Source organism: Rhodobium gokarnense (assembly GCF_025961475.1).
Classification (GTDB): Bacteria; Pseudomonadota; Alphaproteobacteria; order Rhizobiales; family Rhodobiaceae; genus Rhodobium; species Rhodobium gokarnense.
On sequence record NZ_JAOQNS010000004.1, the window covers coordinates 1 to 114,491 of the forward strand.

Annotated in this window: 104 protein-coding genes and 1 tRNA gene (1 of these 105 running past the window's edge); 61 read left to right on the top strand and 44 right to left on the bottom strand. The window is 66.3% G+C overall.

From position 1 onward, the window contains the following. The first annotated feature begins 237 nt into the window (after window positions 1–237). The gene (locus M2319_RS07680; protein ID WP_264600873.1) at window positions 238–525 is read left to right on the top strand and encodes an acylphosphatase; all 288 of its coding nucleotides are present in this window, start codon (window positions 238–240) and stop codon (window positions 523–525) included. A gap of 15 nt (window positions 526–540) precedes the next feature. Here M2319_RS07680 and M2319_RS07685 read toward each other — a convergent pair whose 3' ends face one another. Both M2319_RS07685 and lipB read right to left on the bottom strand, forming a co-directional pair. Continuing rightward, window positions 541–1,074 (bottom strand): hypothetical protein, encoded by a 534-nt coding sequence (locus M2319_RS07685; RefSeq protein ID WP_264600874.1) that lies wholly within the window; start codon window positions 1,072–1,074, stop codon window positions 541–543. Window positions 1,075–1,109: 35 nt separating this feature from the next. Then, window positions 1,110–1,820, bottom strand: coding sequence for a lipoyl(octanoyl) transferase LipB (lipB, locus tag M2319_RS07690; protein WP_264600875.1), 711 nt, complete (start codon window positions 1,818–1,820; stop codon window positions 1,110–1,112). Window positions 1,821–1,903: 83 nt separating this feature from the next. Between lipB and M2319_RS07695 the strand changes: the two genes are divergently transcribed. The 14 genes from M2319_RS07695 (at window position 1,904) to M2319_RS07760 (ending at window position 12,547) form a co-directional block, all read left to right on the top strand. Further along, entirely contained in the window at window positions 1,904–2,203 is a 300-nt protein-coding gene (locus M2319_RS07695; protein ID WP_264600876.1) for a FliM/FliN family flagellar motor switch protein, read from the top strand. A gap of 56 nt (window positions 2,204–2,259) precedes the next feature. Beyond that, window positions 2,260–2,346 (top strand) — tRNA-Leu (locus M2319_RS07700). A 484-nt stretch (window positions 2,347–2,830) separates the two neighbouring features. Beyond that, a complete protein-coding gene (locus M2319_RS07705) occupies window positions 2,831–4,207 on the top strand; it encodes an aspartate aminotransferase family protein (protein WP_264600877.1) in 1,377 nt (458 codons plus the stop codon). A 319-nt stretch (window positions 4,208–4,526) separates the two neighbouring features. Further along, window positions 4,527–5,942: a magnesium transporter gene (mgtE, locus tag M2319_RS07710; RefSeq protein ID WP_264600878.1), complete on the top strand. Its 1,416-nt coding sequence runs from the start codon at window positions 4,527–4,529 to the stop codon at window positions 5,940–5,942. 86 nt (window positions 5,943–6,028) lie between these two features. Further along, a complete protein-coding gene (locus M2319_RS07715) occupies window positions 6,029–6,325 on the top strand; it encodes a hypothetical protein (protein WP_264600879.1) in 297 nt (98 codons plus the stop codon). Window positions 6,326–6,385: 60 nt separating this feature from the next. Then, entirely contained in the window at window positions 6,386–6,910 is a 525-nt protein-coding gene (locus tag M2319_RS07720) for a hypothetical protein (protein WP_264600880.1), read from the top strand. Between the two features lie 99 nt (window positions 6,911–7,009). Further along, the gene (locus M2319_RS07725; protein ID WP_264600881.1) at window positions 7,010–7,717 is read left to right on the top strand and encodes a glycoside hydrolase family 25 protein; all 708 of its coding nucleotides are present in this window, start codon (window positions 7,010–7,012) and stop codon (window positions 7,715–7,717) included. Window positions 7,718–7,807: 90 nt separating this feature from the next. After that, a complete protein-coding gene (locus M2319_RS07730; protein WP_264600882.1) occupies window positions 7,808–8,980 on the top strand; it encodes an isovaleryl-CoA dehydrogenase in 1,173 nt (390 codons plus the stop codon). A 118-nt stretch (window positions 8,981–9,098) separates the two neighbouring features. Further along, a complete protein-coding gene (locus M2319_RS07735) occupies window positions 9,099–9,410 on the top strand; it encodes an SH3 domain-containing protein (protein ID WP_264600883.1) in 312 nt (103 codons plus the stop codon). 32 nt (window positions 9,411–9,442) lie between these two features. After that, the gene (locus tag M2319_RS07740) at window positions 9,443–9,952 is read left to right on the top strand and encodes a lysozyme inhibitor LprI family protein (protein WP_264600884.1); all 510 of its coding nucleotides are present in this window, start codon (window positions 9,443–9,445) and stop codon (window positions 9,950–9,952) included. Then, complete coding sequence (locus tag M2319_RS07745) at window positions 9,949–10,512, top strand: GNAT family N-acetyltransferase (RefSeq protein WP_264600885.1); 564 nt, start codon at window positions 9,949–9,951, stop codon at window positions 10,510–10,512. Before M2319_RS07740 ends, M2319_RS07745 begins: the two co-directional genes overlap by 4 nt. Before the next feature lie 136 nt (window positions 10,513–10,648). Continuing rightward, a complete protein-coding gene (locus M2319_RS07750) occupies window positions 10,649–11,272 on the top strand; it encodes an ATP-dependent Clp protease proteolytic subunit (RefSeq protein WP_264600886.1) in 624 nt (207 codons plus the stop codon). Window positions 11,273–11,301: 29 nt separating this feature from the next. Next, window positions 11,302–11,640 (top strand): hypothetical protein, encoded by a 339-nt coding sequence (locus tag M2319_RS07755; protein WP_264600887.1) that lies wholly within the window; start codon window positions 11,302–11,304, stop codon window positions 11,638–11,640. 79 nt (window positions 11,641–11,719) lie between these two features. Further along, on the top strand, window positions 11,720–12,547 hold the full coding sequence (locus M2319_RS07760) for an aldo/keto reductase (RefSeq protein ID WP_264600888.1): 828 nt from the start codon (window positions 11,720–11,722) through the stop codon (window positions 12,545–12,547). A gap of 477 nt (window positions 12,548–13,024) precedes the next feature. On the opposite strand, the gene M2319_RS07765 is transcribed toward M2319_RS07760, so the two are convergent. Together M2319_RS07765 and M2319_RS07770 are read right to left on the bottom strand one after the other, a co-directional pair. Continuing rightward, the gene (locus M2319_RS07765) at window positions 13,025–13,636 is read right to left on the bottom strand and encodes a thiamine phosphate synthase (RefSeq protein WP_264600889.1); all 612 of its coding nucleotides are present in this window, start codon (window positions 13,634–13,636) and stop codon (window positions 13,025–13,027) included. 10 nt (window positions 13,637–13,646) lie between these two features. Continuing rightward, the gene (locus M2319_RS07770; RefSeq protein ID WP_264600890.1) at window positions 13,647–14,570 is read right to left on the bottom strand and encodes a DMT family transporter; all 924 of its coding nucleotides are present in this window, start codon (window positions 14,568–14,570) and stop codon (window positions 13,647–13,649) included. 112 nt (window positions 14,571–14,682) lie between these two features. Here M2319_RS07770 and M2319_RS07775 point away from each other — a divergent pair, with 112 nt between their 5' ends. The 3 genes from M2319_RS07775 to M2319_RS07785 all read left to right on the top strand — a co-directional run bounded on the left by M2319_RS07775 (window position 14,683) and on the right by M2319_RS07785 (window position 16,541). Continuing rightward, window positions 14,683–15,486, top strand: coding sequence for a YdcF family protein (locus tag M2319_RS07775; RefSeq protein WP_264600891.1), 804 nt, complete (start codon window positions 14,683–14,685; stop codon window positions 15,484–15,486). Between the two features lie 271 nt (window positions 15,487–15,757). After that, window positions 15,758–15,886, top strand: a complete 129-nt coding sequence (locus M2319_RS07780) for a hypothetical protein (RefSeq protein WP_264600892.1) — start codon at window positions 15,758–15,760, stop codon at window positions 15,884–15,886. Window positions 15,887–16,124: 238 nt separating this feature from the next. Next, on the top strand, window positions 16,125–16,541 hold the full coding sequence (locus M2319_RS07785; RefSeq protein WP_264600893.1) for a rhodanese-like domain-containing protein: 417 nt from the start codon (window positions 16,125–16,127) through the stop codon (window positions 16,539–16,541). Here the strand turns inward: M2319_RS07785 and M2319_RS07790 are convergent. Then, window positions 16,538–17,212, bottom strand: coding sequence for a glutathione S-transferase family protein (locus M2319_RS07790; RefSeq protein ID WP_264600894.1), 675 nt, complete (start codon window positions 17,210–17,212; stop codon window positions 16,538–16,540). The two genes, M2319_RS07785 and M2319_RS07790, sit on opposite strands and share 4 nt — an antisense overlap. A gap of 180 nt (window positions 17,213–17,392) precedes the next feature. On the opposite strand from M2319_RS07790, the gene M2319_RS07795 reads away from it, so the two are divergent. The 5 genes from M2319_RS07795 to M2319_RS07815 all read left to right on the top strand — a co-directional run bounded on the left by M2319_RS07795 (window position 17,393) and on the right by M2319_RS07815 (window position 21,990). Next, window positions 17,393–18,043, top strand: a complete 651-nt coding sequence (locus M2319_RS07795) for a glutathione S-transferase family protein (protein WP_264600895.1) — start codon at window positions 17,393–17,395, stop codon at window positions 18,041–18,043. 76 nt (window positions 18,044–18,119) lie between these two features. Then, a complete protein-coding gene (locus M2319_RS07800) occupies window positions 18,120–19,727 on the top strand; it encodes a carboxyl transferase domain-containing protein (protein ID WP_264600896.1) in 1,608 nt (535 codons plus the stop codon). Window positions 19,728–19,811: 84 nt separating this feature from the next. Continuing rightward, window positions 19,812–20,336 (top strand): metallophosphoesterase family protein, encoded by a 525-nt coding sequence (locus M2319_RS07805; protein ID WP_264600897.1) that lies wholly within the window; start codon window positions 19,812–19,814, stop codon window positions 20,334–20,336. 224 nt (window positions 20,337–20,560) lie between these two features. Then, window positions 20,561–21,103, top strand: coding sequence for a heme NO-binding domain-containing protein (locus M2319_RS07810; RefSeq protein ID WP_264600898.1), 543 nt, complete (start codon window positions 20,561–20,563; stop codon window positions 21,101–21,103). Next, window positions 21,076–21,990 (top strand): HD-GYP domain-containing protein, encoded by a 915-nt coding sequence (locus M2319_RS07815; protein ID WP_264600899.1) that lies wholly within the window; start codon window positions 21,076–21,078, stop codon window positions 21,988–21,990. Before M2319_RS07810 ends, M2319_RS07815 begins: the two co-directional genes overlap by 28 nt. 12 nt (window positions 21,991–22,002) lie before the next feature. On the opposite strand, the gene M2319_RS07820 is transcribed toward M2319_RS07815, so the two are convergent. The 4 genes from M2319_RS07820 to M2319_RS07835 form a co-directional block, all read right to left on the bottom strand. Then, entirely contained in the window at window positions 22,003–22,788 is a 786-nt protein-coding gene (locus M2319_RS07820; protein WP_264600900.1) for an HvfC/BufC N-terminal domain-containing protein, read from the bottom strand. Continuing rightward, entirely contained in the window at window positions 22,785–23,681 is an 897-nt protein-coding gene (bufB, locus tag M2319_RS07825; protein WP_264600901.1) for an MNIO family bufferin maturase, read from the bottom strand. The genes M2319_RS07820 and bufB overlap by 4 nt, the downstream gene beginning before the upstream one ends. A 117-nt stretch (window positions 23,682–23,798) precedes the next feature. Beyond that, complete coding sequence (gene bufA2 / locus M2319_RS07830) at window positions 23,799–24,065, bottom strand: BufA2 family periplasmic bufferin-type metallophore (protein WP_264600902.1); 267 nt, start codon at window positions 24,063–24,065, stop codon at window positions 23,799–23,801. Between the two features lie 168 nt (window positions 24,066–24,233). After that, window positions 24,234–24,746 (bottom strand): rhodanese-like domain-containing protein, encoded by a 513-nt coding sequence (locus tag M2319_RS07835; RefSeq protein WP_264600903.1) that lies wholly within the window; start codon window positions 24,744–24,746, stop codon window positions 24,234–24,236. A gap of 273 nt (window positions 24,747–25,019) precedes the next feature. Here M2319_RS07835 and M2319_RS07840 point away from each other — a divergent pair, with 273 nt between their 5' ends. Then, on the top strand, window positions 25,020–26,405 hold the full coding sequence (locus M2319_RS07840) for an L-serine ammonia-lyase (protein WP_264600904.1): 1,386 nt from the start codon (window positions 25,020–25,022) through the stop codon (window positions 26,403–26,405). Window positions 26,406–26,419: 14 nt separating this feature from the next. Here M2319_RS07840 and M2319_RS07845 read toward each other — a convergent pair whose 3' ends face one another. Both M2319_RS07845 and M2319_RS07850 read right to left on the bottom strand, forming a co-directional pair. Then, on the bottom strand, window positions 26,420–26,782 hold the full coding sequence (locus tag M2319_RS07845; RefSeq protein WP_264600905.1) for a VOC family protein: 363 nt from the start codon (window positions 26,780–26,782) through the stop codon (window positions 26,420–26,422). Between the two features lie 5 nt (window positions 26,783–26,787). Further along, window positions 26,788–27,132 carry an ArsR/SmtB family transcription factor gene (locus M2319_RS07850; RefSeq protein ID WP_264600906.1) on the bottom strand — a complete coding sequence of 115 codons (345 nt, stop codon included), beginning with the start codon at window positions 27,130–27,132 and terminating at the stop codon, window positions 26,788–26,790. 98 nt (window positions 27,133–27,230) lie between these two features. Between M2319_RS07850 and M2319_RS07855 the strand changes: the two genes are divergently transcribed. The 6 genes from M2319_RS07855 (at window position 27,231) to M2319_RS07880 (ending at window position 34,112) form a co-directional block, all read left to right on the top strand. Then, window positions 27,231–28,106 (top strand): MBL fold metallo-hydrolase, encoded by an 876-nt coding sequence (locus M2319_RS07855; protein ID WP_264600907.1) that lies wholly within the window; start codon window positions 27,231–27,233, stop codon window positions 28,104–28,106. Window positions 28,107–28,656: 550 nt separating this feature from the next. Next, window positions 28,657–29,733: a hypothetical protein gene (locus M2319_RS07860; RefSeq protein ID WP_264600908.1), complete on the top strand. Its 1,077-nt coding sequence runs from the start codon at window positions 28,657–28,659 to the stop codon at window positions 29,731–29,733. An 80-nt stretch (window positions 29,734–29,813) separates the two neighbouring features. Beyond that, window positions 29,814–31,766: an ATP-binding protein gene (locus M2319_RS07865; protein ID WP_264600909.1), complete on the top strand. Its 1,953-nt coding sequence runs from the start codon at window positions 29,814–29,816 to the stop codon at window positions 31,764–31,766. Between the two features lie 75 nt (window positions 31,767–31,841). Beyond that, window positions 31,842–32,276 carry a DUF1489 family protein gene (locus M2319_RS07870; protein ID WP_264600910.1) on the top strand — a complete coding sequence of 145 codons (435 nt, stop codon included), beginning with the start codon at window positions 31,842–31,844 and terminating at the stop codon, window positions 32,274–32,276. A 343-nt stretch (window positions 32,277–32,619) separates the two neighbouring features. Continuing rightward, a complete protein-coding gene (locus M2319_RS07875; RefSeq protein ID WP_264600911.1) occupies window positions 32,620–33,363 on the top strand; it encodes a VWA domain-containing protein in 744 nt (247 codons plus the stop codon). A gap of 26 nt (window positions 33,364–33,389) precedes the next feature. Next, entirely contained in the window at window positions 33,390–34,112 is a 723-nt protein-coding gene (locus M2319_RS07880; protein WP_264600912.1) for a DnaJ domain-containing protein, read from the top strand. Here M2319_RS07880 and M2319_RS07885 read toward each other — a convergent pair. After that, the gene (locus M2319_RS07885; RefSeq protein WP_264600913.1) at window positions 34,103–35,401 is read right to left on the bottom strand and encodes a D-alanyl-D-alanine carboxypeptidase; all 1,299 of its coding nucleotides are present in this window, start codon (window positions 35,399–35,401) and stop codon (window positions 34,103–34,105) included. The two genes, M2319_RS07880 and M2319_RS07885, sit on opposite strands and share 10 nt — an antisense overlap. Before the next feature lie 451 nt (window positions 35,402–35,852). Here M2319_RS07885 and M2319_RS07890 point away from each other — a divergent pair, with 451 nt between their 5' ends. From M2319_RS07890 to M2319_RS07920, 7 genes are all read left to right on the top strand, one after another. Continuing rightward, a complete protein-coding gene (locus M2319_RS07890) occupies window positions 35,853–36,185 on the top strand; it encodes a phasin family protein (protein ID WP_264600914.1) in 333 nt (110 codons plus the stop codon). 417 nt (window positions 36,186–36,602) lie between these two features. Beyond that, entirely contained in the window at window positions 36,603–36,983 is a 381-nt protein-coding gene (gene clpS / locus M2319_RS07895) for an ATP-dependent Clp protease adapter ClpS (RefSeq protein ID WP_264600915.1), read from the top strand. A gap of 9 nt (window positions 36,984–36,992) precedes the next feature. Beyond that, on the top strand, window positions 36,993–39,416 hold the full coding sequence (gene clpA, locus M2319_RS07900; protein ID WP_264600916.1) for an ATP-dependent Clp protease ATP-binding subunit ClpA: 2,424 nt from the start codon (window positions 36,993–36,995) through the stop codon (window positions 39,414–39,416). 149 nt (window positions 39,417–39,565) lie between these two features. Then, complete coding sequence (locus M2319_RS07905) at window positions 39,566–40,318, top strand: AzlC family ABC transporter permease (RefSeq protein WP_264600917.1); 753 nt, start codon at window positions 39,566–39,568, stop codon at window positions 40,316–40,318. After that, a complete protein-coding gene (locus M2319_RS07910; protein ID WP_264600918.1) occupies window positions 40,318–40,662 on the top strand; it encodes an AzlD domain-containing protein in 345 nt (114 codons plus the stop codon). Before M2319_RS07905 ends, M2319_RS07910 begins: the two co-directional genes overlap by 1 nt. Before the next feature lie 201 nt (window positions 40,663–40,863). Next, window positions 40,864–41,298: a MarR family winged helix-turn-helix transcriptional regulator gene (locus tag M2319_RS07915; protein WP_264600919.1), complete on the top strand. Its 435-nt coding sequence runs from the start codon at window positions 40,864–40,866 to the stop codon at window positions 41,296–41,298. A gap of 8 nt (window positions 41,299–41,306) precedes the next feature. Next, window positions 41,307–41,714 (top strand): DUF2000 family protein, encoded by a 408-nt coding sequence (locus M2319_RS07920; protein WP_264600920.1) that lies wholly within the window; start codon window positions 41,307–41,309, stop codon window positions 41,712–41,714. 21 nt (window positions 41,715–41,735) lie between these two features. Here M2319_RS07920 and M2319_RS07925 read toward each other — a convergent pair whose 3' ends face one another. From M2319_RS07925 to M2319_RS07945, 5 genes are all read right to left on the bottom strand, one after another. Beyond that, on the bottom strand, window positions 41,736–42,161 hold the full coding sequence (locus M2319_RS07925) for an HIT family protein (protein ID WP_264600921.1): 426 nt from the start codon (window positions 42,159–42,161) through the stop codon (window positions 41,736–41,738). Between the two features lie 34 nt (window positions 42,162–42,195). Further along, window positions 42,196–42,924, bottom strand: coding sequence for a sulfotransferase family 2 domain-containing protein (locus M2319_RS07930; RefSeq protein ID WP_264600922.1), 729 nt, complete (start codon window positions 42,922–42,924; stop codon window positions 42,196–42,198). Between the two features lie 76 nt (window positions 42,925–43,000). Then, window positions 43,001–44,329: a GNAT family N-acetyltransferase gene (locus tag M2319_RS07935; RefSeq protein WP_264600923.1), complete on the bottom strand. Its 1,329-nt coding sequence runs from the start codon at window positions 44,327–44,329 to the stop codon at window positions 43,001–43,003. A 93-nt stretch (window positions 44,330–44,422) separates the two neighbouring features. After that, window positions 44,423–45,181, bottom strand: coding sequence for a glycerophosphodiester phosphodiesterase family protein (locus M2319_RS07940; RefSeq protein ID WP_264600924.1), 759 nt, complete (start codon window positions 45,179–45,181; stop codon window positions 44,423–44,425). A gap of 9 nt (window positions 45,182–45,190) precedes the next feature. Continuing rightward, window positions 45,191–45,655: a RidA family protein gene (locus M2319_RS07945; protein ID WP_264600925.1), complete on the bottom strand. Its 465-nt coding sequence runs from the start codon at window positions 45,653–45,655 to the stop codon at window positions 45,191–45,193. Between the two features lie 231 nt (window positions 45,656–45,886). On the opposite strand from M2319_RS07945, the gene M2319_RS07950 reads away from it, so the two are divergent. Next, window positions 45,887–46,792 (top strand): cell envelope integrity EipB family protein, encoded by a 906-nt coding sequence (locus tag M2319_RS07950; RefSeq protein WP_264600926.1) that lies wholly within the window; start codon window positions 45,887–45,889, stop codon window positions 46,790–46,792. Between the two features lie 22 nt (window positions 46,793–46,814). Here M2319_RS07950 and M2319_RS07955 read toward each other — a convergent pair whose 3' ends face one another. From M2319_RS07955 to M2319_RS07965, 3 genes are all read right to left on the bottom strand, one after another. After that, entirely contained in the window at window positions 46,815–48,143 is a 1,329-nt protein-coding gene (locus M2319_RS07955; protein WP_264600927.1) for a DNA polymerase IV, read from the bottom strand. A 304-nt stretch (window positions 48,144–48,447) separates the two neighbouring features. Next, a complete protein-coding gene (locus M2319_RS07960; protein WP_264600928.1) occupies window positions 48,448–49,137 on the bottom strand; it encodes a hypothetical protein in 690 nt (229 codons plus the stop codon). After that, a complete protein-coding gene (locus M2319_RS07965; protein WP_264600929.1) occupies window positions 49,121–49,402 on the bottom strand; it encodes a DUF3572 domain-containing protein in 282 nt (93 codons plus the stop codon). Before M2319_RS07965 ends, M2319_RS07960 begins: the two co-directional genes overlap by 17 nt. A gap of 194 nt (window positions 49,403–49,596) precedes the next feature. Here M2319_RS07965 and M2319_RS07970 point away from each other — a divergent pair, with 194 nt between their 5' ends. Further along, entirely contained in the window at window positions 49,597–49,968 is a 372-nt protein-coding gene (locus M2319_RS07970) for a response regulator (protein ID WP_111436590.1), read from the top strand. Between the two features lie 16 nt (window positions 49,969–49,984). Then, window positions 49,985–51,358, top strand: coding sequence for a PleD family two-component system response regulator (locus tag M2319_RS07975; RefSeq protein ID WP_264600930.1), 1,374 nt, complete (start codon window positions 49,985–49,987; stop codon window positions 51,356–51,358). Window positions 51,359–52,064: 706 nt separating this feature from the next. Here M2319_RS07975 and rpmG read toward each other — a convergent pair. The 6 genes from rpmG to topA all read right to left on the bottom strand — a co-directional run bounded on the left by rpmG (window position 52,065) and on the right by topA (window position 59,906). Then, entirely contained in the window at window positions 52,065–52,232 is a 168-nt protein-coding gene (gene rpmG / locus M2319_RS07980; RefSeq protein ID WP_111436592.1) for a 50S ribosomal protein L33, read from the bottom strand. A 111-nt stretch (window positions 52,233–52,343) separates the two neighbouring features. Beyond that, complete coding sequence (locus tag M2319_RS07985) at window positions 52,344–53,516, bottom strand: MFS transporter (RefSeq protein WP_264600931.1); 1,173 nt, start codon at window positions 53,514–53,516, stop codon at window positions 52,344–52,346. A 54-nt stretch (window positions 53,517–53,570) separates the two neighbouring features. Beyond that, window positions 53,571–54,317, bottom strand: a complete 747-nt coding sequence (locus M2319_RS07990) for an NUDIX hydrolase (RefSeq protein WP_264600932.1) — start codon at window positions 54,315–54,317, stop codon at window positions 53,571–53,573. A gap of 31 nt (window positions 54,318–54,348) precedes the next feature. Further along, on the bottom strand, window positions 54,349–54,774 hold the full coding sequence (locus tag M2319_RS07995) for a DUF983 domain-containing protein (RefSeq protein WP_264600933.1): 426 nt from the start codon (window positions 54,772–54,774) through the stop codon (window positions 54,349–54,351). An 11-nt stretch (window positions 54,775–54,785) separates the two neighbouring features. Next, the gene (gene rnr / locus M2319_RS08000) at window positions 54,786–57,089 is read right to left on the bottom strand and encodes a ribonuclease R (protein WP_264600934.1); all 2,304 of its coding nucleotides are present in this window, start codon (window positions 57,087–57,089) and stop codon (window positions 54,786–54,788) included. Window positions 57,090–57,260: 171 nt separating this feature from the next. After that, on the bottom strand, window positions 57,261–59,906 hold the full coding sequence (topA, locus tag M2319_RS08005) for a type I DNA topoisomerase (RefSeq protein ID WP_264600935.1): 2,646 nt from the start codon (window positions 59,904–59,906) through the stop codon (window positions 57,261–57,263). A gap of 342 nt (window positions 59,907–60,248) precedes the next feature. Between topA and M2319_RS08010 the strand changes: the two genes are divergently transcribed. Further along, complete coding sequence (locus M2319_RS08010) at window positions 60,249–60,443, top strand: hypothetical protein (protein WP_264600936.1); 195 nt, start codon at window positions 60,249–60,251, stop codon at window positions 60,441–60,443. 104 nt (window positions 60,444–60,547) lie between these two features. Here the strand turns inward: M2319_RS08010 and dprA are convergent, their stop codons facing one another. Genes dprA through M2319_RS08030 form a run of 4 tightly spaced genes read right to left on the bottom strand, consistent with a single transcriptional unit; the run spans window position 60,548 to window position 64,632 of the window. Continuing rightward, window positions 60,548–61,699, bottom strand: coding sequence for a DNA-processing protein DprA (gene dprA / locus M2319_RS08015; RefSeq protein WP_264600937.1), 1,152 nt, complete (start codon window positions 61,697–61,699; stop codon window positions 60,548–60,550). 18 nt (window positions 61,700–61,717) lie between these two features. Continuing rightward, on the bottom strand, window positions 61,718–62,332 hold the full coding sequence (gene plsY, locus M2319_RS08020) for a glycerol-3-phosphate 1-O-acyltransferase PlsY (protein WP_264600938.1): 615 nt from the start codon (window positions 62,330–62,332) through the stop codon (window positions 61,718–61,720). A 21-nt stretch (window positions 62,333–62,353) separates the two neighbouring features. Continuing rightward, window positions 62,354–63,661: a dihydroorotase gene (locus M2319_RS08025; protein ID WP_264600939.1), complete on the bottom strand. Its 1,308-nt coding sequence runs from the start codon at window positions 63,659–63,661 to the stop codon at window positions 62,354–62,356. A gap of 14 nt (window positions 63,662–63,675) precedes the next feature. Next, the gene (locus tag M2319_RS08030) at window positions 63,676–64,632 is read right to left on the bottom strand and encodes an aspartate carbamoyltransferase catalytic subunit (RefSeq protein ID WP_264600940.1); all 957 of its coding nucleotides are present in this window, start codon (window positions 64,630–64,632) and stop codon (window positions 63,676–63,678) included. A gap of 348 nt (window positions 64,633–64,980) precedes the next feature. On the opposite strand from M2319_RS08030, the gene M2319_RS08035 reads away from it, so the two are divergent. Further along, window positions 64,981–66,624: an acyl-CoA dehydrogenase family protein gene (locus tag M2319_RS08035; protein WP_264600941.1), complete on the top strand. Its 1,644-nt coding sequence runs from the start codon at window positions 64,981–64,983 to the stop codon at window positions 66,622–66,624. A gap of 110 nt (window positions 66,625–66,734) precedes the next feature. Here the strand turns inward: M2319_RS08035 and M2319_RS08040 are convergent, their stop codons facing one another. Both M2319_RS08040 and ruvX read right to left on the bottom strand, forming a co-directional pair. Next, window positions 66,735–67,670: an AEC family transporter gene (locus tag M2319_RS08040; protein ID WP_264600942.1), complete on the bottom strand. Its 936-nt coding sequence runs from the start codon at window positions 67,668–67,670 to the stop codon at window positions 66,735–66,737. Then, entirely contained in the window at window positions 67,667–68,158 is a 492-nt protein-coding gene (gene ruvX, locus M2319_RS08045; protein WP_264600943.1) for a Holliday junction resolvase RuvX, read from the bottom strand. Before ruvX ends, M2319_RS08040 begins: the two co-directional genes overlap by 4 nt. 161 nt (window positions 68,159–68,319) lie before the next feature. Here ruvX and M2319_RS08050 point away from each other — a divergent pair, with 161 nt between their 5' ends. The 3 genes from M2319_RS08050 to M2319_RS08060 all read left to right on the top strand — a co-directional run bounded on the left by M2319_RS08050 (window position 68,320) and on the right by M2319_RS08060 (window position 70,574). Continuing rightward, window positions 68,320–69,480, top strand: a complete 1,161-nt coding sequence (locus M2319_RS08050) for a serine hydrolase domain-containing protein (protein ID WP_264600944.1) — start codon at window positions 68,320–68,322, stop codon at window positions 69,478–69,480. A 110-nt stretch (window positions 69,481–69,590) separates the two neighbouring features. Further along, window positions 69,591–70,292 (top strand): metal-dependent hydrolase, encoded by a 702-nt coding sequence (locus tag M2319_RS08055; RefSeq protein WP_264600945.1) that lies wholly within the window; start codon window positions 69,591–69,593, stop codon window positions 70,290–70,292. 33 nt (window positions 70,293–70,325) lie between these two features. After that, window positions 70,326–70,574, top strand: coding sequence for a cysteine-rich CWC family protein (locus M2319_RS08060; protein ID WP_264600946.1), 249 nt, complete (start codon window positions 70,326–70,328; stop codon window positions 70,572–70,574). A gap of 15 nt (window positions 70,575–70,589) precedes the next feature. Here the strand turns inward: M2319_RS08060 and M2319_RS08065 are convergent, their stop codons facing one another. Together M2319_RS08065 and M2319_RS08070 are read right to left on the bottom strand one after the other, a co-directional pair. Next, entirely contained in the window at window positions 70,590–71,417 is an 828-nt protein-coding gene (locus M2319_RS08065; RefSeq protein WP_264600947.1) for a class I SAM-dependent DNA methyltransferase, read from the bottom strand. A gap of 19 nt (window positions 71,418–71,436) precedes the next feature. Then, complete coding sequence (locus M2319_RS08070) at window positions 71,437–72,504, bottom strand: AbrB family transcriptional regulator (protein ID WP_264600948.1); 1,068 nt, start codon at window positions 72,502–72,504, stop codon at window positions 71,437–71,439. Between the two features lie 424 nt (window positions 72,505–72,928). Between M2319_RS08070 and M2319_RS08075 the strand changes: the two genes are divergently transcribed. The 7 genes from M2319_RS08075 to M2319_RS08105 all read left to right on the top strand — a co-directional run bounded on the left by M2319_RS08075 (window position 72,929) and on the right by M2319_RS08105 (window position 81,114). Then, window positions 72,929–73,909 (top strand): TAXI family TRAP transporter solute-binding subunit, encoded by a 981-nt coding sequence (locus M2319_RS08075; RefSeq protein WP_406682090.1) that lies wholly within the window; start codon window positions 72,929–72,931, stop codon window positions 73,907–73,909. Window positions 73,910–74,125: 216 nt separating this feature from the next. Continuing rightward, a complete protein-coding gene (locus M2319_RS08080) occupies window positions 74,126–76,762 on the top strand; it encodes a TRAP transporter permease (RefSeq protein ID WP_264600950.1) in 2,637 nt (878 codons plus the stop codon). A 274-nt stretch (window positions 76,763–77,036) separates the two neighbouring features. Continuing rightward, window positions 77,037–77,468, top strand: coding sequence for a universal stress protein (locus tag M2319_RS08085; RefSeq protein ID WP_264600951.1), 432 nt, complete (start codon window positions 77,037–77,039; stop codon window positions 77,466–77,468). Window positions 77,469–77,517: 49 nt separating this feature from the next. Further along, window positions 77,518–78,861, top strand: a complete 1,344-nt coding sequence (locus tag M2319_RS08090) for an aspartate aminotransferase family protein (protein WP_264600952.1) — start codon at window positions 77,518–77,520, stop codon at window positions 78,859–78,861. Then, a complete protein-coding gene (locus M2319_RS08095; protein WP_264600953.1) occupies window positions 78,858–79,703 on the top strand; it encodes a BKACE family enzyme in 846 nt (281 codons plus the stop codon). The genes M2319_RS08090 and M2319_RS08095 overlap by 4 nt, the downstream gene beginning before the upstream one ends. A gap of 260 nt (window positions 79,704–79,963) precedes the next feature. Further along, the gene (locus tag M2319_RS08100) at window positions 79,964–80,437 is read left to right on the top strand and encodes an ArsR/SmtB family transcription factor (RefSeq protein WP_264600954.1); all 474 of its coding nucleotides are present in this window, start codon (window positions 79,964–79,966) and stop codon (window positions 80,435–80,437) included. A 155-nt stretch (window positions 80,438–80,592) separates the two neighbouring features. Next, window positions 80,593–81,114, top strand: a complete 522-nt coding sequence (locus tag M2319_RS08105) for a hypothetical protein (protein ID WP_264600955.1) — start codon at window positions 80,593–80,595, stop codon at window positions 81,112–81,114. A gap of 190 nt (window positions 81,115–81,304) precedes the next feature. On the opposite strand, the gene metC is transcribed toward M2319_RS08105, so the two are convergent. Then, on the bottom strand, window positions 81,305–82,486 hold the full coding sequence (metC, locus tag M2319_RS08110; RefSeq protein ID WP_264600956.1) for a cystathionine beta-lyase: 1,182 nt from the start codon (window positions 82,484–82,486) through the stop codon (window positions 81,305–81,307). Between the two features lie 274 nt (window positions 82,487–82,760). Here metC and M2319_RS08115 point away from each other — a divergent pair, with 274 nt between their 5' ends. From M2319_RS08115 to M2319_RS08135, 5 genes are all read left to right on the top strand, one after another. After that, window positions 82,761–83,777 carry an amino acid ABC transporter substrate-binding protein gene (locus M2319_RS08115; protein WP_264600957.1) on the top strand — a complete coding sequence of 339 codons (1,017 nt, stop codon included), beginning with the start codon at window positions 82,761–82,763 and terminating at the stop codon, window positions 83,775–83,777. 164 nt (window positions 83,778–83,941) lie between these two features. Further along, window positions 83,942–85,156, top strand: coding sequence for an amino acid ABC transporter permease (locus M2319_RS08120; RefSeq protein WP_264600958.1), 1,215 nt, complete (start codon window positions 83,942–83,944; stop codon window positions 85,154–85,156). A 9-nt stretch (window positions 85,157–85,165) separates the two neighbouring features. Continuing rightward, window positions 85,166–86,515, top strand: a complete 1,350-nt coding sequence (locus M2319_RS08125) for an amino acid ABC transporter permease (RefSeq protein WP_264600959.1) — start codon at window positions 85,166–85,168, stop codon at window positions 86,513–86,515. Window positions 86,516–86,713: 198 nt separating this feature from the next. Further along, complete coding sequence (locus M2319_RS08130) at window positions 86,714–87,508, top strand: amino acid ABC transporter ATP-binding protein (RefSeq protein ID WP_319801771.1); 795 nt, start codon at window positions 86,714–86,716, stop codon at window positions 87,506–87,508. Window positions 87,509–87,616: 108 nt separating this feature from the next. Next, window positions 87,617–88,096 carry a hypothetical protein gene (locus M2319_RS08135; protein ID WP_264600960.1) on the top strand — a complete coding sequence of 160 codons (480 nt, stop codon included), beginning with the start codon at window positions 87,617–87,619 and terminating at the stop codon, window positions 88,094–88,096. 143 nt (window positions 88,097–88,239) lie between these two features. On the opposite strand, the gene sseA is transcribed toward M2319_RS08135, so the two are convergent. The 3 genes from sseA to M2319_RS08150 are packed head-to-tail and all read right to left on the bottom strand — an operon-like array spanning window position 88,240 to window position 90,965. After that, window positions 88,240–89,112 (bottom strand): 3-mercaptopyruvate sulfurtransferase, encoded by an 873-nt coding sequence (sseA, locus tag M2319_RS08140; protein ID WP_264601260.1) that lies wholly within the window; start codon window positions 89,110–89,112, stop codon window positions 88,240–88,242. Window positions 89,113–89,172: 60 nt separating this feature from the next. Next, entirely contained in the window at window positions 89,173–89,901 is a 729-nt protein-coding gene (locus M2319_RS08145; RefSeq protein WP_264600961.1) for an alanyl-tRNA editing protein, read from the bottom strand. 2 nt (window positions 89,902–89,903) lie between these two features. Further along, window positions 89,904–90,965: a cysteine synthase A gene (locus tag M2319_RS08150; RefSeq protein ID WP_264600962.1), complete on the bottom strand. Its 1,062-nt coding sequence runs from the start codon at window positions 90,963–90,965 to the stop codon at window positions 89,904–89,906. Window positions 90,966–91,295: 330 nt separating this feature from the next. Between M2319_RS08150 and M2319_RS08155 the strand changes: the two genes are divergently transcribed. Then, the gene (locus M2319_RS08155; protein WP_264600963.1) at window positions 91,296–91,910 is read left to right on the top strand and encodes a cupin domain-containing protein; all 615 of its coding nucleotides are present in this window, start codon (window positions 91,296–91,298) and stop codon (window positions 91,908–91,910) included. Window positions 91,911–92,066: 156 nt separating this feature from the next. Here the strand turns inward: M2319_RS08155 and M2319_RS08160 are convergent, their stop codons facing one another. The 4 genes from M2319_RS08160 to M2319_RS08175 form a co-directional block, all read right to left on the bottom strand. After that, window positions 92,067–92,612, bottom strand: coding sequence for a hypothetical protein (locus M2319_RS08160; RefSeq protein WP_264600964.1), 546 nt, complete (start codon window positions 92,610–92,612; stop codon window positions 92,067–92,069). Window positions 92,613–92,996: 384 nt separating this feature from the next. Then, a complete protein-coding gene (locus tag M2319_RS08165; protein ID WP_264600965.1) occupies window positions 92,997–94,649 on the bottom strand; it encodes a capsular polysaccharide export protein, LipB/KpsS family in 1,653 nt (550 codons plus the stop codon). A gap of 67 nt (window positions 94,650–94,716) precedes the next feature. Further along, the gene (locus M2319_RS08170; protein ID WP_264600966.1) at window positions 94,717–96,006 is read right to left on the bottom strand and encodes a capsule biosynthesis protein; all 1,290 of its coding nucleotides are present in this window, start codon (window positions 96,004–96,006) and stop codon (window positions 94,717–94,719) included. 3 nt (window positions 96,007–96,009) lie between these two features. Continuing rightward, on the bottom strand, window positions 96,010–97,410 hold the full coding sequence (locus M2319_RS08175; protein ID WP_264600967.1) for a capsule biosynthesis protein: 1,401 nt from the start codon (window positions 97,408–97,410) through the stop codon (window positions 96,010–96,012). A 272-nt stretch (window positions 97,411–97,682) separates the two neighbouring features. Here M2319_RS08175 and M2319_RS08180 point away from each other — a divergent pair, with 272 nt between their 5' ends. Further along, entirely contained in the window at window positions 97,683–98,477 is a 795-nt protein-coding gene (locus M2319_RS08180; protein WP_264600968.1) for an SDR family NAD(P)-dependent oxidoreductase, read from the top strand. Window positions 98,478–98,487: 10 nt separating this feature from the next. On the opposite strand, the gene M2319_RS08185 is transcribed toward M2319_RS08180, so the two are convergent. Together M2319_RS08185 and M2319_RS08190 are read right to left on the bottom strand one after the other, a co-directional pair. Then, entirely contained in the window at window positions 98,488–99,864 is a 1,377-nt protein-coding gene (locus tag M2319_RS08185; RefSeq protein ID WP_264600969.1) for an aminotransferase class I/II-fold pyridoxal phosphate-dependent enzyme, read from the bottom strand. Further along, window positions 99,861–107,465 carry a type I polyketide synthase gene (locus M2319_RS08190; protein ID WP_264600970.1) on the bottom strand — a complete coding sequence of 2,535 codons (7,605 nt, stop codon included), beginning with the start codon at window positions 107,463–107,465 and terminating at the stop codon, window positions 99,861–99,863. Before M2319_RS08190 ends, M2319_RS08185 begins: the two co-directional genes overlap by 4 nt. Before the next feature lie 765 nt (window positions 107,466–108,230). Between M2319_RS08190 and M2319_RS08195 the strand changes: the two genes are divergently transcribed. Next, the gene (locus M2319_RS08195; RefSeq protein ID WP_264600971.1) at window positions 108,231–110,318 is read left to right on the top strand and encodes a capsular polysaccharide export protein, LipB/KpsS family; all 2,088 of its coding nucleotides are present in this window, start codon (window positions 108,231–108,233) and stop codon (window positions 110,316–110,318) included. Between the two features lie 228 nt (window positions 110,319–110,546). Beyond that, window positions 110,547–114,491, top strand: the 5' portion of a protein-coding gene (locus tag M2319_RS08200; RefSeq protein WP_264600972.1) for an alpha-2-macroglobulin family protein. It continues 1,572 nt past the right edge of the window; the window shows 3,945 of its 5,517 coding nt (coding positions 1–3,945); the start codon lies at window positions 110,547–110,549; its stop codon lies beyond the right edge, outside the window.

Here is a 114,491-nt window from a genome sequence, read left to right on the forward strand (position 1 = left end):
TCTCCCGCCATGGCATGTCGGCCTCCTCCGCCTATCCATGCCAAAACTGTCAACCATCTCCCCGAACGCTGTAAGCCATCTCCCCGGGACATACATCAAGGCCGGGGTGACGGGAGAGGGGGTGTCGGGCGCGTTCCTCACAGCGGGCTCACGTCGTCGCTTGGTCGCCCTTGCGAACCCAATGGGTTGGATGTTCTCCTGTCGGCATCGCTGCATAGGAGAGAGCCCCGTAAGACCATGACCGACGACGTCATCACCCGCCACGTGCTGATCTCCGGCCGCGTCCAGGGCGTCGGCTACCGGGCCTGGTGCCGGCGGGAGGCGGAGGAGCGGGGGCTGTCCGGCTGGGTCCGCAACCGCCAGAACGGGGACGTCGAAGCCGTCTTTTCCGGGGCGCCGGAGGTGGTCGAGGCGATCATCCTTGCTTGCCGGAAAGGGCCGGGCTGGGCCCGCGTCGACCATGTCGAAGTCATTTCCGACGGTGCGCCGATCCGCGGCCCGTTCGAAATGCGGGCGACCCGGTGAGCGAGGCCGTCGGCGTCAGCGTTCCGCGACCTCCGCATCGAAGCTGAGCTTGCCGCCATATTTGCGCACGATGAAGGCCTCGAGCTGCTTGCGGTGCTTGTGGTGGCGGGCCTGGTTGCCGATGTATTTGTCGACCGGCACCTGGCGGTAGAAATACCAGATGACGGCGCCGACGAGGATCGCCGGCAAGAAGCCGAGCCCCAGCGCAAAGATGGCGAGCACCATCCAGCCGGCGCTGAGGCCGCAGCCGGGCAGGGCACCTCCCTTTTCCTTCTTCTTTCGGGGATCGCCCTCGCGCACCTCTTCCAGCTTCTGGATCGAGTAGTTGCAGGCAAGCAGCGGCTTGTCGGCGACGGAGTTGTCCTCGCGAACGAAGAACACCTCGACGTCGTGGCCGTCGCGCATCGGCAGTTCGACGCCGCGCAGGCGAATCGGCGTCTCGATGCCTTCCGCATCGTCGAGGAAGAATTCCTTCAAGGGGCCCTGGTCGGGAAAGAGCTGGTAGCCGCGGACGATGCCGCGCACCGAAAAGACGTAGTCGCTGGCCATTTTGTCCGGTGGTCCCCCGCGGGCTTGGTACTCTCTCAGTCCGTAACCGTTTCCAGCGGCCCGAACAATGGGGCGAATTCGGCCTTCAGCGCAATGTCGAGGTCGGCAAGGGTGGCGGGAAGGCCGAGATCGACGAGGCTGGTGACGCCGTGGTCCGTCACGCCGCAGGGCACGATGCCGGAGAAATGCTCCAGCACGGGGTCGACGTTGATGGCGATGCCGTGGAAGGTCGTCCAGCGGCGCACGCGCACGCCGATGGCGGCGATCTTGTCCTCTGCGTCCGGCCCCTTGTCCGGCCGGCGCACCCAGACGCCGACGCGGTCGTCGCGCCGCTCGCCGCGGATATGAAACCGCCACAGGGTACGGATGATCCATTCCTCCAGCGCCTCGATATAAGCGCGCACGTCCTGGCGGCGTCGTTTGAGATCCAGCATGACATAGGCGATGCGCTGGCCGGGGCCGTGATAGGTGAACTGGCCGCCGCGCCCGGTGCGGTAGACGGGGAATCGCTCCGGCGTCAAAAGGTCCGTATCGACGGCGCTGGTGCCGGCGGTATAGAGCGGTGGATGCTCCAGGAGCCAGACTCGCTCCGGCGCCGTGCCTTCGGCGATTTCGGCGACCCGAGCCTCCATGGCGGCCACCGCCTCGGGGTAGGGGACGGGGGTATCGCTGATGACCCATTCGACCGGCGGCGCACCGGCTCTTGCGACCATGATCCGGCCGGGATCGGTGCGCGCATTAACCATCGGCTAACCATTCTCCTTCCACAGTGACGCCAAATGTCGCGTTGCATCGGGCGCGTTCCGTCGGGCCTTGCCACGGAGTCTCCATGGGCACCACCATCGACACCATTACCGTCGAGCTGTCCGTCGTTCTCGGCACTTCCGAGATGCCGATCCATCAGCTTTTGCGCATGGGTCGCGGCGCGGTCATCGAGTTAGATACGACCGAAGACGACGATGTCCAAGTGCTGGCCAACAACATTCCGGTGGCGCGCGGGCAGGTGATCCTGCGCGGCGAGAAGATCGGCGTCTCCGTCACCCAGGTGCTGATGCGCCCGCCGGACGCCCGGCCGCGTGACACCGTCTACAAGGTGGTCGGTGACGATCTTCCCAAAAGGGACGCTTGAACCCCTGTCACCGATTTGATACAGGAAGCGCGCTGATCGACATCAGCCCTATTTTTGCGGTCGTGGCGGAATTGGTAGACGCGCAGCGTTGAGGTCGCTGTGGGGTAAAACCCGTGGAAGTTCGAGTCTTCTCGACCGCACCATCTCACTCTTGAAAATATGTCTCACGCGAGTGCGCTTCGCGCACCGCTCCGACGGGGCGGCGCACGGGCGCCGGCGGCCGGTCGGCCTTGCGAAGCCTTTGGCTTCGATCTTTTGTCTCACACCAGGCTCGCTTCGCTCGCGGCTCCGACGGGGCGGCGCATGGGCGCCGGCAGCCGTTCGGCCTTGCGAAGCCTCTCGGCTTCGATTGCCGTTGCATCGCACTCAGTCGTCACCCCGGGTTTGAGCCGGGGCCTATTGCCCACCTCAACACGGTATGTCGTCGCGGGTCGGATCTCCGCATCGGTCCGAGCGCGACATTGGCGTGGAAAGGGGCATTGGATGCCGGGTCCTCGTCGGCTGCCATGATTTTCCGCCGTTCTTTCTGCCCTGCCCCCCATTTTCAGGAAAACTGACTTTAAGGATTTTCCTATGCTGCGGTCCTGAACGGCCCCTCCCGGCTTTTTTCCAAAAGAGGATTACCGCATGCTCAGGAACGACCAGCTCGACCAGTGGGATCGGGAGAATTTCTTCCATCCCTCCACCCATCTCGCCCAGCACGCCCGCGGCGAGGCGCCGAACCGCATCATTACGACCGGCTCCGGCGTCCACATCACCGACCGCGACGGCACCACGCTGCTCGATGCCTTTGCCGGGCTCTATTGCGTCAATGTGGGCTACGGGCGCCAGGAGATCGCCGAGGCGATCGCGGCGCAGGCGAAAGAGCTCGCCTACTACCACGCCTATGTGGGCCACGGCACGGAGGCCTCCATCACGCTCGCCAAGATGGTGCTGGACCGGGCGCCCTCGAACATGTCGAAGGTCTATTTCGGCCTCTCCGGCTCGGACGCCAACGAGACCAACATCAAGCTCGTCTGGTACTACAACAACATCCTCGGCCGGCCGGAGAAAAAGAAGATCATCTCGCGCTGGCGCGGCTATCACGGTTCCGGCCTGATGACCGGCTCGCTGACCGGCCTCGACCTCTTCCACAAGAAGTTCGACCTGCCGCTGTCGCCGGTGCTCCACACCGTCTCGCCCTACTACTATCGCCGCGACGACCTGACGATGAGCGAGGACCAGTTCGTCGCCCATTGCGCGGCGGAGCTGGAAGCGCTGATCGAGCGGGAAGGGGCCGACACCATCGCCGCCTTCATCGGCGAGCCGGCGATGGGCACGGGTGGCCTGGTGCCGCCGCCGAAGGGCTACTGGCAGGCGATCCAGCCGATCCTGCAGAAGCACGACATCCTGCTGATCGCCGACGAGGTGGTCACGGGCTTCGGCCGGCTCGGCTCCATGTTCGGCTCCGACCACTACGGCATCGAGGCCGACATCATCACCATCGCCAAGGGCCTGACCTCGGCCTATGCGCCGCTCTCCGGATCGATCATCTCCGACAAGGTCTGGGAGGTGCTGGAGAAGGGCACCGACGAGAACGGCCCGATCGGCCATGGCTGGACCTATTCGGCCCATCCGATCGGCGCGGCCGCGGGCGTCGCCAACCTCAAGCTCATCGACGAGATGAACCTCGTTGCCAATGCGGCAGAGACCGGCGCCTATCTCAATCAGGCGATGGCGGATGCCGTCGGCGGGCACGGGAATGTCGGCGAAGTGCGCGGCGAGGGGATGCTCTGCGCCGTGGAATTCGTCGCCGACAAGGCGAGCCGGACCTATTTCGATCCGGCCAAGAAGGCCGGCGCGGCGATCAGCGGGGCGCTCCTCAAGCGCGGCGTCATCGCCCGCGCCATGCCCCAGGGCGACATCATCGGCTTTGCCCCGCCGCTCTGCCTTTCCCGCGCCGAGGCCGACGAGATCGTCGGCAAGACCAAGGAAGCGGTCGAGGAAGTCTTCGCGGACGTCTAGTCCGGTCGTGCGTTCGAACCCCATGCAGGGGTGACGGCGCATAAGTCCCATTGCACGCGGCGCGAATGGTTTTGCGTCGCGGACTCAGGAGGGCGGGCCGGGAACACCCGACCTGCCGGCGCGTTTGCCATGTCTCGGCGACTGGTTTCGTCGAGACATGGCCGGTACAGTCCATTCACGCCATTGCGCTTGAGTGCCCGCCGGTCCGTCGCCGACGGGCAAGTTTTTGGTGGCCACCACGGGGCCCCCACGGTAATTCTCAAGGCAGTGGCGCGGCGAGATGCCGGCCGCACCCGTCCCGACACGCGCGGAGATTTTCGTGGCCGACACCGACACCGTCGAACGACCGCAGGAGGATGCCGCCCTTGTCCCGGCCGCCCGGGACGAGGAAGGCAACCTGTCGCAGGAGTTCGTCGAGTTCGTCGGCGCCGCCGTCGAGGCCGACGATGCCGACCGGCTGAAGGCGCTCACCGAAGACCTCCACGAGGCGGACCTTGCCGACCTCATCGACGCGCTGCACCCGGCGAACCAGTCGAAGCTGGTCCGGCTGCTCGGCCGCGACTTCGATTTCGTCGCGCTGACCGAGCTCGACGATGCGGTGCGCGTGCGCATCCTCGACGAGTTGCCGCCCGAGGCCGTCGCCGAAGGCATGCGCGAGCTCGATTCCGACGATGCCGCGCACATCCTGGAAGACCTCGACGAGCCGGACAAGGACGCGATCCTGGAGCAGATGTCGTTCGTCGAACGGCTGCAGCTGCAACGGGTCCTGGAATATCCGGAAGAATCCGCCGGCCGGCGGATGCAGACCGACTTCATCGCCGTGCCGCCGTTCTGGACGGTCGGCCAGACGATCGACTATCTGCGCGAGGCGGAGGAACTGCCGGAGGAGTTCTACCAGATTTTTGTCGTCGACCCCGGGTTCCGACTGCAGGGTACGCTGCCGCTCGACGCGCTCTTGCGCTCCAAGCGGCCGCAGAAGATCTCCGAGATCATGCGCGGCTCGCCCTATCTGGTCTCCGCGACCGACGACCAGGAGGAGGTGGCGCACCTCTTCGAGCGCTACAACCTCATCTCGGCCGCCGTCACCGACGATTCGGAGCGCCTCGTCGGCGTCATCCACATCGACGACATCGTCGACGTCATCCAGGAAGAGGTCGACGAGGACATCAAGCGCATGGCCGGTATCGGCGACGAGGAGGTCTCCGACTCCATCCTCGCCACCGTCAAGAGCCGCTTCACCTGGCTGCTGGTCAACCTGGCGACCGCCGTGCTCGCTTCGCTGGTCATCGGCCTGTTCGATGCCACGATCCAGCAGATGGTGGCACTCGCCGTCTTGATGCCGATCGTTGCCTCCATGGGCGGCAATGCCGGCACCCAGACCATGACGGTCGCGGTGCGCGCGCTCGCCACCCGCGACATCGACATCTTCAATGCCCGACGAATCATCTCCCGCGAGGCGATCGTGGGGTTCCTCAACGGCGTCCTCTTTGCCGTGGTCATCGGCGTCATCGCCGCGGTCTGGTTCGACAATGTCGGGCTCGGCGGCGTCATTGCGGCGGCGATGGTCGTCAACATGGTGGCTGCAGGGCTTTTCGGCATCCTGATCCCGCTGACCCTCAACAAGCTCCGCGTCGACCCGGCGATCGCCTCCGGCGTGTTCGTCACCACGGTCACCGACGTCGTCGGCTTTTTCGCGTTCCTCAGCTTCGCTGCCTGGTGGTTCGGGCTCGCCTGAGCGCCCGCCGGAACGGCAGCCGCTTCACCGATCATTAACCATAAAAGCGCACCGTTGCGGCATTCCATCCTCGACGGGGACACCCCATGCCGCGCGCGCTTTTCTTCGCTCCGCTCCTTGCCCTTTCCCTTGCCGGCTGCCTTGGCGACGGAACCAATCCGACCTGCCGGATGACGACGCTTCCGGGCGAGGGCGCCTACGAGATCTGCACGGTCGGCCGGGTCATCACGCTGGAGCGCGCCGGCCCCGCAATGGGCGATCCGGCAATGGAGATGCCGGCAGAACGCGGGCCGGTCCCCAAGCCCGTTCTGGAACAGATCGACGACGAGGATTTTTCCGACGGCGAGCCGCTGGTCATCACCTCGACGAACCTGGCGTTTTGAGGCTATAGAGGCCCCCGAGTGGCCGGCCGCGCCGGCCGCGCCAAAAAGGGGCCGCCGATCATGGCATCTGAGAAATCGTCCCGGGGCTTCCGGCTGTCGCCGCTGACCGCGTTCACGCTGCTCGCCGCCGTCGGCATCGTCGGCATGATGGGCGTCTATGTGGCGACCGGCTTTGTGCTCGATGAGCGCGAACGGGCGCTCGGTGAGGCGTTTGCCGCCGTGCCGGACGGAGCGCCGACGCCGTTGTCTGAGGTCGTGCCGGGCGACTGGACCGATGCGTGCGTCCTTAACGAGCCGATTCCCGATCCGGGAAAGACCAAGACGCCTTCAAAGATGCCCGGCATGCTGATCCCGCCGATGCGCAACCACGCGACGTTCCTCACCAGCGGCTACTGGCTGATCGTCACGCTTGACGGCAAGGGCGATATCCTGTCGGAAAGCCGCGTCGATCCCGACGCGGTGGCGAACCGGACGGCGGATAATGGCGGCAATTTCTGCGCCGGTCGCGAGGCGCTCACCTTCGCGCTGGAGCCGTGCGAGGAGGGCTGCGCCCGGCGCATCGTCTTTGACCGCGGGGCGTCCTGATCCGTTGCGGCCTGACGTCCAATCGTCTTTTGCCCGTTTTCCGATAAGGTGCCGGCGCAAACCGATCCCGTTTCAATAAAAACAGGACCCGATCCGGACATGCGCAAACTCGTCATCGCCGCCGTCGCGCTCATCGTTCTCGGGGCAGGGGGCTATTGGTACTACATGACTTATGAGCCCTCGCGGATGCGCTTTCCGGTCCAGGGGATCGATGTCTCACACCACCAGGGCGCCATCGATTGGCAGCGGGCGGCGGAGGACGGCGTCGATTTCGCCTATATCAAGGCGACCGAGGGCGGCGACTTCACCGATCCGAATTTTGCCGACAACTGGCAGGGCGCCCGGGCCGCCGGAATTCCCGTCGGCGCCTATCATTTCTACTCCTTCTGCCGCGACCCCAAGGAGCAGGCGGCCCATTTCGTCGCCACCGTGCCGCGCGAGACGGGAACGCTGCCGCCGGCCGTCGACGTGGAGTTCGAGGGCAATTGCGACGAGGAGCCGGCGCGCGACGATTTCGTCATCGGCATGCTCGCCTTCCTGGAAGTCGTCGATGCGCATTTCGGTACCAAGACGGTGATCTACGCCTCGCGGGACTCCTACAAGAAGCTCGTCGGCGGGCGTTTCCTCGACCGGCCGTTCTGGTTCCGCTCGATCGTCTCCGCGCCGGTCCTCAACGAACGCATGTGGACCTTCTGGCAGTACCACGACCGCGGCAGCCGCGCCGGCATCGACGGCAATGTCGATCTCGATGCCTTTGCCGGGACGGAGGAAGAGTTCCGGGGGCTGCTCCTGAAGCCGGCGGAATAGCGCCGCTTGGTTGCGCCCTTTGCGGGTTCTATAAGGGGTGGAAAGCCGGCCGATAAGAACGCCGGACACCCTTACGGAGAGGACCCGAGGATGCCCGCCAACGATATCCCCACGCTCGATTTCGACCTCGGCGAGACCGCCGACATGCTGCGCGACAGCTTGCGCTCGTTTTCCGAGGACAGGATCGCGCCGATTGCCGGCGAGATCGACCGGACCAACGAGTTCCCGCGCCACCTGTGGCCGGAGATGGGCGCCCTCGGGCTGCACGGCATCACGGTGGAGGAGGACTATGGCGGCGCCGGGCTCGGCTATCTGGAGCACTGCATCGCCATGGAGGAGGTCAGCCGGGCCTCGGCCTCGGTCGGGCTCTCCTACGGCGCCCATTCCAATCTCTGCGTCAACCAGATCCGCCGCAACGGCACGGAAGACCAGAAGCGGCGCTACCTGCCGAAGCTGATCTCCGGCGAGCATGTCGGCGCGCTCGCCATGTCGGAGCCGGGGGCGGGGTCCGACGTCGTCTCCATGCGCACGAAGGCGGAAAAGAGGGGCGAACGCTACGTCCTCAACGGCTCCAAGATGTGGATCACCAACGGCCCCGTCGCCGACACGCTGGTGGTCTATGCCAAGACCGACCCTGAGGCCGGCCCGCGCGGCATCACCGCCTTCCTGGTCGAAAAGGATTTTGCCGGCTTCTCCACGGCCCAGAAGCTGGACAAGCTCGGCATGCGCGGCTCCGACACGTGCGAGCTGGTTTTCGAGGATTGCGAGGTGCCGGAGGAGAACGTTCTCGGCACCGTCAATCGCGGGGTTGCCGTGCTGATGTCCGGGCTCGACTACGAGCGGGCCGTGCTGGCCGCGGGGCCCCTCGGCATCATGCAGGCGGCGCTCGATGTCGTCGTGCCGTACCTGCACGAACGCAAGCAGTTCGGGCAGCCGATCGGCACCTTCCAGCTCATGCAGGGAAAGCTCGCCGACATGTATGTGACGGCGAATGCCTGCCGGGCCTATGTCTATGCGGTGGCAAGGGCCTGCGACCGGGGAAAGACGACCCGCGAGGACGCGGCCGGTGCGATCCTCTATGCCGCGGAAAAGGCGACGCAGATCGCGCTCGATGCCATCCAGTGCCTCGGCGGCAACGGCTACATCAACGACTACGCGACCGGCCGCCTCCTGCGCGACGCCAAGCTCTACGAGATCGGCGCCGGCACCTCGGAGATCCGCCGCATGCTGATCGGGCGGGAGCTGTTCGAGCGGACGAGGTGACCGCTGCACCAGCGGGGCCGTTTTCGCTTTTCGGCCGGGGAAGGGAGTGCCAGAATGTCGCAATGCCCCGGCGCCGGCGTCGGCGAGTGGGGACAGAAATCGCCGAGGGGAGGAAACCGTGCCGACTGTTTTCGGCCGGAGGGTCGCAATCATCTGCTTCGCGCTGGCGCTTGTCCTTTGTCTCGCGCCGCGACCGGCCGGAGCGACGGCGGACGGGCCGGACTTTTTCCGCGTCATCGGCGTCGTTGCCGGCGACGTCCTGTGGATCCGCTCCGGGCCGTCGGCGCGCTACGAGAAGGTCGGGTCCATTCCCTATGACGCCAGCGATGTGGGCAATCTCGGCTGCCGGGATTTCGGCGACCGCTACTGGTGTCAGGTTGAATATCGCGGCGTCGTCGGCTGGTCGAACGGGCGCTTTCTCGCCGAGTGACGGATCGTCAGAGGCTTTTTCCGGGAGATGACATGAAGACTGCCCTCAGAGCGGGCCTTGGAGCCCTTTTCCTGTTCTTTGCCGCCAATGTGGCGGTCGCCGCGTCGGACGATCCGGCCGAACCGTCCCCCGAAGATCATCAGGCGGTCCAGGAGTGCCTGGAAGCCTCGCGCGGCGCCGAGACGCTGAAGATCGCCGCCGACTGCATCGGCGTCGTCGCCAATCCGTGCCTCGACGTGCCCGACAACCAGACCACCTACGGCATGGCCTCCTGCCTGCAGCGCGAGGAGCGGATCTGGGATTCGCTGCTGAACGACTGGTACGGCAGCGCGCGCCAATATCTTTCCGCCGAGCTCAAGCGCCAGTTTCGCGACGTCCAGCGCGCCTGGATCGCCTGGCGCGACGCCAAATGCGGTTTCGAGCACGCCAAATATGAGGGCGGCACGCTCGGAACGGTCACCGGCGCGAGCTGCATGCTGGAGACGACGGGCGCCCGGGCGCTGGAGCTGCGCTCCCTCGTGGTGGAGTACGAATCCCGGTGAGCGATTTTTCCTTCCGGCCGCTGACGCCGGACAAGTTCGATGACCTCGTTGATCTTTTCGGGCCGGAGCGCGGCGCTTCCGGCGGCTGCTGGTGCATGTGGTGGCGGGTGCCGACGAAAACCTTCAACGAGATGGCACGCGAGGAGCGCCGGGCGGCGTTCGAGGCGGCGGTGGGCGAGGGGCCGACGGGCGTCCTTGCCTATGATGGCGATACGGCGATCGGCTGGTGCGCGGTTGGACCGCGTTCATCCTTGCCGAAACTCAATCGCTCGCGCGTTGCGGCGACGCTGGACGACCCAGACGGCGTCTGGATGATCAACTGCTTCTTTGTCCGCAAGGCCTATCGCGGCGACGGCCTGATGGGTCGGCTGATCGCGGCGGCTGTCGACTATGCGCGGGGCGAGGGCGCCCGGGCGCTGGAAGCCTGTCCCGTCGACCCGCAGCGCGAGCTGCAGTGGGGCGAGGGGTTCATCGGTATCGCATCCCAGTTCGCCGCTGCCGGTTTTGCCGAGGTCGCCCGGCGCTCGCCGACGCGGCCGCTGATGCGGCTGGATTTCTGAGCCGCGTACACCATGTTGGTGTTCTGCCGCGGGTGTACCGGCTTCGCCATTTGCGAGCCGGCCCGCATTGCCCTAAACAAACGGATTGAAAGCGGCTGACCGCTCAAGATTCGGTTCCTGCAACAGCGAGATTTTCATGATCGACCGTCCGAATTCCCGTCCCTTCCATCTCGACGACGAAGATGAGGACGAGGAGGAAAAGACCAAGACGCCGCAATCCCTGCAGGTCGACAAGCACCTGTTCGAGGCCCGCACCGTGCTGATCACCGGCCAGATCACCCAGGAACTGGCGCGCGACGTCTCGACCCGGCTGATGGCGCTGGCCCATGTCAACAGCGACCCGATCACCGTCGTCGTCTCTTCGCCCGGCGGCCATGTGGAGTCGGGCGACATGATCCACGACACCATCCGCTTCATCGCGCCGAAGGTGCGCATGCTCGGCATGGGCTGGGTGGCGAGCGCCGGCGCGCTGATCTTTGTCGCCGCCGACAAGGAAAACCGCTTCTGCACGCCGAACACGCGGTTCCTCCTGCATCAACCGTCCGGCGGCGCCGGCGGCCCGGCGACGGACATCGAGATCCAGGCCCGCGAAATCCTGAAGATGCGCGACCGGCTCAACAAGATCTTCTCCGATGCCACCGGCCAGCCGGTCGAGCGGATCGAGAAGGACACCGACCGCGACTACTGGATGAGCCCGGAAGAGGCGATCGAATACGGCCTCGTCTCCAAGGTGGTGAACTCGCAGTCCGAGCTCGACTGAGGCCGGCCGCGCTAAAGGGGAGAACGCCCGTGCGCCATCTCGCCGTTGCCGCAGCCCTCGGGCTTTGTGCCGCGATGTGGGCGGCGCCCGCGGGCGCGGTCTCGCCGAGCCCCTACGACATGACCTACAGGGTCCGCAGCGACACGCCGGTGCGCTCCGGCATGTCGTCGGGCGCTTCCGTCAAGGGGACGCTCAAGGCCGGCACGAAGGGTATCGTCCTTCGCTGGTGCCGGCCGGAGATTCCCTTCGCCGAATGGCAGTTCGGCTCGCGCTCGGTGAAGCGTAAGCTGCTCGATGAGCGCTGGTGCGAGATCCAGTCGGGAACGCTGATCGGCAATGTGGACGGCAAGGCGCTCCGTCCCGACTGATTTTTTATTGCACTAATAACGGCCTCCAGGCGTTTCTTAATCTGAGATATGAACTCCGGGGCCGGGAAGCGAGGTCCTCGTGGTTCCGACTGTAGATGCCAACGGACTTGCCATTCCTGCAATCGGGCTCGGCACCTGGCGGCTGTCCGGGGCGGACGGCCAGCGGGCGGTGGAGACCGCGCTTGAGGTCGGCTACCGGCACATCGACACGGCCGAAATCTATGGCAACGAGCGCGAAGTGGGCGCGGCGATCGCCGCGTCCGGCATTGCCCGCGACGAGCTTTTCGTGACCACCAAGGCCTGGCACGACCATATCGGTGCCGGCGATATGCAGCGTGCGGCGGAGGAGAGCCTCGAACGCCTGGGCCTCGCCCATGCCGATCTCTATCTCATTCACTGGCCGAACCCGGATATCCCGCTCGGCCAATCGCTGGAGGCGCTTGCTGACGTCAAGGCGCGCGGCCTTGCCCGCGCCGTCGGCGTCTCCAACTTTCCGGCGCTGCTGCTGGAAGAGGCGATCCGGCTGTCGCCCGCGCCGATCGCCCTCAACCAGGTCGAGATGCACCCCTATCTCTCCCAGAGCGCGGTGATGGACGTCGCGCGGCGGAACGGCCTTGCCGTCACCGCCTATTGCCCGATCGCACGCAACACGGTCGCCGAGGATCCGGTGGTCGTCGCCATTGCCGAGGCCCACGGCAGGACGCCGGCCCAGGTGGCGCTGCGCTGGCTCATCCAGAAGGGCAATGTGATCGCCATCCCGAAAAGTTCGCACCGGGAGCGGCTTGTGGAGAACCTCAACGTTGTCGATTTCACGCTGACGGCCGACGAGGTCACCGCGATCGACGGCCTATCCCGCGACGACGGGCGCATCGTCGATCCCGATTTCGCGCCGAGCTGGGATGATTGAGTCGGGTTTGACTTACTGACACCAACACAGATCCGGCTTTGCAAGGGACCAGAGGACCGGGATACCCGCGACGCGCGTTTCGGAAATTCCATCGGCCGCGTCACCCTCTCCCCGTCACCCCGGGCGGAGCGCAAGCGGAGACCCGGGGCCCATTGCCCGCCTCAACGTTGTAGCCCGCATCGGGGCTTTGACACTGCCTATCGCCGCGCCGCGTCCTTGTTGCACCAACAAACGGCATACCGTGTTGATGCGGGCATTGGGCCCCGGCTCGGGGGCCGGGGAGACGACAGTGTGTTTGGCAAGCGGGAGTGTGCTTTCCTCAACGACGACTGCTGTTTCACTAGGTCATCGCGAGGAGCCGCAGGCGACGCGGCGATCCACAGCTACAGTTTCTGAGCCTGTAGCCTCTGGATCGCCGCGTCGGCGTTTCGGCCTCCTCGCGATGACGCTTTTGTTTGTCAACACGCTCCGGGGCGCCTATCGCGTTCCGCGCGTCCATGTCGCCCGCGCATCCAGCCAGGCGCCGAGGCGGGCTTCCGGGTCATCGGCTCCGAGGACGTCGGTGGAGGCGCAGAGAATGTCGGCGCCGGCGGCGAAGACGGCGGGCGCGCGCTGCAGGGTGATGCCGCCGATGGCGACCAGCGGCACGTCGAGGCGGCGTTGCCAGTCGGTGACCTTTTCAAGGCCCTGGGGTGCCCAATCGAGCTCTTTCAGGGTCGTCGGAAAGACGGGGCCGAGGGCGATGTAGTCCGGCCGGGCGGCAAGGGCTGTCTCCAGCTCGGCGTCGTCATGGGTGGAGACGCCGAAGCGGATGCCGGCGGCGCGGATCGCGGCAAGGTCCGCCGTTTCCAGGTCCTCCTGGCCGAGATGCAGCCAGTCGGCCTTCAGATCGATCGCCAGCTCCCAATAGTCGTTGACGACGAGGGTCGCGTCGGCCGCCCGGCATTTTGCGATGGCCGAGGAGAACTCGCGCCTGAGGGTGGCTTCGTCCGCGTCCTTGATGCGGAGCTGGACGAGGGAGAGGCCGAGCGGCAGGAAGCGGTCGAGCCAGTCGGCGCTGTCGACGATGAGATAGAAACGGTCGAGCAAAAGGGTCTCCTCAGGGCGTTGCGGCGGTCGTCGATGCCTTCGGGGGCGACGCCTGCCGTGCCCCGCGCTGGCCGAAGAAGAGGCCGGTGACGACCAGCGCCAGCGCGACGAAGAGGCTGAGCGAGACCGGTTCGTCAAGCACCAGGGCGCCGAGGCTGACGCCGAAGATCGGGATCAGGTTGAGGCCGAGGGCGAAGTAGCTCTGTCCGATGGTGCGGATCAGGTGATAGCGCAGGATATAGCCGAGCGCGGTCGGAAAGACGCCGAGATAGACCAGTGCGACGATAGCCTCGGCCGAAAGGCCCTGCCAGTCGGGCTGGCCGGTGGCGAGCGCGTACGGGACGAGCAAGGCGGCGGAAAGCCCGAGGATGAGGCCGGAAAACCGCGTCGGCGGGATGCCCTGCACGCGGCGCACGAAGACGCCGACGACGGAATAGCAGAGGCTGGCGCCGAGGACCGCGGCATGGGCGAGGAGATGGTCGCCGAGGCCGCCGACGGCGCTCGGCCCGATGACGGTGAGGACGCCGGCAAAGCCGCACATGACCGCCAGCACCTTGAAGAGGTTCATGCGATCGTCCTCGGTGGCCAGGTGGCTGAGGAGCATCGCAAAGAACGGCCCCATGCCCATCAGGAGCGCCGTCACGCCGGAATCGATCGTCAGTTCGGCCCAGGCGATGAGGAAGAACGGCACGATGATGCTGAGCAGGGCGACGGAAAGGGTCAGTGCCCATTGTCCGCCGCCCTTCGGCAGGACGAGACCGCGCCAGGCGATCCACGGCAGGATCGCCAGGAAGCCGACGAGGACGCGGATCGCGACCAGCCATGTCGGGCCGATCTCGTCGACGCAGACCTTGATCGCCAGAAAAGTCGAGGCCCAGATCAGCGAGACCAGAATCAAGAGAAAGATATCGACGGGCGTGGGCTTGCGGATCATGGCGGCAGATGGCGGTATGCGGGTCGGTGGCGGAACCGGCGGACCCTAACCGGTTGCCGAATTGTCGTCGATCACCGTTTTGCTGCCTCAGCCATTTGGAGAGCCCGATCCCGTGTTTCTCATCGTCGCCAAGGTCGCCTTCTTTTTCTTAAGACCCTCGAACGTCATCCTGTTTCTGGTGCTGGGCGGGGCCGTGCTGCTGCTTTTCAGATGGCGGCGGACCGGCACGACGCTGGTGGTCGTTGGTGCCCTCCTGATGCTCGCCTGCGGCCTCGGGCCGGTCGGCAACATGCTGTTCTTAGCCCTGGAGAGCCGATTTCCCAAGGTGGCGGAGGTCGTCACGCCGCCGACCGGCATCGTCGTCCTCGGCGGTGCCGTCGACACAATCCGGACCGAGCGGCACGGCCAGGTGGCTCTCGCCGAATCGGCGGAGCGGGTGACGGCGGCGGTCGCCCTGGCGCGGCGCTTTCCGGAGGCGCGGATCATCCTGTCCGGCGGCCAGGTCGCGATCTTTCCCGGCACGGTGCAGGAGGCCGACGCCATGGTGACGCTGATGGCGAGCCTCGGCATCCATTCGCGGCGCCCGGTGCTGGAGAACCGCTCGCAGAACACCTGGCAGAACGCCGTCTACAGCCTGGACCTCGCCAAGCCGCAGCCGGGGGAACGCTGGCTGCTGGTGACGTCGGCCTTCCATATGCCGCGGGCGATCGGCGTCTTCCGCAAGGCCGGCTGGACGGGCATCGAGGCCTATCCCGTCGACTATCGCAGCACCTCGGATCATCTGGGCTTCACGTCGGTCTCGCGCGGCCTGCGCTTCACCGACATTGCCGTTCGCGAGTGGATCGGGCTTGCCGCCTATTACCTGACCGGGCGCACCGACTCGCTTCTGCCGGGCCCGGACGGGGCCGGAAAATAGGCCGCGAAACGGCCGTTTTCCGTAAAATCCGACCCATGCAACCGAGCAATTCAGCCATGCGTTGTGTGGATAACCGTTGCGCCTTTCACCAAATGTTTGGAAACGTTCAATAAATGAGGCGACAATGGGGCGGCAAAAAGGGCTTTGCGATAGAACTATGACGGTCCGGGTGTTTTTGCGCTTGCGAAAAGCTTAAGCGAAGATTAATCCGGACGTCGCGCCGCTCCTCCCTTCGCGGCGCTCTCGACATCACAAGCGAAATGGGGGCTTGATGGAACACCAGAAGCAGCAGCCCTGCTGGAATGTCATGGCCTGGAGCCTTGCGGCGATGGTCGGCGTTCTGTTGGTGATCGGTTTGCTCGGCGGTTTCGACACGACCACGGCGATTGCGGCGCGCTAGGCGCTAGCAACGAGCGGGCAGGGTGCCCGGCACTCCCGGAAAAACCACCGAAGAGAATTTCTGGAGGGCGCGGCCATGGGGGCCGCGCCCTTTTCGATTCCGGGCCGCGTCACTGCGGCGGCCGGCCGGTCCTTTCCGTTTCGGGGCAATGCGATATAACCGGCCTTGAACCGTTCCTCCCGGCGCGCCTCCCGCGCCACGCTCAAGCAACGCACCCCAGGACCGAAGAGGCACCGCCATGCCGCAGACCATTTCCGTCGGATACAAGCAGCTCATCGCCGAGGCCGAGAAGACCGTCGAGGTGCTCGACGCCAAGGCCGCGATCGACCAGTACGGCCACGACGACGTCGTCTTCGTCGACCTGCGCGACATCCGCGAGCTCGACCGCAACGGCCGCGTTCCCGGCGCCTTCCATTGCCCGCGCGGCATGCTGGAATTCTGGATCGACCCGGAGAGCCCCTATCACAAGCCGGTCTTCCTCGCCGACAAGAAGTTCATCTTCCTGTGCGCCGGCGGCTGGCGCTCCGCGCTTGCCGCGGCGACGGCGCAGCGCATGGGCCTCGATCCGGTGGCCCATGTCACCGGCGGCTTCGGCGCCTGGGAAAAGGCCGGCGGTCCGGTCGAAAAGCCGGAAAAGAGCATCGGCGAAGCTTAGGCGGGGGTGTCGGGGAGACCGGGGTCGGTCTCCGTCAGGCTCGGCAGGATGCACGCCCTGGCCCACCAGTGTGTGAGTGCCGGAAAGGGCTCCATCGCCGCGGCGCCGTCCTCCGCCATGGTGAAATAGGCGATCATCGGCGCCAGCTGGCAGTCGGCGAGGGTGACGTCCCTGCCGTTCAGCACCAGCCCCTCGGCGGCGATGGCCTCCAGCGCGGCAAGGACCGGGCCGGCCGCTTCCAAACCCGCCGCGATTTCGGCCTCGTCGCCTGCAGCCCCTTCGGCTGGCCGGAAGATGCGGTGGGCGAAGACCTGGCGCACCAGCGGCCAGTAGCCGTAGCTGTCGATGATCGCGATGACCTGCGCCATCCGCGCCGCGGCTTGCGGGGCGGTCGGCGTCAGCGCGGGGCCGTCGAAGGCGGCATCGACATAGCGGGTGATGGCGGCGGTCTCATAGAGCGTGAAGGCGCCGTGGCGGAGCGCCGGGACCCGGCCGAAGGGATGGATCTCGCGATAGGTGTCCGGCACATCGTCCGCGAAGGGATCGACGTCGACGATGTCGCAGGAAACGCCCTTTTCGTGCAAGGCCATCCGCGCGATGCGGTGATAGACGCTGTAGCGGTAGCCGTAGAGGATCACCGTCTCCGCCATCTGCCGCCCAGCCGCACCCATCGCTGTGTCGATCCGGGCTTGCCGCCCGCCGTTTTTCGCCGTTGCCGGCGGCCATTGCCGGTTGCTGTGCCGCGGGCCGTGCGGATCGGTTGCAAGTCACCCCGCAACGTGGGATTTTTCCGGACCGTTACCGGTGGGGACACGCGCGAATCGCGCGGCCGGCACAAGGAACCCTTTGAGATGAAGACACGCCAACTGATCATCGGCAACAAGAACTACTCGTCCTGGTCGCTCAGACCCTGGCTGGCGATGAGCGTTGCCGGGATCGCGTTCGAGGAGGTGCTGATCCCCCTCGACCAGCCGGACACCAAGGAAAAGATCCTGAATTACTCGCCGGCCGGCAAGGTGCCGATCCTGATCGACGGCGACCTCACCGTCTGGGAGAGCCTCGCCATCCTGGAATATCTCGCCGAGGCCTATCCGGGCGCCGGGCTGTGGCCGGACGACCCGGTGCAGCGGGCCGAGGCGCGCTCGGTCAGCGCGGAGATGCATGCCGGGTTCGGGGCGCTGCGCGACCACTATCCGATGAATGTCAGGAAGCGCATTGCGGGCCGCGCCTCGACGCCGGCCGTCGACAAGGACATCGCCCGCATCACCGAGATCTGGCGCCAGTGCCTGGAAGCCTCGCAAGGGCCCTTCCTGTTCGGCACCTTCACGGCGGCCGACGCGATGTTCGCGCCGGTGGTCTCGCGGTTCGAGACCTACGGCATCGAGGTCGACGACATCTGCCGCGCCTATATGGACGACGTGCTGACCATTCCGGTGCTTGAGAAATGGTACGCGGCCGGCGAGGCCGAACCCTGGATCCTCGAGCACGACGAAGTGGAATGAGGCCGGGCGCCCGCACCTTGTTTCCGGCGCCGGCCGGTCCGTTGGCCGGGCCGGCAAGACGCCGCGGGGGGCGGGCGTGAGCGTTCTGTCCTCCGACGCCAACCTTGCGGCATCAGACATTGCGGAAAACGCCGCCCGCTGGCGGGACCTCGTCGCCGACCTGGCTGAGAAGCGGGCAACGGCCGCCCTTGGCGGGTCGGAGCGGGCGCGCGAGCGCCATGTGGGCCGCGGCAAGCTGTTGCCGCGCGAGCGTGTCATGCGGCTCCTCGATCCGGGGTCGCCGTTCCTGGAGCTGTCGCCGCTTGCCGCGAACGGTATGTATGATGCCGACATCCACGGGGCCGGGATCATCACCGGGATCGGCCGGGTGTCCGGGCGCGACTGCGTCATCGTCTGCAACGATGCCACCATCAAGGGTGGCACCTACTATCCGATGACGGTGAAGAAGCACGTGCGGGCCCAGGAGATCGCCCGGGAGAACCGGCTGCCCTGCCTCTATCTCGTCGATTCCGGCGGCGCCAACCTGCCGAACCAGGTCGACGTCTTCCCGGACCGGGAGCATTTCGGCCGCATTTTCTACAATCAGGCGACGATGTCGGCGGAGGGCATTCCCCAGATCGCGGCCGTCATGGGATCGTGCACGGCGGGCGGCGCCTATGTGCCCGCGATGTCTGACGAGACGGTGATCGTGCGCAAGCAGGGGACGATCTTCCTCGGCGGCCCGCCGCTGGTGAAGGCGGCAACCGGCGAGGAGGTGACGGCGGAGGACCTCGGCGGCGCCGACGTCCATGCGCGCGTCTCCGGCGTTGCCGACCACTATGCCGCCGACGACCTCCAGGCGCTCGCCCAGGTGCGGACCGCCGTCGCCAACCTCAACACCGTCAAGGCGCCCGATCTGGACCTTCAGCCTTCGCAAGATCCGCTGTTCGATCCGGGCGAACTGGAAGCCGTGGTGCCGACGGACCTTAAAAAGCAGTACGACGTGCGCGAGGTGATTGCCCGGCTCGTCGACGGCTCGGCGTTTCACGAGTTCAAGGCGCTCTATGGGACGACGCTGGTCACCGGCTTCGCCCGCATCGGCGGCATTCCGGTGGGCGTCCTTGCCAATAACGGCATCCTCTATTCGGAGTCCGCGCAAAAGGGCGCCCATTTCATCGAGCTCTGCTGCCAGCGGCGCATTCCGCTGCTCTTCCTGCAGAACATCACCGGCTTCATGGTCGGGCGCGCCTTTGAGGCCGGGGGCATTGCCAAGGACGGGGCCAAGCTCGTCACCGCGGTCGCCTCTGCCAAGGTGCCGAAGGTCACCGTAATCATCGGCGGCTCCTATGGCGCCGGCAATTACGGCATGTGCGGGCGGGCGTTTTCGCCCCGGTTCCTGTTCACCTGGCCGAATGCGCGGATCTCGGTCATGGGCGGAGAGCAGGCGGCAAGCGTGCTCGCCACCGTCAAGCGCGACAACATCGAGGCGGACGGCGGCACCTGGAGCGCGGAGGAGGAAGAGGCGTTCAAGGCGCCGGTCCGGGCGCGCTACGAGGAGGAGGGGCATCCCTATTTCGCCACGGCGCGGCTCTGGGACGACGGCATCATCGCGCCCTCGGAAACCCGCCGGGTCCTGACGCTGGCGTTTGCCGCGACCCTCAATGCGCCGATCCCGGAAACGGCCTTTGGCGTCTTTCGTATGTAAGTTCTGTAACTTATTGTGAAGGATCGTTTGCAGCGGTTCTGCGTTGTGTTTCCTGCGAAGTAAATGACGCTTGGAGACGACAGCATGGCAGGCAGCATCTTTTTCACCTCCGACACCCATTTCGGCGATACGGGCGTCCTCGATGACCGCCCGTTCTCGTCGGTGCCGGAGATGGACAGTGCGCTGATTGCCAACTGGAACAGCACGGTTTCCTGCGGCGACACGGTCTATCACCTCGGCGATTTCTGCCACCGGGAGACCGGCGATGCGAGCCCCTATCTGGACCGGCTGAACGGCACCATCCGCCTCGTTCGCGGCAATCACGACGACCGGCTGGTGCGCGACAGCGGCGCGCTCTTTGCCTCCGTCGATACGATGCTGGAAGAGCGCTGGAACGGCCGCAGCTTCGTGCTTTTCCATTACCCCATGCGCGACTGGCCGAACGCGATCCGCGGCGCCTGGCATCTGTTCGGCCATGTCCATGGGGCGCTCGACGAAGCGCCGCTCGGCAAGAGCCTCGACGTCGGCGTCGACTCCCACGATTACGCCCCGGTGCCGCTTGCCCGGGTAGAGAACCTGCTGGATGCGCTACCGGAGCACTGGCGGTAAACGACGTGTATCCAAGTTATCATTTCTCTTTCTGTATATAGAAGCAGGCTGATCCAATCTTCAAATTTATCCACTGTATTCTATATTTCGCCGATCCAAATATAAAAGACGAAATTTTTCGAAAATAAATGCCAATTGTTTTCAGTATTCTCTTAAATACAATGAAAGGGTTGTGTGATAACTCTTTCCTCAGCCTGTGCCCATACCGGACCAAGGAGTCGCGATTGAAGGGAGTCGTGTTTACGGAATTCCTCGACATGGTCGACGATCGCTTCGGCATGGAGACGACCGAACGGATCGTCGGGCGGGCGGACCTGCCGTCGGGCGGGGCCTATACCAGCGTCGGCACCTACGACCATTCCGAGATCGTCAGTCTGGTTGTCGAACTCGGCCGCGAGACGGGCATTGGTGTTGGCGACCTGGTCAAGAGTTTCGGCCGGCACCTGCTGACGCGGTTTCACGCCATCTATCCCCAGTTCTTCGCCGAGAAGCCCGACCTCTTTTCGTTTCTGGAAAACGTCGACGCCTACATCCACGAAGAAGTGCGCAAGCTCTATCCGAACGCGGCGCTGCCGGAAATCGGCACGCGGCGTTTGCCGGACGGCAGCCTGGAACTCAGCTACCGGTCGAACCGGCATATGGGTGATCTGTGCGAGGGTCTGATCGTCGGGGCGATTGCCCATTACGGCGAGGCCCACCGCCTGGAGCGGCGCGATCATCCGCAGGAGGAGGACAAGCAGTGCCTGACATTTCTCCTGCACCCCTAGCTCTCAGTGCCGTCAACAAGGACGTCCAGGCGCTGGCCCAGAGGCTGGCGCGGGAAAAGCGCGCACGGATGGCGGCCGAGGCGACGATCGAACGCAAGAGCCGGGAACTGTTCGCCGCCAACAAGGAGCTGGAGCAGCTCTTCTCCGGCAGCATGAAGGTGCTGGCCGACGTGCTGGCGATGGCCCGGCCGGAACTTTTCCAGAAAGCCGGAAAGGTGGAGCGCTGGGCGAAACGGATCGCGCCCCATGTCGGCATCGAGCGTTGCTGGGTGCTCGACCTTGCCGCCATGCTCTATCCGATCGGCATGCTGTCGCTGCCGGACGACATCATCCAGAAGAAGGCCCTCGATGCCGACCTCAATGCCGACGAGCGCAAGGCACTGGCGGAAAGCACGCAGGCCGCGCACGACCTTCTCATCACCATCCCCCGCATGGAGCCGGTCGCCAGGGCCGTGCTCTATTGCAACAAGGGCTTCGACGGCAGCGGCTATCCCTATGACGGGGTGAAGGGCCGGGAGATTCCCGAGGCGGCGCGGATCCTCAAGGTCCTCATCGACCTTTCCGACGAGGCGACCGGCGTCGACCGCACCCGCGACTTCAAGAAGATGGCCGAGCACCGGGAACTCTACGATGTGGAGATCCTGAAGGTTGCCTATGCCCACCTGCGGCGGGCACGCGGCCAGCAGGATGCGGCGGGCGTGCAGAAGTCGCTGGCGCCGAGCCACTTGCTGCCCGGCGACGTGGTCGATCGGGACATCGTCGATGCACAGGGCCGGCTGCTGCTCGCCGCCGGCTCGGTTCTGTCGGAGATCACGATCCGCCGGCTCTGCTCGCTCAGGATGGCAAAGCTCGTCGCCGAAGAGATCGATATCGTCAGGAAGGCGTGAGGGCGGGTGCCCCTATGCGGCGTCCTGCACCAGAAGGCCGTCGGTAATCCAGGCCTGCAGGTGGCCGGCGGCACGCACCGGCGCCGTCTCGGCATCCCAGAAGGTCGCCATCATCTCGCAGAGCACGCCGAAGGAAAGGCCCTTGGCCATCTGGTCCCACATCATCGCCTCGTCCGGGTCCATCGGCCTCAGCCGTGACGTGAGGTCGTGGCGGTAGACGAGGAGGTGCACGGTGCGGTCCAGGTCCCGGGGCGCCGGCGGCGTCTTGCCGTCGCGCAGCGCCGTCCAGATGTCGAGGGCGTTGGAGGAAAGGTCGAGCCTGTGCACGAAGGGCTGCGGGCGAAGGGCGAGGGCGCCCCAGTCGTCCGGCGGCACGGCGGCGAGGTCGCCGATGGTCATCGGCGCCGCGCTCGCATCGTCGAAGGCATCGTTGAGGGCGCATTCGATGGCGGCGAGTTCCGGCACCGCCGGCGTGTCCGACCAGGGCTGGGTCTCGGCCAGGAATCGCGGCAGTTTCTCGCCGAAGAACCGCGCGTTCGACTGCCGCGACGGATTGGTCAGCGCATAGGCCCGCGCGAGCGCCCGGAACCCGACCTCGCCGGAATAGGCGCTCAGCATCTCGTAGTCGTTTTCCAGGATCTCGATCAGCCGCATCAGATACGCGTTTCTGTAGACGCCAAAAAGGATGTCCCGGTTCTCCCGCGGCGAGTCGACGATGTCGGCCAGGACCGCGTCGTCGCCCGTCAGGAGGGCCGTCTGGAAACGGTCCTGCAGTTCGGCGAGGGTCGATACGGTCATTCGGCTGCCTCCACGGGTTGACCAAGCGTTTCGGCATAAACGCGCCGGGCGATGTCCAGTTCCGAAAGCATCTCGTCAAGCGGGGGAATATCCGCGTCGCGCTCGATCATTGCCGAGACCGGGCCGAAGCGCTTCAGGGCGGCGGCATAGAGCGACCAGACGTCGTCGGGGACGGCGTGGTCGTGGGTATCGATGATGTAGGTGGTCTCGTGGCTGTGGCCGGCGAGATGGAACTGCACGACCCGGTCGACGGGGATGCCGGCAAGGAAATCGTGGGCGTCGAAGCCGTGGTTGAAGGCGCTGACATAGATGTTGTTGATGTCGAGCAGCAGCCAGCAGTCGGCGCGGCGGGCAAGCTCGGAAATGAACTCCCATTCCGGCATCTGCGACGAGGCGAAGGAGACGTAGCTGGAGACGTTTTCAAGGGTCAGGCGACGGCCGAGAAAATCCTGCACCCGGCAGACGCGCTCCACCACATGGTCGAGCGCTTCCTCGGTATAGGGGAAGGGCAGGAGGTCGTGCAGGTTGATGCCGTGGACGCCGGTCCAGCACAGGTGATCGGAAATCCATTGCGGCTCGACGCGCTTCGCAAGGCGCTTCAGCGAAGCCAGATAGTCCATGTCGAGCGGCTGGGTGGAAGCGATCGACATGGAGACTCCGTGCATGACGAGGGGAAAGCGCTCGCGCACCCGGTCCAGGTTGGCGAGCGGGCGGCCGCCGGCGACCATGTAGTTTTCTGAGATTATCTCGAACCAGTCGACGGGCGGATCGCCGTCGAGGATGGCGCCGTAGTGGTCGGGCCTGAGGCCGAGGCCGAAACCGAGATAGGGGGGACGCTCGTCGGCGGGGGCGATGCCCGCGCCTGTTCCTGTGCCTGGGGAAGAGGGCGACATGGTCTTTCGGCTCCCGGGTCTTTTTTTGTGGCCACCCGTTCGGGCGGCTTTCCTTCAAGGCAACTGCCCGCCGGAGGTCATTGTCCGACGGGCAGAAACCATTGGGTTCGGAAGCCCTTAGGCGTTCGGGTCTTCCAGCTTGCCGCCCTTGGCCTCGCATTCGGCCTTGGATTCCATGAGGAAGCCCTGGCCCTTGCAGGCGTTCAGGCCCTTGCAGGAAGAGCTGGCGGTCTTGCAGGCGCTGTGGCCTTTGCAGGAGTTGACGCCGAAGCACTTGACCTGGCTGTCGGCGGCGGAGGCGGTGGTGATGCCGGCGGCGCCGGACAGCAGCAGGGCGGCAGCGGCGGCGGCAACGGCGGCACCGGACTTGGAAGCGAGTTTCATTCGATTGGTCTCCCTGAGAAAGGTTCGTTCATCGCGTCGGCGGGGTCGGTTTTGGCCCGCTCGACGGCCTCAGGGGGACATGCGTCGCGGTCCGTCCGCAACACACGCCTTTTCACGTTCCTGTCAGTGTTTGTGAGGCGTTTCTGCCACTTTTGCGCGAAGTGGCGCCTAGGAAATGCCGTCCTTGCCCAAAACCGCGGATATCGCCGGTCCGCGACCAAACAAAGCCGTGATCGCAAGGCCCGCACCGATCACGCCGACGGTCGGTCCTTGCGTGACGAAACCGTATGCGGCAAGGGCAAGACCGCCCAATGTGACGGCGTTGAGGACGTTGAGGACGAGTCTCGCGCGCTTCGATGCCGCATCGTCCGGGGTGATCACCGGCAGGCCGGCGCGCTTCCAGGCGACCATGCCGCCAGTCAGCGCATAGCCCTGGCCCTTGATCCTGGCGGCGAGCTGGCCGGACCTTGCGTTGGTGCGGGCGCCGGAATGGCAGACGAAGATCGGCCGTTCCTTGGGACCGAGCTTCAGGTCGGCCGAGGCGATCTGCGACAGCGGCACGGCGCGGGAATCGGGAATCCGCTCGCGCACCAGCTCGGCCGGCTCGCGCACGTCGATGATGACAGCGTTCTTGTAGCGCAGCTTGGACGCTTCCTCGGGCGAGATCGCGGTAAGGGCCATCGCGTTTGCGTCCTTTTCCGGTGCTGTTGTTGTCGGGTCGTCAGGTGGCGCCTTGCGGGTGCCGAGCATTGCGTTTCGTCAAGGGCAGCTTTTCTTATCTGCGTCCTTGCCCGATTTCAAACATCGTGGCCCTATGCGACCGCGCCCGGCGGGCGGGAGCGAGCGACGCTTTGTCGCGTTCTGAACAGAGGACTTCGGCCTCTGCGCCTATGACTCCGGGAAGGGTGCCGTCCGGCCGGGACCGGAGGCGGCGCCGCACAAGGACTTTGCCCCGTGTTCCTTTCGGTTTTCGAGCTCTTCAAGATCGGCATCGGGCCGTCGTCGTCACATACGGTGGGGCCGATGGTGGCGGCGCGGCGCTTCATCGACGGCCTGCGCCGCCTGGACGGCGCGCCGGCCCACGTCACGGCGACGTTGCACGGCTCGCTCGCCTTCACCGGCAAGGGCCACGGTACCGACCGGGCGGTTGTCCTCGGCCTTTTGGGCGAGCAGCCGGAAACGATCGATCCGGACCGGGTCGACGAGATGATCTACGACACCAAGGCGGCAAAGCGCCTGACGCCGGAGGGCCTGGCGCCCATCGCCTTCGATCCCGACGCCGACATCGTCTTCGACTACGGGCCGCCGCTTCCCGGCCACGCCAACGGCATGGTGTTCCGCGCGTTCGATGCGGCCGGCGCGACGCTCGCCGAAGAGGTGTTCTATTCGGTCGGCGGCGGCTTCGTGGTGACGGCGGCTGAACTCGATGCGGTGGCCGACGACGACTCGCCGCTGACCAGCGTCGTTGCGGCGCCCTATCCCTTCGCCTCGGCGCGCGAGATGCTGGAGATGGGCGAGAAATCGGGCCTTTCCATCGCCGACATGAAGCGGGCGAACGAGCTCGTCGCCCACAAGGTGGAGAATCTCGACGCCGGGCTCGATGCCATCTGGGACGCCATGAACGGCTCGATGGAGCGCGGCCTTGCCGTCGGCGGCCGGCTGCCGGGCGGGCTGAACGTCGCCCGCCGGGCCCGCGAAATCCATCAGAAGCTGACATCAGAGCGCGGCCGCAACGATCCGTTCCAGCACACGGTGATGGACTGGCTCTCGGTCTATGCGATGGCCGTCAACGAGGAGAATGCGGCCGGCGGCAAGGTGGTGACGGCGCCGACCAACGGGGCGGCCGGGATCATCCCCGCCGTCATCCGCTACTATGTCGACCATTGCCCGCATGGCTGCCGGGAGGGGGTTCGGACCTTCCTGCTGACGGCGGCGGCGATCGGCGGCATCATCAAGCACAATGCGTCGATTTCCGGCGCCGAGGTCGGCTGCCAGGGCGAGGTCGGCTCGGCATCGGCTATGGCCGCGGCGGGGCTCGCCAGCGTTCTCGGCGGGACGAACGCGCAGATCGAGAATGCTGCGGAGATCGCGCTGGAGCACCATCTCGGCATGACCTGCGATCCGATCGGCGGGCTGGTTCAGGTGCCGTGCATCGAGCGCAACGGCCTTGGCGCCGTCAAGGCGGTGACGGCGGCCTCGCTCTCCCTGCGCGGCGACGGCACCCATTTCGTCCAGCTCGACGAATGCATCGAGACGATGCGCCAGACAGGCCTCGACATGAACGAGAAATACAAGGAAACGGCGACCGGCGGGCTCGCCTCGAACGTCATCGAGTGCTGACGGATCGTTCCGGATTACGCGGGCTTGCGAAAGGTCCGGCTGGAGACGGAAATCGAATTCTGGCAGGGATCCTTGGCGTTGGCGAAGCAATAGCCGTCGGCCTTGTGGATCGGGCCGAATTCAAGGCCGTTCTCCGCGCAATGGCGGCAGAAGGCTTCGACGTCTTCGACATCGAACACCAGCTTGACGGTCGACTGGCCGGAGCGCTGCCCCCTGGCGGCCTGGTGGAGCATGATGTTGGCGCCGCCGTTTCGGGCAACCAGTTCCACGATCCTGTCGCCGGTGAGGCGGACCGCTTGGAATCCGAAATGGGTTTCGTAGAAACGTGCCGTTTCCTCCATGTCCCTGGCGTAGAGAATCAGCCTGTTGAGCGGCACGGGGGTCAGCAGACGCCGGCCGGCTGGTCCATGCCCGACGGGCAGTAGATTTCCTTCAACAGCAGCAGGATGCGGCCGGCATCGGCGTCGTCGACCCGGTAGAACAGGGTCTGGGCGTCGCGGCGATAGGCGACGAGGCCCTCCTGGCGGAGCTTGGCCAGGTGCTGGGACAGCGCCGACTGCGACAGCCCGACGGAATCGGCCAGCGTGCCGACGCTCGCTTCCCCGGCCTCGGCGAGCCGGCAGAGGATCAGCAGCCGCTTTTCGTTGGCCAGCAGCTTGAGCATGCGGGTGGCGTCTTCGGCCCGGTCTTCGAAACCGTCCATCGACCCCATTTCGATCACCGCCATGCGCGTATCTCCTATAATTCGCAGGTTGTTAAATTAGGCTGCGCTCATATATTCGTCAAGAAACGCATCCCCAACTTGGTGTCGAAAAGGAGAAATTCATGCCGAATTCCGATCGTCCTGTAATTCGTGCGTTCTTCGACGAGGGGACAAACACGATTTCCTATCTCGTCTGGAATCCGGAAGACACAACCGCAGTCGTTATCGATCCGGTACTCGACTTCAACCACCGCTCGGGCGAGGCGACGACGGACTCGGCCGACGAGGTCATCAGGGCGGCCGAGGACGAGGGCCTTGAGATCGCCTGGGTGCTGGAGACTCACGTCCATGCCGACCACCTGTCCGGCGCGCCCTACATCAAGGCGAAGACCGGCGCCAAGATCGGCATCGGCGAGCGCATCCGCGAGGTGCAGAAGATTTTTCGGCCGATCTTCAACGCCACGGACCTTGCCGCAGACGGCAGCTCGTTCGACCGGCTGTTCGCGGACGGCGAGACATTCTCCGTCGGCGCGCTCGACATCGAGGTGATCGCGACGCCGGGCCACACGCCGGCCTGCGTCTCCTACAAGATCGGCGACGCGCTGTTTGTCGGCGACACGCTCTTCATGCCGGATTTCGGCACGGCGCGGGCGGATTTTCCGGGCGGCGATGCGCGCCAGCTCTTCCGCTCCATCAAGAAGCTGCTGGAGTTGCCGCCCGAGACCCGGGTCTTCATGTGCCACGACTACAAGGCCGAGGGCCGCGACGAATATGCCTGGGAATCGACGATCGCCGAGGAGCGCCGGTGCAACGTCCATGTCCGCGACGGGGTGAGCGAGGACGATTTCGTCGAGATGCGCACCGCGCGCGACGAAAAACTCGACATGCCGCTGCTGCTGCTGCCGTCGATCCAGGTCAACATGCGCGCGGGGGCGCTGCCGCCGGCCGAAGAGAACGGGGTGTCGTACCTGAAGATCCCGGTGAAGCTGGCGTCGTGAGGGCAGGGTCCGGCGCTGTTGGGCGCGGACGCCCGTGACATCCGCTGTCTGGATTGCTTTGCTGCGCTCGCAATGACGGATTCACTCGTGTTTTCAATATCATTGCGAGGGTCCGAAGGACGGGGAGCGGCGCGTGATGCGAGCCTTGGCAGGCCGACGCGACAATCCAGCGGACGTTGGCGGCAGGGCACCGGGTTCGTCGTGCGCGCTGTCGTGGGCCAAACACTCCGTCGTCACCCCGGACGTGATCCGGGGCCTAATGCCCCTGTCCATGCGGTATGTCGGTCGTTATCGGAACGGGGTCGGTGCGCGGATCTCGGCCGTGTCGGGAATTGCAATGGGCTACAGCGTTGATGGGGGCAATGGGTCCCGGCTCTTTGCTGCGCTCCGGCCGGGATGACGGGGGAGGGGGACGCCGAGACCGACTCGATGGTCGACAAGCCGCACTTGCGGACGGGGTGACATCGAACCGCCGCGTGTTTGTGCTGAGGCCTCCGCGCCGCCCCATCAAACGGATGCAAATCGCCGCGGGGTGACGTAAAGCAACAGCATGCGGCGATGCATCATTCATGTCGGCACCCACAAGACGGGCAGCACCAGCCTGCAGCGGTTCTTTGCCGCCAACGGGCGGCGGCTGATGCGGGCCGGCATCCTCTATCCTCTGGCCGGCGGTGAGGCGGCGCACCACAATCTCTTTCGCGATGCGGCGGGAAAGCGCGTGCGCGGGCTGAAGCCGACCACACTCGACCGGCTGACGCGGCGGCTGAAGCGCTGGGACGGCGTTGCGCTCGTCTCCTCCGAGCTCTTCAGCACGTTTTCGGCCGGCGATGACGGGCCGGAGAGGATCGTCAGGGCGATCCGGGCTGCCGGCTTTGCGCCGGAAATCGTCCTCTTCGTGCGGCCGCAAGCTCGTCTCTTCAATTCGCTCTACACGCAACGGGTCAAGACGCTGTCGGAGGCGCGGCTCTTTGCCGACTACGCGACCCAGATGGCCGCGCGGCGCGCCTATGATTTCAATGCGATCGTCGCGCCATGGGAGGCGGCGGGGGTGGAGCGTGTGACGGCGATTCCCTTCGCGCCGACCGTGCTTGCTCCCGGCATCGAGGCTGCGTTCTTCGATGCCCTCGGCCTTTCCGACCGGCTCGTCCGGCTGCCGCATCTGCGCCCGCTGCGTTCGGTCAATGCGGCGATCGGGCCGGCGACGGTCGAGGTCTGCCGGCGCGTTGCGGCGGAGGAAGCGCTCCACCACTCGGAGGTCCTGCATCGCTCGGCCCGGCGCTTCATCCAGCGCCAGGCCAGCCGGCGCGGCTGGAACGCCGTCGGCTTTGCGGGGCTGACCGATGCGCTCGCTGCCACCATCCGTGAGCGCTACGCCGAGCCGAACGATGCTTTTGCGTCGCGCCATTGGGGCCGCGCCTGGGATGAGGTCTTTGGTCAGGACACGGGGCCGTCCTCGCCGAACGTCTTCGACGCCGCGACCGATCCGGCGCTCGGCGCGGAGATCGATGCCCTGGTGGCGGAGACGCTGGCGCGGTTTCATCCGGATCGCGGCCCCGAGCGCACACTGACCGACCGCATCCGGGTGCGGCTTGCAGATGGCTACTCCCAGCTTCGAAAGCTCGTCTGACCCGCAAAATCGTTTGATCCGGAGAAGAAAGCCGGCAATCGTTGCGGGCAAAATCACCTGTCCGGGGAAACGCCAATTTCATGTTCGACAGCGTCCTGATCGCCAATCGCGGGGAAATCGCCGTCCGCATCGTAAAGACGGCCCGCCGGCTCGGCATGCGGGTCATCGCCGTCTATTCGGACGCCGATGCCGACGCCCCCCATGTGCAGGCGGCAGATTTGGCCATTGCCATCGGCCCGGCGCCGGCGACCGAATCCTATCTCGTCATTGAAAAGATCATCGCGGCGGCCAGGGAGACGGGCGCGGGGTGCATCCATCCGGGCTACGGGTTCCTGGCCGAAAACGCCGCCTTCGCTGAGGCCTGCGAAAACGCCGGCATCGCCTTCGTCGGGCCGCCGGCCGGTGCCATTCGCGCGATGGGCCACAAGGATGCCGCCAAGGCGCTGATGGAGAAAGCCGGCGTTCCGGTCGTCCCCGGCTATCACGGGGACATGCAGGCGCCGGAGTTCCTGAAGCAGAAGGCCTATGAGACCGGCTATCCGGTGCTGATCAAGGCGGTTGCCGGCGGCGGCGGCAAGGGCATGCGCAAGGTCGAAAAGGTCCTCGATTTCGACGACGCGCTCGCTGCGGCCAGGCGCGAGGCGGAAAATGCCTTCGGCGACGGCCGGGTGCTGATCGAGAAATTCGTTGCCGATCCGAGGCATATCGAGGTGCAGGTCTTTGCCGATGGCGCGGGCAACGCGATCCATCTCTTTGAACGCGACTGCTCGCTGCAGCGGCGGCACCAGAAGGTCATGGAGGAGGCGCCGGCGCCCGGGATGACGCCCGAGGTGCGGGCGGCGATGGGCGCGGCGGCGGTGACCGCGGCGAAGGCCGTCGGCTATGTCGGCGCCGGGACGGTCGAGTTCATTGCCGACGGCAGCAAGGGGCTCAGGCCCGACGGCTTCTGGTTCATGGAGATGAACACGCGGCTGCAGGTGGAGCATCCGGTGACGGAGGCGATTACCGGGACGGACCTCGTGGAATGGCAGTTCCGTGTCGCTGCCGGCGAGGAATTGCCGATGGCGCAGGACGCGGTGCCTCTTGCCGGTCACGCCGTGGAGGTCCGGCTCTATGCCGAGGACCCGGACACCGGGTTCCTGCCGTCGTCGGGCCGGCTCGATCTCTTGCGGCTGCCGGAAGCGGAAGGCGTGCGGGTCGATGCCGGCGTGGAGGAGGGCGGCAGCGTCTCGCCCTTCTACGATCCGATGATCGCGAAGGTGATCGCCCAAGGCGCAACGCGCGATCAGGCGCTCGACCGGCTTGGTGAGGCGCTCAAGAACAGCGTCGTTGCCGGGCCCAAATCCAATCTGGCGTTCCTGCGCGCCGTCGTCGATCATCCCGAGGTCAGGAAGGGCGGCTTTGATACCGGCTTCTGCGACCGGGAGATCGGGAGCCTGACCGGCGGGAGCGTCGAAGACGCGGCGCTCGCCAAGGCCGTTGAGCTACTCATTGCGCCTGCTGAACCGGCTCGGATTGGCTCCGGCTGGCTCGATCCCTGGGGTGCCTCGGACGCGTTCCAGCTTGGCGGCGTGCGCGACATCGTCCAGCCGATCCTTGTCGGCGGAGAGGGGGCCGAGGCCCGGCTGATCTGGGATGGCAGCGGGTTGTCCGTTCGGGTCGGAGAGGCGACGAGCCGCGACGGCGGTGCCGCGGAGATCGCCGGGCCGGGCGCCGCCTATGCTCTCGACGGCGGCCGGGCCGCAAAAGTCGAGCTGGAAGACCCGCTGTCGCGCCTCGCCGAGGATTCCGGCGATGCCGGCCATATCCGCGCGCCGATGCACGGCAAGGTGATCGCCGTCTACGTCGCCAGCGGCGACACGGTCTCCCGCGGGGACCGGCTGTTCGCGGTCGAGGCGATGAAGATGGAGCATGTGGTGGCGGCGCCCCATGACGGCGTCGTTGAAGCGGTCGCGGCAATTGCGGGCGATCAGGTCGAGGAGGGCGGCGAGGTCGTCACGCTCGCCATTCCGGAGCTTGAGGTCGCCGACTGAGCCGGTCCTGTTCAAAGTGTGGATAGCAGCGTTCCGGCATTTGCTTTTCGCCGGTCCGCGACCGACATTGTCGCCATGACCCTCCACCTCATAAAGCTCTGCGTTGGCATCGAGACGGTCGAAGACCTGCAGAAATGGATCGCCTACCGGCTCGACCAGATGCGGCAGGCCGGGCGGCCCGTGGAGTATTTCCACACCACGCGCATGGTGCCGAAGCGGCGCGAGGAACTGCTCGACGGCGGCTCGCTCTACTGGGTCATCAAGGGCCAGGTGCAGGCGCGCCAGAAACTCCGCGACATCCGCCCCTTCACCGACGATGCCGGGGTCAAGCGCTGCCGTCTGGTGCTCGACACGGACCTGGTGCCGACGCGCGGCCAGCCGAAGCGGCCGTTCCAGGGCTGGCGCTACCTGAAGCCGGGCGATGCGCCGGCGGACTTGCGCGGCAGTGAGGCGAGCGAGGACATCCCGCCGGAAATGCGCCGGGAACTGATGGAGCTGGGGCTTCTTTGATGTGGCATCGGCTGCTTGTTGCGGCTCCCGTCGCGTCTCTTGCGTTTCGCTTTCCCATCACTCTGCGTCACCGTCGGGCTTGATTCGCTGCTCTCTGTTTTGCGGCTCGCCCCCTCCCGGACCCACCCTCTCGGCGTCATTGCCGTGCTTGACACGGCAATCCATGATGAGCCAACCGATTGTTCCGAAAGGCAGAATGGATTACCGGGTCAAGCCCGGTAATGATGCCGAGATTTTCTTCATCCACGGGAGACGAACGCGGGCATGCGTGCCGCTTGTTGAGTTCGGCTATGCGCGCGCCAATATACTCCCTGATAATTCCGTGTTCTGATCGGGGCCCATCATGACCAAGAAAACGTCGGTGCCGACGTCGCCGCTGTCCGGCCTGAAGGAGGGGACCAAGGGCGAGGTGGCGCCGTCGAGCCGCGGCGAGATCGACGCCTTCCTCAACGCCGCAAAGAGCCTCGGGCCGCGCGCGGAGGGCCGTGGCCGGCTGGTCTTTGCGCTCGATGCGACGATGAGCCGGCAGCCGACCTGGGACCGGGCCTGCTCGCTGCAGGCAGAGATGTTCGAGGAGGCGGCGAAGATCGGCAGCCTCGACGTGCAGCTCGTCTATTTCCGCGGCTTCGGCGAATGCCGGGCGAGCAAATGGGTGAAGAACGCCCGCGCGCTCGCCGACCTGATGACGCGCATCGACTGCCGCGGCGGCCACACCCAGATCGGCAAGGTGCTCGCCCACGCGCTGAAGGAGACCAAGAAGGAAAAGGTGCAGGCGCTGGTCTATATCGGCGACTGCATGGAGGAGAATGCCGACGATCTCTGCGCCAAGGCCGGCGAACTCGGCCTCCACGGCGTGCCGGTGTTCCTGTTCCAGGAGGGCGGTGATCCGGTCGCCGACCGGGCGTTCAAGGAGATCGCGCGGCTGACCAAGGGCGTCCATCTGCGGCTCGATGCGGCCTCGGCCAAAGAACTTGGACAATTGCTGCGCGGCGTCGCCGCCTATGCCGCGGGCGGGCGCAAGGCCCTTCAGGACATGTCGAAGGGTGGGGCGAAGGGCGCGACCCTGCTGCTTGAACAGATGCGCTGAGGCGGGCTCTGAATTAGTATCCGGCCATGGCCCGCGTTCTTCTCTTCATCGCCGCGATTCTCCTGATCCTTCTGGGGATCCGGTCGCTCCTCTATACCAATCCGGCCGTGCTGGCACGGCGGCTGAAGCTGATCGGCGGGATGACGCTGCTCGGCGTTGCCGCCTTCCTCGGCATCACCGGCCGCTGGGGCTTTGCGATTCCCGTTGGCGCCATGGGGCTGTCGCTCCTCGGCGTTTCCGGCTTTTCCCCCTTCGGCGGCTCCAGCCCGAGCGGCGGCCAGCGCTCCACGGTGCGCTCGGCGGCGCTGGAAATGGAGCTCGACCACGACAGCGGCGGGATGACGGGAACGGTGCTCGCCGGCCGGTTTTCCGGCCAGAGCCTCGACGACCTGTCACTCCAGGACATTGCCGCCCTTTGGGGCGAGCTTGACGGCGACGGCGAGAGCCGGGCGCTGCTAGAGGCTTATCTTGACCGCCGGCACCCCGACTGGCGTGAAGACTTCCAGGCGGACGGCGACGCGGGGCATCGCAGCGCGCCGCGATCGGGCGGCATGAGTGAGGAGGAGGCCTACCAGATCCTTGGGGTTTCGCCCGGAGCCAGCCCGGCGGAAATCCGGGAGGCGCACAGACGGCTTATGAAACGGCTCCACCCCGACCTCGGAGGGTCCACGTTCCTTGCGTCCAAACTCAACGAGGCTAAGGAAAGACTTCTCGGTACTCATGACTCCACCCAAACGCATCACTCATAAAGCGGGTAGCACGCGAACTTTTTCCTCTTGAGCGAGGAGCATGCGGATTTGGCCGCCGACTTCGAGCCGAAGCCGGCGAAACGGGCGCGGTAGAGGGTGCCGTTCCCGGTCTCCACCTTCATCGTGTAGGACTTGCGCTCACTCAGGAGCGAATCGTGGGCGCGGCGGGCGCGGCCGATGAGGGCCAATGCCTCGTCGTTGGTCGGCAGCGCGGCGATCTGGATCTGCCAGCCGGTCGGGCGCGGGCCCTGGTCCGGCGTGTCGTGGGTGCCGATCGAGATCGACTGCACCCTGACCTTCTTGGCCTTGCGGTCCGGCAGGGACGGCGCGCGCAGGGCCGTCGTCTTGACGCGGACGGTCCTGGCCGCGGGCTTCACCGGCACCAGCGGGATCGCGGCGGTTACGATCTCTTCGTCCGGCTTCAGCGGCGGCGGCGGGGCGTTCTTCGGGATGGCGATTCGAAAGGCCGGGCTGTTGCCGCGGGCGATCACCGCCTTGGGGCTCAGATTCGAGCGGCTCGCCTTCGGCAGATAGGTGCGGATCAGCTTCGTCATATGCGCATTGCGCGAGCGGCCGGTGCGGCCGCCCATGACGACGGCGACGATGTGGCGCTTGTCGCGGCGCACCGACGAGACGAGGTTGAAGCCGGAGGCCCGGGTGTAGCCGGTCTTGATGCCGTCGACGCCCTTGACCCGGCCGAGCAGCCGGTTGTGGTTGCCGTAGCGGCGGCCGCGATACTTGAAGACCCGTGTCTTGAAGTAGCTGTATTCCTTGGGGAAATGCTGCTGCACCGCGCGCCCGAGGGTGGCCATGTCGCGGGCCGTGGTGCGCTGGGCGCGGTTCGGCAGGCCGGAGGCGTTGCGGAACGTGGTGTTGCGCATGCCGAGCCGGCGGGCGGTCGAGGTCATGCGCTTGGCAAAGCGCGTCTCCGACCCGGAGATGTTTTCGGCCACCACGGCGGCGACGTCGTTCGCCGACTTGGTGATCAGCGCCATCATGGCGTCGCGCACCTTGATTGTCGATCCGGGCTTCAGGCCAAGCTTGGAAGGCGCCTGGGCCGAGGCATGGCGCGACACCTTCAGGCGGGTCCCCATGTTCATGCGGCCGGCCTTCATCTCCTCAAAGAGGATATAAAGCGTCATGATCTTCGTCAGCGAGGCCGGATAGCGCGGCGCATCGGCGTGACGGGAAAACAGCGTCTTGCCGGTATTGGCATCGATGACGATGGCGGCGTATTTGCTGTTGGCGCTCGCGGCGGGGGCCGCGGCAACGGTTATCAACGCGCACATGCAGGCGAGGGCGGCACCACGGAAAACCGCACCCGGCCGGCGCCTTTGACCAAACACACGTTCGAACACTTCAGACGACTCCACTTCGCACGCAGTGCGCGCGTTCCTGTCCATATGTTGGTGGCCGCACTTTTCCGGTGCGGCCGACAAGGCCGGTGCGAAACGTGCTTTCGCAGTGCGGCCGCTTGGCTCCCGCCCCCGGTCGGGAGGTTCGGTTTTCGGCGCACGGGAAGCCCTTGCGCCGACGGCAGAGGCCACACTAACGGCCCGTCGGTTAGAATTCGGTAAACCTAACGATTCCTGATTGGGAACGCTCGCATAGGTTTTGTTGCACTGCAAAAAATCGTTGACTTTTTTTGTGCAGTGCATATATAAATTTCAATCCGACAGACACGGCCGACAAACACGGCGACGTCGCGAAACGCAATCCTAAGAGGCGAAGGAGAGAATCATGTTTGCTGGCTTTGAGGACCTGCAGAAGCTGAACAAGGACCAGGTCGATACCGCGCTGAAGAATTTCGGCAACATCAACAAGGGCTTCCAGAAGATTGCCGCAGAGATGGCCGACTACTCGAAGAAGTCCTTCGAGGATGGCGCCAGCGCCATGGAGCAGCTCATGGCGGCCAAGAGCCTCGACAAGGCGATGGAAGTCCAGTCCGACTACTACAAGAGCGCCTACGAGGACTTCGTCGGCCAGGCGACCAAGATCAGCGAAATGTACGTCGATCTCGCCAAGGACGCCTACAAGCCTTACGAAGAGGCCCTCGGCAAGATGGGCAAGTAAGCCATTTTGCACTGCAACGGCCGGCGCCCCCGAGGGGCGCCGAAAGGCCCGGCCACACGGCCGGGCTTTTTTGTTGCCGAAATTTTTCGCGCACCGTTTGCGTCAGGTCCATTGCACCTTGCAACGATCGCCTTAAAATCATCGGGGTGGCACCCTACATTCCGGACATGCCACCATGTGATTTGCGGCCCGCCGGCGAATAACCGATAGTGGACGGGCGGGTCGGTGGCGATCAGGAACGGGCGCGCCGGCATAAGGGACGACGGGCGCGCCGCTTTTATGGACGGATGTGCCGACTTGTGGACGGGTGTGCCGACTTTGTGGGCGAGTGTTCCGACGGGGCTTGGCGGAATGCGCCGGCGAGGAAGATCCGGCAGGGCCGGGCGCGACGCAGCGGAGAAACAGCGGTCAGAATCGATGTGGACCGAACCGATCAAGAGCGGTGACCAGGACAATGGTACCGGGGGAAATGGTGCCGGGGGACCTGGCGGCGACGGGGCCGATGCGGGCACCGTTGTCGTCCCCAAGACGCGGCCGAAGACCAAGCGGCCGAACATGTACCGGGTGCTGCTGCTGAACGACGATTACACGCCAATGGAATTCGTGGTGCATATCCTGGAACGGTTCTTCCAGATGGGGCGGGAGCAGGCGACCCGCGTCATGCTGCATGTGCACCATCACGGGGTCGGGGAGTGTGGTGTCTTCACTTACGAAGTCGCCGAAACGAAGGTCACGCAGGTGATGGATTTTGCGCGCAAGCACCAGCACCCCCTGCAATGCGTGATGGAAAAGAAATGAGGAGCCGCAGTGCCGTCATTCTCCCGTAGCCTGGAAAAGGCCCTCCACCAGGCGCTTGCCTATGCCAACGAGCGGCATCAGGAATACGCCACCCTGGAGCATCTGCTGCTGTCGCTGATCGACGATCAGGATGCGGCCGCAGTGATGCGTGCATGCAACGTCGACCTGGAATTGCTGCGTCGCAATCTGGTCGAATATATCGACACCGAGCTCGACAATCTGATCACCGACACCGGCGATGAGTCCAAGCCCACCGCCGGATTCCAGCGCGTGATCCAGCGGGCGGTGATCCATGTCCAGTCCTCGGGTCGCGAGGAGGTCACCGGCGCCAACGTGCTGGTCGCGATCTTCGCGGAACGCGAGAGCCACGCCGCGTTCTTCCTGCAGGAGCAGGACATGACGCGCTACGACGCCGTCAACTACATCAGCCACGGCATCGCCAAGCGCCATGGCACCGCCGAGCAGAGCCCCGACAACGACGTCGAGGACGATGCCGCGACCGTGGAGGGCAACAACACGTCGAAGAAGAAGAACGACGCGCTGGAAGCCTACTGCATCAACCTCAACGAGAAGGCGGAAAACGGCAAGATCGATCCGCTGATCGGCCGCGATCTTGAGATCCAGCGGACGATCCAGGTTCTCTGCCGGCGGCAGAAGAACAACCCGCTGCTGGTCGGCGATCCCGGCGTCGGCAAGACGGCCATCGCGGAAGGACTCGCCCGGCGCATCGTCAACGGCGAAGTGCCGGAGGTGCTGGAGAACTCCACCGTCTTCTCGCTCGACATGGGCGCGCTCCTTGCCGGCACGCGCTACCGCGGCGACTTCGAGGAGCGGCTGAAGCAGGTCATCAAGGAGATCGAGGCCTATCCCGACGCGATCATGTTCATCGACGAGATCCATACGGTGATCGGCGCCGGCGCCACCTCCGGAGGGGCCATGGACGCGTCCAACCTCCTGAAGCCGGCCCTGGCTTCCGGGACGATCCGCTGCATCGGCTCGACCACCTACAAGGAGTACCGCCAGTTCTTCGAGAAGGACCGCGCCCTGGTGCGCCGGTTCCAGAAGATCGACGTCAACGAGCCGTCTCTGCCGGACGCCATCGAGATCCTGAGGGGCCTGAAGCCCTATTTCGAGGAGTACCACAAGGTCCGCTACACCGTTGACGCCATCAAGTCGGCGGTGGAGCTTTCGGCCCGTTACATCAACGACCGCAAGCTGCCGGACAAGGCCATCGACGTCATCGACGAGACCGGCGCCTCGCAGATGCTTCTGCCGGAGAGCCGGCGGCGCAAGACCATCGGCGTCAAGGAGATCGAGGCGACGATCGCGACCATGGCGCGGATCCCGCCGAAGTCCGTCTCCAAGGACGACGCGGAGGTGCTGCAGCACCTGCAGGAGAACCTGAAGCGCGTGGTCTATGGCCAGGACGCGGCGATCGAGGCGCTGTCGTCGGCGATCAAGCTCGCCCGCGCCGGGCTCCGGGAACCGGAAAAGCCGATCGGCTCGTACCTGTTCTCCGGCCCGACCGGCGTCGGCAAGACCGAGGTCGCGCGCCAGCTCGCCGAGCTGATGGGCGTCGAACTCCTGCGCTTCGACATGTCGGAATATATGGAGCGGCACACCGTCTCGCGGCTGATCGGCGCGCCTCCGGGCTATGTCGGCTTCGACCAGGGCGGCCTCCTCACCGACGGCATCGACCAGCATCCGCATTGCGTGCTTCTGCTCGACGAGATCGAGAAGGCCCATCCGGACCTCTTCAACATCCTCCTGCAGATCATGGACCACGGCAAGCTGACCGACCACAACGGCAAGAAGGTCGACTTCCGCAACGTCATCCTGATCATGACGACCAATGCGGGCGCCGCCGACCTTGCCCGCCCGCCGATCGGCTTTGCCCAGAAGAAGCGGTCCGGCGACGACGAGGAAGCGATCAACCGGCTGTTCACGCCGGAGTTCCGCAACCGTCTCGATGCGGTGATCCCGTTCTCCAGCCTGCCGGCGGACGTGGTCTACCGGGTGGTCGAGAAGTTCGTCATGCAGCTCGAGGCCCAGCTCGCCGACCGCGGCGTCACCTTCGAGTTGACGCCGGAGGCCGTCAAATGGCTGGCCGAGGAAGGCTATGACGAGCAGATGGGCGCCCGCCCTCTCGGCCGGGTCATCCAGGAGACCATCAAGCGGCCGCTCGCCGACGAGGTCCTGTTCGGCAAGCTCTCCAAGGGCGGCACCGTCAAGGTCTCGCTGGAGACCAGGGAAGACGGCAGCAAGGGCCTCAACCTGGAAGCCATCGAGGACGTGCCGCCGGCCAAGGCCAAGTCGACGAAGTCGCGCAAGAGCGACGACGACGACGGAGACGACGGCGGTCCCGGCGACGACGATACGCCGCCGACGCGCAGCGGTCGCAGCATGGTGCCGAAGGTGCCGCTGTCCGACTGACAGTGTTTCCGGCGCCCGGGCCTTCCGGGCGCCGCTTTCCTCCGGCCGGATTTTCTCCGGTCCCCGCCCGTTTCCGGCGCCGTTTTCCGCAATGGTTTTTGGCCGTTGCCGGTGCGGCGCCTTCGATTGCCTGACGAGTTGATCCGCCGATGACCGCGCCGCCGCCCGAGACCTCCCTGGAGGACAGCACCGGGGCTTCCGGCCGCGCCTGGTTCCTGCGCGGCATCGCGGCGGTGGTGTCCTTCCCGGCCTTCATCCTCGCCGGCGCCTTCATCGGCTTTGCCGGGCTCGCCCGCGACAGCGGTCTGACCTTCCTTGAGGCCGTGGTGACGACGGCGACGATTTGGGCGCTGCCGAGCCAGGTGGTGCTGATCGGGGCCATGACGGGCGGGGCGTCCGTTCTCGGCGCCGGCATCGCCGTTGCCTTTTCCGCGGTCCGGCTGATGCCGATGGTGGTCGCCTGGGTGCCGGTGGTAAGGGATACCGATACGCCGCGCTGGAAGCTCGCGCTGCTCTCCCATTTCGTCGCCGTGACGTCCTGGGTGTTCGCCATGAGCCGGCTGCCGGACATCCCGCGCCCGGCGCGGCTGTCGTTCTTCGCCGGCTTCGCCACCAGCCTTACCGTCATCAACATCTGCGTGACGGCGGTCGCGTTCCAGATGGTTGGCCACCTGCCGGAACTCCTCGGCGCCGCGCTGTTCTTCCTGATGCCGATCTATTTCCTGTGCTCGCTGTGGGCGGCGGCGCGGCTCCTGGTCGACCGGCTGGCGATGCTCACCGGCCTCGTTCTCGGGCCCGTATTCTTTCTCGCCGCACCCGGCTTCGACCTCCTCTGGACCGGCCTCGTCGGTGGCACCGCGGCCTATCTCATCGGCCGCTGGTGGGACGCGAGGCGCGCCTGATGGAGCAGATTTCCGGCGCCGCGCCGACCCTTGTCTACATCCTCATCGCCGGGGCGTTCGCCACCGGCATCTGGCGCGTCCTCGGTGTCGTCTTCGCAGGCAATGTGCGCGAGGATTCGGAAATCTTCCGCTGGGTGCGGGCGGTCGCGACGGCGCTGATCGCTGGCATCATCGCCCGGCTGATCCTGTTCCCGAGCGGCGCACTGGCCCTCGCGCCCCTTTGGCTGAGGATCGGCGCCGCCGGCACCGGCTTTGCCATCGCCATGAAGGGCAAGAAATGGGCGTTCGTCGGCATCCTTGCCGCCGAAATTGTGCTCATCGGCGGGTGGCTGGTGGTCGTCTAGGGCCGGCTTCTTGCCATTGTCAGATGTGTTCTCCAGGCGCATTCCGGTCCGTTCGCCTTTTTCAAGCCAACATCTCAATCTCGGCCCAACGCCTCGACCCGACTCCCATCGGCCCGCTGCTTTCCAAAGCCTTGTGCACAAGATAATTGTATGCAAATCTCTCGTCTGCAATGGACTCGCCCCTCTGCAGGGACATCACTCATGGATCGCATCGAGGACTGCATTAGTTTTCTGACCGGCAAGGCCATGCAGCAGGTGACGCGGCGGGCGAAGGAGAAGCTCGGGGTGCATGGGGTCACGCCCGTGCAATACGCCGTGCTGAAGCTTCTGTGGGGGACGAATGGCCTGAAGGCGAGTGACCTCGTGCAGCGGCTGCGGCTCGACAGCGCCACCATCACCGGCGTTATCGACCGGCTGGAGCGGGATCATTTGATCGAGCGCCGGGCGGATGCGGAGGACCGGCGGGTGCAGCGGCTGTTTCTGACCGAGGCAGGAAGCGCGCTTCAAGGGCCGCTCGACGCGGCGATGGACGACCTCAACGACGAGGCCGACCGGGCGCTCGGCGCCGACGCAGCAGCCCTGAAGGGGGCGCTGGCGCGGCTCGGTGATCCGGCGAACTGGCCGAAAGGGACCTGACTGGAAAAATGTTCGATACCAAGATCGCCATCGTCGTGCGCGACGACCTTGCCGTCTGGCAAAAGCTCAACGTCACCGCGTTTCTCACCAGCGGCATCGTCGGCGCGGCGGACGGCCTGATCGGCGAGCCCTACGAGGACGCCGACGGCAACCGCTACAACGCGCTCTGCGTTCAGCCAATGATCGTGCTGGCGACGGACGCGGCCGGCATGCGCAAGATTTTCGACCGGGCGATGACCCGCGCCGTGCCGCTCTCGCTCTATACGGAAGAGATGTTCTCCACCGGCCACGACGCGGCCAACCGGGCGGCCGTGAAGGCCGTCGCCGCCGCCGACCTCACCATCGTCGGCCTGGCGTTGCGCGAGGACAAGAAGGTCGTCGACAAGATCACCAAGGGCGCGAAGATGCATCCTTGAGGAATGTTGCCGGCCGTTTTCTTATCCCTCCAGCGCCGCCTTGATCTTTTCCGCGTGCTTGGCCAGCAGGTCCTGGTCGGCCATCTCTCCCGTGTGCGGCTTCAGCGGCACGCCGTCGTGGCGGGGGAGGACGTGGACGTGGAGGTGGAAGACGACCTGGCCGCCGGCCGGTTCGTTGAACTGCTGGATCGTTGCGCCCGGCGCATCGAACGCCTTCATCACCGCATGGGTCAGCTTCTGGGTCGTCGCCATCACCGCGGCAAGGTCGTCGAGGCCAACGTCGAGGATGTTGCGGGCGGCCGCCTTCGGCAGCACCAGGGTGTGGCCGTCAGCGCGCGGCATAATGTCGAGGAAGGCGAAGGTCTTGTCGTCCTCATAGACCTTGTGGCAGGGCAGCTCGCCGCGCAGGATCTTGGCGAAGATGTTGTCGGCGTCATAGGCGGTCATGGTGTCCTCCTCGGGCGGTGTCTCGTTGGCGGGCTTACCCGGCTTTCGCGGTCTCTGCGTTTTGCTGGGCGCTCTTCTGGTGGAAGGCGCGGCGCTCGCGCGACAGGCGCCGGACGGCGTCGGCGTAGCGCATCTGGTCGGCGAAGTTCAGCCGGGCGAGCGCCATCCGCGTCTTGCGATCGACGGCTTCCTTCGCCTTCGTCGCATTGCGGGTGCGGCTTGCGGCCGGCGGCACGGTGAGGCCGGTGAGTTCCAGGCAGTCGTCGTAGAATTCGGTCAGCCCGACGAAGCCGAGGTCGTCGATGTCGTGAGGCCCCAGCAGCCGGTGCTGCAAATTGCGGGCGTCCTTGCGCCGGGCATAGTCGAGAAGCGACAGGTCCTCCGCCTGCAGGGCCTTTGCCAGCGGATTGATGACGTCGTCGCGGCCCTTGTTGAAATAGTATTCGGAAATCAGCCGCTCCGTCGGATCGCGCAGCCAGACCCAGACGTTCGAGGGTTCGATGCCGAGCTCTCTGAACCGCCTGATGAAGAAATGGCCGTGGATGATGCGGATGCCGGCATCCGCGATGCGCTTCAGGTCGTCCTGTCCCGAGGGGCGGCCGATCTCTTTCAGGAGCGGATGGGTCTTGGGGTGCCGGTTGCCGTAGGAAAAAGCGACCGCGTCGCCGAAATTCGCCGTGAGGACATCGGCAAAGGCCGTTCCCGCGGTCTTCGGGATATGGACGGAAATCACCGGCAGGGGCGAGGCATCGAGCGTCAGCATGGCGGCTTGATGTCACTAACCGGAGTCATAATCAAGCGGGGCAAAGGGATAGTGCGCGGCGGGCTCGGCCAGAGGGTCAGCCCATGTCCCGGTCGCGGCGGAACGGCGCCATCTGGCGCAGGAGTTCGGACTCTTCCGCGACCGCCTCGCGCTCCTGGTCGAGATAGGCGGCAACGGCGTTCCTGAGGCCCGGATGGACGATGTGGTGGGCCGAGTGGGTGGTCACGGGAAGATAGCCGCGGGCGAGCTTGTGGGCGCCTTGGGCGCCGGCCTCGACCAGCCTCAACCCGTTCGCGATGGCGAACTCGATGGCCTGGTAGTAGCAGACCTCGAAATGGAGGAAGGGCAGGTCCTCGGTCGTCCCCCAGTAGCGGCCGTAGAGGGTGTCGGAGCCGATGAAGTTGAGGGCGCCGGCGATGATCTCCGTTCCGCGCCGGGCGAAGATCAGGAGGATGCGTTCGGCCATGCGCTCGCCGATCAGCGAGAAGGCCTTGCGGTTGAGATAGGGCGTGCCCCATTTGCGCGAGCCGGTGTCCATGTAGAACCGGAAGAACGTGTCCCAGTGGTGCTCCTTGATATCGCTGCCGGTGACCCAGTCGATGGCGATGTCCTCGCCCTGGGCGTCGCGCCTCTCGCGCCTGATCGTCTTGCGCTTGCGCGAGGCAAGGGCGCCGAGGAAATCGTCGAAGGTCCCGTAGCCCTCGTTGACCCAGTGGAACTGCTGGTCGGTGCGGTGGAGGTAGCCGTCCTCTTCCAGGAACCGGGCCTCGTCCTCCGTCAGGAAGGTGAGGTGGGCGGAGGAGGCCTCGAACTGGCTTGCCGCCTGGCGGATGCCGGAGGCGAGGATCCTGCGCGCAGCATCGCTATCGGGCCCGTTGCCGACGAGGAGGCGCCGGCCGGTGGCGGGCGTGAAGGGGACGGAGATCTGGAGCTTCGGATAGTACTCGCCGCCGGCCCGGTAGAAGGCGTCGGCCCAGCCGTGGTCGAAGACGTATTCGCCCTGAGAGTGGCTCTTCAGATAGGCCGGAACGACGCCGGCGACGCTGTCGTCGGCGCGTTCCAGCGCCAGATGGCAGGACGCCCAACCGGTCTCGGGAAGGGCACATCCGGATTCTTCGAGAGACCACAAAAAATCATATGAAATAAATGGGTTGAATGGTATTTCTTCAGAAACCAGTTTCGGTGTGCTGGGCGCTCCACAATCCGATTCCGATGGCGCCGCCAAGTCCTTGTTTGCAGACTCTTTTCCGCTGCTGTCGTGAGGTTCAGATTCCGATTCAAGACCGGCGGTCAACCGGCCGCCTTCGGCCAGATCCCAACCCGGATTGGCGAGGCGATTCCAGTCCTTGCGGTCGATATCCTTGAGCGAGGTGAGGACGCGGATCTTGGCTTCAACAGGCGGCATGGGGCGAGGGACCGTGGAGCATTTCGGGGAGGCGCGGCGGGCGCGCTTGATGGATCGATTCAAGACTTGAATCTAAGCCGCCGGGCCGTTCGCTCAAGCGTCGGGGTCGAATCCCTCGAAAATGATCTGGTCGGCGTGGCGGGCGGCGCGGCGCCGCTGGTCCGTGGTGCGGACGGTCCAGGTCAGCACCGGCGTGCCGAAGAGCCGGTGCATCAGCGAGACGGCGGGGGCCGGCAGGGCGTCGATGTCGTAGGCGATGAAGTCGAGGCGGGTGCGCGGGGCATGCAGCAGGTGGCGCAGCGCGAACCGCTCCATCAGCGTCAGCAGCCGCCATTCCGGATCGCGGGGCGAGGTGGCGCAGGCGGTGATGCCGCGCGGCAGGTGCGGGGCGAGGGTCTTGAACGCGGCGACAATCTCCGGGTCGAAGGACATCACCGCCACGGGACCGTCATAGCCGGCAAGCACGTCTGCGACCGGACCGGCGATGGCCGCGCCCCGCCGCATGTCGGACTTCATTTCCAGGACCAGGGGCACGCGGCCGCCGACAAGGTCGAGAAAGGCCTTCAGCGTCGGGATGGTGTCGCCGCCGCCATCCATCAGCGGGATGGAGGAGAGTTCGGCGGCCGTGAGCGCGCCGACCGGGCCGCGGCCTTCCGTCAGCCGGTCGAGCGTGTCGTCGTGGAAGACCATCGGCACGCCGTCGGCGGAAAGCTGCAGGTCGGCCTCGATCGAGAATCCCTTGCCGATCGCTGCCGCGGCCGCCGCAAGCGAGTTCTCGATGCGGCCGGCATGGGCGTCGTGGTAGCCGCGATGGGCGACGGGGCGGGCGGTCAGCCAGGCGGGGGCGGTCATCGAGAGGGCCTATTCGACCTCGAAGACGGCCTCGACCTCGACGGCGACGCCGAAGGGAAGGGCAGCAACGCCGACTGCGGCGCGGGCGTGGCGTCCGCGGTCCTCGAACACCTCGGCCATCAGGTCAGAGGCGCCGTTGATGACCTTCGGCTGGTCGGTGAAGTCGGGCGTGGAATTGACGAAGCCGCCGAGCTTGACGACGCGGGTGATGCGGTCGAGGTCGCCGACGGCCGCCTTTGCCTGGGCGATGAGGGCAAGGGCGCACAGCCTTGCCGCCTTCTGGCCTTCGGCAATGGAAAGCCCGCCGCCGAGGCGGCCGATATATTCCGGCCCCTTGGCGCCCATCGGAAGCTGGCCGGAGACGAAGAGCTGGTTACCGGTCTGGACGAAGGGCACGTAGTTGGCGGCCGGCATCGGCGCCTCGGGAAGGGTAATGCCGAGTTCGGCGAGGCGGGCGTCGGTTCGACCGGTCATGGTCAATCTCTCCTGGTTTCTTGGTGTCGTGCGTCTGGAGCACGCGCCCGGACGATTGCCAAAATCAACCGAATAGGCAAGTTTATTGACGACGAGACGCCAACAAGACGCCAACAAGACTGGGCAAAAGGGGCGAACGCCGCGCCGGCATGGACGGTCCGCGCCATGGTTACGCCATGCTCGCCGCCTATCGGGTGGAAACGCCAGCAACGAGCCGGGGCAGGAACAGCAATGAACAACCTCACCAACGGGCCGTATCGCGCCATCGGCGCAGCCCTGATCCTTTCCGTTGCCATGGCCGCGCCGGCCGCGGCGGGGCGCGCGGTGCCCAATGTCAGCGATGCGGCGAGCCATGAGGCGGTGGTCAAGGACCTGATCTCGCACCGGGCCGTGTTCGACATGAAGCTGACCGATTCGAAGGCATCGTCCTCGATCGCCGGGCTCAACGGGCGCATGGTGTTCGAGACCATCGGTTCCACCTGCGACGGCTTCACCATCAATTTCCGCTTCGTCACCCAGGTCGAGGACAGCCAGGGCAATTCCCGGCTGACCGACATGCGCACGACGACCTTCGAGGACGCCAGCGGCGACCGGTTCGAGTTCCTGACCCAGACCTATATCGATGAAAAGCTGGTGGAGGAATCGAAGGGCAGCGCCGTGCGCGACGGCGAGACGACCACCGTCAGCCTCGACAAGCCGGAAAAGAAGACCTTCACCATCGCCAAGCGGATCCTGTTTCCGACCCAGCACCTGGTTGCCATGCTGAGCGCGGCGCGCTCCGGCGAGGCGTTCCTGCCGGCCAACATCTATGATGGCTCGGAGACCGGCGAGAAGATCTTCCCGACGGCGACCACCATCGGCAAGCGGATTGACGGGCCGGACACGCTGGACGCCAAGGCGGCCGACGCCGACATGTCGAAGCTGCCGCGCTGGCCGGTCACGGTCGGCTATTTCGAGCCGGTGACGACGGGCGGCGAGGCGCTGCCGACCTATGAGATGAGTTTCCTGCTCTACGGCAACGGCATCAGCCGCGACGTCAAGATCGACTACGGCGACTTCAGCGTCGCCGGCAAGCTGGTCAACCTGGAGATCCACGACGTGCCGGGCTGCGACGCCGACAAGGCGGGCGCCAAGTAGCGGCCGGCCGGGTTCTCTTTTCTCAATCCTGAAGATCGTCGTCGGGCGGCGAGGGATCGCGGCCGCGGCGTCTGGCGGCGAGCGCGAGGCCCAGATTGACGGCGCCGGTGCCGAAGCGCTCGCGCAAATCGTCGATGGCGACCTCGGCGCGGGCGCGCCTTGTCGCCGCGACGTCGACGAGATCGTCCGGATCGGCGAGCCGCGGGTCGGCGAAATCCGAGACGCCGATGCCGATCAGCCGGAAGAGGCGCCCGTTCGCTTCCCGCGCGAGCATATCCTGGCCGGTGCGGAAGATGCGGTCGGCAAGCCGGGTCGGGTCGGCGAGCCGGTGGCTGCGGGTGATGATCCGGAAATCCTTCGTCTTCAGCTTTAACGTCACCGTCCAGCCGGCTTTGTCGGCCGCCTTCAGACGCTTGGAAACCTTTTCGGAGAGCCGGCGCAGATGGGCCATGAGTTCGTGCGCGTCGGCAATGTCGACGTCGAAGGTGGTCTCCGCGCTGATGCTTTTGGCCTTGGAGGCGGCCGAGACGGTGCGCCGGTCCTCGCCGCGGGCAAGGTGGAAGAGTTTCAACCCCAGTGCGCCGTAGCGGCGGGCAAGGTCGGTCTCGTCCATGCGCTGCAGGTCGCCGATGAGGCGGATGCCGTCGGCCTGGAGCTGGCGCTGGGTGACCTTGCCGACGCCCCAGATCATGCCGACCGGCTTGTCGGCGAGGAAGTCCTTCGCCTCCGCCGCGCCGATGACGGAAAAGCCGCGCGGCTTGTCGAGGTCGGAAGCGATCTTGGCGAGGAACTTGTTGGCGGCAAGGCCGACGGAGACGGAGATGCCGATCTCGGCCTCCACGTCGCGGGCAAAGCGGGCAAGCGTCACCGCCGGGCTGGTGCCGTGCAGGCGCTCCGTGCCGGTGAGGTCGAGGAACGCCTCGTCGATGGAGAGCGGCTCGACCAGCGGCGTCAGCGCCCGCATCATCTCGCGGACCTGGCGCCCGACGGCCGTGTATTTCTCCATGTTCGGCGGCATCACCACCGCCTCCGGGCAGAGTTTTAACGCCTTGAACATGGGCATGGCCGAATGGACGCCCTTGATGCGGGCGATGTAGCAGGCCGTGGAGACGACGCCGCGCCGGCTGCCGCCGATGATCAGCGGCTTGTCGTCAAGGCTCGGGTCGTCGCGCTTTTCGATGGCGGCGTAGAAGGCGTCGCAGTCGATATGGGCGATGACCAGCCGGTGGAGTTCCGGATGGGCGACGATGCGCGGACTGCCGCACGCCGGGCAGCGCCGAGCGGCGCCGGCGAAGGACGTCAGGCAATCCCGGCACAGGGCAGTGTTCGCGGAAAGGTCGGTGTCGCTCATGGCTTCGTCGTCATCGCCGCAGCGCAGTGAAGTGCGCCAGTTTAGCAGGCTTTGGTTGGGAGCGCGTCAGGTCTCATTGCGGGGCAGAGGCGTTGGCGCCGTGGCCTGGACGGCCGCACGGTAGCTCGGCGGACGCCGACTGGATTGCCACGTCGGCCTTGCGGCCTCCTCGCAATGACGTTGAAATTATTTGGAAAAGCTACTCGTCGTCATTGCGAGCGCAGCGAAGCAATCCAGCATTCTGCGGTCGCAATTGCACGATGCGGTCGCGCCAAAGCGAGGGCATCGATTCCTACCCGATGCCTCAGAATCCGAAGCGGCCGACGATGAAATCGCGGGCGGAGGGCCAATCGTTGGCCTTCAGCGCCAGCCCGTCGATCGGGGCGGCGAGGTCGAAGAAGCGGCGGTCGGCGATGAACTGGACGAGACTGGCGCCGTCGACAAAGGCGCCGACGGAGCGGATGTTGGAGGGCGAATCATCGAGGAAGACGACGGCGCCGTCGGCGCGCTCGGCGAGCAGCCGGGCGGCCGGCCCCTTCGGCCCGCTATTGGTGACGACAGGGTAGGGCATGCCGTGCCTGGTCAACGTCTCGGTGCGCAGTTGCCGGTGCTTTTCCGGGATGTTGGTGAGCATCACCACTTCCGCCGCCCGGCTCAGCTCGCCAAGCGCCTCGGCGACGCCCGCTACCGGCTGCTGGTTGCCGGTCTCGGCATCGAAGAAGCCGAGCAGCAGGTCGCGCACCTCCTCGCGGGAGGCGGGTTCCCGGTCGCTGAGGCGCACGATGTTGCCGTTGAGGCCGTAGGACCGGGCGATCAGCTCATAGCCGTTGGCGAGAAGGTGACGTTCGAAGGGGGCGATGAAGTGCAGCGCCACCTCGTCGACGTCGCACAGGATCAAAGGGCCGTCCTTCAGGTCCAGGTCTTCGATCTGGCGCGCGGTCTCCGGCGCAAGGTCCTCGACCGCGCGCACCGGCAGGTCAGTTGATCGTGACATCGCCCCCGTCCTCCGACAGCGCCAGGTGGGCGGCGGCGATCATCGTCGGGCGCACGCGGATGCGTTCGACGAAGACGAGCAGCAGATCCTCGTTGGCCATCAGGAATTCCAGCACCGCGCACAGGAACCAGGGCTCGCCGGCGGCGCTCCTCAGATTCTCCGGGCCGAGGCCGGTATCGGCCAGAAACCGGCCCAGCGAGTCGGTTTCGCCGGCGATGAAGGCAAGCCCGGAAATGGCGATCCGCTCGGCGGATTCCCAAGGCATTCGCTGGATGCGGGACTCCATTTCGTGCCTGTGTTTGCCTTTGTGAAAGATTCTTTCTGTATGTTCTGAAAATGGACGGACCGCAAGACGGCGTGTGATCGCGCGTCACCGGGGACCGCCGATCCGGGACGATCGGGAGCCCGGCGGGCGGTCCATGGGGTATGAGCACGGGGACGCAGGGGTAGGGCGAACCAATGGCCAAGAAGGTTCTGATCGTTGAGGACAACGACCTCAACATGAAGCTGTTTCGCGACCTTCTGGAGGCGAACGGCTACGAGACGGTCCAGACCCGCAACGGCCTGGAGGCCATGGACCTTGCCCGCGAGCACCATCCTGACCTCATCCTGATGGACATCCAGCTTCCCGAAGTCTCGGGCCTGGAAGTCACCAAATGGATCAAGGAAGACGACGACCTGAAGATGATCCCGGTCGTCGCCGTCACCGCCTTCGCCATGAAGGGGGACGAGGAGCGCATCCGCCAGGGCGGCTGCGAGGCCTACCTGTCCAAGCCCATCTCGATCGGGAAGTTTCTTGAAACGGTAAAATCGTATCTCGGCGATGCGTGACTGAGGGGAAAGCGCAATGACCGCCCGTGTTCTTGTCGTCGACGACATACCGGCCAACACGAAACTGCTCGAGGCGCGGCTGACGGCAGAATATTTCGAAGTCCTGACGGCCAATAACGGGCCGGACGCGCTGGCCGCGTGCCAGGCGGACAAATGCGACATCGTCCTTCTCGACGTGATGATGCCGGGCATGGACGGGTTCGAGGTCTGCCGCCGGCTGAAGGCCGATCCGCGCACCGTGCACATTCCCGTCGTCATGGTGACGGCGCTCGATCAGCCGGCCGACCGGGTCAAGGGCCTGGAAGCCGGCGCCGACGATTTCCTGACCAAGCCGGTCAACGACATTGCGCTGATCACACGGGTGAAGAGCCTCGTCCGGCTGAAGATGCTGACCGACGAGTGGCGCATGCGCTCCGTTACCGGCCGCGACATCGGCTTTGAGGACACCGCCGCCGCCGACGATTTCGCCGCCAAGGGCAAGGGCCGCATCCTTCTGGTCGACGACCGGCGCTCATCCTATGAGCGGATGGCGGCGTCGCTGGCGAAATCCCACGACGTGACGGTGGAGACCGATCCCCAGGAGGCGCTGTTCCGGGCTGCCGAGGGCGATTTCGAGCTGGTCATGATCTCGCTGGCGCTGGCCAATTTCGACGGCCTCAGGCTGTGCTCCCAGCTTCGCTCGCTGGAGCGCACGCGGATGGTGCCGGTGCTCCTGATCACCGAGCCGGAAGACAATGCGCGGCTCCTGCGCGGCCTCGACCTCGGCGTCAACGACTACCTCGTGCGGCCGATCGACAAGAACGAGATGATGGCGCGCACGCGCACCCAGATCCGCCGCAAGCGCTACACCGACCATTTGCGCGACAACGTCCAGCAGACGATGGAGCTGGCGGTGACCGACGCACTCACCGGGCTGCACAACCGGCGCTACCTGGAAAGCCACCTGGCGACGCTGGTCAGCCAGGCCGTGCAGCGCTCCAAGACGCTGGCCGTGCTGATGGTCGACCTCGATTACTTCAAGGCCGTCAACGACACCTACGGCCATGATGCGGGCGACGACGTGCTGCGCGAATTCGCCCGCCGGCTGCGCAAGAACCTGCGCGGCATCGACCTTGCCTGCCGGTTCGGCGGCGAGGAGTTCGTCGTCGTCATGCCGGAGACGGACCTGTCGCTGGCCGTCGCCGTTGCCGAGCGCATCCGCCAGAAGGTCGCCGGCGAGCCGTTCCTCGTCAATGGCGGGGCGCGGGCGCTGGACGTGACGATCAGCGTCGGCCTTGCCATGCTCGACCATTACGACGACACGCCGCAGACGATCCTGAAGCGCGCCGACGAGGCGCTCTATGCGGCCAAGCGCGACGGACGCAACCGGGTGGTCGCCGACGCGGCCTGAGTCGCCCTTTCAGGCGCCCCTACGCACGCAACCGCATTGCAATTTCCGGTAGTGGCAGCCCAATCCCCTTGGCGGGTATAATTCCCTGCAACGATGCGCTGGGGGGCCGTGCCGCGCATGTATTGAACAGCCTTTATCTCTGAAAGCATTGCCGTCTATTGGCGGCCCTTAACCAATCCGGCGTTTTTCATTGGTTTTTGGTTACGATTTCGTTGATATTTGGATCAGGCAAAACCGGATACGCGGCAGGCACATTTCAGCGAGGCCGGCGTGTATCGCCGAAATAACGGATATTCAAAGGATTTTTTCGTTAGCCAGTTTCAACAAGGAATACCCTACGGAATGCTCAGGTCCGCCGCATCTCCTGGGTCCGTGGGGTCAGGCCGGCCGGAAAGCAGGGTGTTGAGTGGCCTCCTCGTTAAGCCCCGCCTCCGGCCGGCCACCTTTCAGGACCCGGTTGCACCCGCGTTTGCGGAGAGTCTGCAAGGCTCTTCGGGGATTCGATCCATCACCAATCAAGGGTAGAATGGCGTCCGTCGCCGGCAAAGCGTGGCGCGCCGCGCGTCCGTCGCCGGCAAAGCGTGGCGCGCCGCGCGCCCGTCGTCGGGGCATGCCGATTCCTTGCACGGCAAAACAAAGCGCCGCCCGTTTCGGACGGCGCTTTCGCATCTTCTCGCGTCGTGTCCTGCCGGTGCCGGCAGGAGCGCTACTTGATCTTGGATTCGCGGAAGTCGACGTGCTTCTTGGCGACCGGATCGTATTTCTTCTTGACCATCTTTTCGGTCATCGTCCGGCTGTTTTTCTTGGTGACGTAGAAGTAGCCCGTGTCGGCGCTCGACACGAGACGAATCTTGATCGTGGTTGCCTTAGCCATTCCGCTTTTCCTCGGAGAAATCGGTCTGCCGGGGCCGGGTGCCAATTTCACCGCACGGTCCCGATTGGAGCGTCACCCTAGTCATTGCGCGGCCCTTGTCAAGAATTCGTGTCATCGGCCGGCCCATCTGGCGATGCGGAAGCCGGCGATCGCCACGTATCCGCCGAAGAAGAGGGCGCAGACGATGGGGAAGCCGTGCGGATTGATGTCCATGCCGATGCCCATCAGGGCCGGGCCGACCAGCATGCCGATGGAGTACATCATGACGAAGGCGGCGGTGGCGGCGGCAAGGTCGGCGTCGCGGTAGCGCGCGGCAAGGTGGGCAAGGCCGATGGTGTAGAGCCCGGCGGTGACGCCGCCCCAGACGAAGAGGGTGACGAAGAGTGCGGACATCGTATCGGCAAAGACCGGGATGAGGAGGGCGCCGACGACGCCGATGAGCCCGCAGATGAGAAGCAGTACGCGCTTGTCCATGCGGTCACTCATCCAGCCGAGCGGCACCTGCAGGGCAACGTTGCCGAGGGCGGCGGCGGTCACCAGAAGCGTCGCCGTTGCCGCATCGAGGCCGATCCTGAGGCCGTAGATCGGCAGGATGGAGAGCATGCCGGTTTCCACCGCACCGAAGGCAAGGACCGCGATGGTCGCCGCGGGAACGGCGAGCAGAAACTTCGCAAAAGGCTGTCCCGGCTTCTTCTCGATGCGCGGACTGGTCTCGCGGGCCATGACGACCGGGATCGCGGACAGGGCAAGGATGAGGGTGCCGATGAGAAAGGGCAGGGCGCCTTCGGAGCCCGTCACCGACAGCACGATGGGACCGGCGGCAACCCCGATCGACAGGAAGGTGGCGTAGACGCCGAGGATGAAGCCGCGCTTTTCGCTCGGTGCAGCCGACGATATCCAGAACTCGGACAATACGAAGATCGCCGTCGTTGCGCCGTGGAACACGAAGCGCAGGCCGAACCAGGCCCAATAGGACGAGATGACGAAGAAGCCGAGGAAGCTTGCCATGGAGGCGGCAATGAGGATGAGGATCAGCCGCGCCGTGCCGATGCGCCGGGCGAGCGGGGCAACGAACGGCACCCAGAAGATGGAGGAAACGCCGGCCATTGCCGAATTGATGCCGATGGCGGTGCCGGAAAAGCCGCGCGCCTCCATGACCAGGGCAAGCAGCGGCATGGACAGGCTGATGGCGACGCCGACGGTGGAAATGGAGGCGATCGCGGCGGCCATGCCGCGGCGGTCGACCGGCCGAGATGCCGCTCCTTGCACGCTCCGTTCCGCCATGACGCCCCGCTACTCCGCACACTCGCGCCGACAGGGCGCCCGCACGATCCGCCGTCAGATCATGTCGCGGCGAAAGCCGCTGCCGAGCCAATAATAGAACGGCACCGGCGTTTCCGGGGCAAGCTTGGGGTCGCAGGCAAGCCGCTCCTCCAGCTCCTCGATGATCACCTTGGTGATGGTCGGAAGCTCCAGGTCGTGGGCCTCGGCAAGGGTCGGCCAGTCGACCTCCTCCAGTTCGCCAGAGGGACCGGTGCCGCCCGGCAGGGTATCGGCGACGGCGTCGGCGAAGACGACGAGGAAGCGGGTGTCGAAGCGGCGCGGCCGGCGCGGCGGGGTGATGGCGCGGCCGATATAGCGAATCGGCGCGAGGTCCGGGACGATGCCGCGTTCCGTAAAGGCGATCCAGGTCGGGTCCGACGCCGGAAGCGCCGGGCCGTCGGCCTTCGTGCCGATGAAGACGCCTGTCTCCTCGAAGGTCTCGCGGATGGCGGCGATGCCGAAGGCCCTGGCCCGGGTCTCGGTCTTCGGGCCCTTCATGGCGTGCATCAGCTTGTCGCGGATGGCCTCGTGGTAGTCGCCGGCCGCCCGCACGCGGGAATCGCCGGGATCGACCCGCCCGCCCGGAAAGACGAACTTGCCCGGCAGGAAGACGTGGCGCTCGTGGCGCCGTCCCATCAGCACGCGCACCGGCCCGCCCGCCGTCCTGTCGAGGATCAGGAGCGTTGCCGCGTCCTTCGGCCGGCGGTTGGCGTGGGTCTGGTTGCGTTCGGTGTTGGTCAGGCGCTCGGCGAGATCGGCCATGGTCCGTTTTCCGGTTGTCGCCCGGCGGGGCTCAGTCCTCGCCGAATTCCGGCGTGTGGTTGGGATCGAAGCCGTGCATGAAGAGCGCCCATTGCAGGCCGACGACGGCGCCCTTCACGGGGCGCAAGAGGGCGAGCGAGAGCAGCGCCGTCAGCGGCAGCCAGACCGCCATCTGCAGCCAGATCGGCGGCCCCCAGAGCTTTTCCACCGCCAGGATCAGGCCGACGATGATATGGCCGACGATGAAGATGGTGAAATAGGGCGGGGCGTCGTCGGCGCGGTGGTGGTGAAGCGCCTCGTTGCAGGTGCCGCAATGGTCCTTGACGGTCAGATAGCCGTCGAACAGGGCGCCGGTGCCGCAGGAGGGGCATTTCGAGGCCATGCCGCGGGCGAGCGCGTTGCCGATCGGGCGCGCGGGCGGCCCGTCCGGCGGCGATTCGAAAACCTGCTGGTGCATGGCGTTGTTCCTCAGCGCCGCTTGACGCGTTTTTTGCCCCGCGCGGCCTTGGCCGTTGTGGGTTTGTTGCGGACGGCACGGCGTTTTGCCGCGCCTTTCCCGGAAGGTTTCTGATACCTGCCTTCGGAGAGAAGTTCAAACCGGAGCGCGCCGGCAAGCGGCATTGCCTCGGCCAGTTGCACCTCGACCCGGTCGCCGAGCTGGTAGGTTTCGCCGGTGCGGTCGCCGGTCATGGAGTGGGTGACCTCGTCGTAGCGGTAGTAGTCGTCGCCGAGCTTGGACGCCGGCACGAAGCCGTCGGCGCCGCTGTCGTCGAGGCGGACGAACAGGCCGGAGCGGGTGACGCCGGCGATACGGCCGTTGAAGGCCGCACCGATATGGTCGGCGAGCCAGTGGGCGATCAGCCGGTCGACCGTATCGCGCTCGGCCGCCATGGCGCGGCGCTCGGTTGCCGAGATCTCGGCCGAAATCCCTTCCAGCTTGTCCTCGAAACCGGACGGCAGGCCGTCCTTGCCGAAGCCGAGGGCGGCAACCAGGCTGCGGTGAACGATAAGGTCGGCATAGCGGCGGATCGGCGAGGTGAAGTGGGCGTAGCGCCTGAGATTCAGGCCGAAATGGCCGATATTGGCCGGCGAATACTCCGCCTGGGCCTGGCTCCTCAGGATCACCTCGTTGACCAGTTCGTCGTTCTCCGTGCCTTCCACGCGGGCGAGGATGGAATTGAAGACGGCGGGGCGGAGGTTACCGGTGCGGGCGAGCTTGATGCCGATGGTCGACAGGAAATCGCGCAGCGCCTCCAGCTTTTCCGGCGTCGAGGCGTCGTGGATGCGGTAGATCACCGGCGCGCGCTTCTTCTCCAGGGTCTCGGCTGCTGAGACATTCGCCTGGATCATGCATTCCTCGATCAGCCTGTGGGCGTCGAGGCGGGGCGGCACGACGATGCGCTCGACCGTGTCGTCGTCGTTGAGGAGGATCTTGCGCTCCGGCAAATCCAAATCCAGTGGCGCACGCGCGTCGCGGCCCTTCTTCAGGCACTCATAGGCGGCCCACAGCGGCTTCAGGATCGGCTCCAGCAGCGGGCCGGTCTTGTCGTTCGGCTTGCCGTCGATGGCTCCTTGCGCCTCCTGATACGAGAGTTTGGCGGCCGAGCGGATCATCACCCGGTGGAATTTATGGTCGAGCTTGCGGCCGCTCGCATCGAAGCGCATGCGCACGGCGAGTGCCGGCCGGTCCTCGCCCTCGCGCAGGGAGCAGAGGTCGTTGGAAATGCGCTCCGGTAGCATCGGCACGACCCGGTCGGGGAAATAGACCGAGTTGCCGCGCAGCAGCGCCTCGCGGTCGAGGGCGCTGCCGGGCCGGATGTAGTAGGCGACGTCGGCAATGGCGACGGTGACGACGAAGCCGCCCTCGTTCTTCGGGTCGTCGTCGGGGGCGGCATAAACCGCGTCGTCGTGGTCCTTGGCGTCGGCCGGGTCGATGGTGATGAGGGGGACGTCGCGCCAGTCTTCGCGCTTGTCGCCGCGGGTCTGCAGCGTCACCGGCTTTGCCGCGTCCGCTTCGGCGATGACGGCATCGGGGAAGACGTGGGGGATGGCGTGGGTGTGGATGGCGATCATGGAGACCGCCTTTTCGCTCTTCATGGAGCCGATGCGTTCGCGCACCTTGGCCCGCGGCACGCCGTAGCGGCCGGCCTTCAGGACGTCGACGGTGACGAGGTCGCCGTCCACGGCGTCGCCGGCGTCGGCCTTCTCGACGATGTATTCCTTCTGCTTGCGGTCGACCGGGGCGATGCGCGCCGTGCCGTCCGGGCCAACCACATAGACGCCGAGGAGGGCGGTCGGCTGGCGCTCCAGCACCTTGATGGTGCGGCCGAGATAGCCGACGCCGGCGTCCGATGGCGCCTCGGCGATGCGCACCAGGACCCGGTCGCCGACGCCGGCGGCGCGGCCGGGGCGCTTGCCGCGCTCGGACAGGATCATGACGGAGGGCGGCGGGCCGTTCTCGTCCTCGTCCCACTCCATCGGCGCGCCGATGAGTTCGCCGTCCGCATCGCGGCCGCTGGCGACGACGACGGTGACGGAGGGAAGGTCGCCCGGCCGGCGCAGGGACTTGCGGCTGCCGGCGATGAGCCCCTCGGCGGCAAGGTCCTTCAGGATTTTCTTCAGGCCGATGCGGTCGCTGCCGGTGATCCGGAAGGCGCGCGAGAGCTCGCGCTTTCCGGCGCCCGGATTGTCGGCGAGGAAGGCGAGGACGTCGTCGCGGGTGGGCAGGGTGGCGGCGGTCTTTCGCGCTGCCGTCTTTTTTAAGCGTGGCATCGGGGGTCCGGTCGAAAACAAAAATGGCCCGGCGGACGGGCGCCGGGCGGACCGGTGCTTTCGCCGTTCAGGGGGCGGGGTTACCGGAAATGTGGCGCCCCGGCCGTGCGCAGACAAGCCCCGGGGCGTGCCAAAGCGCGAAAAGGACGGGTCCGAACGGCGTCCGAAGGACTAGAAGGGCGCGGTTTCGTCCTCCGAGTCGGCCTTTTTCTTGGCCGGCGCCTTCTTTGTCGTTGTCTTTTTCGCCGCGGTCTTTTTCGTCGCCGTCTTCTTTGCTGCCGGTTTCTTGGCGGCCGCCTTCTTCTTAGTCGGTGCCTTGCCGGCCTTGGCCGTGATCATTTCCACGGCCTGTTCCAGCGTGACGTCTTCCGGCTTCACGTCCTTCGGCAGGGTGGCGTTGACCTTGCCGTGGTTGACGTAAGGCCCGTAGCGGCCGTCGCGCACGGTGATCGGGCCGCCGGCGTCGGGGTGCTCGCCGAGCTCCTTGAGGACCGCGGCGCCGCGCCCGCGCCCGCCCTTGGCCTGCTTTTCGGCGATCAGGGAGACGGCGCGGTTGAGGCCGACGGTGAAGACCTCGTCGACGTTGTCCAGGTTGGCGTAGGTGCGCTCGTGCTGGACGAAGGGGCCGTAGCGGCCGATGCCGGCGCTGATCATCTGGCCGGTCTCCGGATGCGGGCCGACCTCGCGCGGCAGGCGCAGGAGCCTCAGCGCCTTTTCAAGGTCCATGGCGGCGACGTCCCAGCCCTTGGGGATGGTCGCGCGCTTCGGCTTGTCGCCCTCGCCGAGCTGGATATAGGCGCCGAAGCGGCCATCGCGCAGCGTCACCATCTCGCCGGTTTCCGGGTCGGTGCCGAGTTCACGCGGGCCGGTCTGGGCCGCCGCGCCGTCCTCGCCGTTGCCCTCAACCAATTGCCGGGTGAAGCGGCATTCGGGATAGTTGGAGCAGCCGATGAAGGCGCCGTAGCGCCCGACCTTGAGGCTGAGGCGGCCGTCGTCGCATTGCGGGCAGGCGCGGGGATCGGTGCCGTCTTCCTTTGCCGGGAAGATGTGCGGCCCGAGGATATCGTTGAGGGCGTCGAGGACCTCGGAGACGCGCAGATCCTTGATCTCGTCGACGGCGCCGGAGAAGTTGCGCCAGAAATCGCGCAGCACTTCCTTCCAGTCCAGTTCGTCAGCGGAGATGCGGTCGAGCTCTTCCTCAAGGGCGGCGGTGAAGTCGTATTCCACATAGCGCCGGAAGAAGCTCTCCAGGAACGCGGTGACGAGGCGGCCCTTGTCCTCCGGCACCAGCCGCTTCTTGTCGAGCCGGACATATTCCCGATCGCGCAGCACGGTGAGGGTAGAGGTGTAGGTGGACGGCCGGCCGATGCCGAGCTCTTCCATCTTCTTGATGAGCGTTGCCTCGGTGAAGCGCGGCGGCGGCTCGGTAAAGTGCTGGCTGGCGACGATCTTTTCCCGGCTCGGTTTCTCGCCGGTGGCGAGTTTCGGCAGCCGGCGGCTCTCCTCGTCCTCCTCGTCGTCCTTGCCTTCCTGGTAGAGGGCGAGGAACCCGTCGAAGCGCATGACCTGGCCGGTGGCACGCACGATCGCGGCGCGGCTGCCGTCGACGGCGTCGATGTCGACCGTGGTGCGCTCGATCTCGGCCGACTGCATCTGGCTGGCGACGGTCCGCTTCCAGACGAGGTCGTAGAGCTTTGCCTGCTCGGCATCGAGAAACCGGGTGACGTCCTTCGGCCGGCGGCGCACGTCGGTCGGGCGGATCGCCTCGTGGGCTTCCTGGGCGTTCTTGGCCTTGGTGGAATAGAAGCGCGCCTTTTCCGGCACATAGCGCGTCCCGTAATCGGCCTCGATGACGCCGCGGGCGCCGGAAATCGCTTCCGGGGCGATCTGCACGCCGTCCGTCCGCATATAGGTGATGAGGCCGACGGTCTCGCCGCCCATGTCGATGCCCTCATAGAGGCGCTGGGCAATCTGCATGGTGCGCTGGGCGGAAAAGCCGAGCTTGCGCGAGGCTTCCTGCTGAAGCGTCGAGGTGGTGAAGGGCGGGTGCGGGTTGCGCTTGGTCGGCTTGGCCTCGACCGAGCGCACCGTGAACGAGGCGCGCTCCAGGTGGGCCTTCAGGTCCATCGCCTGGGCCTCGGTGCCGATGTCAAGGCGGGTGATCTTCTTGCCGTCGGCGCCGACGATGCGGGCTTCGAAGGCTTCCCCGGCCGCGCTTTTCAGATGCGCGATCAGGCTCCAGTATTCCTGGGCAACGAAGCTCTCGATCTCGCGCTCGCGGTCGCAGACGAGGCGCAGCGCCACGGACTGCACGCGGCCGGCGGAACGGGCGCCCGGAAGCTTGCGCCACAGCACCGGCGACAGGGTGAAGCCGACGAGGTAGTCCAGCGCCCGGCGCGCCAGATAGGCATCGACCAGGGGCGCGTCGATCGTGCGCGGCTTGGCCATCGCGTCGGTGATCGCGGACTTCGTCACGGCATTGAAGACGACGCGCTCGACCGGCTGGTCCTTCAGCACCTTCTTGGCCTTCAGCACCTGTAGAACGTGCCAGGAGATCGCTTCGCCCTCGCGATCCGGGTCGGTTGCGAGGATCAGGCCGTCGGACGCTTTGACCGCCTTTGCAATCTCGTTCAACCTCTTGTTGGCCTTGCCGTCGACTTCCCAGGACATGGAAAAGTCGTTTTCCGGATCGACCGATCCGTCCTTGGCCGGCAGGTCCCGGACATGGCCGAAGGACGCCATGACCTGGTAATCGGAGCCGAGATATTTGTTGATCGTTTTCGCCTTGGCCGGCGATTCGACGATGACGACGCGCATGGATTTCCGCAAAAACAGGGCGTTATAAGGGGTCGGGCCGGTGATCGGAGGCCTGCCCGAGGGTGCCCGTGTGTAGAGACGAACCCCCGACCTCGTCCAGAAAAATCGTGAATCACCGCCGCGAAGTCAAATAGGAAACCCGAAGCAGCGTGCAATAGCCGGTGCCGGAAGATGCGGTTTCCTCGCCTTGATACAACCAATGCGATTAATTTGATAAAATGCATCCCTTCGGATACAATCCGGTGCGTCGGGCACCCGTGACGCCAGGTTGTGTGCCCGGGTCGGTATCGGAGGGTGTGGTGGACCATCTGCCATCCCCGCAACGGAGATGCAACACGGTTCATGAGTGCCCGGATCGAAGCCTCGCAGGCGGATACCGCCCTCTACATCGAGAACATGTGCGCGGAATTGCGCAACATGGCGGCAACCGCCGACCTCAACATGCTCGCCTATCTGCTCGACATCGCCCGGGAAGAGGCGGCGGCGCAGACGATTTCCATCCGGCCGATGCCGAAGGCGTCGCAGTCGGCCTCGTGATCATGTCAGGTTGCAAATTTATATTTTTACCGTTTTAAGGTAGCACAACCGCACCTGTCCCGCCGGATGTGGCGCGCGCGTCGATTCCCTCGGCCAAGGTTCGGTCAGTAGACCAGCGAGACTTTTTGCGCGCCGTGGCGCTCCAGCCGGCCGGCGACTTCCAGCTCGATCAGCACGATCCGCACGACCGCAACGGCGAGCCCGGTGTGGCGGACGATCTCGTCGACGGTGACGGGCGTTGCCCCCAGCGCATCGATGATCTGCCGCCGGGTGGCGTCGTCGGGCTCGGAGATCGGGAACGGGGTGTCCGATTCCGGCTCCTCGACGGCGGTATCGAAAGCCGGGCCGCCCGAATCGATCAGCGGCGAGAGCGCGGTGAGGATGTCGCCGACGGACAGCACCATGGTGGCGCCATCCTTGATCAGCCGGTTGCAGCCCTCCGTGCGCGGATCGAGCATGGAGCCGGGCGCGGCGAACACCTCGCGGCCTTGCTCCAGGGCGAAGCGGGCGGTGTGGAGGGCGCCGGAGCGGCGCGAGGCCTCGACGACGATGACGCCGTAGGAGAGCCCTGAGATCAGCCGGTTGCGGCGCGGAAAGTCGCGGGCCCGCGGCGCCCAGCCGAAGGGCATTTCGCTGACGATGGCGCCGCCGGCATCGACGATCGCCCGGTAGAGACCCTCGTTTTCCGGCGGATAGATGTGGTCGAGGCCGCCGGCGAGCACGGCGACGGTGCCGGTCTCAAGGCTCGCCTTGTGGGCGGCGGTGTCGATGCCCCGGGCGAGCCCGGAGACGACGACGAGGTCGGCCGCGGCGAGTTCGCCTGAGAGCTTTGCCGCGATCTTGCAGCCGGCAATGGAGGCGTTGCGGGCGCCGACGATGGCAACGGCATTGCCGGCAAGCGGTGTCGCATCGCCGATGACGGCAAGGAGCGGTGGTGGCGCGTCGATGAAGCGCAGGAGCCGCGGATAGTCCGGCTCGCCGAGGGCGACGAAACGGGCGCCCATCGCTGCGCAGCGGTCCAGTTCGTCCTCGGCATCGACCTGCGTGCAGATGCGAATGCGTTTCTTGGCGCCGCCGCGGCGGGAGAGTTCCGGCAACGCCTCCAGCGCCTCGGTCGCCGAGCCGTAGTGATTGACGAGGCTTCGGAACGTTGCGGGGCCGATGTTTTCCGACCGGATGAGCCGCAACCAGGCGAGGCGCTGGGCGTCGGTGAGCCGGATGGAGCTCTGTTTTCTGTCCGGCCCGTCTTCGCTCATGCGCTCATCCCATGGGGCTCAAGATCGGGCGCCGATCTTCGGCTCGGTGCCGGAAACGAGGCGGGCGATGTTGGTGCGGTGCTTGAACCAGGCCAGAAGGGCAAGGAGCACCGTGAAGACGGCCAGTTTCGGCTGGTTGAACCCGAGCGCCACCACCGGGGTCAGCGCACTGGCGACCAGCGCCGACAGCGAGGAGAACCGTGTGATCAGCGCGACCACCAGCCAGATGGCGCAAAAGGCGACGGCGATCGGCCAGGACAGGCCCAGGAGCACGCCGATGAAGGTGGCGATGCCTTTACCCCCCTTGAACCCCAGCCAGACCGGATAGAGGTGGCCCAGGAAGGCGCCAAGGCCGGCGATGAGGGCCGCCTCGAACGACCAATCGGCGGCAACCACGACCGGCACCGTTCCCTTCAGGACGTCGCCGAGAAGGGTGAGGGCGGCCACGCCCTTGTTGCCGGTTCGCAGCACGTTGGTGGCGCCGATGTTGCCGGAGCCGATGGAGCGGATGTCGCCGAGGCCGAACAGCCGGGTGAAGAGGAGGCCGAAGGGGATCGAGCCCAGCAGATAGCCGAAGAGAAGGGCGATCGCCATGTGCGGCCAGGGAAGGGACCAGGAGAGGATGTCGGTCATGGCCGGACCCCAAAGGATGCGTTACGTGTCAGAGTAGGTATATCTGGTTAGCCCTGCAACCATCGTGCGCAGCACCCGGCCCTGGAAGCGGGCGCCCTCGAAGGGCGTGTTCTTGGCCCGCGAGCGCATCTTGGTCTCGTCGAGGATCCAGGGCGTGTCGGGCGCAAAGACGACGACGTCGGCGCGCGCGCCGGTGCGCAGGGTGCCTGCCTCGATGCCGAGGATCTCGGCCGGCCGGGTGGACAGGGCGCGGATCGCCGTCGACAGGTCGATGTCGCCAGAATGGACCAGGCGCAGGATCGCCGGAAGCAGGGTTTCCAGGCCGATGGCGCCGTCGGCGGCCTCAGCGAAGGGGTGGCGCTTGGTCTCCACGTCCTGGGGATCATGGCTGGAGACGACGACGTCGATGGTGCCCTCGGCAAGGGCCGCGACCATCGCCATGCGGTCGTCCTCGGAGCGCAGCGGCGGCGACATCTTGAAGAAGGTGCGGTAGGCGCCGATGTCGTTCTCGTTGAGGGTGAGGTGGTTGATCGAGACGCCGGCGGTGACGGCGAGCCCGCGTCCCTTGGCCGCGGCAATGGCGGCGGCGGAGTCGGCGCAGGAGATCTGGGCGGCGTGGTAGCGCCCGCCCGTCAGCGCCACGAGCCTGAGGTCGCGTTCGACGACGATGACCTCCGCCTCGCGCGGCACGCCGCCAAGGCCGAGCCGGGTCGCCGTCTCGCCCTCGTTCATGACGCCGGCGCGGGCAAGGTCGGGATCCTCGGTGTGGTGGACGATGAGGCCGTCGACGCTCTGCGCATAGGTGAGGATGCGGCGCATGACGCGGGCGTTGGTGACCGTGTTGCGGCCGTCGGTGAAGGCGACGGCGCCGGCCTCGCGCAAGAGGCCGAGTTCGGCCATTTCCTCGCCGGCAAGGCCCTTGGTGAGGGCAGCCATCGGGTGGACGTTGACGATGGCGGTGTCGCGGGCCCGGCGGTGCACGAAGTCGACCAGCGCCGGCTCGTCGATGGGCGGCTCGGTGTCCGGCATGGTGACGATGGTGGTAATGCCGCCGGCCGCCGCCGCATGGCTCGCCGAGGCGAATGTCTCGCGGTGCTCGAAGCCCGGCTCGCCGACGAAGACGCGCATGTCGACGAGGCCCGGCGCGACGACGGCGCCGCGGCAGTCGATGGTCTCGAAGGTGCCCGGATAGCTCTCGTTGCCGCCGGCCTCGGTGGCGGCGACGCGCCCGTCGATGATGATGAGGTCGCCGACGGCGTCGATGTGGCGCGCCGGGTCGACGATGCGCCCGCCCTTCAGAACCGTCGGCTTGTTGCTATCGGCCATCATTGTCCTCGCTGGGGTCAGCGGTTCGGCAGGTGGGCGGCGAGGGCCTCCAGAACGGCCATGCGCACGGCAACGCCCATCTCGACCTGCTCGTTGATGACGCTCTGCGGACCGTCGGCGATCGCCGGGTCGATTTCGACGCCCCGGTTCATCGGACCCGGATGCATGACGAGGGCGCCGGGCTTGGCGTAGTCGAGCTTTTCCTGGTCGAGCCCGTAATAGCGGAAATATTCGCGCACCGACGGAATGAAGGAACCGCTCATGCGCTCGCGCTGCAGGCGCAGCATCATGACGACGTCGGCGTCCTTCAGGCCCTCCTTCATGGAGGTGAAGACTTCGGGCACCATGTTCTCGATGCCGACCGGCAGCAGCGTCGGCGGCGCCACCACCCGCACGCGGGCATTGAGGGCGGACAGGAGAAGAATGTTGGAGCGGGCAACGCGCGAATGCAGCACGTCGCCGCAGATCGCCACGGTCAGGCCCTCGATGCGGCCGATGTTGCGGCGGATGGTCAGCGCATCGAGCAGCGCCTGGGTCGGGTGCTCGTGGGCGCCGTCGCCGGCATTGACGACCGAACATTCCACCTTCCTGGCCAGCAGCGCGACGGCGCCGGCAGCGTGGTGGCGCACGACCAGGAGGTCCGGGTGCATGGCGTTCAGGGTCGCCGCGGTGTCGATCAGGGTCTCGCCCTTCTTCACCGAGGAGGAGGCGACCGACATGTTCATGACGTCGGCGCCGAGGCGCTTTCCGGCGATCTCGAAGGACGACTGGGTCCGGGTCGAGGCCTCGAAGAAGAGATTGATCTGGGTGCGCCCGCGCAGCACCGCCTTCTTCTTCTCCACCTGCCGGCTGACGCCAACCGCCTCGTCGGCGAGGTCGAGAAGGGTGACGATCTCCTCCGGCGTCAATCGCTCGATGCCGAGGAGATGGCGGTGCGAATAAATCGCGGCTTCTTTGGAACTTTCAGCGCTCATTAAAGCAATGCGTATAGGAGGAATCACGGGGTGCGGCAAGCGTCCGGCGGCGGCTCCGGCCCCCCGGAATGGCAGGGGTTCGCGCAATGCTTGAACGACAGGCAGGCTTCGCGCGCGCCATTGCGCGGGTGTCGTTCGTTCGGGGGGTTCCGAGAAGGGTAAGAGCCGGGTCGGGAAAGGGCCGATTTGCGCCACTTTGCGGGGCGATGCGTCTTCTAATACCGCGCCTTGTCGACGCCCGCCGATCGGTGCCGGCGATGGTTTGCCGCCTTTGCGGCGTGGAACGATCCGGTACGGACATGCTTAAGTCATCCACAGCTAATCGAATCGCAAGGGACAGCCGCGGTCATGAATGAACGGAACGACGCGACGCACGAGGTGACGAACCAGGCGCCGCCCTTTGCCGGACGCAACATCTATGAGAGCGATTCGCTCCTGATCGGCGTCCTTGAGTCCGTCATCGACCCGCCGATCGAGGCCGAACTCGTCAAGCTCGGCGCCTTCTACGGCTCGCGCGAGGCGAACGAGTTTGCCCGGCTCGCCAACACGCAAGGCCCGAAGCTGCGCACCCACGACGCCTGGGGCAACCGGCTCGACACGGTGGAGTTCCACCCGTCCTACCACGCCTTCATGCGCCGGGCCTTCGAGGCCGGGCTGGCCGGCTCGCTGTGGCAGGAAGGCGGTGCGGAGACCGGGCGCCGCTACCAGCTTCGCGCGGCGCGGATGTTCCTCGCCGCCCAGGCGGAAAGCGGGCACCTGGCGCCGATCGTCACCACCAGCGCGGCGATCGGGGCCGTCGGGCGGGTGCCGGATCTCGGTGCCTGGCGGGCAAAACTCGTCTCACGGCGCTACGACCACCGGTTCCTTCCCGTCGACAAGAAGCTCGGCGCCTCCATCGGCATGGGCGTTGCGGAAAAGCAGGGCGGCACGGACCTCACCGCGACGACGACACGGGCGGCAAAGGCGGACGACGGCACTTACCGGCTCACCGGCCACAAATGGTTCGTCGCCGGCCCGATGAGCGACGGTTTCATCGTGCTGGCCCAGGCCGAAGGCGGACTGACCGCGTTCCTGGTGCCGCGCCTTCTGCCGGATGGCAGCGTCAATGCGATCCGCTTCCAGCGCCTGAAGGACAAGCTCGGCAACCGCTCCAACGCGACCGGGGAGGCGGAGTTCGCCCACGCCGTCGCCTATCTCCTCGGCGCGCCGGGCAACGGGTTCGAGACGATCGCCGGGATGGCCGACCATATCCGCCTCGACTGCTGCGTCGGCTCTGCTGCCCTGATGCGCAGCGCGGCGGCGCAGGCCGTCCACAACGCCCGGCACCGGTTCGTCTTCGGGTCCGAACTGATCGAGCAGCCGCTGATGGCGCGCTCGCTCGCCGACATGACGCTCGACGTTGCCGCAGCGACGGCACTCGCGTTCCGTCTGGCGCGGGCCTACGACAACCGCGACAGCGATCCGGCCGAGGCGGCCTATGCGCGGATCATGACGCCGGCGGCGAAATACTGGATCACCAAGGCCGCCCCGCCGCTGATCGCCGAGGCGCTCGAATGCTTCGGCGGCAACGGCTATGTGGAGGATTTCGACCTTGCCCGCATCTACCGCGAGGCGCCGTTCAACGCGCTCTGGGAAGGCGGCGGCAACGTCATGTGCCTTGAGGTGCTGCGGGTTCTGGAAGCCGACGGCGAGGCGCTCGATGCGGTGCTCTCCGACATCAAGGGGGCGCTGGGCGACACCTCTCTCGTTTCCATCGACGTCCTGCGCGCGGCGGCACGGGCCTGCATCAACGATGTGGGCTCTGCGCGCATTCTCACCGAGCAACTGGCATTGACCGCAGCGGCCGCTGCCGTCCGCCGCTACGCGCCGCGGCTGATCGCCGATGCCTTCCTGCATTCCCGTCTCGGCAGCCAGTGGCGCGCGACCTACGGCATGCTGGATGCCCGCTTCGACGCCCAGGCCATCGTCGACTACGCCTTCCCGGATGTTTGACTTCTTTTCGCGTTCAGGCGCCACGCAGGCTTGACGGCGCACTTGCGCCGGCGCGCATTCGCGCTTGCCATATCCCGACGAGGGCACCTCGTCGGGATATGGAATGGTGTCTAAACCAGGATCAAAAGGGCGATCGGCAGGGTGACGGCCGCGACCACCGTCTGGAACGTCAGGATCTCGGCCATCAGCTTGTCGTCGCCGCCCATTTTTCTGGCGAGGACGTAGGACGAGGACGCCGCCGGGACGGATGTCGCAATGATGGCGACCGCAAGGGCCATTCCCGTTACCCCGATGAGCGTGCAATAGGCCGCTGCGATCAGCGGCATGCCGACGAGCCGGGCGGCGACGCCGAGGCCGAGGGCGCCCGTCGGCCGGCGCAGCACGGACAGGTCGAGCCCGGCGCCGATGGAGAGGATGCTGGCGGCGAGCGCGGACCGGCCGAGGGTTTCCAGGGTCGTCATGGCAACGATCGGCAGCTCGATATCGAGCAGGTTCAAAAAGATGCCGATGGCGCAGGAGATGATGAACGGGTTGCGCGCCAGGTTGAGGACGAAGCCGCGCACGGTGGGCGCCGGGCCGTCCACATAGATGGTGAGGGCGCTGACGACGATGAGGTTGAGGAGCGGGATCATCGAGACGACCGCGACCGCCATCAGGGCCAGGCCGGCATCGCCGAAGAGATTGGCGCCGAGCGCAAGGCCGATGAAGGTATTCCAGCGGATCGAGCCCTGCAGCACGGAGGTGAAGCGCGGGCCGGTCAGCCGCAGCGGCCCGGCGATCAGCGGGCGCACCGCGATCAGGATCGCGGCCATGGTGGCGACCGTCAGGAAAAGGGCAAGGCCGAGCGAGCCGAAGGGCAGGGTGTCGAAGTTGGCGCGCATCAGCGTGTAGATGATGATCGCCGGAAAGAAGACGTTGTAGGCGAGCGTCTCAAGGCCGCGCCAGCCTTCCTCGCGGACGATATTGTAATGGGCGAGCGCCCAGCCGGTCGCGGTCATGATGATGACCGGCAGGAGCGCGTTGAGGGCGTCGGCAAAGGAGATCATGGGGCGGACACCGCGCGCCGGTTGGCGAGCCGATCCAGAAACCCTTGCAGGATGAAGGCCGCCGCCGCGGCGTCGATCTTCGCCGCCCGTTTCTTGCGCGACATGTCGGCCTCAAGCATCGCGCGCTCCGCGGCGACGGTCGACAGCCGCTCGTCCCAGTAGACGACGGGAAGCTCGGTGAGGGCGGAGAGGTTGCGGACGAAGGCGCGGGTCGCCTGGACGCGTGGGCCTTCGGAACCGTCCATGTTGAGCGGCAGGCCGAGGACGAGGCCGGAAATCTCGTTCTTGTCGGCAAGCTCCAGCAGCGCTGCGGCGTCCTTGCCGAACTTCACCCGCCGTATCGTCGTCAGCGGCGTTGCGATCTGGCGGCCGCCGTCCGAGACGGCGATGCCGATGGTCTTGGTGCCGAGATCGAGGCCGAAGAGGCGCGCGCCGGGGCTGAGCCCGTCGGCGAAATCGTCGAAGGAAAGTGTCGGGTCGTTGGCCATTCCGAACCCTCTAGCACGCGAGGCGCAAAAGGACACAGGCAATCGCAAATTGCCGGGGGACCTCGGCGTCGTCGGCCCGCGCAGTTTCGCCGCGCAGCGAGACTGTTTGACCGCTCCGGGTTTCTGCGTAGCATGGCGCCAACGAAAAAAGGGAGGGCAGGGTGCGCGATCTGGAGGGGATCCTTGGGGATGCCGTCGCCGCCGGCGATGCGCCGTATCTGGTGGCGATGGTCGCCGACCGCGACACGGTTCTTTGGTCAGGCGCGGCAGGCGAGGCGGCGCCGGGCCGGGCGGCAGCAACCGACACCGTCTTTCGCATCTATTCCATGACCAAGGCGGTCGGCTCGCTGGCGGCGATGCTTCTGGTGGAGCGCGGCCAGCTCGGCCTCGACCAGCCTGTCGACGAGGTGCTGCCGCAATTTGCCGAACTGAAGGTACTTGAGGGCTTCGACGGCGAAGAACCGGTGCTGCGGCCGCCGAAGACGCGGGCGACGATCCGGCATCTGGCAACGCACACGTCGGGCCTCGTCTACGAATACTGGAACGCCGACCTTGCCGCGTACCTCACGCACACCGGGCTGCCGTCGGTGATCTCCGGGCGCGGGGCGGGGCTCGCCTATCCGCTCGCCTTTGATCCGGGAACGCGCTGGGGCTACGGCATCGGCATCGACTGGCTCGGCCGTGTCGTCGAGGCCGTCGACGGCCGGCGCATCGACCGGTTCTGCGCCGAGGAGGTTTTTGCGCCCCTCGGCATGACGGACACGGGATTCGAAGCCGGCGAAGCGGATCCGGACCGCCTCGCCACCGGCATGTCGCGCGGCCGCGACGGCAACCATGCGCCGTTCGGCATGACGCCGCCCTCGGAGCCGGAATTCTACGGCATGGGCCATGCCCTTTTTTCCACTGCGCCGGACTATCTGAAATTCCTGCAGCTCTTCCTCAATGGCGGCGCCTATCCCGGCGGGCGGCTGATCGACCCGGAAAGCTATGAGGTCATGACGACGAATCAGATCGGCGATCTCAGGGTGACGCCCATGGTCTCGGCGATGCCGCGGCTTTCCGCCGACGTCGATCTTTTCCCGGGCGTGGAGAAAACCCACACATTCGGTTTCGTGCGCGTGGAAGAGGGCGTGCCGGGCATGCGCTCCAAGGGCAGCCTCGGCTGGGCCGGCATCTTCAACACCCATTACTGGATCGATCCGGCCACGGGGATCGCCGCGGTCCTGATGACGCAGGCGCTGCCCTTTGCCGATCCGCGATTCATGGAGGTTTTCCATGGGTTTGAGCGGGCCGTCTATGGCCGTTTCGGCAATACATCGTAGCACATTTTTTCGCTCGACCCCTTTGGAATCCTCCAAGGTAGCGCCACATTCCTGAACGAGACCGGTGGCACATTCAGGCCGCCGCACATAAGCTATCTTCGGAGGTCGACATGCAGCTTACCTGGTTCGGACATTCAGCCTTTCGCATCGATATCGACGGCGCGTCGATCCTGATCGACCCGTTCCTGTCCGGGAACCCGTCCTATGAGGGCACGGTGGAGGCGGCGTCCGAGGGCGTCACCCATGTGCTCCTCACCCACGGCCACGACGACCACCTGGGCGATGCCATCGACATCTGCAAGGCGACGGGCGCGCAGCTCACCGCCAATTTCGAGATCTGCATGTGGCTCGCCTCCAAGGGCGTGGAGAACGTCAATCCGATGAATTCCGGCGGCACGGTCGATGTCGGGCCGTTCAAGGTCAGCCTGACGGTGGCGCACCATTCCTCCTCGACCCAGTCGGAGGGCCAGCCGCCGGTCTATCTCGGCAATCCCCACGGCATCGTGGTGACGGCGCCGGGCGAGCCGGTGCTGTTCCACATGGGCGACACCGACATCTTTTCCGACATGGCGCTGATCGACGAGATCTATGCCCCGAAGGTCGGGATCGTGCCGATCGGCGACCGCTTCACCATGGGTGCCAAGACCGCGGCGATGGCCTGCACCCGCTTCTTCAATTTCGAGACCATCGTGCCCTGCCACTACGGCACCTTCCCGATCATCGACCAGGACGCGGAAAAGTTCGTTTCCGAGCTCGGCCCGGACGGCGACAAGGTGGCGGTGCCGCAGGTCGGCAAGCCGATGTCCCTTTGAGGTTATTTCGACAAGCAAAGAGGATTGAAACCCATGTCAGGACGCAGGACCCCGCCCTTCGGCGGCGGCGTCAAGGCCGCAACGCCGACCAAATGCCCGCGCTGCGGCACCATCTTCGACTGCGAGATGGAGAGCGGCGACTGCTGGTGCATGAAGCCGGACTACAAGCTGCCGATGCCGGACTCCGGCGAGCCGGCCTGCTACTGCCCGAAATGCCTGAAAGAGGTGGCCGGGGAGAAGGTCGCGGCCGAGCTTGAGGCCTTCAAGGTCAAGCGGCCTTAGGGCGGCCATCGGCCGTCAGGCGGGCTTTCGCGCCAGCACAAGGTCGCCGGGCACCGGGACGCCCTCCTGATGGCGGACGGTGATCGGCTCGGTGTGGAAGCGCGTCAGGCCTGAATCCGTCAGCGTCCGATCGATATAGCTGCCCGCATGGGCGAAGCGCTGGTTCGGTCCGACCATATAGGGTCGGCCGGCGAACACGTCGTCGGGAAGCGTTTCGGAGGAAAAGCCGAACACGCCGCCGGGGGCGAGGTTTGCGGCGACGCCGGCAAAGAAGCCTTGCAGATCCCCCATGTAGGGCAAGACGTCGGTGGCGACGACGAGGTCGAAGGGCGTTCCGTCCTTTGCCGCCTCAAGGAACGTTGCCGCCTCGGCGACATAGAGTTCGTCATAAACCTCGCGCTCGTGGGCGACCTCGATCATGCCCTCCGAAATGTCCACGCCGACACGGAAGGTGGTGCGCTCCTCCAGCGCCTCGCCGGAAAGGCCGGTGCCGCAGCCGAGGTCGAGGAGGCGTCCGTAGGGGCCGGGCGCCAGGTCCTTCAGCCGGTCCTCCACCAGGAGCGGGACGCAATAGCCGAGCTGGTCGACGAGGATCATGTCGAAGACGTCGGCGTGCTGGTCGAAGAGGGTGGCGACGTAGGCATCCGGCGCCTTTGCCGGCGTGTCGCCGCGACCGATGGCGGCAAGGCGCACGGCAACGCCGCCATGGTCGGCCGGGTCAAGCTCTAGGACACGTCGGTAGGCGATAACGGCGGCTTCCAGGTCGCCGGCCTTTTCCAGGTCGAGCGCCGCGTTGTAGGCCTCGGCAAGGGCGTCGTCGGTGTCCGTCTCGGGGTCGGTCATTTCAAATCTTCACAGCGGGTCAGGCGTCCGGACCTTTCTTCAGCATACGCCGGGCAAGGATCGGCAGCACCACGATCATCATCAGGAATCTGGAGGTGTGGTGGGCAGCGACGAAGGCGGGGTCGAGGGCGAGCGCGAAGGCGAGAACCGTCATGGCATCGAGGCCGCCCGGCGCGAACGCCAGCAGCGTCTTGGCGAACGGCGCGTTCAGCAGTTCCGCGATGCCGATGGCGAGCACCGTGTTGACGGCCATGGCGATGGCAAAGGCGATGGTCGCCGGCTTGAGGACGGCGGCGACGTTGGAAAAGGTCGCGCCGACGAAGCGCCCGCCGATGACGCTGCCCATGATGACGAGGCCCGGCACCAGGAAATAGGCCGGCAGCCGGCCCTCGGCGATGCCCGTGCCGTGCAGCACTGCGCTGCCGGCAAAGGCGCCGAGCAGGACGCCGGCGGGAACCCGGAGCCAGTAGAAGAGGGCGGCGCCGACGCTGCCGGCGGCAAGCTGGATCGCCGCCTGGTCGAGGCCGGAGGCGGCCTTCAGCGGCAGGCCGCTTGCGGCCTCGCCGCCGGAGCCGATCAGCGTGACGATGGCCGGCAGCGAGATGACGAGGATAAAGACCCGGATCGACTGGGCGACCGTCACCTTCTGCATGTCCGCATCGGACTGGTCGGCGACCGCGACCACATAGGAAAGGGCCCCCGGGATTGCCGAAAAGAGCGCGGTCGAGGACGTCCAGCCGACGATGCGGTGGAGGTAGAGCCAAACGAGGCCGATGACGACGGGCTGAATCAGGATGAGGGCGGTGATCGAGACCGGCCACTTGCTGACGTTTTCCACGATGTCGGGGGTGACGCTGGCGCCCATGGAGACGCCGAGGAGCAGGAAGGCGATCGCCCGGAGCCAGCGCGGGATCGGGCCGCTGACGCCCGTCAGCGAGGCGAAGGAGACCGCGACCATCGACCCGCAGAGCCAGGATGCCGGCACGCCCAGAAGCGTCAGGACGCCGCCGCCGACGGTGCCGATGGCCAGCGTCTGGGCGATCTTGCCGAGGCTGCCGGCGCGGAGGGGAAAGGCGGGTCGTGTCATGTTTTGCTCAAAGCTGGCGGGGCCGGCCGGCGCGCCGGAAAACGGGGCTTGATGCCGTCAGGCCCGCATGCATCGCGGCCCCCGGGGGAGTTCGCGAAACGCCGTCTATCCGTCTGGTGGAGCGACTTGTTTTCCGGCCGGTCGAGCCTTGGCGAAAGCCTCTCTTATCGCATTTCGGGCGAATTGACACGGGGGGCGCCGAAAAAGCGGTTGGCGGTGATCACGATGCTATTGGCGGGGCTTGCAAAAACCGGCTACGCAGTTACCCTGAGGCCGCATGTGGCTGGCGCATACGGGGTTTCCCTGGTTGCGCCGGCCGAACGCGGGGCAAGGCACAGCCGCCCCGACAGGCTGCAGATACGACAGGCTGCAGATAAGACAGACTGTGGATAAGGCAGACTGGACATTGAACAGACTGGACACAATCAGGAGGAGTAACGTGATGATCCGCAAGATCGGCCTTTCGGCCCTTGTCGCGATCGGTATGGCCCTGCCGGCGTCCGCCGCCGAGCAGCAGTTCATCTCGATCGGCACGGGCGGCGTCACCGGCGTCTACTATCCGACCGGCGGCGCGATCTGCCGCCTCGTCAACAAGGCCCGCAAGGAGCACGGCATCCGGTGCTCGGTCGAATCGACCGGCGGGTCCGTCTACAACATCAACACCGTGCGTGCCGGCGAGCTGGAATTCGGCGTCGCCCAGTCGGACTGGCAGTACCATGCCTACAAGGGCACCTCGAAGTTCGAGGACCAGGGCCCGTTCGAGAAGGAACGCGCGGTCTTTTCCGTCCATCCGGAGCCGTTCACGCTGCTCGTGCGCTCCGATGTGGACGTTGAGAAGTTCGAGGACCTGAAGGGCAAGCGCGTCAATGTCGGCAACCCCGGTTCCGGCCAGCGCGCCACCATGGAAGTCGTCATGGACGCCTTCGGCATGACCATGGACGATTTCTCGGTCGCCGCCGAACTGAAGGGCTCCGAGATGGCCCAGGCGCTGTGCGACGGCAAGATCGACGCCATGATCTACACCATCGGCCACCCGGCCGCGGCGATCACCGAAGCCACGACCACCTGTGACGTCAAGCTGGTCGACGTGGCCGGCGATCCGATCGACAAGCTGGTCGCCGACAACCCGTACTACCGCACCGCGGTGATCCCGGGCGGCATGTATCGCGGCACCGACGAAGACACCCACACCTTCGGTGTCGGCGCCACCTTCATCACCTCCGCCGACGTGCCGGACGAGGTGGTCTATGTGGTCGTCAAGGCCGTCTTCGACAACTTCGAGGACTTCAAGAAGCTTCACCCGGCCTTCGCCAACCTGAAGGAAGCGGAGATGATCAAGGACGGTCTGTCCGCGCCGCTGCACCCGGGTGCGGTGAAGTACTACAAGGAACGCGGCTGGATGTAATCCGGTCTCGTCGGAAGGGGCGGTCCTGACGGGCCGCCCCTTTTTCGATCCCGCGGGAGTGCCCCCAAGGGGAGCCAGCAAGGGGCGCTCCGGTCATCAGTTCAGTTCTTTCCGCCGGGCCGGCCAGTGCGGTCCCGTCCGGCGCGCCGCAAGGGGCCGGCCGACCGACGCCAAGATCGGAGGCCATGCGAAAAGCCCGCGGCCGAGGGGGTATGCATGTCGGACAGCAACGGTTCTGGCACGGCCAGCAAACGGCCCGAAATCGATGTCGACGAACTGGTTGCCCAGGTCGACAGCGGCGCGCGGGCGCCGACGGGGGCCGTCGGCCTTTTCGTCGTCGCCCTGGCGTTCATCTGGTCGACGTTCCAGCTCTACATCGCCTCCGGGGTGCCGTTCTGGCTGAATGAGGTGACCGGCCTCAACCTCGTCTTCAACAATTCCGAAGCGCGCATCATCCATCTCGCCTTTGCGATCGCGCTCGCCTCGCTCGCCTATCCGCTGTTCAAGACCAGCTCGCGCCATTCGGTGCCCTGGTATGACTGGGTGCTGGCCATTCTCGGCGCCGGCGCCTGCCTCTATCTGATCATCAACAAGGAGGCGATCGCCAACCGGGCCGGCCTGCCGACGACGGCGGACCTCATCGCCTCCACGATCGGCATGCTGTCGCTGGCGCTCGCCGTCTACCGCACGCTCGGCCTGCCGATGCTGATCGTCGCCGGCGTGTTCGTGTTCTACGTCTTCTTCGGCCATCTCAGCTTCTGGCCCGACGCGATCCAGTGGAAGGGTGCGTCGTTCGGCAAGGCGATGTGGCATTACTGGATGCAGCTTGAGGGCGTCTTCGGCGTCGCGCTCGGCGTCTCCGCCTCGATGATCTTCCTCTTCGTGCTGTTCGGCGCGCTCCTGGAAAAGGCCGGCGCCGGCAACTACTTCATCAAGCTCGCCTTTGCCCTTCTGGGACACCTGCGCGGCGGGCCGGCCAAGGCCGCGGTCGTCGCCTCGGCGATGAGCGGGCTCTATTCCGGCTCCTCGATCGCCAACACGGTGACCACCGGCACCTTCACCATCCCGCTGATGAAGCGCACCGGCTTTGCGCCGGAAAAGGCCGGCGCCGTTGAGGTCGCGTCCTCGACCAACGGCCAGCTCACGCCGCCGGTGATGGGCGCCGCCGCCTTCCTGATCTCCGAATTCACGGGCATTTCCTATACCGAGATCATCAAGCACGCCCTGGTGCCGGCGCTCGTCTCCTACATCGCGCTCGTCTACATCGTGCACCTGGAAGCCCTGAAGCTGAACCTGAAGGGCATGGAGAAGCCGCCGGCACACCTGACGGTCATGCAGAAGCTGATCGGCTTCCTCACCGGCTTCATCGGCATCGCGGCCCTCGGACTTGCGGTCTATTACGGCCTTGGCTGGATCAAGGTCGCGTTCCCGGACATGACGGTGTGGGCCTCGACCCTGCTGTTCGCCGCTGCCTATCTGGTGCTCGTCTTCATCGCGGCGAAGCGGCCGGACCTGGAAGTCGACGATCCGGACGCGCCGCTGGCCGTGCTGCCGCGGGCCAATGAAGTGGCGCTCACCGGCCTCCATTACCTGTTGCCGATCGTCGTCCTCCTCTGGTGCATCCTGATCGAGCGGCTGTCGCCGGCGCTGTCGGCGTTCTGGGCGACGGTGGCGATGATCTCCATCGTGCTGACCCAGCATTCGCTGAAGTCGATCTTCCGCGGCGAGGCGGCCATTGCCAGCGGGTTTGCCCAGGGCGTCGGCGATTTCGTCACCGGCATGATCGCGGGCGCCCGCAACATGGTGCCGATCGGGGTGGCCACCGGCGTTGCCGGCGTCATCATCGGCACGGTGTCGCTGACCGGCGCGCACCAGATCGTTGGCGAGTTCGTGGAGTTCGTCTCCGGCGGCAACCTGATGGTCATGCTGCTGCTCGTCGCCGTGATGAGCCTCGTCCTCGGCATGGGCCTGCCGACGACGGCGAACTACATCGTCGTCTCCTCGCTGATGGCGCCGGTGATCGTCTCCGTCGGCGCCCAGTCCGGCCTCGTCGTGCCGCTGATCGCCGTCCACATGTTCGTGTTCTATTTCGGCATCCTCGCCGACGACACGCCACCGGTGGGCCTTGCGGCGTTTGCCGCGGCGGCGATCTCCGGCGGCGACCCGATCAAGACCGGCCTGCAGGGCTTTGCCTACGACATCCGCACGGCGCTGCTGCCGTTCATGTTCATCTTCAACACGGAGATCCTGCTGATCGACGTGACCATCTTCAAGGCGGTGGCGGTCTTCGTCATTGCCGTGGTCGCGATGATGCTGTTCGCCGCGGCCACCCAGGGCTATTTCTTTGCCCGCAACCGGATCTGGGAGTCGGCGCTGCTGCTGGTCATTGCCTTCACGTTGCTGCGGCCGGCCTTCTGGCTCGATTTCGTGCAGCCGCCCTACGACATCCGGCCGGGCGCGGAGGTCGTTCAGATCGCGGAAAGCATGCCGCCGGGGTCGCACCTCAGACTGCTCGTGCGCGGGCCGGATTTCGACAAGCCGGACAAGACCAGCGAGCTGACCATCCTGGCCGCTCTCGGACCGGCCGGCGATGGCGTCAGCCGCCTCAATAATGCCGGATTGACGGTATTGGACGAGGACGGCAAGGCCAAGCTGGACGAACCGATGGCCGGTACCTCGTTCTTCACCAAGTTCCAGATGTTCGATTTCTACGGGGACAACCCGGTCGAGATCGCCGAGGTGCAGCTCGAGGCCGAACGCATGCCGAAGGAGATCTTCTACATCCCGGCCGTGCTGCTGCTCATCGGCGTCATTCTGCTGCAGCGCCGGCGCCAGACACAGCCGGCGTTCTGACGAACGCCCGGCAGGGTTCGGTTAAGGTTTGCGCGGCATTGATAGGGGTGCGTTTCAGTGAAGCCGTGCCGCGTGTGACGGTTGGCCGGCGGCGCCCGGGTAGGGCGGCGCCGGGCGCCGGAGTGAACGGGACGATGCGGATTTGGCCGCTGCGTACGTCGGTTGAGGCATCCTGTGCGGGGCGCTCGCCCCGCCCTTCGGGAAGCGGCCAAATGCGCTTCCGCCCAGAACCGTCCGCGCATTTCGCGACCACGCACATCAAAGAAAGAATGACATGTTCGACAAGATCCTCCTGCCGATCGACCTCGATGAGGAGAGCTCCTGGCACAAGGCGCTGCCGGTTGCCGAGCTGCTCGCCGCCGACTACGGGGCCGAACTCAACGTCCTTGCCGTCATCCCGACCTTCAACATGTCGGTCGTCGGCTCCTACTTCCCGCAAGGCTACGAAAAGCAGGCGATGGCCGACGCCAAGGAGCGCCTGAAAGAGCTCCTGGAAGCCAAGTGCACGCGCGACGGCGTCAAGGTGAAGGGCCATGTCGCCCACGGCACCATCTACCAGGAGATCATCCAGGTCGCCGACGACCTCAGCTGCGACCTCATCGTCATCTCCAGCCACCGGCCGGAACTGAAGGACTACCTCCTCGGCCCGAACGCGGCGCGCGTCGTGCGCCACGCCGGCCAGTCCGTGTTCGTGGTGCGCAACTAGGCTCCCTTTCCGGGCCTGAGCCTCCCATCCGCAGAAAGGGCGTTCGAAGATGCGCTCGCGCCACCTGTTCGGCCGGCACACAAAGGCCGATCTTCCCGTCGCCGTTGCCGGCGAGGGGCCGTATCTGATCGACGCCGAGGGCCGGCGCTATCTCGATGCCTGCGGCGGGGCCGCCGTCTCCTGCCTCGGCCACGGGCCGAACCCGGTGACGGAGGCGGCAAAAGACCAGCTCGACCGGATGGCCTACGCCCATACCAGCTTCTTTACCTCCGAGCCGGCCGAGGAACTCGCCGACCGGCTGATCGCGCTCGCGCCCCAGGGCATCGAGCGGGTCTATTTCGTCTCCGGCGGCTCGGAGGCGACGGAAGCGGCCATGAAGCTGGCGCGGCAGTATTTCCTGGAGACCGGCGAGCCGGAGCGGCGGCACATCATCGCCCGCTGGCAGAGCTACCACGGCAATACGCTCGGCGCCCTTTCGGCCGGCGGCAACCGCTGGCGGCGCGGCCAGTTCGAGCCGCTGCTGTCGGGCGCCATGCACCATATCGACGCCTGCCACTACTGGCGCTTTGCCGAGGAGGGCGAGGGGCCGGAGGAATACGGCCTCAGGGTCGCCAACCAGCTTGAGGAAAAGATCCTGGCGCTTGGGCCGGAAACGGTCGCCGCCTTCATTGCCGAGCCGGTGGTCGGGGCGACCATGGGCGCTGTGCCCGCTGTTCCCGGCTACTTCCAGCGCATTCGCGAGATCTGCGACCAGTACGGCGTGCTCCTCATCCTTGACGAGGTGATGTGTGGCACCGGGCGCACGGGGACCCTCTTTGCCTCCGAGCAGGAGGGTATCTTCCCGGACATGGTGTGCATCGCCAAGGGCATCGGCGCCGGCATCCAGCCGCTCGGCGCGATGCTGTGTTCGGACAAGATCTTCGCTGCCGTGGAGGCCGGGTCCGGCTTCTTCCAGCACGGCCACACCTATATCGGCCATCCGGTGGCGACGCGGGCCGGGCTTGCCGTCCTCGACGAGTTCGAGAAGCACGATCTCCTGTCCAATGTCCGGGAGATGGGCAATCGGCTGATGACCGCGCTCATCGGCCGTTTCGGCAACCGCTCCCATGTCGGCGACATCCGCGGTCGCGGCCTCTTCCTCGGCCTGGAACTGGTCGACAACCGGATGACCAAGACGCCGTTCGACCCGAGCCTCAACCTCCATGCCCGGATCAAGAAGGCGGCGATGGCCGAGGGGCTGATGTGCTACCCGATGGGCGGCACCGTTGACGGCCTTCGCGGCGACCACATCCTCCTGGCGCCGCCCTATACGATCGGCGAGGAGCACGTGGAAGAGATCGTCGACAAGCTCGACCGGGCTCTCGAGGTGGCGTTCGAGCAGGTGGCGGCATGAGCGGTCCGGCCGTCGTCATGGCAGCGCCCAATGGCGCCCGGCGCCTGAAATCCGACCACCCGGCGCTGCCGGTGACGATTGCCGAGACGGCCGCGACGGCGCGGGCCTGCCTTGCCGCGGGCGCCCAGGCGATCCATTGCCATGTGCGCGATGCTGACGGGGGCCATGTGCTCGATGCCGGGCTCTATCGCGAGGCGATTGCCGAGATCACCCGGCTGACGGGCGGCCAGATGGCGATCCAGATCACCACAGAGGCCGTTGGCCGCTATCGGCCCGAAGAGCAGGCGGCGGTCGTGCGCGACGTGGGGCCCGATCTCGTCTCCGTTGCGCTCAGGGAAATGGCGCTTGCCGACGAGGCCGAGGCGCGGGCGTTTTACGCCTTTGCCGCGGAGGCCGGGATCGGCGTCCAGCATATCGTCTATGAGCCGGGCGAGGTGAGGGCGTTCGCCGATTGCGTTGCCGGCGACATCATCCCGTCCGCTGCGCGCCATGCCCTCCTTTTCGTGCTCGGGCGTTACAGCGCCAGTCTTGAATGTGATCCGACAAGCCTCGTCGGGTTCCTTGCAGCGCTCTCCGCCGCGGAACTGACAGACCGCACCGACTGGATGGTCTGCGCCTTCGGGCGCGGCGAGACGGCGGCGCTGACCGCGGCGCTGGCGCTCGGCGGCCACGCCCGGGTCGGCTTCGAAAACAGCCTCGTCCATGCGGACGGCTCGACCGCCATCGACAATGCCGACCGGGTCGGCGGAATCGCGGATGTGGTGACGGCGCTCTGCCGGGGCCGTGCGAGCAAGGGCCAGACGGCCACCGTTCTCGGCGCGGCGGCCGGCGCGAGTGCCTGACGGAACAGCCCCTTCAATCGTTTAAAATATCTGTTTTGCAATCGCTTATGGGCGTTTCCCTGCGATGCGCCGGGGCCGCCCGTTGCGGCATTGTGGCTATTTTTGAGAACGCTATTGCAAATCATTCGCAATTGGTGCAGAAACAAGCATGTGACCCGGCTGAATCACGGCCGCGGAGCCGCGCCTCCCGGTGCCCTATCCCGGTGCCACACTCCCGGCGCCCGTTGCCGATGGCACGACAACCACAGGAAGACAGAGCGATGACGCAAGCCACCGTGAATGCCACAGACCTCCGGACCAAGGTTGCCCGGCGCGACGCCGCGCGTGAAGCGGTCGGACGGCGCCAAGCCGCGGCGCGGGCCCGCCGCGCGGTGGCGACCTCGCTGGAAACCTCGACCCTGATCGGCTCGTCCTCGGCCGCCTGCCAGTTCCTGAAGCTGTTCTCCAACGAGACCCGGCTGCAGATCCTTGCCCTCCTTGCCGAGGGCGAGAAGGCCGTGCACGAGATGGAATCCCTGCTCGGCATCCGGCAGCCGGCGCTCTCCCAGCAGCTCGCCTATCTCCGCGCCGAGCGCATCGTCACGACGCGGCGCGAGGGCAAGTCGATCTACTACACGCTGACCAGCGGCCAGGCCCGTTCGGTGCTCGACGTCGTCTATCGGATGTTCTGCCAGGACGGCTGCCGGGAAACCAACTGCGCCATGCAGCGGGTGCGCCACGACGCCGATGCCTGAGCGTCGGGCCTCAATCTTGGGGCCTGATCCCCGGCACTGACGGTGCGACGTCGCAGGGCGCGTTGCCGCTCTGGACGGATTGCGGCTTTCCCTCCTACCATATGGGCTGAGTGGCCGCCTTGCGGCGGCCGCGTGCCGTTTCGGAGGAGGGAAGGATGCACTGTTTCTGTCGCGCCAAGCTGATCGCCCTTGTTGCCGTCATCGCCTGGCTGGCGATCGCCGCCGTCGGCGCGAAGGCCGCGGACGTGACGGAGGCCGATGCACGGGCGCTGCTCACCCGCTTCCTCGATCCGGCCGCCGACCGGGCCTCGCTGACGGGTGAACTGCAGCCGTTCACCGAGGACTATGCCGCCGCCTACAAGGAGCCGGTGGCGACGCGGCTTGAGCAGATCTACGCGAACCTCTGGGGCACCGGCGTTGCCATCGGTCCGAAGCCCGGCCAGACCGAGCTCCTCGTCACCTTTGCAACGACCGACCAGCTCATTGCCGGCGAGCCGGTGCTTGCCGAATTTCCCGGCGGCTACAAAGCGGTGCTGCCGCACCTGAAACCCGGCAACGCCATCGTCCGGTTCAAGTTCGTGGAGCCGGGCGAGACCATCGGCATGGCCTTCGATGGACTGATCCACGTCAACGGCCACTGGGTCTTGATCCCGAAGCCCTGGCTGGCGGCGGAGTAGATATTCAGCACGTCCTGGCGCAGTGCAGCTTTGCGAACGTTGGGGCTACGCCGAACCGCCGCATGGATTGCCGCGTCGGCCTAGCGGCCTCCTCGCAATGACATTGAAATATTTGAGGAATATCCTCCGTCATTGCGAGCGCAGCGAAGCAATCCAGGGCGGCATTCTCTGGGCGTGGACGTGATGCCGCTCAGGCAGACGCCATCGCTGCAAAGCCCGCTTCCAGATCCGCAATCAGGTCCGCCGGATCTTCCAGGCCGATATGGACACGGATCAGCGGGTTGGTGTCGTCATATCGGGTCGCCGTGCGGTTCGGGCCGGGCTTGGCGAGGATGGCGAGGCTCTCAAAGCCGCCCCAGGAATAGCCGAGGCCGAACAGTTCCAGCGTGTCGAGGAAGGCGGCAACGGCTTTGGCCGGAGTGGACGGCTGCAGCTCGAAGGCAAAGAGCCCGCAGGCGCCGGAAAAATCGCGCTTCCAGACGGCGTGGCCCGGATCGGTCTCCAGCGCCGGATGGCGCACGGCGACGACCTCGGGACGGCCCTGCAGCCAGCGCGCGATCGTCAGGGCGCTCGCCATATGCCTTTCCAGCCGGACGGCCATGGTCCTGAGGCCCCTGAGGGCCAGGTAGACGTCGTCCGGGCCGACATGCTGGCCGAGGGCGCGGTGGGTCGCCTTCAGGTCCGGGAAGGTCGCGTCGTTGGCCGAGACGGTGCCGAGCATCACGTCGGAATGGCCGACGATGTATTTGGTGCCGGCCTGGATGGAGAGGTCGATGCCGTTCTCAAGCGGCCGGTAGAAGAGGGGCGTCGCCCAGGTGTTGTCGATCGCGGTGCGGATGCCGCGGGCCTTGGCGACCTCCACGAAGGCCGGGAGGTCGACCATCTCGAAGGTGAGCGAGCCGGGGGCCTCCAGGAAGATCAGCCTGGTGTTGTCGCGAATGAGGTCGGCGATGCCGGCGCCGATCGCCGGATCGAAATAGGTCGTCTCGACGCCCATGCGCTTCAGCACTGTCTCGCAGACATTGCGGGTCGGCGCGTAGACCGTGTCGATCATCAAAAGGTGATCGTCGGCGCCGAGCATCGACAGGAGCGCCACGGAGATCGCCGCAAGGCCGGACGGGGCAAGGCAGGTGCCGGCCGCGCCCTCCAGATCGTTGAGGGCCGCCTCCAGCGCTTCCGACGTCGGCGTGCCCTGGCGCCCGTAGGTGTAGGGCTGGGTGCGGGTCTGCATCGCCTCCACGGAGTCATAGAGAACGGTCGAGGCGTGGATGACCGGCGGATTGACGAAGTAGCGGTTTTCACCGTGGTTGCGGCCGCTATGGGCGAGCACGGTGGCAGGACGGCGGTCATGGGTCGTTTTACGATCAGGCATTGTCGCTAGGTCTTGAGCTTGCCCCGGGACGGAAATCCGGGCCGGGCAGGTGGGGGAGGGATCGATGAAGCATTTTTGGTTTGTGCGCGCAACCCCTTGACCCGGGGTGCTAAATGGCCTGTGATGGCAACCGACGGACGGCGGTTCCGCCGGTGTGGTGGGGAGTTCTGAATGCGCTCTCCCGACGCGCCGTCGGCCAGCCGCGCGGCGGGTTCCTTTCCGCCCATCCGTGAAAAATCATAAACGAGGGTAACAGAAAAGGCTGCGAGTGATCATGACAATGAAAATTATGCCTTTGGTATTGGGTGCCGCCGTCGCGCTGGCCGCGACCGCCGCCAATGCCGGCACGCTTGACGACGTCAAGGCGAAGGGCTTCGTGCAGTGTGGCGTCAGCCAGGGCCTGCCGGGCTTTTCCAACCCGGACGACCAGGGCAACTGGACCGGCCTCGACGTCGACTATTGCCGGGCGCTGGCCGCGGCGATCTTCAACGATCCGGAAAAGGTGAAGTTCTCCCCGCTGTCGGCAAAGGAGCGCTTCACGGCCCTGCAGTCCGGCGAGATCGACGTCTTGCCGCGCAACACGACCTGGACGATGAGCCGCGACACGGCGCTCGGCCTCAACTTCGTCGGCGTCAACTATTATGACGGCCAGGGCTTCATGGTCCGCAAGTCGCTCGGCGTCGCCTCGGCGCTGGAGCTGTCGGGCGCCAATGTGTGCACCAATACCGGCACCACCACCGAGCTCAACGTCGCCGACTATTTCCGCTCCAAGGACATGCCGTACCAGATCGTCGCCTTCGAGAAGGCCGACGAGGTCGTGCAGGCCTATGATGCGGGCCGCTGCGACGTCTACACCACGGACGCCTCGGGCCTCTATGCCCAGCGCCTGAAGCTGACCAATCCGGACGAGCACATGGTGCTGCCGGAAATCATCTCCAAGGAGCCGCTCGGCCCGGTCGTGCGCCAGGGTGACGACGAGTGGTTCAACCTCGCCAAGTGGGTGCATTTCGCCACCATCAACGCCGAGGAACTGGGCGTCACCAGCGCCAATGTCGACGAGATGAAGAACAGCGAGACCCCGTCGATCAAGCGCCTGCTCGGCACCGAGGGCGAATACGGCAAGGCGATCGGGCTCGACAACGACTGGGCCTACAACGTCATCAAGCACGTGGGCAACTACGGCGAGATCTTCGAGCGCAATGTCGGTCCGTCGACCCAGCTCGGCATCGCCCGTGGCCTCAATGCCCTGTGGTCGAAGGGCGGCCTGCAATACGCGCCGCCGGTCCGCTAGGGATCCTCAAGAAGCAGCGTCCCGGCCCTTGCGGCCGGGGCGCCCGCGCTGCGGACGGACATATAAAAATCCTTCCAACCGCCGCAGCGAGCTCAATTGCACATGGGGTGCCCCGTCGGGGCGACGGGCGTGCCACGTCTGCGTGACGAGGCAAAGAGGGGACTATGGCCGTTGAAGACGCCCGTCCTGCACGGGCAACCGATCGCGCATCCTTGGTGAACGATCCCAAGGTTCGCGGTGCCGTCTACCAGATCCTGCTGGTTCTGGCGCTTGCCTGGTTGATCTGGGAAATCATCGACAACACCAGAACCAACCTCGAACAGCGCAACATGGCGACCGGCTGGGGGTTTCTGGACGAGACCGCCGGTTTCGGCATCATCCTGAACCTGGTCCAGTACTCGGAGGTCTCCAGCTACGGCCGGGCGCTTTTCGTCGGCTTTCTCAACACGCTGCTGGTCGCCGGCATCGGCGTCTTCTTCGCCACGGTGATCGGCTTCATCGTCGGCATCGCGCGGCTGTCGAAGAACTGGGTGATCTCGCGCATTGCCTATGTCTATATCGAGGTGCTGCGCAACATCCCGCTCCTCTTGCAGATCTTCTTCTGGTATTTCGCGGTGCTGCGTGCCGTTCCCGGAAAGCGGGAAATGGGCACCATCATTCCCGGGTTCCATCTCAACATTGCCGGCCTTCGTGGCCCGGCGCCGGTGTTCCAGGAGGGCTCGACCGCAACGGTGGTCGCGTTCATCCTCGCCGTCGCCCTGACAGTTGCCGTCAAGATCTGGGCCGGCAGGCGCCAGGCCGCGACCGGCGAGCAGTTTCCGGTGCTGTGGACGGCGATCGGGCTGATCGTCGGGCTGCCGCTGATTATCTTTCTCGCCACCGGCATGCCGATCAGCATCTCCTATCCGGAATTCAAGGAGACCGGGCCGATCCTGATGCGCGGCTTCCAGGAGGGCACCGGCTTCGTGCTGATCCCGGAATTCCTGTCGCTGCTGCTGGCGCTGTCGCTCTATACGGCGACCTTCATCGCCGAGATCGTCAGGGCCGGCATCCTCGCCGTCAGCCACGGCCAGACCGAGGCGTCCTACGCGCTCGGCCTGAGGCCGGGATCGACGCTGCGCCTGGTGATCATTCCCCAGGCGATGCGGGTGATCATCCCGCCGCTGACCAGCCAGTATCTGAACCTCACCAAGAATTCCTCACTGGCCGTCGCCATCGCCTATCCGGACCTCGTCTCGGTCGGCGGCACGGTGCTCAACCAGACCGGCCAGGCGATCGAGATCATCGCCATCTGGATGCTCGTCTATCTGACGATCTCGTTGCTGACCTCGGCCTTCATGAACTGGTACAACAAACGCATGGCGTTGGTGGAACGGTAGGTGACGGACATGACCATGACGCACGCCGACGAATCCACCAGCGAGGCCTATGTCCGCGACCACATGGTCGAGGCGTCGGCGCCGCCCGCCAACAGCGTCGGTGCCATCGGCTGGATGCGGGCCAATCTCTTCTCCAGCATTCCCAACACCATCCTGACGCTGCTCGGCGCCTACATCGTCTATCTGGTGGTGCCGCCGCTGATCGAGTTCGCCTTCGTCAATGCGGTCTGGGAGGGCGAGAACCGGGAAGCCTGCGCCCCGGTGAAGGACGGTGCCTGCTGGCCCTATGTGGAGGCCTATTTCTGGACCTTCATCTACGGCCGCTATCCCGATCCGGAGCGCTGGCGGGTCAATCTGACCTTCCTGATGTTCGCGATCGGCCTGGTGCCGCTCCTGGTGCCGCAGATGCCCTTCAAGCGCGAGGGCCTGCTCTATATGCTGGCCGTGTTCCCGGTCGCCGCGCTGATCCTGCTCTCCGGCGGCGATTTCACCTATGCCGGCTTCTTCCTGCCGATGCCGGAGGGCGAACTGCGGTTCTGGATCGAGTTCGGGTTGTTCGCCGCCGTCGTCACCGGGGCGATCTACCTGTTGACCCGTGAGGCCGGCGGCAACGCCAAAGGCACGGCCGTCAGCATCCTTGCCGGGTTCGGAGTGCTGGCGATCCTGTTCTTCGTGGCAAGCATCGATTTCGGCCTGGTGGAGGTGGAAACGCCGCGCTGGGGCGGCCTGCTCGTCACCCTCGTCATCGCCGTCACCGGCATTGCGGCGTCGTTGCCGATCGGCATCGCGCTCGCCCTCGGGCGGCGCTCCAACCTGCCGATCGTGCGGCTGATCTCGGTGATCTTCATCGAGTTCTGGCGCGGCGTGCCGCTGATCACCGTGCTCTTCATGTCGAGCGTGATGCTGCCGCTGTTCCTGCCGGAGGGGATCACCTTCGACAAGCTGCTCAGGGCGCTGATCGGCGTGGCGCTGTTCGCGTCGGCCTATATGGCGGAGGTGGTGCGCGGCGGCCTGCAGGCGATCGGCAAGGGGCAATATGAGGGCGCCATGGCGCTCGGGCTGAGATACTGGCAGATGATGTCGAAGATCATCCTGCCGCAGGCGCTGACGCTGGTCATTCCGGGCATCGTCAACACCTTCATCGGCCTCTTCAAGGACACGACCCTGGTGCTGATCATCGGTCTCTTCGACCTCCTGGGCATCATCCAGCTTTCCTACACCGACCCGAACTGGGCCTCGCCGACGCAGAGCCACACCGGCTATCTCGTCGCCGCGATGATCTTCTGGGTCTTCTGCTTCAGCATGAGCCGATACTCCATCTACATGGAGCGCCGTCTCGATACCGGGCACAAACGCTAGAGGACCGGCTTCAAGATCGATGCCCGGAACCGGCGACGGACGGGTGATGGTTCCGGGCAGAAATGCCTTGAAAACAGAAAAACAGGCTCGTTGCGCGGGACTCCGATCGACCGTGACATGCGCCGGCAAGATGGAAAACGACCAGGGCAATATGAACCTTTTGCGCGCTGGCGCATTTGAATGACTGAGGAGCATGCCATGAGCGAATCCACCGGCGCAGCCGTCGCCACTCCGGAGCCCGCGCGGCTCGCGATATCCGACGAGATCGCCATCGAGATGGTCGGCGTCAACAAGTGGTACGGGGATTTCCACGTGCTGAAGGACATCGACCTGACCGTCAAGCGCGGCGAGCGGATCGTCATCTGCGGCCCGTCCGGCTCCGGCAAGTCGACCATGATCCGCTGCATCAACCGGCTGGAGGAGCACCAGCGCGGCAACATCGTCGTCGACGGCATCGAGCTTACCGACGACCTCAAGCGGATCGACGAGATCCGCCGCGAGGTCGGCATGGTGTTCCAGCACTTCAACCTGTTCCCGCATCTGACGATCCTGGAGAACTGCACGCTGGCGCCGATCTGGGTGCGCAAGATGCCCAAGAAGGAAGCCGAGGACATCGCGATGCACTATCTGGAGCGCGTCAAGATTCCCGAGCAGGCGCTGAAATATCCCGGCCAGCTCTCCGGCGGCCAGCAGCAGCGCGTGGCGATCGCCCGCTCGCTGTGCATGAACCCGCGCATCATGCTGTTCGACGAGCCGACCTCGGCGCTCGATCCGGAAATGATCAAGGAAGTGCTCGACGTCATGGTGCAGCTCGCCGAGGACGGCATGACGATGCTGTGCGTCACCCACGAGATGGGCTTCGCCCGGCAGGTGGCGAACCGCGTCATCTTCATGGACTACGGCCAGATCATCGAGCAGAACGAGCCGGAACTGTTCTTCGACAACCCGCAACACGACCGCACCAAGCTGTTCCTCAGCCAGATTCTCCACTAGCGCCGCGGCCTGGCAGGGAGGCGCGGGTCCGCCCTGCCGCCGGCCCACGCGCCAAACAGGAAAGGACGGAATGCGGCGTCGGGTCCGCCCGGCGTTCAAACCTCCCAAATGCCACAAAGCTTTCAACTGTCAGGAAACGTCTCGAGCGTCGGCCGCACGCTCGATCTTCAAGTCACCCCCGGCGCCCGCTTCGGCGCCAAGATCGATATCGATCCCGGCGTTGCGGATGCCGCCGCCGTGACCGACCTCATCGGCACCTATCCGGAAGTCATCAAGGGGGCCGAAATCGATGTCGGCGGAAGCCTCCGGCTCGTGCTCGCCAACCCGACCACCACGAAGATCACCAAGCGGGTCGCCGACCCCTATGCGTGGCTTCTGGAGGCGGAAATCGAGTCGCCCGACGGACCGGCGGTCGCGCGCGGCAATTTCGAGGTCGTCCTGCAGCGCCGCTCCGAGCACGCGCCGGACGACGACGTCGACGACCTCGGCCCGCCGGTCGTGCGCAACTACATGCAGCGCATCTGGCGCATCTGGCTGATCCTCAACGGTGCCCCGCCGAGCAAGATCGAAGGCGTCCTGAGCGACTGACCCTTCTCACGTCTTCCCCTGCCAGCCTGATCGGCGCCGCTTGATGCATGTTGCGTATTTTCTGAAACACGCAACATGCGCCAGGTCTTTGTTTTGACGCGATTTCCTATCCGGAAGGCCTGTCGCCTTTTTGGGCAAGCGCGTCAGGCGGCGCCGCGCGCCGGTCCCCTGTCCTCGATCTCGCCGCCGGCGCTGGCCCATTCGGTCCACGAGCCGTCGAACAGCGCATGGTGCGGGTGGCCGATCACTTCCAGGGCAAGGTTGAGGACGGCGCCGTTGACGCCCGATCCGCAGGACGAGACGATCGGCCGGTGCAGGTCGACGCCGGCGGCGGCCAGCGCCGCGCGGATGCCGTCGGCGTCCTTCATCCGGCTGCCGTCCGCGGTGAGGAGTTCCGGCATCGGCAGGGAGATGCCGCCCGGCATGTGGCCGGAGGGCAGGCCCTCGCGGGGCTCCGGTTCCGTGCCGTTGAAGCGCGCCGCGGGGCGCAGGTCGACGACTTGTGCGCTGTTGCCGGCAAGGGCGTGCTGCACCTCGGAAAAGTCGCGCACGGCGCCATGGTCGAAGCGGGCGGTGAAGTGGCGCTCGGGGCGGTCGGGGATGTCGTCGCTGACCGGGCGCCCCTCGGCGCGCCAGGCGGCAAGGCCGCCGTCGAGGATGACGACGTCCTCGACGCCCATCAGCCGGAACGTCCACCAGACCCTTGCTGCGGAGAACATGCCGACGGCGTCGTAGACGACGATCCTCTGGCCGTCGCCGATTCCCATCTTTCGCATGGTGGAGGAAAACGCCTCCGGCCGCGGCAGCATGTGGGGCAGGGACGAGGTCGTGTCGGCGATGGCGTCGATGTCGAAGAAGACGGCACCGGGGATGTGCTCGGCGCGGTATTCGGCCGCCGCGTCGCGGCCGCTGGTCGGCAGGTACCAGGACGCGTCGACGATGACGACGTCGGGGGCGTCAAGGTGCCCGGCCAGCCAGTCGGTCGATACGATCCAGCGGGACCGGGCGTCGATCATGGAGGCGCTCACGGGTGTCTTCCTTCCGTTCAGATGTTCTCTTGTCCTGGGCGTCAGGTTTCAGGCGTCGGCGAAGCGGATGCGGACGCGGCGGTTCTGCTTGCCCTTCTTTTCGATCTTGGCGACGACCACCGCGCCGATCTCGCCGGTGGCGGCCACATGGGTGCCGCCGCAGGGCTGCAGGTCGGTCTTCTCGCCGATGCGCACCAGGCGCACGCGGCCGGAGCCGGAGGGCGGCTTGACGGCCATCGTCTTGACGAGGCCCGGATTGGCGTCCAGCTCCTCGTCGGTGATCCATTCGGTGGCGAGCGGCTCGTCGAGGGCAACGAGGCGGTTCAGTTCGGCCGTGATCTCGTCCTTGTCGAGGCCGGCCTCCGGGATGTCGAAGTCAAGACGTCCGTCATCGGCGCCGATAGAGCCGCCGGTGACGGGATAGGGCAGGACGGCGGAGAGGAGGTGCAGCGCCGAATGGATGCGCATGTGCCGGTAGCGCCGCTCCCAGTCGAGGTGGCAGACGATCTTTTCGCCCGGATCGGGCAGGGCGGCGCCTTCCGCGGGAACGTGGACGATCTCGCTCTTGTCGTCGCCATAGACCGTCGTCGCGATGGCGATGGTCGATCCGTCCTGGCGCTCCAGCCGGCCGCTGTCGCCGGGCTGGCCGCCGCCGGTGGGGTAGAAGACGGTGCGGTCGAGGATGATGCCGCCGCGGTCGTTGACGGCAACGACTGTCGCCTCGCAGGTCGCAAGGTAGCCGTCTTCGCGGAACAGCGGCTCGGTCTCATATGCCATCATCAGGCCTCCTCGATCTTTTCGAACGGCACCTCGACGCTCGGCGCGCGCTCCATCCAGTCCGGCACCGGCAGGTCCTTGGAGCGCAGGAAGTCCGGGTTGAACATCTTGGAGGCATAGCGCGTGCCGTAGTCGCACAGGACCGTCACGATGGTGTGGCCGGGGCCGAGCTCGCGCGCCAGCCGGATGGCGCCGGCGACGTTGACGCCGGACGATCCGCCGAGGCAGAGGCCTTCGTTCCTGAGGAGGTCGTAGACGATGGTTAGCGCTTCGGTGTCGTCGATCCGGAACGCGGTGTCGACGGGCGCGCCCTTCAGGTTCTCCGTCTCGCGGCCCTGGCCGATGCCTTCCGTGATGGACGAGCCCTCCGACTGGAACGCACCGGTCTTGAAGAAGGAGTAGATCGCCGAGCCCATCGGGTCCGCAACGCCAATCGTAATGTCCCTGTTGCGTTCCTTCAGCGCCATGGAGACGCCGGCGAGCGTGCCGCCGGTGCCGACGGCACAGATGAAGCCGTCGATCTTGCCGCCGGTCTGGCGCCAGATTTCCGGCCCGGTGCCGTCGATATGGGCCTGCCGGTTGGCGACGTTGTCGAACTGGTTCGCCCAGATCGCGCCGTTCGGATCGGTGGCGGCGAGCTTTTCGGCGATGCGGCCGGAAATCTTCACATAGTTGTTGGGGTTCTTGTACGGAACGGCCGGCACCTCGATCAGCTCGGCGCCGTACATCCTCAGCGTGTCCTTCTTCTCCGCCGTCTGGGTCTCCGGGATGACGATGACGGAGCGAAAGCCCATGGCGTTGGCGACGAGGGTCAGGCCGATACCCGTATTGCCGGCGGTTCCTTCGACGATGACGCCGCCGGGCTTCAAGCTGCCCTTGTCGATGGCGTCGCGCACGATGGAGAGCGCCGCGCGGTCCTTCACCGACTGGCCGGGATTGAGGAATTCGGCCTTGCCGAGGATCTCGCAGCCGGTCTCCTCGGAGGCGCGGTTGAGGCGGATCAGCGGCGTGTTGCCGATGGTGTCGATGACGGAGGCGTCGATGTTGGGCGTTTCGATGGCCATGCTGCTCGCTTGGTTGCTGCTCGTTTGATTGCGGGCGGGCGGTTGCCGTGCCGGGGCTCCCAGGACGGGTCCGAATTTAGAGGTATTTGCCGGCGGCGGGCAAGCGCGGCAGCCGCGCGCGCCGGTCCGGGCGGGCGACGCGGCGGATATCCCGTGCCTGCGTCGATTTCCCTTGGGGTTTTCCAGTGTATACCGCCCGAATTGGCAACGACTTGCTATTTTGGGGGCTATTTGTTGATCCAATTTGCAGTATTTTGCGTAGCCAGACTTGGAATATGTGTTCTCGAGAAACGCAGGCCAGACGGGGAGCCGGGCGACACGCCTTAATTCATGTCCGATTACGCTGACGCCATCGACGATCTGCTCTCGGCCCATGTCGCGGGGTCGCTCGCGCTGCCTCTCGACGTACTGGCGCGCAGCTATCTGGAATTGTCACCGGACGCACGGACATTTACCCACGGTCTGGAGGCCGCCTCCGGCCATCTCCTCGAAGATATTCAGCCGGTCACGGTGAGCGCCCGGGAGACCATGCTTGAACGCGTGTTCGCGGTTCCCCAGGACGGTGCTTCGCCGGCCGTGGCGCCGCAGCCGGACGGGCCCGTGCCGGTCGCGCTGAGGCGCTTCATCGGCTGCGACCTCGACCAGATCCCATGGACGGAGATGATGCCGGGCATCCTGTCCCACGAGATCGGCTCTTATGACGGGATTGCCGCACGCATCGTCAGGCTCGCTCCCGGCCTTGTCATTCCCGCCCACGACCACGAGGGGATCGAGAGCGCATTGATCCTCGACGGCGGGCTGACCGACGAACACCGCCAGTACCTTCGCGGCGACCTGTCGATGGCCGGCGCCGGCATCGTGCATCGCCAGCAGGTGGACTACGACGGCGAATGCCTGTGCTTTGCCGTCACCGTCGGCACGCTGAAATTCATCGAGCCGCTCTGAGCCGCGGATAGGGAGCTTCCATTCCAAGCGCCAAAGGAAACGCCCGGCAGCGGGGACTGCCGGGCGCTCATCTGCGACGCGGGGATGGAGGTCTTCTTCAGGTGGCCTCAGGATGTTGCCCAAGACGGATTTCCGGCCTTGGACGGAAGCGGGATATCAGAGACCGGCGATGCGCATGGTGCCGAAGGCTTCCTTCATGCGGCGGATGGTGTCCTCGGCGTTCGCCACCTTGGCGCCGCGAATGGCCGTCTCGTGGGCGGCGCGGATATCGCGCTTCGTCTCAGTGGACACCTTCTCGACGTTCTTCGGCTCGCGAATGATGCGGGTGGTGGCCACCTGGGTGGCGTCCGGCGCAACGCGGTCGGTATAGGTCTTGGCGTTCACCATCTGCGCCGGGGCGTTGCTGCGAACGACGATCGCATAGCCGCCCGGCAGGACATGGCTTTCGTTGGCATGGATGGCGGCCTCGTAGACGACCTCGCCGTAGCGATCGGAGAGCTGCAGCCAGGTCTCCGTCTTACCGTCGCGGGTGACGTCGCCGACCCACATGCCCTTGTAGAGGGCGTCGGCGCCGGTCACGGCGTCATCGGCAATGGAAACGGTATACTTGTCCGTCTTGAAGGTTTCGGCGGATGCGGGGACAGTCGTCGCGGCGATGCCCAGTGCAATCCCAACTACAGCGATCTTCGACAGACGGGTCATGGTATGCCTCCTTGGCATTGAATTGACCGAGTAACTGCTTCCTTAACGAGGTTCGGTTCAATTCTGTTCCATGACGGTAGATGGTGTCGCCGATTTTCCGTTTAAAGAATGACAGGGGCCTGGGGCGGTAACGTTTTGCGTGATCGGCCCTTCGCGATTGCGAGACGTTGTGGCCTGCACGGACTGCCAGGCGCTGAAAACTGCGGGTTTTTCCATATCTTGCGGAAAACCGGCCCCTCGTTCGCGACGCAGCATCGGCGGGCGCAAAAAGTTACCGAAAAATATCTTTTTCACGGATGTGTGATCGTCGAAGGCGCGATTTGGGTGCGTTTTGGCGCGTTTCGGGTTCGCGCGAGCGGTCGCCGCATCACTCCGGGGGCGCCCTCAAAGCCCGATCTTGCGGCCGAACCAGGAGACGAACTTGATGGCGGCGTAGCGCAGATGGTGCCGCCGGTCGCTCCGCAAACGCGAGAGGTTGCCGATCAGACGCTCCGGCCGGCAATGGAGCATCGTTTCCGGGTCGATATAGCGGCAATAGGCGATCATGGCGCAAAAGACGAGTTCGTCGATGCTGCGTTTGCGGGTCCGCCGCGGCGTCGAAGCGAGGTCCTCGGTGAGGCCCCAGCCGGCATAGAACGGCATGCCGTGGACCGTCACCGCCTTGCCGCGCATCAGCGCCTCGAAGCCGGCAAGTGACGACACGGTCTCGATACGGTCGCAGCCGTCGATGAGGTCGAGGATGTCGACATCGCGCACGATCGCGTCGGCGTAGCGCCTGGCGACGTCCTCCGGCACCTTGCCCTTGCGCAGGTCCGCTTCCACGTCCGGATGGGGCTTGTAGACGATGAAGGCGTCCGGGTTGCGGGCGCGCACAGCCTCAAGCAGGGACTCGTTGACGTTGGTGGCACCGCTGCAGTCAACGGTCTGCGACAGCGTCTTCAGGATGCCGGCGTCGTCGGCGACCTGGCCGGGGACGAGGATGCCGGTGCGGTCTTTCGGAAAGATATTTTGCGCCGCCGGCCGGCCGACATTGTACTTCGTCAGCCGCGCGGCAACGACGGCCTCTCTCAGGTGCCGGCCGCGGGCGATCTCCCGATCGGTGAGGTCGCGGGTTTCCAGCATTGTTTCGAGGTCGCTGGGACGCGTGGCGTCGAAATAGATACCGGTCGCATCGAAGGCGGCCGAGGCGCCGCGGGCGAGCGCCGCCCCGAGGCCGACGGAACGCAGGAACCCGTCCTCCATGCGCGAGAAGGGAACGCCGGCCTCGCGAGAGGCGGCTTCGCGTTCGGGCGTCGCACTCGCCGACCAGGCGATCAGCCGGCCGTTTTCTTCTTTGGCCTGGCCGAGGGCTGCATCGAAATCGTCGGTGAAGACGGCGGGTTTGGCCGGCCCGGCAAGGAGCGCTGCGACGCCCTTGTGGTTCCACCATTTGACGCCGACGCAGAAGGCGCGGCGGTCGTTTTCCCGGATGCGCTGGCCGAGGAAGGCGTAGAGGTCGAGGGCGTCTTCCGCCTCGAGCGCGCCATCACCGTAGGGGTCGCGATAAAGAACGCTGCCGGCCAGGGCGGCATCGGCGAATGCCTCCGGCGACGCCACGGGATCGAGGGCGGTGCGGATCGCCTCCGGCAGACCATCGGGGGTGTCGTCGGCAAAGCCGCCGTCCTGCCACAGCGCCAGCAGGCGTTTGCCCCGGACCTCGTCGGCGTCGCTGAGGGCTTCCTCGATGGCGGCGCGGCGGGGATGGTCCGGCAGCGGGGCTCCGGGCTCAAGGTCGAGCAGCCAGAAGGAGAGGGGGCAACCGTGTGGCTCGACCGGGCCGACCGGGCCGCGGCCGAGAATGGTGAGCGGCACCTGCGCCGTCTCGGCGATCCGCTTGGCGCGCCTGATGTCGCCGGGCGATGCGCTGCAGATGACGCGCGCGATGCCCGCCAGGCTCCTCGGCATCCAGGCCGGCGCACCGGCAACGCCGAGGAGCGCTTCCAGCTCGCGGCGCCAGCGGCCGATGGCTGGCGAGAAGAGGACCTTTTGGCGGGACATCGGTCGGATCAGCCTTGGAAACGGACGGAGGATCGCGCCGGGTGGGGCCGGGAAACGATCGGGGCGGTCATAGAGGTGCCCCGAGCGCGCGCGCGCGGTCAAGCCGTGGGGGAGGATCCACATAGGCGTCGGGCATGTTGAGCCGGCGCGACAGGATCCGTTCGGCCATGTTCTCCACCGCCGCCTTCAGACCGTCATCATTGTAGATCGAGCCGCGCACCTGGACCGTTCCGGTCAGCGCGCGGATGAAGGCGGCGAGCAGCTCCTCGTCGGGCGGCTCCGGCGCCGACCAGAAATCGTAGAGTTCGCGCCGGTCGGTCAGGCCTTCGATGTCGTAGATCGCCGGTGTCAGGGTTTTCGTCGGGCAGCCATGCATCAGCGCCTCGATGCCGGCGGTGCTGTTGACCGTGACCATGCCGGAGGCAAAGGGCAGCATCTCGTCGAGCCGGCCGCCGTCGAGATAGTGGATGCGGTCTTCAAGGTCATAGGCCGAGACAATGGCACCGATGGTCTTTGGCCAGTTTTCCAGGCCGTTGTCGAGCGGGTGTCCCTTGATGAGGAGGTGGGCGTCTTCGGGCGCATTCGCCGCGAAAGAGGCGATCACCGGCCGCAGCGCATCGGCCATGCCGTCAAAGGGCGAGTGATCGCGGATCTGGAAGTCGCCCTCAAGCTGCATCGGGAAGACGAAGAACGGGATATTGCCTCGCTTCAGGCGTTCCACGACCGCTCCAGCTTCGCGGTTGCGCCGCTTCTCGCTGGCGAGTCGCGCGATCCAGGCAAGGTATTCCGGCACAGGGTGGTAGATCGTGTGGCGACGGTAGTGCGGCCAGAGCGGGGTGAAGAGCACGTTTGAGAGATTGTAGACGACGTCGGGGAACGCGACCTTGAAGAAGCTGCCGCGGTAGATCGGCGTCAGGTCCGGCTCCGGCACCTTCTCGGCAATCGCGCGAATCGCATCCGGGTCGTCCGGGAAGTGGGAGCCGGTCGAGGTGGCGTCGCGCTCGATCGTCATCCAGTCGGGCCGCAGATAGCCGAGTTCCGTGGCGATCACCCGGATGCTGCGGTGCCTGGCGCAGTCGGCGGCCAGCCGGTGGTAGATGCGCCGGTCGCCGTGCAGGATAAGGTCGGTGATGCCGTTGTCGGCCATGAAGCGGTCGACGAAGTCCGGCCAGTCGCGGACGCGGCCGCGATAGGCGACGGCACCGGGACGGCGCCAGTGCAGCCAGTCGCCGAAGCACAGGTTGATGCGGTGGACGGTGCTGCCGGCGCCCTCCAGGGCATCGGCAAGGCGCGCATAGAGTGGCGACAGCGGGCCTTGCAGGAAGAGGAACGTGCGATGCCGCGCCGCGATCGGCATGGCCTAGCCCGCCGGGTCGGTGGGGGCGGACCCAGACTGTTCCGCGGGGGCGGCCGGCTCGCTCGGCGGATTGCGCCGCTGCTTGGGCTTGAAGGAGGCGAGCATCGTCTCGTCGTCGACGACCGGGACGCCGGCGGCCTTGGCCGCTTCAAGGCGCGGCGGGGGATCGATGAAGGCGTCCGGCTCGTTGACCGTGCCCTCGATCAGGCGCTTTGCCATTTCCGGGATGGCGACGGCGCGGCCTTCCTTCGTATAGAAATTGCCCTTCACCTGGATGGTGGCGCCGACGGCGCGCACGAAGGCGTCGCGCAGTGCCGGGTCGGGCGGCTCGGACTTGGTCCAGAACTCGTCGAGCGATCCCTGGAAGGTGAGGCCGGGAATGTCGAAGACGGCGGCGCCCAGCACCTTGATCGGGCAGTTGGCGCGCATGGCGTGCAGGCCGACCGTGGAGTTGATGAGGATGGTGCCGCGCACCCGGTTCAGCATGACGTTGAGCTTGCCGCCATTGATCAGGTAGACGCGCTTCCAGACGCCGGCATCGCGGGCGATGCGCCGGACGATCCGCGGCCAGCCCTCAAGGCCGTTGTCGAGCGGATGGACCTTGAAGATCAGCCGGGCGTTCTTCGGCGCATGGGCGGCAAAGGAGCGGATCGTCAGGTCGATGACTTCGGAAAGATGCGTGAAAGGCGAATTGGCGCGCACCTGGTAATCGCTCTGCATCTGCATCGGCAACAGGAAGAACGGGAACTTCTGGCGCTTCACCTTCTGGGTCACCAGCTTGGCGAGCCGGTGGTTCACATAGCTCGACATCAGGCCGGGAATATAGCTCAGATAGTCGACCAGAGGGTGGTAATACTTATCCGCGTCGTAGTGCGGATGCAGGAACGGAAAGAACACCTGCGAGAGGTTGAAGATGACCTCGTGGCTGGCCTCGTGGCGGAATTTGTAGGGATACTTGGTCTCGCCGTCGAGTTCGGGAACCTTTGCCGCCAGTTCTCGGATCTTGTCCGGATCGTTCGGGAAATGGGAATAGGCGGACATGCCGCCGCGTTCCAGGGTGATCCAGTCGGGCCTGAGATACCCGAATTCATAGGTCGTCGGGACGATGCCGTGCTTCCTGGCGACGGCGGCCGCGACCTTGTGATAGGGCAGGCGGTCGGCATAGTAGACGACGTCGGTAACGCCCTCGCGGAGCATCAGCTCCTCGACGAAGTCGGCCCATTCCTCGAACTTGCCGCGGAAATTGACGGCCCCCTTCTTGCGCCAGTTGAAGCGGTCGCCGGCGCACAAATTGACCCGGATCGTGCGCTGGCCGCGCCGGTCAAGCTCGTCGCTCAGGAGCTTGGCGAAGCTGGACGGGGGACCCTGAAGGAAAAGAAAGACGCGGCGCCGTTTCGCTGTCATACCCAATTACCAAACCGGAACGCTCGCCGGTTTTCCGGAGCGATGGACACGGCGAAGGGAGAATTGAGGCTCGGGTAGCATCCGCGCCGGGGGGTGTCAAGAAATGGCACCCGGCTGTCGCTATTCAGTTTCCATACCCGCAAAAAGTCGCGCAAATTCAACTCACTTGCAATTGCCGGCAGGGTGCCGCGCGCCTCGACAGCGCCGGATTCCGCTGCTACTCGGTGGCCCGGCCCGAGCGCCGATTATATCCTTGAAAGGACACGAAAAGCATGGCCCGACCCGATCCGACATCGATCCTCATTACCGGGGCCACCGGCGGCATCGGCATGGCGCTGGCCAGGGCCTATGCCGGGCCGGGGATCGTGCTCGGCCTGACCGGCCGCGACGGGGCGAAGCTCGAGGCGATTTCGGCCGAATGCCGGGACAAGGGGGCGACGGTCGTCGCCGCAACGGTCGACATTCGCGACCGTCCGGGTCTGCACGCCTGGCTCGCCGATCTCGATGCGCGGCATCCACTTGACCTTGCGATCGCCAATGCCGGGGTGACCGGCGGGCTCGGGCCGGGGCGCAGCCGGGAGAGCGATGCCGATGCGGAGCGCCAGGCGGAGATCAACTACAAGGGCGTCGTCAATACGGTTTCCGGCATCGTCGAACCCATGCGGGCGCGCGGGCGCGGGCAGATCGCGCTCGTCTCCTCGCTCGCCGGGATCATGGCGCTGCCGGACATGCCCTCCTACAGCGCCAGCAAGGCGGCCGTCGTCGCCTATGGGGATTCCTTGCGCGGCTGGCTGAAGCCGTTCGGCATCCATGTGACGATCATCTGTCCGGGCTTCGTCACCTCGCCGATGTCGGCGCGCCACCAGGGCGCAAAACCCTTTGAAATCTCTGCGGAAAAAGCGGCGACGATCATTCAGAAGGGGCTCAGGGGCCGGCGCGCGATGGTCGCCTTTCCGCTGCCGCTCGTGGTCGGCATCACCCTCAACAAGATGCTGCCGAGGAAGATCGGCGACCTTTTCATGGGCGGATTTTCGGCCGAGATCGAGCCGGACGGAAGAAAGGACTGAGTTTTTGCGTTCAGGCGCCGCCTAAAATCTTGCCGAACTGGGAGCCCTGTTCGCGGATCTTGCCGAGTTCCTCTGCCGTTGCGGCAACCGTCTGGCGGATCTGCTCGCGGGTGTGCTCCGACGTGATGAAGAAGCGCAGGCGCGCCGACTTCTCCGCCACGGCCGGGTAGATGATCGGCAGCGCGTTAATGCCGCGCTCGAAGAGACTGTTGGAAAGCATTGCTGCGCTTACCGAATCTCCCGTGATCACCGGGATCACCGAATAGCCCATGGACGGGCCCGTATCGAGCCCGGCCTCGGCGGCCAGCTCCAGGAACAGGCGGCCGTTCTCGCGCAGGGCCTCGACCCGGTGCGGCTCGCGCAGCATGATCTCCACGGCCTTGGCCGAGGCGGCGCCGACCGGCGGGGCGATGCCGACGGAAAAGACGAAGCCGGGGGCGCCGACCTTCAGATATTCCACCAGCGCCGAGGAGCCGGCGATGTAGCCGCCGCAGCCGGAAAGCGTCTTGGAGAGGGTCCCCATCCAGATCTCGACCTCGGTGGGATCCGTCCCGAAATATTCCGCAATTCCGCGACCCGTCTCGCCGAGGACGCCGATCGAATGGGCCTCGTCGACCATCAGCCAGGCATCGTGGCGGCGTTTGATCTCGATGAGGCGCGGCAGGTCGGGGAAATCCCCGTCCATGCTGTAGAGGCCTTCCACCGCGATCAGCACCCGCTCGAAGCGGGAGCGGTGGTTGGCAAGCATCTCCTCCAGCGCATCGAGATTGTCGTGCGGAAAGAGCATGCGGGCGGCGCCGGAGAGCTTGATGCCTTCGGTGATGGAGTTGTGGATCAGCGCGTCGCAGATGACGAGGTCGTTCGGCCCCATCAGATGGCCGATGGAGGTGACGTTGGTGGCGTGGCCGGAGACCATGACGACGGCGTCCTCGACGCCGTGCATGTCGGCGAGGGCCTTTTCCAGATCCCGGTGGAACGGCCGTTCGCCGGCAACGACCCGGCTCGCCGAAACGGTGGTGCCGTAGCGCCGGATCGCCTCGGTGGCGGCCTCGGCGACCTCCGGATGGCCGTTGAGGCCGAGATAGTTGTAGGACGCGAAGTTGATGTAGGTCTGATTGCCGATCAGCGTGGTGTCGCGGGCGAGCGCCTCGTGCGGCCGGAAGAACGGGTTATCGATGCCGATCAGTTCGGCCGCGGCGCGCTGCATGCGGTACTGCTTGACGTCGTCCAGTTCGGAGAAGTCGAAGGCCTTCTTGCCGGCCTTGGCGCTCTGGCGGGCAGGGGCCGGACGGCGCTCCTTCCTGGTCTTCTTGGCCGAGCGGATGTCGGCCAGGAGCTGGTCCTTGGCGCCGCCGGTGAGGCCGCCGATACCGCGTTGCTTGGTCATTTCAGGAAGTTCCTGAGCGTCTGGCTCTTTTCCTCGATGGCCGCGGCGATCGCGGTCATGTCTTCGCTGCCGGCGGTCTCGTGGTCCATGTGCCGCTGCGAGAGGGTTTCCATATCGGCCGAAATGCCGCTTTCTTCTTCGCCCAGCACCCGGGCGGTGACCTTGCCGGCGATGTCGGAGAGGGTGGCGCCGTTGGCGATCGACATCAGGGGGATGTCGATGCCGAGGCGCTGCTCCGCCGCCATCCTGAGTTCCAGCGCCATCAGCGAATCCATGCCGATCTCGGAGAGCGGCCGGTGGCGGTCGATCTCCTCGGCCGGCAGGCGCAGGATGCGGGCGATCTCGCCGGACAGCAGCTTGGCGACCGTCTCGATGGCCTGGGGCCGGTCGAGGCCGGAGATCAGTTCCGCAACGTCGATCTCCGCGCCGCCTTCCGAACTCTCCGCCTCAAGGTCGGAGGCAAGGTCGGCAAAGAGCGGCGTGGCGAGCAGCGCCAGCTCCTTCTGGGCCGAGGCCCAGTCGATGCGGGCGTAGGAGATGGCAGCGTCCGGCGAATGGACGAGCAGGCGGCCGAGGCCGTCCAGCGCCTCGCGGGCACCGAGCGCATGGCGGCCGAGCTTGCGGCTCAGCATGTCGTTGACGTCGGTGTTGCGGGCGAGGTAGCCGGCATCGGAAATCGCGCCCCAGGCGACGGCCAGCCCGGCCTTGCCGTCGGCGCGGCGCTTGCGGGCGAGCGCTTCCAGATAGGCGTTGGCGGCGACGTAGTTGGCCTGTCCCGGATTGCCGACGATGGTGGTCGCCGAGGAGAACAGGACGAAGAGGTCGAGATCGATGTCGGCGGTGAGCCGGTCGAGATTGGCCGCGCCCGCGATCTTCGGGGCGAGCACCTTTTCGATGCGGCCCTCGTCGAGATTGGCGATGAGGGCGTCGTCGAGCACCATGGCCGTGTGCAGGATGCCGGCGAGCGGCGGCATGTCGGCCTTCAGCTCGGCGAGCATCTTTTCGGTCGCAGCGGCATCCGCGACGTCGCAGGCGATCGGCTTGACGGTGACGCTGGCGGCCTCCAGCTCGGCGACGGCGGCTTTGGCCTCGTCCGTCGCGGCGCCGCGGCGGCTGGTGATGGCGAGATTGCGGGCGCCGAGGCCGACAAGCCATTTAGCGGTCTCAAGGCCGAAACCGCCGAAGCCACCGACGATCAGGTAGGTGGCGTTTTCCTTCAGGGCGAGCGGTGCGGCGGGCGGGCGGGCCTCCACCGCGCGCGGCGCGGTGAGGATGATCTTGCCGATATGGCCGGACTGCTGCATCAGCCGGAAGGCGCGGGTCGCATCGTTGCCGGAGAACTTGCGATAGGGCAGCGGCGTCAGCACGCCTTCCTCGAACAGCTCGACCAGTTCGGCGAAGATGCGGTCGGCGATCTTCGGCTGGCGGGTCAAGAGCTGGTCGGCGTCGATGCCGAAATAGGAGAGGTTCTGGCGGAACGGGCGAAGGCCGATGCGGGTGTTGGCGTAGTAGTCGCGCTTGCCGAGCTCCAGGAACCGGCCGAACGGTTTCAGCACGTCGATGGAGCGCATCATCGCCTCGCCGAACAGCGAGTTCAGCACCACGTCGATGCCCTCACCATTGGTGATCTCGGCGATCTCGTCGGCAAAGGTGAGGGAGCGGGAATCGAGCACGTGCTCGGCGCCGAGCATCCTCAGGAACGCGCGCTTCTCCTCCGAGCCCGCCGTGGCGATGACCGTGGCGCCGCGCCAGCGGGCGATCTGCAGGGCGGCAAGGCCGACACCGCCGGCACCGCCATGGATGAGGACGGTCTCGCCCTCTTCCAGATGGGCAAGATAGACCAGGGCGTAATAGGCGGTGAGGAAGGTGACCGGGATGGTCGCGGCTTCTTCCAGCGTAACCGTGGACGGCATGGGCGCGCAGGCGCGCTCGGAAACCGTAACGTGGGTGGCGAAGCAGGCAGGCGCAAAGGTCAGCACCTTGTCGCCGGGCTTGAAGCGGGCAACGTTCGGCCCGACGCGGGTGACCGTGCCGGCGCCTTCCATGCCCAGCGTCGGGCCGGCAAAGCCGTCCTCCAGCGCCTCTTCGGGAAGCAACCCGAGGGCCCACATGACGTCGCGGAAATTGAGGCCGCTGGCGGCCATCTCGATCTCGATCTCGCCGTCGGCCGGTTCGGCCCGGGCGATGCGGTGCCAGGCAAGGCCGTCGAGGGAGCCCTGGCGAACCATGTCGAGGCGGTAGCCGGCGTCGTCTTCCGGTCCGTCGAACTCGCCAGGAGAGGGCAGCACGCCGCCATGGACGACACGGATGCCGCTGCGGCGGCTGGCGTCGAGCACGACCTCGCGTTCGGTGCCCGGCTCGGCGATCTCGGCGGCGAGCCGGCTGGCGGCCTCGCCCGGCTCGAGCGCCGGGGCGACGTCGACCATGCGCAATTCGATGCCGGGGAACTCGTTGGCGGCAACGCGGCCGAAGCCCCAGAGCGCCGTCTGCACCGGCCGGTGGACGGCGTCGTTGACGAGGTTCTGGGCGGCGCCCGGCGCCACCAGCCAGAGGCGCAGCTCGGCATTGCCGAGGGACTGCAGGAGGGCGGTAAGTTCGCTCGTCCTGGCGGTGACGGCGGCGAGCGGCGCCGCTTCGTCGGCACCGACAGCGGACAGGTAGACGATCTCCGTGCCGGGCTCGGCCATGACGAGGGCCTTGAAGGCGGCGCGGTCGTCGTCGCTTGCCAGCGACAGCGTCCAGGTGCCGTCGCCCTTGTCCTTGGTGCGCTCGCCGGGGATTGCCGTGACGAGCGTGCGGCCGTCGGCAAAGCTTGCGGCCAGCGCATCGGCCAGCGTCCGCGGAGCACCGCCGGCCTCCGTGACCATGACGATGCGGGCGGGCGCGACGGCGGCTTCCTCGGCCGGGGCCGCACCGTTGACGCGCCGCTTGGCGCGCGCCGACAGCATCAGCATATCGGTGTCCGGATCGTCGATCTGGACGATGCCGCAATCGGCGAAGCCAGCCTCTGAAAGCTGGGCGGCCCAGTCCTCCGGCCCGCGCAGCATGGAGACCGGCAGGTCGTGATCCGCGGTTTCCGACCACCAGTCGGCGCCGATGCCGAACAGGAGGTCGAAGGTCAGGCTCGGCGCGATCTCGGTGGCGATCAGCGCGCCGCCGGAGGCCATCAGGTTCTTGATGTCGCGCAGCCTTGCCTCGTCTGCCTGGGCAAGGCCATTGGCGGAGACGACGAGGTCGAAGCCGCCATGGGCGGCGGTTTCCGCGGCAACGTCCTGGAAGGCCGTATAGCTGCGGCCCGGCATGGCGGTCGCCCGCGCCTTGGCGCGTTCCAGCTCGTGGTCGTCGAGGTCGCTGACGGTGAGGCTGGTGAAGGCCGGATCGAGGAAGCGCGACAGTTCGTAGGTGAGCTGGCCGTTGCCGGCGCCGAGCTGCAGGATGCGCAGCGGCGCCTCGCGCGGCCAGTCGGCGGCGATCGCCTCCACGGTGCGGGCGACGGAGCAGATGCCGGGGATGAAGGACGGCGAACCGGTGACCAGATGGTCGACGACGGCCGGCGTGAAGAACGCGGTCGCGGTGTCGACAAAGCCGTCCCTGAGGATGCCGGGAAGGGCGTCGTGCAGGTGGGTGAGGAGGGCGACCTCGGCGATGCGGTCGGGATGTTCCGCGACCAGCGTCGACAGGATGTCGCGCGGGTCAGGCAGGCCGCTTTCGGCCTCGATGCGCCAGGTGCCGTCGGTCTCTTCGGCAAGGTCCGCGGCCTCGAGCGCCAGCAGCAGCCGGTTGGCGAGGGTCTTCGTCTCCGACGCGAGCAGGCCCTTGGTGATCGCGGTGTCGGTCCTGAAGGCGGCAAGGTCGCCATCGGCGATCGCGGCGATGCCGGCATAGGCGATGGCCCGGGCAGTCGCCTCGATGAGAAGCCAGGCTTCCGAGGTGTCGCGCTCTTCCGGATCGGCGTCGGCGGCCAGCACCAGCTCGTGCTTGCGGGCATAGGCAAGGACGTCGCCGGCAGCGAGGTCGGCAAGGGCGGAGGCCTCGCCGCGGCGGCCGAGCCGGCGGCCGACCGTGCGGTAGACCAGTTCGTCGGGCAGTTCACGGCGGGCGAGCGGCACGGCGCGGAAGCGGGTGCCTTCCAGCACGGCGACGATCTCGCCGTCGGCGTCGATCAGCTCGAAGGTCGCCTCGATGGAGCGGGGCGAGGCCCTGGTGACGCGGATGATGCCGTGGTCGGCCTGGACGCCGGCCTTGAAGAGCCTGAGGCGGCCGATGCGGACCGGCAGGAAGCTGGTGTTGGCCGGCGCCTCGCCGACGCGGGCGATCAGGGCGAAGAGGCCGTGGAAATGGCTGTCGAGCAGCGTCGGGTCGAGGGCGAAGCCGGCAGTCTCGGTGAGCGCGCCGGGGGCCTTGAAGTCGACACGGGCGATGCGGTCGCCGGCGGTGGCGACGCCGGCCGCGCGGCGGAAGGCGGGGCCGTAGAAGAGGCCGAACTCCTCGGTCAGGCGATAGAGCGGCTCGGCCTCAAGGCCGCCGTCCACCTCCGGCACCGGCTCCTGCCGGTACGGGATATCGGGAAGCTTTGCCAGCGTGCCGCGGACATGCATCGACCATTCGTCGTCGGAGAGCCGGGCGCGGCTGTAGATCTCGAAGACGAGGTCGTCGGGCGACAGGCGCAGCAGGGTTTCGCGGGTGTCGTGGCCGTCGGCGGTGAGCGGGCGCATGATGTCCATGTCGCGCAGCTCCAGCCGGTCGGAGCCAAACCATTCGCGGCCGGCCGCAAGGGCCATCTCGACGAAGCCGGCGGCGGGGACGACGACGGAGTCCTCGATCTTGTGGTCTTCCAGGAGCGGGACCAGTTCCGCATCGATATGGTTGAACCATTCGCCGGCCTCGGCCCGCATGCGGTAGCCGAGCAGCATGTGGTTGCGGCCGTCGAGATAGGAGACGGCCTCCGACGTGCGGTCCGGGCGGAAGCTCTGGTTCTGCCAGGGATAGGTCGGCAGCACGACGTTCGCGCGCACCGGCTTGCCGAACAGGACGTCCTTGTCGACGGTGCCGCCGGCGGCAAAGGTGCTGGCGACGATCTGGCCGATCGGGTCGACCTTGGTGCTGTCGTCCTTGTCGAGGGAGGAGACGCAGGCGACCGAGATGTCGCGCGCGCGATAGGTGTCGTTGGCGTAGGTGTTGAGCACCGGCCGCGGGCCGATCTCCACCAGCACCCGGTGGCCCATGTCGGCGAGGGTCTCAAGGGCGGCCTGGAAATAGACCGGCCGGCGGACATTTTCCCACCAGTAGTCGGCATCCAGCGAGCTGCCGGCGACCTTTTCGCCGTAGACGGCGGAAATGAAGGTGACGTCGCCGTCGACCGGGGTGATATCCCTCAGCGACTGGTTCAGGGGCGCCTCGATCGGATCGACGAGGGCGCAATGGAACGGGTAGTCGAGCTTCAGCCGGCGTACGGCCCAGCGCTTCTTGCGGGCGTATTTGCCGAAGGCGTCGAGCAGGTCGCTCGGCCCGGAAATGGTGACGGAGCGCGGGCTGTTGACGGCGGCGATCTCGATGCCCTTGAACTCGGGCGGGGAAATCGCCTCGCGCGCCTGATCCTCCGGCAACAAGAGGGCGGCCATGCCGCCGAGGTGACGGATCACCTCCTGCTGGGTCGAGCGGGCGTGGATGACGCGCACGGCCTGGTCGAGGTCGAGGGCGCCGGCGGCCCAGGCCGCGGCAACCTCGCCGACGCTGTGGCCGGTGACGGCGGCCGGCTTCAGGCCGCGCTTGGCGAGCGCCTCGGTCAGCGCAACCTGGATGGCAAAGAGCAGCGGCTGGGCGATCTCCGTGCGCTCGATTTCCGATTCCAGCTCGGCCGAGAACAGGGTCGTCAGCAGCGACCAGCCGGCGACGGAGATGAAGCGCTTGTCGACCCGCTCCAGCGAAATGCGGAAGTCGGCATCGTTCTGGTAGGCGTCGCGGGCCATGCCGGCCCATTGCGAGCCGTTGCCGGAATAGAGGAATGCCACCTCGGTCGCCTTGGCGACGGCACGGGCCTCCACATAGGAGGTCGACTTCTCGCGGGCGATGAAGGCGTCGATGCCGGCGAGCTTTTCCTTGCGGTCACGGCCCATGATGACGAGCCGGCGGTCGAGCGCCTCGCGGCTATGGGCGGCGGCGTTGACGATCGCCGCCGTGCGGGCGTTGTCGGCGCGCTCGATTTCCTCGCGATAAGCCGAGGCCAGCGCCGTCAGCGCCTCGGCCGACTGGGCCGACAGCACCAGCGGCGTATGCTCGTCGGGCTCATGGTCGGGGGCGGCAAGGTCGGAGGCGTCCGGGTCGCGCAGGATGACGTGGGCGTTGGTGCCGCCGAAGCCGAAGGAGTTGACGCCGGCATAGCGCGGCTCGCCGTTGCGGGCGATCCTGGTCGGCTTGGTGACGACCTTGAGGTTGAGGCCCTCGAAGTCGATGTCCGGGTTCGGCGTGTCGAAATGCAGGGACGGCGGCAGCACGTCGTGCTCCAGCGCCATCACGGCCTTCAGGAGGCCGGCAAGGCCCGACGCGGGCTCCAGGTGGCCGATATTGGTCTTGACCGAGCCGATCTTCAGGACATCGGAACGCTTGGTGCCGAGCACCCTGCCGAGCGCGGAGGTCTCGGCCGGATCGCCGACGCGGGTGCCGGTGCCGTGGGCCTCGATGAAGGCGAGCGCATTGGGGTCGACGCCGAACTCGCGGTAGACGTCGTCGAGCAGGACCGCCTGGGATTCCGGCGAGGGCAGGGACATGCCGACGGTGCGGCCGTCCGAATTGATGCCGGAGCCGACGAGCAGGCTGCGGATGCCGTTGCCTTCTGCGCGGGCGACGTCGGCGCGGCGGATGACAATGGAAACCGCACCCTCGGAGCGGACATAGCCCTGGCCGTCGGCGTCGAACGCCCGGCACAGGCCATCCGGCGACAGCATGGAGGCGCGCGCGAAGCCGATGAAGGCGAGCGGGGCCAGCAGCAGGTTGACGCCGCAGACGACGGCCGTGTCGATATGGCCGGTGCGGATCGCCTCCAGCGCCTCATGCAGGGCGACGAGGGAGGACGAGCAGGCGGTATCGACCGTGAAGCTCGGGCCGCGCAGGTCGTAGATATAGGAGATGCGGTTGGAGATGATCGACAGCGTGTTGCCGGTCATCAACTGCACGTCGCCGGCGGCCGGATCGAAGATGAAGCGATAGGAATAGTCGAGTGAGGAGGCGCCGACATAGACGCCGACCTTTTCGCCGGCGATCTTGCTGGCCGGAATACCGGCATTCTCAAGCGATTCCCAGACCACCTGCAGAAGCAGGCGCTGCTGCGGGTCGATCTGCACGGCCTCGCGCGGCGAAATGCCGAAGAACCCCGGATCGAATCCCCACACGTCGTCGAGCTGGCCGGCGGCCCAGGTGTAGCTCTTGCCGGGAACCGCACGGTTCGGGTGGCCGAAACGGGAGGTCGGCCAGCGGTCGCCGGAAACTTCGCCGATGACGCACTTCCCGTCTACGAGAACCTTCCAGAAGTCCTCCGGGGAATCGGCCGACGGAAGTCGGCATGCATAGCCGACGATCGCAATGTCGCGGGTTTCACCGTACATTCAAAAGCCGTTTGTTATTTGTCCGTTTTGCTTGTTTCGGCGCCGCGACGCAAGGAGCGTGCCGGGTGTGCTGGGTGTTTGAGCCACAAAAACGCATGTCGTCCCTCAAGGTCAACCAATCCCCACGCGCGGCTGCCCGCGGTCCGCGCAGGACGCTTGGTTTCTGGCCCCCACGACACCAAACTAAGCCTCGGGTCATACTGTATCGGTCAAAACTGCGCAAGCAGCGGACAACAGCCCGCGGGCGCGGGAAACCCTCGCCATCTTGCATCGCGCCGAACGTTGATTCCTGTGGTTTTTTCAAATTTTGCCGCTCCCCGGTCGGTTCAGTGTCGAATTCGCAAAGGTTTTCTTGCCGTATTCCTTTGCCGTGGCCGACGCTTCAAAATTTGTAAACCATTGTTACGCCCGGCCGTCGACCGCTGTCCGGGCGGTGCTTGCGGGATGTCGATCGGACGACAGCGCACCGGCGCAAACCACGATGCCCCGGGCACGCCAAAGCGCGCGCCGGGACCGGCCGTGCCGCGGTCACCGTCTCCTGGTCTTTTCCCCGAGCGTTTGCCGCAGTCCATAACGCGCTCCCGTTGCGCCGACCCGGCAGGGATTCCCCTTGTTGTCCCTAAGTCCGACGACTAATGGTCAAATGTGTCAGGTTTCGGGACAGGGAAAGGGCCTGCTCCGGGATCACGCCCGGGCGTTTGTCAGCGGCCGGCGAAGCGGGTAAGGAGACGGCTTCCCTGTTTCCGTTGCTGCCGGGGCGTTCCGTTGGACCTTTCGAACCGTTCGATCCGCAAAGACGTGGCGGCCGTGTTTTCCACCGGCATGGTCAAGATCCCGCATCTTGAGGCGCTGCTCGGCGTCTCCGGCGTGCTGGAATGGCCGTCCGACGCCCATGCCGGCGACGTCGACATCGTCATCGGCTGGGGCACCAAGCCGACGGCGCGCAAGGCCCGTGCCTATGCGAGCCGCAACGGCCTTCCTTACGTCGCCGTGGAGGACGGGTTCCTGCGCTCGGCCGGTTCGGCCTCGGCGAAGCTGCCGCCGGTCTCCGTCGTCGTCGATGACCGCGGCATCTACTATGAAGCCGCGCGGCCGTCGCGCATCGAGCACCTCATCCGCAGCGCATCGCACCTCGACGCACGGCGCCGGGCCGAGGCGGAGGAGGGGTTCGACCTCTTCCTGCGCCACCGGCTGACCAAGTACAACACGGTCGCACCGGCCGGCAGCGGAAGCGGATCGGCGCGGCGGCGCTGGAAGGTGCTGCTCGTCGACCAGGTGTTCGGCGACCAGTCGATCGCCGGCGGGCTCGCCAGTGCCGGCAGTTTCCTCAGGATGATCGAGACCGCGCTGAGGACCTTTGCCGCGGCCGACATCGCCGTGAAGGTGCATCCCGACGTGATGGCCGGACGCGCCCGGGGCTATATCGACCGGGTCGCGCGGGACCAGGGCCTCCATCTCATCGCCGACATGGGCAATCCGCATGACCTCCTGGAACGGGTCGATGCGGTTTGGACCGTGACCAGCCAGCTCGGCCTTGAGGCCGCGTTCAGGGGCCTTCCGGTGCGCTGCTTCGGCGTGCCGTTCTTTGCCGGCTGGGGCCTCACCGAGGATACGCCCGACGACGGCAAGGCGCGGATGGCGCTCTCGCGCCGCGGCGAGACCCGCACGGCCCTCGATATCTTTGCCGCCGCCTATCTGGAATACGCCAACTATGCCGATCCGGTGGGCGGCAGGGTCTTCGGGCTCCTTGAGGCGATCGACCGGCTCGTTTCCTGGCGCGATCACGCCGAAGGCAACCGCATCGACACGGTTTGCGTTTCCTGGCCGCTTACCGAGCGCAAGGCGGCGCGGTCGTTCTTCAACGACGGCGGCAACCGGCTCTCCTTTGCCGGGCGGCTTGTCGGCCCGATCCTGGCGCGGCGGACCGATGCGCGGCTCCTGTTCTGGAAGGAGGCGCCGGGCATCGACCGGCATGCCGATCCGCGCCGGGCCGACCGGGGCGTCGTCGGGATAAGCCCGATGGATTTCTTCGAAGGGCGCGGGCCGGGCAGGGCCGCCACCTCACTGGTCGTCGACGACCGGGCGCCGTTCGGCAAGGAGGGGCGGCTCGACTGGGTGCTCGGGCATTATCCCTTCAACGAGCGCCTCAGGGCGCGCGGCAAGGCGCTGGCTACGACCCTCGTTGCCGGCCTTGCGGCCGCTGCCGGCGACGGCGAGGCCGCGGAGCGGAGCACGGATCAGGTCCTAGTGGTGCTGGGGGAAAAACTCGACGGTGTGCGCCGCCATGCGGACCATCCGTTCGCCAGCAATCTCCTCTTCCTGCGCGCCGTGCGCGACGCCTTTCCCGACGCAAGGCTCCTCTATGTCGATCATCCCGACTGCGCGGCGCGCGCGGCGCCCGGCTGGCTGACCGAGGACATGGCCGCGGCCTGGGCCGACGGCTTCGAGACGCTGGAGCGCATCGTTGCCGGCAAGGTCGCGGTCGACGGCGTCCACACGGTCGGCTCTGACGCCGGCTTTGCCGCGCTGATGGCGGGTCTTCCCGTCACCTGTTGGGGAGCGCCTTTCTATGCGGGGCGGGGTCTCACCACCGACCGGGCGCCCGTTCCGGATGGCCGCCGTCGGCTCACGCTCGACGAACTGGTCGCCGGCACGCTGATCGTTGCCTCCAGCCACATTGATGCGCGCACCGGCATTCCCTGTTCGGCCGAGGACGTCGCAACCCGCATCCTGGCGGAGCGGGAAGGGCGGCTGACCCGGCGCCTCCTGCCGCGCACGGCCTGGTACGCCCCGGCGCTCGCGGCCGCGAACCGGCTCAGGGCACGCTTTCGGCAGTTCGTCTCGTTCTCCTGAGCGGTCCCTGGAGCCGTTCCTTCGGCAACAAAAGACCTCTTGGCGCCACAATCGGGCCGCACGCTCGCCCACCTTTAGGAGGGCGCGCAGCATCCGGCAAAAGATCGGCCGCGCTCATAAGCAAAAACCCGCAACCCGCGCTTTACCGGTGCTGCGGCGCGCCGTACACTTCTCGCCCGCCCCCGGGGGGCCAACGGGCGGATCCGGCTTTGAGGGAGGAACCGGACCATGCGTTGCCATCGCCGCCAGATTTTGCAGTTCAATACCGGGATTCTCGCCGCGCTCCTCGTGATGCTTGCGGCGTTCGCCGTCATCGGCTCTGCGCCCGGGCGTGCCGCCGAGCGGAGCCTCGTCATCACCGAGGACGCCGACTATTTCGGCCGCGACTACGACATCCTGAAGGATGTGGAGCTTGAGGCCTGCAAGAGCTCCTGCCTCGGCAATCAGCAGTGCGTCGCCTTCACCTATAACACGTCTGCAAAGTGGTGCTTCCTGAAGGCCGATTTCGGCGACCTTCGCGCCTTTGCCGGCGCCGTCTCCGGGCGCATCGTCAGCGTCGATGCGCCGAAGCCCGACGTGGAAAAGGAACGGGCGGCCGAGCTCGGCTTCCTGCCGAAGGGCATGGTGGAGGGCGCCAGGACCTTCGCCGCCAGCCTTTCCCGTCACTACGATCCGGGCGCGCGCAGCTACGGCCAGCTCATCGATGCGGCCGAGGTGCAAAAGCTCGCGGGCGACAATGAGGGTGCGGCGGCGCTCTATGGCGCTGCGCTCTCCGTCTCGCCGGACAGCCGCAGCCTCTGGACCCGCTTCACGGAGGCGCTGATCGCCTCCAATCCCTCCGACTGGCAGGTCAAGCGCCAGACCGAGGAGTTCGGCTCCGGGGCCGCCATCAACGCTTACTTGAGATCCGGCGACGAGGCGGAGCGGGCGGGTTCCCTGTTCCTCCTGGGCAAGGCGCTGGAAAAGCGCCGCATCTGGCGCGAGGCGATCCGCTCCTACCGGGCGAGCCTTGCCCTCATCGACGACAAGATGGTGCGCGCCGCCTATGACGCCGTGGTTGCCCAGCACGGGTTCCGGGTTGTCAGCCACGAGGTGGATTCCGACGCCGCATCGCCGCGCATCTGCCTCGTCTTTGCCTATCCGCTGCCGGCCGAGCGCGAGGGGCTCGTCGACTACCTGTCCGTGCGCGGCGGCTCCGGGCTCTCCAAGGAGGCCGAGGAGCGGCAGATCTGCGTCGACGGCGTCGAGCACGGCAAGCGCTATCAGTTGACCTTGCGTCCCGGCCTGCCGTCGGCGGACGGGGAAAAGATCGAAAAGGCGGTCAATCTCGACATCTATGTGCGCGACCGCTCGCCGGCCGTGCGCTTTACCGGGCGCTCCTATGTGCTGCCGAAGGGCGGCAGCGCGGCGATCCCGATCGTTTCCATCAACAGCGACACCATTGCCGCCGAGATCCACCGGATCGGCGACCGCTCGATGGCGCGGGCCGTTTCCGACAGCGTCTTCCTCGGCCAGCTCAATCCTTATCAGATCAACCAGATCGAGGAGGAAACGGGCGAGAAGGTGTGGCAGGGCGAGATCGACGTGACCTCCAAGCTCAACGCGGAGGTGACCACCGCCATTCCGGTCGGCGAGGTGATCGACACGCTGGAGCCCGGCGCCTATGTGATGACGGCGGAGGCCAAGGACGCGCGCGGCGAGAGCTGGGGCTCCAAGGCGACCCAGTGGTTCGTCGTCTCCGACCTCGGGCTGACGGCGCTGAAGGGCAATGACGGGCTGACGGCCGTGGTGCGGGCGCTGTCGAGCGCCGAGGCGCTTTCCGGCGTCAAGCTCAGGCTCGTTGCCGTCAATGACGAGATTCTCGGGACGGCCGCTACGGACGATAAGGGCGTCGCCAATTTCCAGCCGGGGTTGTTGCGCGGCACCGGCGGTCAGCGGCCTGCACTGCTGGTGGCCGAAGGCGCGGACGGCGACTACGGTTTTCTGGACCTTACCAAGTCTCCCTTCGACCTGACGGATCGCGGCGTTGCCGGACGTCCGTCGCCGCCGCCGCTCGATGTGTATCTGACGACGGAGCGCGGCATCTACCGGCCGGGCGAGACGGTGCACGCCACCGCGCTGGTGCGCGACGCCGAGGTGAAGGCCGTGTCGGACCTGCCGCTGACGGTGGTGTTCCGCCGGCCGGATGGCGTGGAATCGACGCGGATGACGAGTTCGGGGTCCGGCGCCGGCGGCCATGCCGTCGACCTTGCGCTTTCGCCGAACGCCATGCGCGGCACCTGGCAGGTCGCGGTCTACAGCGATCCCAAGGGCCAGTCCCTTTCGGAGGAAGGCTTCCTCGTCGAGGACTTCCAGCCGGAGCGCATCGACTACGACCTTGAGACCGACGCCAAGGCCATCGACCCGAGCGGTGTCACCGATCTCTCCGTGGAGGTGCGCTATCTCTACGGCGCGGTCGCGGCCGATCTTGCCATCGAGGGTGAGATCAACGTGTCGCCGAGCCGCGAGATGGACGGCTTCAAGGGTTATCAATTCGGCCTTGCCGAGGAGCGGGTCGAGGCCGGCTACCAGGCGCTGCCGGAGGGGCTCAGGACCGGCGCGGACGGCACCGCGACGATCCCCGTTTCCCTGCGCGACCTGCCGTCGACGACCGGCCTCCTGAAGGCCGCCATCGCGACACGGGTCGTCGATGCCGGCGGGCGCCGGGTGGAGCGGCGGCTGGAGCTTCCCGTGCGCCCCGATGGAGCGCGGATCGGCATCAAGCCGATGTTCGACGGATCGGTGGAGGAGGGCGGCAATGCGGCCTTCGAAATCATCGTCGTTCAGCCCGACGGCACGCGCATCGCGGCCGAAGACCTGAAATGGTCGCTGCTCGACATCGAGACCTCCTACCAGTGGTATCGCCAGAACGGGAGCTGGAACTACGAGCCGGTGACGACCACCAGGCGCGTGGAGACCGGCACCGTCTCGACCGGCCCCGAAGAGGCCGGCAAGATCGAGATGCCGGTGAAATGGGGCCGCTACCGCCTGCAGGTGGAGACCACCGACGGCGATCCCATCGCCTCCAGCGTCTCCTTCGATGCCGGCTGGTACATCGCGGCGAGTTCGTCGGAAACGCCCGATTTCCTGCGCGTTGCCCTCGACAAGGAGAAATACGCGATCGGCGAGACCGCGCGGGTCAATATCGAGCCGCGCTTTGCCGGCACGGCGATGGTCATGGTGATGTCCGACCGGGTGCTTTCCATGCAGGCCGTGGAGGTACCGGAAGAGGGCACGACGGTCGAGCTTCCGGTGACGGAGGAGTGGGGCGCCGGGGCCTATGTCACGGCGAGCCTGATCCGGCCGATGGACCTTGAGGCCAAGCGCATGCCGGCCCGGGCCCTCGGCCTTGCCCATGCCGGCGTCGACGTCGGCGACCGGGACCTTGCCGTCGAGATTACCGCGCCGGAGACCCTGCGCCCGCGCGGCACGCTCGATGTCGACATTGAAATCACAAACCTGCCGGCCGGCGGGGAGGCGTTCGTTACGCTTGCCGCCGTCGATGTGGGCATCCTCAACCTCACCGGCTACGAGGCGCCGGCGCCGGACGACTATTATTTCGACCGCCGCCGGCTCGGGGTGGAGATCCGCGACCTCTACGGCCAGCTCATCGACCGCATGCAAGGGGTGCCGGGCACCATCCGCACCGGCGGCGACGGCATGGCCGGCCAGTTGCAGGGAACGCCGCCGACCGAAAAGCTGATGGCGTTCTTTTCCGGCATCGTCCGCCTCGACGAAAACGGGAAGGCGACCATTCCCGTCGATATCCCTGACTTCAACGGCACCATCCGGCTGATGGTCCAGGCCTGGACGGCCGACGGCGTCGGCCACGGCACCAGGGAAGTGATCGCCCGCGATCCGATTGTCGTCGCCGCCTCCGTGCCCCAGTTCCTGGCGCCGGGCGACCGCTCGCGGCTGCTCCTGGAGCTTACCCATGTAGAAGGCCCGGCCGGTGAAGTTCGCTATTCGGTGCGCACCGACGACAGGCTGGCGCTGACACCGGGGACCGGCGAGGGCACCGTCACGCTCGGCGAGACCGAACGCACGGAAATCTCCGTTCCGATCAACGGCGAGCGGGTCGGCGATGCCGGGCTCGACGTGGTGGTGACGACGCCGGACGGCGATCTCCTGACC

Coding starts and splice junctions, on each gene's coding strand:
- M2319_RS08170 (WP_264600966.1), bottom strand. CDS start 96,006: ATGCCGATCGCGGCGCGGCATCGCACGTTCCTCTTCCTGCAAGGCCCG.
- M2319_RS07880 (WP_264600912.1), top strand. CDS start 33,390: ATGGCCCGCGTTCTTCTCTTCATCGCCGCGATTCTCCTGATCCTTCTG.
- M2319_RS07940 (WP_264600924.1), bottom strand. CDS start 45,181: ATGACCGCCCCCGCCTGGCTGACCGCCCGCCCCGTCGCCCATCGCGGC.
- M2319_RS08065 (WP_264600947.1), bottom strand. CDS start 71,417: ATGACCGACCCCGAGACGGACACCGACGACGCCCTTGCCGAGGCCTAC.
- M2319_RS07860 (WP_264600908.1), top strand. CDS start 28,657: ATGCGGCGATGCATCATTCATGTCGGCACCCACAAGACGGGCAGCACC.
- M2319_RS08070 (WP_264600948.1), bottom strand. CDS start 72,504: ATGACACGACCCGCCTTTCCCCTCCGCGCCGGCAGCCTCGGCAAGATC.
- sseA (WP_264601260.1), bottom strand. CDS start 89,112: ATGATCGACGCCCGGTCCCGCTGGATCGTATCGACCGACTGGCTGGCC.
- M2319_RS07970 (WP_111436590.1), top strand. CDS start 49,597: ATGGCCAAGAAGGTTCTGATCGTTGAGGACAACGACCTCAACATGAAG.
- rpmG (WP_111436592.1), bottom strand. CDS start 52,232: ATGGCTAAGGCAACCACGATCAAGATTCGTCTCGTGTCGAGCGCCGAC.
- M2319_RS08060 (WP_264600946.1), top strand. CDS start 70,326: ATGTCAGGACGCAGGACCCCGCCCTTCGGCGGCGGCGTCAAGGCCGCA.
- M2319_RS07695 (WP_264600876.1), top strand. CDS start 1,904: ATGGGCACCACCATCGACACCATTACCGTCGAGCTGTCCGTCGTTCTC.
- M2319_RS08135 (WP_264600960.1), top strand. CDS start 87,617: ATGCCACAAAGCTTTCAACTGTCAGGAAACGTCTCGAGCGTCGGCCGC.
- M2319_RS08080 (WP_264600950.1), top strand. CDS start 74,126: ATGTCGGACAGCAACGGTTCTGGCACGGCCAGCAAACGGCCCGAAATC.
- clpS (WP_264600915.1), top strand. CDS start 36,603: ATGTGGACCGAACCGATCAAGAGCGGTGACCAGGACAATGGTACCGGG.
- M2319_RS08175 (WP_264600967.1), bottom strand. CDS start 97,410: ATGACAGCGAAACGGCGCCGCGTCTTTCTTTTCCTTCAGGGTCCCCCG.
- topA (WP_264600935.1), bottom strand. CDS start 59,906: ATGCGCGTCGTCATCGTCGAATCGCCGGCCAAGGCGAAAACGATCAAC.
- M2319_RS08180 (WP_264600968.1), top strand. CDS start 97,683: ATGGCCCGACCCGATCCGACATCGATCCTCATTACCGGGGCCACCGGC.
- M2319_RS07965 (WP_264600929.1), bottom strand. CDS start 49,402: ATGCCTTGGGAATCCGCCGAGCGGATCGCCATTTCCGGGCTTGCCTTC.
- M2319_RS07835 (WP_264600903.1), bottom strand. CDS start 24,746: ATGGCCCTTACCGCGATCTCGCCCGAGGAAGCGTCCAAGCTGCGCTAC.
- M2319_RS08035 (WP_264600941.1), top strand. CDS start 64,981: ATGAATGAACGGAACGACGCGACGCACGAGGTGACGAACCAGGCGCCG.
- M2319_RS07935 (WP_264600923.1), bottom strand. CDS start 44,329: ATGCCGCCTGTTGAAGCCAAGATCCGCGTCCTCACCTCGCTCAAGGAT.
- M2319_RS07955 (WP_264600927.1), bottom strand. CDS start 48,143: ATGAGCGACACCGACCTTTCCGCGAACACTGCCCTGTGCCGGGATTGC.
- M2319_RS07790 (WP_264600894.1), bottom strand. CDS start 17,212: ATGGGTGCGGCTGGGCGGCAGATGGCGGAGACGGTGATCCTCTACGGC.
- M2319_RS07805 (WP_264600897.1), top strand. CDS start 19,812: ATGGCAGGCAGCATCTTTTTCACCTCCGACACCCATTTCGGCGATACG.
- bufA2 (WP_264600902.1), bottom strand. CDS start 24,065: ATGAAACTCGCTTCCAAGTCCGGTGCCGCCGTTGCCGCCGCCGCTGCC.
- M2319_RS07770 (WP_264600890.1), bottom strand. CDS start 14,570: ATGATCCGCAAGCCCACGCCCGTCGATATCTTTCTCTTGATTCTGGTC.
- M2319_RS07890 (WP_264600914.1), top strand. CDS start 35,853: ATGTTTGCTGGCTTTGAGGACCTGCAGAAGCTGAACAAGGACCAGGTC.
- M2319_RS07885 (WP_264600913.1), bottom strand. CDS start 35,401: ATGTGCGCGTTGATAACCGTTGCCGCGGCCCCCGCCGCGAGCGCCAAC.
- M2319_RS08095 (WP_264600953.1), top strand. CDS start 78,858: ATGAGCGGTCCGGCCGTCGTCATGGCAGCGCCCAATGGCGCCCGGCGC.
- M2319_RS07820 (WP_264600900.1), bottom strand. CDS start 22,788: ATGACCGTATCGACCCTCGCCGAACTGCAGGACCGTTTCCAGACGGCC.
- M2319_RS08040 (WP_264600942.1), bottom strand. CDS start 67,670: ATGATCTCCTTTGCCGACGCCCTCAACGCGCTCCTGCCGGTCATCATC.
- M2319_RS08030 (WP_264600940.1), bottom strand. CDS start 64,632: ATGAGCGCTGAAAGTTCCAAAGAAGCCGCGATTTATTCGCACCGCCAT.
- M2319_RS07910 (WP_264600918.1), top strand. CDS start 40,318: ATGGAGCAGATTTCCGGCGCCGCGCCGACCCTTGTCTACATCCTCATC.
- M2319_RS08025 (WP_264600939.1), bottom strand. CDS start 63,661: ATGATGGCCGATAGCAACAAGCCGACGGTTCTGAAGGGCGGGCGCATC.
- M2319_RS08160 (WP_264600964.1), bottom strand. CDS start 92,612: ATGACCCGTCTGTCGAAGATCGCTGTAGTTGGGATTGCACTGGGCATC.
- M2319_RS08190 (WP_264600970.1), bottom strand. CDS start 107,465: ATGTACGGTGAAACCCGCGACATTGCGATCGTCGGCTATGCATGCCGA.
- M2319_RS07720 (WP_264600880.1), top strand. CDS start 6,386: ATGGCATCTGAGAAATCGTCCCGGGGCTTCCGGCTGTCGCCGCTGACC.
- M2319_RS07930 (WP_264600922.1), bottom strand. CDS start 42,924: ATGCTGACGCTCGATGCCTCGCCCCTGCCGGTGATTTCCGTCCATATC.
- M2319_RS07855 (WP_264600907.1), top strand. CDS start 27,231: ATGCCGAATTCCGATCGTCCTGTAATTCGTGCGTTCTTCGACGAGGGG.
- M2319_RS07785 (WP_264600893.1), top strand. CDS start 16,125: ATGCCGCAGACCATTTCCGTCGGATACAAGCAGCTCATCGCCGAGGCC.
- M2319_RS08125 (WP_264600959.1), top strand. CDS start 85,166: ATGACCATGACGCACGCCGACGAATCCACCAGCGAGGCCTATGTCCGC.
- M2319_RS07915 (WP_264600919.1), top strand. CDS start 40,864: ATGGATCGCATCGAGGACTGCATTAGTTTTCTGACCGGCAAGGCCATG.
- M2319_RS07725 (WP_264600881.1), top strand. CDS start 7,010: ATGCGCAAACTCGTCATCGCCGCCGTCGCGCTCATCGTTCTCGGGGCA.
- M2319_RS07995 (WP_264600933.1), bottom strand. CDS start 54,774: ATGCACCAGCAGGTTTTCGAATCGCCGCCGGACGGGCCGCCCGCGCGC.
- M2319_RS07870 (WP_264600910.1), top strand. CDS start 31,842: ATGACCCTCCACCTCATAAAGCTCTGCGTTGGCATCGAGACGGTCGAA.
- M2319_RS08130 (WP_319801771.1), top strand. CDS start 86,714: ATGAGCGAATCCACCGGCGCAGCCGTCGCCACTCCGGAGCCCGCGCGG.
- M2319_RS08145 (WP_264600961.1), bottom strand. CDS start 89,901: ATGGCATATGAGACCGAGCCGCTGTTCCGCGAAGACGGCTACCTTGCG.
- M2319_RS08010 (WP_264600936.1), top strand. CDS start 60,249: ATGAGTGCCCGGATCGAAGCCTCGCAGGCGGATACCGCCCTCTACATC.
- M2319_RS08100 (WP_264600954.1), top strand. CDS start 79,964: ATGACGCAAGCCACCGTGAATGCCACAGACCTCCGGACCAAGGTTGCC.
- ruvX (WP_264600943.1), bottom strand. CDS start 68,158: ATGGCCAACGACCCGACACTTTCCTTCGACGATTTCGCCGACGGGCTC.
- M2319_RS07960 (WP_264600928.1), bottom strand. CDS start 49,137: ATGTCACGATCAACTGACCTGCCGGTGCGCGCGGTCGAGGACCTTGCG.
- metC (WP_264600956.1), bottom strand. CDS start 82,486: ATGCCTGATCGTAAAACGACCCATGACCGCCGTCCTGCCACCGTGCTC.
- M2319_RS07985 (WP_264600931.1), bottom strand. CDS start 53,516: ATGGCGGAACGGAGCGTGCAAGGAGCGGCATCTCGGCCGGTCGACCGC.
- M2319_RS07865 (WP_264600909.1), top strand. CDS start 29,814: ATGTTCGACAGCGTCCTGATCGCCAATCGCGGGGAAATCGCCGTCCGC.
- M2319_RS08090 (WP_264600952.1), top strand. CDS start 77,518: ATGCGCTCGCGCCACCTGTTCGGCCGGCACACAAAGGCCGATCTTCCC.
- M2319_RS08165 (WP_264600965.1), bottom strand. CDS start 94,649: ATGTCCCGCCAAAAGGTCCTCTTCTCGCCAGCCATCGGCCGCTGGCGC.
- M2319_RS08055 (WP_264600945.1), top strand. CDS start 69,591: ATGCAGCTTACCTGGTTCGGACATTCAGCCTTTCGCATCGATATCGAC.
- M2319_RS07950 (WP_264600926.1), top strand. CDS start 45,887: ATGAACAACCTCACCAACGGGCCGTATCGCGCCATCGGCGCAGCCCTG.
- plsY (WP_264600938.1), bottom strand. CDS start 62,332: ATGACCGACATCCTCTCCTGGTCCCTTCCCTGGCCGCACATGGCGATC.
- M2319_RS07905 (WP_264600917.1), top strand. CDS start 39,566: ATGACCGCGCCGCCGCCCGAGACCTCCCTGGAGGACAGCACCGGGGCT.
- M2319_RS08120 (WP_264600958.1), top strand. CDS start 83,942: ATGGCCGTTGAAGACGCCCGTCCTGCACGGGCAACCGATCGCGCATCC.
- rnr (WP_264600934.1), bottom strand. CDS start 57,089: ATGCCACGCTTAAAAAAGACGGCAGCGCGAAAGACCGCCGCCACCCTG.
- M2319_RS07750 (WP_264600886.1), top strand. CDS start 10,649: ATGATCGACCGTCCGAATTCCCGTCCCTTCCATCTCGACGACGAAGAT.
- M2319_RS07795 (WP_264600895.1), top strand. CDS start 17,393: ATGAAGACACGCCAACTGATCATCGGCAACAAGAACTACTCGTCCTGG.
- M2319_RS08105 (WP_264600955.1), top strand. CDS start 80,593: ATGCACTGTTTCTGTCGCGCCAAGCTGATCGCCCTTGTTGCCGTCATC.
- M2319_RS08085 (WP_264600951.1), top strand. CDS start 77,037: ATGTTCGACAAGATCCTCCTGCCGATCGACCTCGATGAGGAGAGCTCC.
- dprA (WP_264600937.1), bottom strand. CDS start 61,699: ATGAGCGAAGACGGGCCGGACAGAAAACAGAGCTCCATCCGGCTCACC.
- M2319_RS07975 (WP_264600930.1), top strand. CDS start 49,985: ATGACCGCCCGTGTTCTTGTCGTCGACGACATACCGGCCAACACGAAA.
- M2319_RS07990 (WP_264600932.1), bottom strand. CDS start 54,317: ATGGCCGATCTCGCCGAGCGCCTGACCAACACCGAACGCAACCAGACC.
- M2319_RS07920 (WP_264600920.1), top strand. CDS start 41,307: ATGTTCGATACCAAGATCGCCATCGTCGTGCGCGACGACCTTGCCGTC.
- bufB (WP_264600901.1), bottom strand. CDS start 23,681: ATGTCGCCCTCTTCCCCAGGCACAGGAACAGGCGCGGGCATCGCCCCC.
- M2319_RS07780 (WP_264600892.1), top strand. CDS start 15,758: ATGGAACACCAGAAGCAGCAGCCCTGCTGGAATGTCATGGCCTGGAGC.
- lipB (WP_264600875.1), bottom strand. CDS start 1,820: ATGGTTAATGCGCGCACCGATCCCGGCCGGATCATGGTCGCAAGAGCC.
- M2319_RS08155 (WP_264600963.1), top strand. CDS start 91,296: ATGTCCGATTACGCTGACGCCATCGACGATCTGCTCTCGGCCCATGTC.
- M2319_RS07850 (WP_264600906.1), bottom strand. CDS start 27,132: ATGGCGGTGATCGAAATGGGGTCGATGGACGGTTTCGAAGACCGGGCC.
- M2319_RS07715 (WP_264600879.1), top strand. CDS start 6,029: ATGCCGCGCGCGCTTTTCTTCGCTCCGCTCCTTGCCCTTTCCCTTGCC.
- M2319_RS07685 (WP_264600874.1), bottom strand. CDS start 1,074: ATGGCCAGCGACTACGTCTTTTCGGTGCGCGGCATCGTCCGCGGCTAC.
- M2319_RS08150 (WP_264600962.1), bottom strand. CDS start 90,965: ATGGCCATCGAAACGCCCAACATCGACGCCTCCGTCATCGACACCATC.
- M2319_RS08115 (WP_264600957.1), top strand. CDS start 82,761: ATGACAATGAAAATTATGCCTTTGGTATTGGGTGCCGCCGTCGCGCTG.
- M2319_RS08185 (WP_264600969.1), bottom strand. CDS start 99,864: ATGACCAAGCAACGCGGTATCGGCGGCCTCACCGGCGGCGCCAAGGAC.
- M2319_RS07740 (WP_264600884.1), top strand. CDS start 9,443: ATGAAGACTGCCCTCAGAGCGGGCCTTGGAGCCCTTTTCCTGTTCTTT.
- M2319_RS07875 (WP_264600911.1), top strand. CDS start 32,620: ATGACCAAGAAAACGTCGGTGCCGACGTCGCCGCTGTCCGGCCTGAAG.
- M2319_RS07705 (WP_264600877.1), top strand. CDS start 2,831: ATGCTCAGGAACGACCAGCTCGACCAGTGGGATCGGGAGAATTTCTTC.
- M2319_RS07680 (WP_264600873.1), top strand. CDS start 238: ATGACCGACGACGTCATCACCCGCCACGTGCTGATCTCCGGCCGCGTC.
- M2319_RS07925 (WP_264600921.1), bottom strand. CDS start 42,161: ATGACCGCCTATGACGCCGACAACATCTTCGCCAAGATCCTGCGCGGC.
- M2319_RS07945 (WP_264600925.1), bottom strand. CDS start 45,655: ATGACCGGTCGAACCGACGCCCGCCTCGCCGAACTCGGCATTACCCTT.
- M2319_RS07730 (WP_264600882.1), top strand. CDS start 7,808: ATGCCCGCCAACGATATCCCCACGCTCGATTTCGACCTCGGCGAGACC.